At 61.3% G+C, this 113113-nt stretch carries 110 protein-coding genes, 1 tRNA gene and 2 pseudogenes (2 of these 113 cut by a window edge); 47 read left to right on the top strand and 66 right to left on the bottom strand.

The features are described 5' to 3' along the window. Positions 1 to 381: the beginning of an LLM class flavin-dependent oxidoreductase gene (locus R1T45_RS12630; protein ID WP_317389229.1), read on the bottom strand. It extends 615 nt beyond the left edge of the window; the window shows 381 of its 996 coding nt (coding positions 1-381); its start codon is at positions 379 to 381; its stop codon lies beyond the left edge, outside the window. Between the two features lie 238 nt (positions 382 to 619). On the opposite strand from R1T45_RS12630, the gene R1T45_RS12625 reads away from it, so the two are divergent. Beyond that, on the top strand, positions 620 to 1309 hold the full coding sequence (locus R1T45_RS12625) for a hypothetical protein (protein ID WP_317389228.1): 690 nt from the start codon (positions 620 to 622) through the stop codon (positions 1307 to 1309). 147 nt (positions 1310 to 1456) lie between these two features. Here the strand turns inward: R1T45_RS12625 and rpsI are convergent, their stop codons facing one another. From rpsI to R1T45_RS12610, 3 genes are all read right to left on the bottom strand, one after another. Further along, entirely contained in the window at positions 1457 to 1957 is a 501-nt protein-coding gene (gene rpsI, locus R1T45_RS12620) for a 30S ribosomal protein S9 (protein ID WP_067629875.1), read from the bottom strand. 2 nt (positions 1958 to 1959) lie between these two features. Next, complete coding sequence (gene rplM, locus R1T45_RS12615) at positions 1960 to 2421, bottom strand: 50S ribosomal protein L13 (RefSeq protein WP_067629878.1); 462 nt, start codon at positions 2419 to 2421, stop codon at positions 1960 to 1962. A 160-nt stretch (positions 2422 to 2581) separates the two neighbouring features. Then, a complete protein-coding gene (locus tag R1T45_RS12610; RefSeq protein ID WP_317389227.1) occupies positions 2582 to 3997 on the bottom strand; it encodes a PLP-dependent aminotransferase family protein in 1416 nt (471 codons plus the stop codon). A gap of 110 nt (positions 3998 to 4107) precedes the next feature. On the opposite strand from R1T45_RS12610, the gene R1T45_RS12605 reads away from it, so the two are divergent. Continuing rightward, positions 4108 to 4338, top strand: coding sequence for a DUF1127 domain-containing protein (locus tag R1T45_RS12605; RefSeq protein ID WP_120351198.1), 231 nt, complete (start codon positions 4108 to 4110; stop codon positions 4336 to 4338). A gap of 245 nt (positions 4339 to 4583) precedes the next feature. Here R1T45_RS12605 and R1T45_RS12600 read toward each other — a convergent pair whose 3' ends face one another. Then, a complete protein-coding gene (locus R1T45_RS12600; RefSeq protein WP_067629887.1) occupies positions 4584 to 5012 on the bottom strand; it encodes a PaaI family thioesterase in 429 nt (142 codons plus the stop codon). Positions 5013 to 5070: 58 nt separating this feature from the next. Between R1T45_RS12600 and R1T45_RS12595 the strand changes: the two genes are divergently transcribed. The 4 genes from R1T45_RS12595 (at position 5071) to gluQRS (ending at position 8996) form a co-directional block, all read left to right on the top strand. Beyond that, positions 5071 to 5847 carry an enoyl-CoA hydratase gene (locus tag R1T45_RS12595; RefSeq protein ID WP_317389226.1) on the top strand — a complete coding sequence of 259 codons (777 nt, stop codon included), beginning with the start codon at positions 5071 to 5073 and terminating at the stop codon, positions 5845 to 5847. Between the two features lie 286 nt (positions 5848 to 6133). Then, positions 6134 to 7474, top strand: coding sequence for a methylenetetrahydrofolate--tRNA-(uracil(54)-C(5))-methyltransferase (FADH(2)-oxidizing) TrmFO (gene trmFO / locus R1T45_RS12590; protein WP_317389225.1), 1341 nt, complete (start codon positions 6134 to 6136; stop codon positions 7472 to 7474). 53 nt (positions 7475 to 7527) lie between these two features. Further along, positions 7528 to 8142, top strand: a complete 615-nt coding sequence (locus R1T45_RS12585) for a class I SAM-dependent DNA methyltransferase (RefSeq protein WP_120351200.1) — start codon at positions 7528 to 7530, stop codon at positions 8140 to 8142. Further along, positions 8139 to 8996 (top strand): tRNA glutamyl-Q(34) synthetase GluQRS, encoded by an 858-nt coding sequence (gluQRS, locus tag R1T45_RS12580; RefSeq protein WP_317389224.1) that lies wholly within the window; start codon positions 8139 to 8141, stop codon positions 8994 to 8996. Before R1T45_RS12585 ends, gluQRS begins: the two co-directional genes overlap by 4 nt. A 9-nt stretch (positions 8997 to 9005) precedes the next feature. Here the strand turns inward: gluQRS and hisI are convergent, their stop codons facing one another. After that, positions 9006 to 9365 carry a phosphoribosyl-AMP cyclohydrolase gene (gene hisI, locus R1T45_RS12575; RefSeq protein WP_120351202.1) on the bottom strand — a complete coding sequence of 120 codons (360 nt, stop codon included), beginning with the start codon at positions 9363 to 9365 and terminating at the stop codon, positions 9006 to 9008. A 75-nt stretch (positions 9366 to 9440) separates the two neighbouring features. Between hisI and R1T45_RS12570 the strand changes: the two genes are divergently transcribed. Next, the gene (locus R1T45_RS12570) at positions 9441 to 9902 is read left to right on the top strand and encodes an iron-sulfur cluster assembly scaffold protein (protein WP_317389223.1); all 462 of its coding nucleotides are present in this window, start codon (positions 9441 to 9443) and stop codon (positions 9900 to 9902) included. A gap of 194 nt (positions 9903 to 10096) precedes the next feature. Here R1T45_RS12570 and R1T45_RS12565 read toward each other — a convergent pair whose 3' ends face one another. From R1T45_RS12565 to R1T45_RS12545, 5 genes are all read right to left on the bottom strand, one after another. Continuing rightward, positions 10097 to 10225: a hypothetical protein gene (locus R1T45_RS12565; RefSeq protein ID WP_259944545.1), complete on the bottom strand. Its 129-nt coding sequence runs from the start codon at positions 10223 to 10225 to the stop codon at positions 10097 to 10099. Between the two features lie 99 nt (positions 10226 to 10324). Then, entirely contained in the window at positions 10325 to 12415 is a 2091-nt protein-coding gene (gene recG, locus R1T45_RS12560) for an ATP-dependent DNA helicase RecG (RefSeq protein WP_317389222.1), read from the bottom strand. Continuing rightward, positions 12412 to 14532 carry an NAD-dependent DNA ligase LigA gene (gene ligA, locus R1T45_RS12555; RefSeq protein ID WP_317389221.1) on the bottom strand — a complete coding sequence of 707 codons (2121 nt, stop codon included), beginning with the start codon at positions 14530 to 14532 and terminating at the stop codon, positions 12412 to 12414. The genes recG and ligA overlap by 4 nt, the downstream gene beginning before the upstream one ends. An 86-nt stretch (positions 14533 to 14618) precedes the next feature. Next, positions 14619 to 15326 carry a response regulator transcription factor CtrA gene (gene ctrA, locus R1T45_RS12550; RefSeq protein WP_317389220.1) on the bottom strand — a complete coding sequence of 236 codons (708 nt, stop codon included), beginning with the start codon at positions 15324 to 15326 and terminating at the stop codon, positions 14619 to 14621. Between the two features lie 93 nt (positions 15327 to 15419). Then, a complete protein-coding gene (locus R1T45_RS12545; protein WP_067939991.1) occupies positions 15420 to 15698 on the bottom strand; it encodes a DUF1153 domain-containing protein in 279 nt (92 codons plus the stop codon). 120 nt (positions 15699 to 15818) lie between these two features. Between R1T45_RS12545 and mnmA the strand changes: the two genes are divergently transcribed. After that, a complete protein-coding gene (mnmA, locus tag R1T45_RS12540) occupies positions 15819 to 16961 on the top strand; it encodes a tRNA 2-thiouridine(34) synthase MnmA (RefSeq protein ID WP_007120433.1) in 1143 nt (380 codons plus the stop codon). 6 nt (positions 16962 to 16967) lie between these two features. Here the strand turns inward: mnmA and lpxB are convergent, their stop codons facing one another. The 13 genes from lpxB to pyrH form a co-directional block, all read right to left on the bottom strand. Next, positions 16968 to 18119, bottom strand: a complete 1152-nt coding sequence (gene lpxB / locus R1T45_RS12535) for a lipid-A-disaccharide synthase (protein WP_317389219.1) — start codon at positions 18117 to 18119, stop codon at positions 16968 to 16970. Continuing rightward, positions 18116 to 18916, bottom strand: coding sequence for an LpxI family protein (locus tag R1T45_RS12530; RefSeq protein WP_132443288.1), 801 nt, complete (start codon positions 18914 to 18916; stop codon positions 18116 to 18118). The genes lpxB and R1T45_RS12530 overlap by 4 nt, the downstream gene beginning before the upstream one ends. Beyond that, positions 18913 to 19695, bottom strand: coding sequence for an acyl-ACP--UDP-N-acetylglucosamine O-acyltransferase (gene lpxA / locus R1T45_RS12525; RefSeq protein ID WP_067916428.1), 783 nt, complete (start codon positions 19693 to 19695; stop codon positions 18913 to 18915). Before lpxA ends, R1T45_RS12530 begins: the two co-directional genes overlap by 4 nt. Then, positions 19692 to 20162, bottom strand: a complete 471-nt coding sequence (gene fabZ / locus R1T45_RS12520; RefSeq protein ID WP_317389218.1) for a 3-hydroxyacyl-ACP dehydratase FabZ — start codon at positions 20160 to 20162, stop codon at positions 19692 to 19694. The genes lpxA and fabZ overlap by 4 nt, the downstream gene beginning before the upstream one ends. A gap of 82 nt (positions 20163 to 20244) precedes the next feature. Next, positions 20245 to 20829, bottom strand: a complete 585-nt coding sequence (locus R1T45_RS12515) for an OmpH family outer membrane protein (protein ID WP_132443286.1) — start codon at positions 20827 to 20829, stop codon at positions 20245 to 20247. Positions 20830 to 20833: 4 nt separating this feature from the next. Next, entirely contained in the window at positions 20834 to 23167 is a 2334-nt protein-coding gene (gene bamA / locus R1T45_RS12510; RefSeq protein ID WP_317389217.1) for an outer membrane protein assembly factor BamA, read from the bottom strand. 206 nt (positions 23168 to 23373) lie between these two features. Beyond that, positions 23374 to 23502: a hypothetical protein gene (locus tag R1T45_RS12505; RefSeq protein ID WP_276321492.1), complete on the bottom strand. Its 129-nt coding sequence runs from the start codon at positions 23500 to 23502 to the stop codon at positions 23374 to 23376. A 140-nt stretch (positions 23503 to 23642) separates the two neighbouring features. Then, a complete protein-coding gene (rseP, locus tag R1T45_RS12500) occupies positions 23643 to 24995 on the bottom strand; it encodes an RIP metalloprotease RseP (protein WP_317391030.1) in 1353 nt (450 codons plus the stop codon). Positions 24996 to 24999: 4 nt separating this feature from the next. Then, positions 25000 to 26181, bottom strand: a complete 1182-nt coding sequence (dxr, locus tag R1T45_RS12495; protein WP_317391029.1) for a 1-deoxy-D-xylulose-5-phosphate reductoisomerase — start codon at positions 26179 to 26181, stop codon at positions 25000 to 25002. A 6-nt stretch (positions 26182 to 26187) separates the two neighbouring features. After that, positions 26188 to 26979, bottom strand: coding sequence for a phosphatidate cytidylyltransferase (locus R1T45_RS12490; RefSeq protein WP_120351213.1), 792 nt, complete (start codon positions 26977 to 26979; stop codon positions 26188 to 26190). Between the two features lie 11 nt (positions 26980 to 26990). Next, entirely contained in the window at positions 26991 to 27728 is a 738-nt protein-coding gene (gene uppS / locus R1T45_RS12485) for a polyprenyl diphosphate synthase (RefSeq protein WP_132443281.1), read from the bottom strand. 47 nt (positions 27729 to 27775) lie between these two features. Beyond that, entirely contained in the window at positions 27776 to 28342 is a 567-nt protein-coding gene (gene frr, locus R1T45_RS12480) for a ribosome recycling factor (RefSeq protein WP_007120421.1), read from the bottom strand. A gap of 171 nt (positions 28343 to 28513) precedes the next feature. Further along, the gene (gene pyrH, locus R1T45_RS12475) at positions 28514 to 29239 is read right to left on the bottom strand and encodes a UMP kinase (protein WP_317391028.1); all 726 of its coding nucleotides are present in this window, start codon (positions 29237 to 29239) and stop codon (positions 28514 to 28516) included. A gap of 130 nt (positions 29240 to 29369) precedes the next feature. On the opposite strand from pyrH, the gene miaA reads away from it, so the two are divergent. The 5 genes from miaA (at position 29370) to R1T45_RS12450 (ending at position 36168) form a co-directional block, all read left to right on the top strand. Continuing rightward, on the top strand, positions 29370 to 30260 hold the full coding sequence (gene miaA / locus R1T45_RS12470; protein WP_317391026.1) for a tRNA (adenosine(37)-N6)-dimethylallyltransferase MiaA: 891 nt from the start codon (positions 29370 to 29372) through the stop codon (positions 30258 to 30260). A gap of 100 nt (positions 30261 to 30360) precedes the next feature. Further along, positions 30361 to 31137, top strand: a complete 777-nt coding sequence (locus R1T45_RS12465; RefSeq protein ID WP_317391025.1) for an AraC family transcriptional regulator — start codon at positions 30361 to 30363, stop codon at positions 31135 to 31137. Between the two features lie 309 nt (positions 31138 to 31446). Continuing rightward, positions 31447 to 32535, top strand: a complete 1089-nt coding sequence (locus tag R1T45_RS12460; RefSeq protein ID WP_067628867.1) for an ABC transporter permease — start codon at positions 31447 to 31449, stop codon at positions 32533 to 32535. A 12-nt stretch (positions 32536 to 32547) separates the two neighbouring features. Continuing rightward, positions 32548 to 34014 (top strand): ABC transporter permease, encoded by a 1467-nt coding sequence (locus R1T45_RS12455; protein WP_317391024.1) that lies wholly within the window; start codon positions 32548 to 32550, stop codon positions 34012 to 34014. A gap of 63 nt (positions 34015 to 34077) precedes the next feature. Beyond that, complete coding sequence (locus R1T45_RS12450; protein ID WP_317391023.1) at positions 34078 to 36168, top strand: ABC transporter ATP-binding protein; 2091 nt, start codon at positions 34078 to 34080, stop codon at positions 36166 to 36168. Between the two features lie 95 nt (positions 36169 to 36263). Here the strand turns inward: R1T45_RS12450 and R1T45_RS12445 are convergent, their stop codons facing one another. Next, positions 36264 to 36791 (bottom strand): hypothetical protein, encoded by a 528-nt coding sequence (locus R1T45_RS12445; RefSeq protein WP_120351220.1) that lies wholly within the window; start codon positions 36789 to 36791, stop codon positions 36264 to 36266. Positions 36792 to 36970: 179 nt separating this feature from the next. Next, on the bottom strand, positions 36971 to 37516 hold the full coding sequence (locus R1T45_RS12440; protein WP_317391085.1) for a lytic transglycosylase domain-containing protein: 546 nt from the start codon (positions 37514 to 37516) through the stop codon (positions 36971 to 36973). Between the two features lie 281 nt (positions 37517 to 37797). On the opposite strand from R1T45_RS12440, the gene R1T45_RS12435 reads away from it, so the two are divergent. Next, positions 37798 to 38316, top strand: a complete 519-nt coding sequence (locus tag R1T45_RS12435; protein ID WP_317391021.1) for a single-stranded DNA-binding protein — start codon at positions 37798 to 37800, stop codon at positions 38314 to 38316. A 294-nt stretch (positions 38317 to 38610) separates the two neighbouring features. Here R1T45_RS12435 and aroB read toward each other — a convergent pair whose 3' ends face one another. After that, positions 38611 to 39726 carry a 3-dehydroquinate synthase gene (gene aroB, locus R1T45_RS12430; protein WP_120351222.1) on the bottom strand — a complete coding sequence of 372 codons (1116 nt, stop codon included), beginning with the start codon at positions 39724 to 39726 and terminating at the stop codon, positions 38611 to 38613. After that, positions 39719 to 40315, bottom strand: a complete 597-nt coding sequence (locus R1T45_RS12425; RefSeq protein ID WP_120351223.1) for a shikimate kinase — start codon at positions 40313 to 40315, stop codon at positions 39719 to 39721. Before R1T45_RS12425 ends, aroB begins: the two co-directional genes overlap by 8 nt. A gap of 80 nt (positions 40316 to 40395) precedes the next feature. Between R1T45_RS12425 and R1T45_RS12420 the strand changes: the two genes are divergently transcribed. From R1T45_RS12420 to R1T45_RS12410, 3 genes are read left to right on the top strand one after another with little or no spacing between them, the layout of a single operon-like run. Continuing rightward, positions 40396 to 40545, top strand: a complete 150-nt coding sequence (locus tag R1T45_RS12420; protein WP_007120408.1) for a hypothetical protein — start codon at positions 40396 to 40398, stop codon at positions 40543 to 40545. A gap of 5 nt (positions 40546 to 40550) precedes the next feature. Beyond that, a complete protein-coding gene (locus tag R1T45_RS12415; RefSeq protein WP_317391018.1) occupies positions 40551 to 42203 on the top strand; it encodes a hypothetical protein in 1653 nt (550 codons plus the stop codon). After that, positions 42200 to 43183: a site-specific tyrosine recombinase XerD gene (locus R1T45_RS12410; protein WP_120351225.1), complete on the top strand. Its 984-nt coding sequence runs from the start codon at positions 42200 to 42202 to the stop codon at positions 43181 to 43183. Before R1T45_RS12415 ends, R1T45_RS12410 begins: the two co-directional genes overlap by 4 nt. Here the strand turns inward: R1T45_RS12410 and R1T45_RS12405 are convergent. Then, positions 43120 to 43950, bottom strand: coding sequence for a metallophosphoesterase family protein (locus tag R1T45_RS12405; protein ID WP_317391015.1), 831 nt, complete (start codon positions 43948 to 43950; stop codon positions 43120 to 43122). The two genes, R1T45_RS12410 and R1T45_RS12405, sit on opposite strands and share 64 nt — an antisense overlap. A gap of 88 nt (positions 43951 to 44038) precedes the next feature. Between R1T45_RS12405 and R1T45_RS12400 the strand changes: the two genes are divergently transcribed. After that, positions 44039 to 45346, top strand: coding sequence for an HlyC/CorC family transporter (locus tag R1T45_RS12400; protein WP_067623667.1), 1308 nt, complete (start codon positions 44039 to 44041; stop codon positions 45344 to 45346). Between the two features lie 7 nt (positions 45347 to 45353). Here the strand turns inward: R1T45_RS12400 and R1T45_RS12395 are convergent, their stop codons facing one another. Beyond that, a complete protein-coding gene (locus R1T45_RS12395; RefSeq protein WP_317391013.1) occupies positions 45354 to 46664 on the bottom strand; it encodes a DUF2254 domain-containing protein in 1311 nt (436 codons plus the stop codon). A 141-nt stretch (positions 46665 to 46805) separates the two neighbouring features. On the opposite strand from R1T45_RS12395, the gene R1T45_RS12390 reads away from it, so the two are divergent. Then, positions 46806 to 47408, top strand: coding sequence for an NTP transferase domain-containing protein (locus R1T45_RS12390; RefSeq protein ID WP_132443274.1), 603 nt, complete (start codon positions 46806 to 46808; stop codon positions 47406 to 47408). A 69-nt stretch (positions 47409 to 47477) separates the two neighbouring features. Here R1T45_RS12390 and R1T45_RS12385 read toward each other — a convergent pair whose 3' ends face one another. After that, complete coding sequence (locus R1T45_RS12385; protein WP_317391012.1) at positions 47478 to 50393, bottom strand: Hint domain-containing protein; 2916 nt, start codon at positions 50391 to 50393, stop codon at positions 47478 to 47480. Positions 50394 to 51780: 1387 nt separating this feature from the next. On the opposite strand from R1T45_RS12385, the gene R1T45_RS12380 reads away from it, so the two are divergent. From R1T45_RS12380 to R1T45_RS12335, 10 genes are all read left to right on the top strand, one after another. Beyond that, positions 51781 to 52053: a DUF1127 domain-containing protein gene (locus R1T45_RS12380; protein ID WP_067627410.1), complete on the top strand. Its 273-nt coding sequence runs from the start codon at positions 51781 to 51783 to the stop codon at positions 52051 to 52053. Between the two features lie 299 nt (positions 52054 to 52352). Beyond that, positions 52353 to 53321 (top strand): ABC transporter substrate-binding protein, encoded by a 969-nt coding sequence (locus R1T45_RS12375; RefSeq protein ID WP_067627408.1) that lies wholly within the window; start codon positions 52353 to 52355, stop codon positions 53319 to 53321. Between the two features lie 250 nt (positions 53322 to 53571). Next, positions 53572 to 54597 (top strand): ABC transporter permease, encoded by a 1026-nt coding sequence (locus tag R1T45_RS12370; protein ID WP_317391010.1) that lies wholly within the window; start codon positions 53572 to 53574, stop codon positions 54595 to 54597. A gap of 8 nt (positions 54598 to 54605) precedes the next feature. Beyond that, positions 54606 to 55649, top strand: a complete 1044-nt coding sequence (locus tag R1T45_RS12365; protein WP_067627405.1) for a glycine betaine/L-proline ABC transporter ATP-binding protein — start codon at positions 54606 to 54608, stop codon at positions 55647 to 55649. Between the two features lie 304 nt (positions 55650 to 55953). After that, positions 55954 to 56829 carry an STAS domain-containing protein gene (locus R1T45_RS12360; protein WP_067627403.1) on the top strand — a complete coding sequence of 292 codons (876 nt, stop codon included), beginning with the start codon at positions 55954 to 55956 and terminating at the stop codon, positions 56827 to 56829. Between the two features lies 1 nt (position 56830). After that, on the top strand, positions 56831 to 57184 hold the full coding sequence (locus R1T45_RS12355; RefSeq protein ID WP_067627401.1) for an STAS domain-containing protein: 354 nt from the start codon (positions 56831 to 56833) through the stop codon (positions 57182 to 57184). After that, complete coding sequence (locus R1T45_RS12350; protein ID WP_317391008.1) at positions 57156 to 57596, top strand: ATP-binding protein; 441 nt, start codon at positions 57156 to 57158, stop codon at positions 57594 to 57596. The genes R1T45_RS12355 and R1T45_RS12350 overlap by 29 nt, the downstream gene beginning before the upstream one ends. Further along, entirely contained in the window at positions 57593 to 58603 is a 1011-nt protein-coding gene (locus R1T45_RS12345; protein ID WP_120351232.1) for an ATP-binding protein, read from the top strand. Before R1T45_RS12350 ends, R1T45_RS12345 begins: the two co-directional genes overlap by 4 nt. Next, a complete protein-coding gene (locus tag R1T45_RS12340) occupies positions 58603 to 59739 on the top strand; it encodes a sensor histidine kinase (RefSeq protein WP_082849486.1) in 1137 nt (378 codons plus the stop codon). The genes R1T45_RS12345 and R1T45_RS12340 overlap by 1 nt, the downstream gene beginning before the upstream one ends. Before the next feature lie 174 nt (positions 59740 to 59913). Next, the gene (locus tag R1T45_RS12335) at positions 59914 to 61353 is read left to right on the top strand and encodes an aldehyde dehydrogenase family protein (protein ID WP_120351233.1); all 1440 of its coding nucleotides are present in this window, start codon (positions 59914 to 59916) and stop codon (positions 61351 to 61353) included. 65 nt (positions 61354 to 61418) lie between these two features. Here the strand turns inward: R1T45_RS12335 and arsH are convergent, their stop codons facing one another. Genes arsH through R1T45_RS12320 form a run of 3 tightly spaced genes read right to left on the bottom strand, consistent with a single transcriptional unit; the run spans position 61419 to position 63586 of the window. Continuing rightward, positions 61419 to 62129 (bottom strand): arsenical resistance protein ArsH, encoded by a 711-nt coding sequence (arsH, locus tag R1T45_RS12330; RefSeq protein ID WP_120351234.1) that lies wholly within the window; start codon positions 62127 to 62129, stop codon positions 61419 to 61421. A gap of 39 nt (positions 62130 to 62168) precedes the next feature. Further along, positions 62169 to 63227 carry an ACR3 family arsenite efflux transporter gene (arsB, locus tag R1T45_RS12325; RefSeq protein ID WP_317391004.1) on the bottom strand — a complete coding sequence of 353 codons (1059 nt, stop codon included), beginning with the start codon at positions 63225 to 63227 and terminating at the stop codon, positions 62169 to 62171. Between the two features lie 29 nt (positions 63228 to 63256). After that, positions 63257 to 63586: an ArsR/SmtB family transcription factor gene (locus R1T45_RS12320; RefSeq protein ID WP_067941045.1), complete on the bottom strand. Its 330-nt coding sequence runs from the start codon at positions 63584 to 63586 to the stop codon at positions 63257 to 63259. A gap of 120 nt (positions 63587 to 63706) precedes the next feature. On the opposite strand from R1T45_RS12320, the gene R1T45_RS12315 reads away from it, so the two are divergent. After that, a complete protein-coding gene (locus R1T45_RS12315; RefSeq protein ID WP_317391002.1) occupies positions 63707 to 64321 on the top strand; it encodes a hypothetical protein in 615 nt (204 codons plus the stop codon). 12 nt (positions 64322 to 64333) lie between these two features. Here the strand turns inward: R1T45_RS12315 and R1T45_RS12310 are convergent, their stop codons facing one another. After that, on the bottom strand, positions 64334 to 64906 hold the full coding sequence (locus R1T45_RS12310; protein ID WP_120351238.1) for a TetR/AcrR family transcriptional regulator: 573 nt from the start codon (positions 64904 to 64906) through the stop codon (positions 64334 to 64336). 99 nt (positions 64907 to 65005) lie between these two features. Between R1T45_RS12310 and R1T45_RS12305 the strand changes: the two genes are divergently transcribed. Both R1T45_RS12305 and R1T45_RS12300 read left to right on the top strand, forming a co-directional pair. Beyond that, positions 65006 to 65572 (top strand): carboxymuconolactone decarboxylase family protein, encoded by a 567-nt coding sequence (locus R1T45_RS12305; protein WP_317391000.1) that lies wholly within the window; start codon positions 65006 to 65008, stop codon positions 65570 to 65572. 153 nt (positions 65573 to 65725) lie between these two features. Then, complete coding sequence (locus R1T45_RS12300) at positions 65726 to 66172, top strand: hypothetical protein (RefSeq protein ID WP_317390998.1); 447 nt, start codon at positions 65726 to 65728, stop codon at positions 66170 to 66172. A gap of 38 nt (positions 66173 to 66210) precedes the next feature. On the opposite strand, the gene R1T45_RS12295 is transcribed toward R1T45_RS12300, so the two are convergent. Further along, on the bottom strand, positions 66211 to 66756 hold the full coding sequence (locus tag R1T45_RS12295) for a YaeQ family protein (RefSeq protein ID WP_317390996.1): 546 nt from the start codon (positions 66754 to 66756) through the stop codon (positions 66211 to 66213). Between the two features lie 246 nt (positions 66757 to 67002). Between R1T45_RS12295 and R1T45_RS12290 the strand changes: the two genes are divergently transcribed. Further along, complete coding sequence (locus tag R1T45_RS12290) at positions 67003 to 68007, top strand: glycoside hydrolase family 113 (protein WP_317390995.1); 1005 nt, start codon at positions 67003 to 67005, stop codon at positions 68005 to 68007. A 51-nt stretch (positions 68008 to 68058) separates the two neighbouring features. Here R1T45_RS12290 and R1T45_RS12285 read toward each other — a convergent pair whose 3' ends face one another. From R1T45_RS12285 to R1T45_RS12175, 23 genes and pseudogenes are all read right to left on the bottom strand, one after another. After that, positions 68059 to 69045 carry a YeiH family protein gene (locus R1T45_RS12285; protein WP_317390994.1) on the bottom strand — a complete coding sequence of 329 codons (987 nt, stop codon included), beginning with the start codon at positions 69043 to 69045 and terminating at the stop codon, positions 68059 to 68061. A 20-nt stretch (positions 69046 to 69065) separates the two neighbouring features. Next, positions 69066 to 70343, bottom strand: coding sequence for a histidinol dehydrogenase (gene hisD, locus R1T45_RS12280; RefSeq protein ID WP_317390993.1), 1278 nt, complete (start codon positions 70341 to 70343; stop codon positions 69066 to 69068). Between the two features lie 13 nt (positions 70344 to 70356). Next, a complete protein-coding gene (locus R1T45_RS12275) occupies positions 70357 to 71049 on the bottom strand; it encodes an aspartate/glutamate racemase family protein (protein WP_317390992.1) in 693 nt (230 codons plus the stop codon). Continuing rightward, positions 71046 to 72239 carry a DegT/DnrJ/EryC1/StrS family aminotransferase gene (locus R1T45_RS12270; RefSeq protein WP_317390990.1) on the bottom strand — a complete coding sequence of 398 codons (1194 nt, stop codon included), beginning with the start codon at positions 72237 to 72239 and terminating at the stop codon, positions 71046 to 71048. Before R1T45_RS12270 ends, R1T45_RS12275 begins: the two co-directional genes overlap by 4 nt. A 14-nt stretch (positions 72240 to 72253) precedes the next feature. After that, positions 72254 to 73267, bottom strand: coding sequence for a D-cysteine desulfhydrase (locus R1T45_RS12265; RefSeq protein ID WP_317390988.1), 1014 nt, complete (start codon positions 73265 to 73267; stop codon positions 72254 to 72256). 104 nt (positions 73268 to 73371) lie between these two features. Further along, positions 73372 to 75811 (bottom strand): annotated as a pseudogene (locus R1T45_RS12260) (GcvT family protein). A 140-nt stretch (positions 75812 to 75951) separates the two neighbouring features. Further along, positions 75952 to 76926: a LysR family transcriptional regulator gene (locus tag R1T45_RS12255; protein WP_317390986.1), complete on the bottom strand. Its 975-nt coding sequence runs from the start codon at positions 76924 to 76926 to the stop codon at positions 75952 to 75954. 531 nt (positions 76927 to 77457) lie between these two features. Further along, positions 77458 to 78222 carry an SDR family NAD(P)-dependent oxidoreductase gene (locus R1T45_RS12250; RefSeq protein WP_317390985.1) on the bottom strand — a complete coding sequence of 255 codons (765 nt, stop codon included), beginning with the start codon at positions 78220 to 78222 and terminating at the stop codon, positions 77458 to 77460. Between the two features lie 25 nt (positions 78223 to 78247). After that, complete coding sequence (hisD, locus tag R1T45_RS12245; protein WP_132443257.1) at positions 78248 to 79579, bottom strand: histidinol dehydrogenase; 1332 nt, start codon at positions 79577 to 79579, stop codon at positions 78248 to 78250. Between the two features lie 105 nt (positions 79580 to 79684). Then, positions 79685 to 80449: an HpcH/HpaI aldolase family protein gene (locus R1T45_RS12240; RefSeq protein WP_120351251.1), complete on the bottom strand. Its 765-nt coding sequence runs from the start codon at positions 80447 to 80449 to the stop codon at positions 79685 to 79687. Between the two features lie 21 nt (positions 80450 to 80470). Then, entirely contained in the window at positions 80471 to 82375 is a 1905-nt protein-coding gene (locus R1T45_RS12235; RefSeq protein ID WP_317390984.1) for a TRAP transporter fused permease subunit, read from the bottom strand. A 66-nt stretch (positions 82376 to 82441) separates the two neighbouring features. Further along, positions 82442 to 83404, bottom strand: a complete 963-nt coding sequence (locus R1T45_RS12230) for a TAXI family TRAP transporter solute-binding subunit (RefSeq protein ID WP_317390982.1) — start codon at positions 83402 to 83404, stop codon at positions 82442 to 82444. Positions 83405 to 83515: 111 nt separating this feature from the next. Beyond that, positions 83516 to 84496 carry a LacI family DNA-binding transcriptional regulator gene (locus R1T45_RS12225; protein WP_120351254.1) on the bottom strand — a complete coding sequence of 327 codons (981 nt, stop codon included), beginning with the start codon at positions 84494 to 84496 and terminating at the stop codon, positions 83516 to 83518. 68 nt (positions 84497 to 84564) lie between these two features. Then, on the bottom strand, positions 84565 to 85269 hold the full coding sequence (locus tag R1T45_RS12220; RefSeq protein ID WP_317390980.1) for an alpha/beta hydrolase: 705 nt from the start codon (positions 85267 to 85269) through the stop codon (positions 84565 to 84567). Then, the gene (locus tag R1T45_RS12215) at positions 85262 to 86230 is read right to left on the bottom strand and encodes a cupin domain-containing protein (RefSeq protein ID WP_132443254.1); all 969 of its coding nucleotides are present in this window, start codon (positions 86228 to 86230) and stop codon (positions 85262 to 85264) included. The genes R1T45_RS12220 and R1T45_RS12215 overlap by 8 nt, the downstream gene beginning before the upstream one ends. A 79-nt stretch (positions 86231 to 86309) precedes the next feature. Further along, on the bottom strand, positions 86310 to 87278 hold the full coding sequence (locus R1T45_RS12210; RefSeq protein ID WP_317390979.1) for a nuclear transport factor 2 family protein: 969 nt from the start codon (positions 87276 to 87278) through the stop codon (positions 86310 to 86312). After that, the gene (locus R1T45_RS12205) at positions 87278 to 88294 is read right to left on the bottom strand and encodes a LacI family DNA-binding transcriptional regulator (RefSeq protein WP_317390978.1); all 1017 of its coding nucleotides are present in this window, start codon (positions 88292 to 88294) and stop codon (positions 87278 to 87280) included. The genes R1T45_RS12210 and R1T45_RS12205 overlap by 1 nt, the downstream gene beginning before the upstream one ends. 62 nt (positions 88295 to 88356) lie before the next feature. Beyond that, positions 88357 to 89361 carry an ester cyclase gene (locus tag R1T45_RS12200; RefSeq protein WP_317391083.1) on the bottom strand — a complete coding sequence of 335 codons (1005 nt, stop codon included), beginning with the start codon at positions 89359 to 89361 and terminating at the stop codon, positions 88357 to 88359. A gap of 31 nt (positions 89362 to 89392) precedes the next feature. Then, positions 89393 to 89932 carry an ester cyclase gene (locus tag R1T45_RS12195; RefSeq protein ID WP_317390977.1) on the bottom strand — a complete coding sequence of 180 codons (540 nt, stop codon included), beginning with the start codon at positions 89930 to 89932 and terminating at the stop codon, positions 89393 to 89395. Between the two features lie 128 nt (positions 89933 to 90060). Then, on the bottom strand, positions 90061 to 91218 hold the full coding sequence (locus R1T45_RS12190) for a carbohydrate ABC transporter permease (RefSeq protein WP_317390976.1): 1158 nt from the start codon (positions 91216 to 91218) through the stop codon (positions 90061 to 90063). Position 91219: 1 nt separating this feature from the next. Beyond that, positions 91220 to 92242 (bottom strand): sugar ABC transporter permease, encoded by a 1023-nt coding sequence (locus R1T45_RS12185; RefSeq protein ID WP_317390974.1) that lies wholly within the window; start codon positions 92240 to 92242, stop codon positions 91220 to 91222. 145 nt (positions 92243 to 92387) lie between these two features. Beyond that, entirely contained in the window at positions 92388 to 93611 is a 1224-nt protein-coding gene (locus tag R1T45_RS12180; RefSeq protein ID WP_317390972.1) for an ABC transporter substrate-binding protein, read from the bottom strand. Positions 93612 to 93665: 54 nt separating this feature from the next. After that, positions 93666 to 94721: an ABC transporter ATP-binding protein gene (locus tag R1T45_RS12175; protein WP_132443251.1), complete on the bottom strand. Its 1056-nt coding sequence runs from the start codon at positions 94719 to 94721 to the stop codon at positions 93666 to 93668. Between the two features lie 148 nt (positions 94722 to 94869). Here R1T45_RS12175 and R1T45_RS12170 point away from each other — a divergent pair. Further along, positions 94870 to 95880: pseudogene (locus tag R1T45_RS12170) on the top strand (nuclear transport factor 2 family protein). A gap of 411 nt (positions 95881 to 96291) precedes the next feature. Here the strand turns inward: R1T45_RS12170 and R1T45_RS12165 are convergent. Then, positions 96292 to 96375 (bottom strand) — tRNA-Leu (locus R1T45_RS12165). A gap of 127 nt (positions 96376 to 96502) precedes the next feature. Between R1T45_RS12165 and R1T45_RS12160 the strand changes: the two genes are divergently transcribed. From R1T45_RS12160 to R1T45_RS12145, 4 genes are all read left to right on the top strand, one after another. Next, positions 96503 to 97081 carry a YqaA family protein gene (locus tag R1T45_RS12160; protein ID WP_067941874.1) on the top strand — a complete coding sequence of 193 codons (579 nt, stop codon included), beginning with the start codon at positions 96503 to 96505 and terminating at the stop codon, positions 97079 to 97081. Then, positions 97078 to 97545: a disulfide bond formation protein B gene (locus R1T45_RS12155; RefSeq protein WP_132444561.1), complete on the top strand. Its 468-nt coding sequence runs from the start codon at positions 97078 to 97080 to the stop codon at positions 97543 to 97545. The genes R1T45_RS12160 and R1T45_RS12155 overlap by 4 nt, the downstream gene beginning before the upstream one ends. 132 nt (positions 97546 to 97677) lie before the next feature. Beyond that, a complete protein-coding gene (rocF, locus tag R1T45_RS12150; RefSeq protein ID WP_132444560.1) occupies positions 97678 to 98601 on the top strand; it encodes an arginase in 924 nt (307 codons plus the stop codon). Positions 98602 to 98616: 15 nt separating this feature from the next. After that, complete coding sequence (locus R1T45_RS12145) at positions 98617 to 99666, top strand: ornithine cyclodeaminase (RefSeq protein ID WP_317390968.1); 1050 nt, start codon at positions 98617 to 98619, stop codon at positions 99664 to 99666. A gap of 32 nt (positions 99667 to 99698) precedes the next feature. Here the strand turns inward: R1T45_RS12145 and R1T45_RS12140 are convergent, their stop codons facing one another. Beyond that, a complete protein-coding gene (locus R1T45_RS12140) occupies positions 99699 to 100865 on the bottom strand; it encodes an FAD-dependent monooxygenase (RefSeq protein WP_317390967.1) in 1167 nt (388 codons plus the stop codon). Between the two features lie 122 nt (positions 100866 to 100987). Further along, positions 100988 to 101410, bottom strand: coding sequence for an RNA polymerase-binding protein DksA (gene dksA / locus R1T45_RS12135; protein ID WP_067941887.1), 423 nt, complete (start codon positions 101408 to 101410; stop codon positions 100988 to 100990). 168 nt (positions 101411 to 101578) lie between these two features. Between dksA and R1T45_RS12130 the strand changes: the two genes are divergently transcribed. The 6 genes from R1T45_RS12130 (at position 101579) to R1T45_RS12105 (ending at position 106648) form a co-directional block, all read left to right on the top strand. Then, positions 101579 to 102418, top strand: a complete 840-nt coding sequence (locus R1T45_RS12130; protein ID WP_317390966.1) for a MoxR family ATPase — start codon at positions 101579 to 101581, stop codon at positions 102416 to 102418. A gap of 208 nt (positions 102419 to 102626) precedes the next feature. Beyond that, on the top strand, positions 102627 to 103997 hold the full coding sequence (locus R1T45_RS12125; RefSeq protein WP_317390964.1) for a DUF2927 domain-containing protein: 1371 nt from the start codon (positions 102627 to 102629) through the stop codon (positions 103995 to 103997). A gap of 27 nt (positions 103998 to 104024) precedes the next feature. After that, on the top strand, positions 104025 to 104195 hold the full coding sequence (locus tag R1T45_RS12120) for an apolipoprotein acyltransferase (RefSeq protein ID WP_067630337.1): 171 nt from the start codon (positions 104025 to 104027) through the stop codon (positions 104193 to 104195). Next, positions 104195 to 105385, top strand: coding sequence for a VWA domain-containing protein (locus R1T45_RS12115; protein WP_317390962.1), 1191 nt, complete (start codon positions 104195 to 104197; stop codon positions 105383 to 105385). The genes R1T45_RS12120 and R1T45_RS12115 overlap by 1 nt, the downstream gene beginning before the upstream one ends. 74 nt (positions 105386 to 105459) lie before the next feature. Continuing rightward, on the top strand, positions 105460 to 105891 hold the full coding sequence (locus R1T45_RS12110; protein ID WP_317390960.1) for an OsmC family protein: 432 nt from the start codon (positions 105460 to 105462) through the stop codon (positions 105889 to 105891). Positions 105892 to 105964: 73 nt separating this feature from the next. Then, positions 105965 to 106648 (top strand): M48 family metalloprotease, encoded by a 684-nt coding sequence (locus tag R1T45_RS12105; RefSeq protein WP_209218094.1) that lies wholly within the window; start codon positions 105965 to 105967, stop codon positions 106646 to 106648. Here the strand turns inward: R1T45_RS12105 and R1T45_RS12100 are convergent. The 4 genes from R1T45_RS12100 to R1T45_RS12085 all read right to left on the bottom strand — a co-directional run bounded on the left by R1T45_RS12100 (position 106645) and on the right by R1T45_RS12085 (position 111549). Next, a complete protein-coding gene (locus R1T45_RS12100) occupies positions 106645 to 107196 on the bottom strand; it encodes an RSP_2648 family PIN domain-containing protein (protein WP_120351272.1) in 552 nt (183 codons plus the stop codon). The two genes, R1T45_RS12105 and R1T45_RS12100, sit on opposite strands and share 4 nt — an antisense overlap. Then, positions 107196 to 108422: an RSP_2647 family RNA methyltransferase gene (locus R1T45_RS12095; RefSeq protein WP_317390958.1), complete on the bottom strand. Its 1227-nt coding sequence runs from the start codon at positions 108420 to 108422 to the stop codon at positions 107196 to 107198. The genes R1T45_RS12100 and R1T45_RS12095 overlap by 1 nt, the downstream gene beginning before the upstream one ends. Positions 108423 to 108484: 62 nt before the next feature. Then, positions 108485 to 108751, bottom strand: coding sequence for a hypothetical protein (locus R1T45_RS12090; protein ID WP_067630323.1), 267 nt, complete (start codon positions 108749 to 108751; stop codon positions 108485 to 108487). After that, positions 108748 to 111549 carry a glutamine-synthetase adenylyltransferase gene (locus R1T45_RS12085; protein ID WP_317390956.1) on the bottom strand — a complete coding sequence of 934 codons (2802 nt, stop codon included), beginning with the start codon at positions 111547 to 111549 and terminating at the stop codon, positions 108748 to 108750. The genes R1T45_RS12090 and R1T45_RS12085 overlap by 4 nt, the downstream gene beginning before the upstream one ends. 115 nt (positions 111550 to 111664) lie before the next feature. On the opposite strand from R1T45_RS12085, the gene R1T45_RS12080 reads away from it, so the two are divergent. The 3 genes from R1T45_RS12080 to R1T45_RS12070 all read left to right on the top strand — a co-directional run. Further along, the gene (locus tag R1T45_RS12080; RefSeq protein WP_317390954.1) at positions 111665 to 112147 is read left to right on the top strand and encodes a YbaK/EbsC family protein; all 483 of its coding nucleotides are present in this window, start codon (positions 111665 to 111667) and stop codon (positions 112145 to 112147) included. 124 nt (positions 112148 to 112271) lie between these two features. Next, positions 112272 to 112679 (top strand): DUF2852 domain-containing protein, encoded by a 408-nt coding sequence (locus R1T45_RS12075; RefSeq protein WP_317390953.1) that lies wholly within the window; start codon positions 112272 to 112274, stop codon positions 112677 to 112679. Between the two features lie 58 nt (positions 112680 to 112737). Beyond that, positions 112738 to 113113 carry the 5' portion of an RDD family protein gene (locus tag R1T45_RS12070; protein WP_317390952.1) on the top strand. It continues 62 nt past the right edge of the window, so only the first 376 of its 438 coding nucleotides appear in the window; it begins with the start codon at positions 112738 to 112740; its stop codon lies beyond the right edge, outside the window.

Here is a 113113-nt window from a genome sequence, read left to right as displayed (position 1 = left end):
ATCGCCGCCACCCATGCCGCGGCGCATGGCACGCATCACCGCCTGATCGCCACCCGGCGCACGGCCCAGCCCCAGATCGATCCGGTCGCCATGGATCGCCGCCAAGGTCCCAAACTGCTCGGCAATCGCCAAAGGCGCGTGATTGGGCAGCATCACCCCGCCCGCCCCAACGCGAATATGCTGCGTGTGGTCCGCCACATGCCCCAGCAAAACCGATGTCGCCGCCGAGGCGATGCCCGGCATGTTATGATGCTCAGCCATCCAGAAGCGGTGATAGCCCTTGGCTTCGGCCAATTGGGCCAACGCGACGGAATTGGCGATGGCGGTGGCGGTGTCTGACCCTTCGGGCACCGGGGCAAGGTCTAGAACTGAATACTGCATGACTGTCTCCTGTGTTGCGCTTGATATAGGCAGGCGCCGCCCCGCCCGGAACCACGGGGGCCGAGAAAAACCAACGACTTGGGCGAATTTAGCGACATTCCCAATGTTATGTTCTAACGCATGCCAGCTATGCGCAGACGGTCCTTGCGGCTCCCCCATGTCGGGCATATCCGAAAGACCTTCACAACCAGACTTCGCCAGTCGCAGACAAGCCATGGTCCAACACTAGGCAAATGCCATGAATATCAAACACCTTATCGGGTTCGGCCTTACCGCCGGGCTGCTCTCTTCCGCCGCCTATGCGCAGGACAACATCACCACCGGTTTCGACCCGGTGATCGAAGACCGCGCCATGACCTCCATGATTGGCTGGACCGCAGGCGTCTCTGCCGCCACACGTTTCAACACGTCGGATGATTTCGATCACCTCGAAAACGAAGTCGAAGGCTTTGTCGAGCTGACCTACGGCGGCTTCCACACCGGCCTCAGCGCAACATCGCTCTACCAAGACCCGACAGATGACGTCGAGTTCGAAGCAAACCTCGGCTATGGCGCGGACTTCGGTCAGGGTCTCAGCTGGGATCTGACCTATGGCTATATCTGGCTGAACGATTCCGAAGACCACAGCGAAGAGTTTACCGCGACACTGGGCTTCCCCATCGGTCGTGACGCCTCCGGCGCATTCGCCGTGATCATCGACCCCGACAATGGCGAAAGCGATCAGGAAGTCGCGTTCGAAGCGCCCCTGTCCGAGCGTTGGACCGCCGTTGGCCTCATCGGCAACAGCGACCGTGACGACAACATCTATGCCGAAGCCGGCGCCGTTTACGACTTTGGCGATGGCATCAGCTTTGAAGCGCTCTACGAAGACACCAACGATGGCGACGGCGTGTTGGACTTCACCGTGAGCTACGAAATCGGCGGCTAAGCCGTCTCGGGATCACGGTTCCTGGATCAGAGGCCGTTGCGGGAAACCGCAGCGGCCTTTTTCATGACCAACAGCCACACATGCCATCCCACAAACGAAAAAGGGCCACCCCGGAGGGCAGCCCTTTCGCAAACTTGATCGGTAAGCTTAACGCTTGGAGAACTGGAAGCTCCGGCGCGCTTTGGCCTTACCGTATTTCTTCCGCTCGACGACGCGGCTGTCACGGGTCAGGAAGCCTGCCGCTTTCAGCGCACCGCGCAGGGAGGGATCATAAAGCTGCAGCGCCTTGGAGATGCCGTGCTTGACCGCGCCCGCTTGACCGGACAGACCGCCGCCTTTGACAGTTGCGAATACGTCGAACTGGCCTTCGGTGTTGGTGATGCCGAAAGGCTGCGCGAGGATCAGCTGCTGCACGGGGCGCGCAAAGTATTCGTTCTGCGGCTTGCCGTTGACGATGACCTTGCCGGAGCCGGGCTTGATCCAAACGCGGGCGACCGCGTCTTTACGTTTGCCGGTGGCATAGGCGCGGCCCAGTTCGTCACGAACCGGCTCGCGCGGGGTCATTTCGGTTTCGGTGCCCTGCACGCCGCCGATGTTCTCGGTCACGGCTGCTTCGAGACCGTCGAGGGATTTGATTTCGTCAGCCATGCTCATGCACTCCGCGTGTTTTTCTTGTTCAAGGATTTAACATCCAGAACTTCGGGGCTCTGCGCCTCATGGGGGTGATCGCTACCTGCATAGACGCGCAGGTTGGTCATGATCTGGCGGCTCAGGCGGTTGCCGGGCAGCATACGCTTGACGGCTTGTGTCACCACACGCTCAGGATGCGCGCCCTCAAGGATCTGTGCCTTGGTGCGCGACTTGATGCCACCGGGGTGGCCGGTGTGCCAGTAGAAGTGCTCTTCGCGCTTCTTGCCGGTCATCTGCACCTTGTCGGCGTTGATGACGATCACGTTGTCGCCGCAATCCATATGCGGTGTGAAGGACGGCTTGTGCTTGCCGCGCAGGCGCGTGGCGATGATCGAAGCGAGACGGCCCAGCACGACGCCTTCGGCGTCGATGATGATCCATTTCTTGTCGATATCTGCCGGTGTCGCAGAAAAGGTTTTCATGGATGAATTCCCGTTTAAGGTTGGTCGGAACGAGGAATCCCCGCCCGGTGTCTGATGGAGGGGTTATAACCACCTGCATCGCCGGGTCAAGCGCAGCAATCGCGGATTACGTAAGCAAAATCAGTTACTTATGATTTAGGTATAATAATACCCCAAATTTCTACACGCTGATCTGCTCTGGCGGATTGTCCAAGAGACAGCGCAGGCGCTGCATCGCCGCCTCAAAAGAGCGCAGAGAGACATGGGCGTTCACCGCGATGCGCACCGCATGGGGCGCGCGGCCATCGCGCAGGGCGAATTCATCGGCGGAACGGATCTGCACGCCCTGCGCCTCTGCCGCGCGGCAAAACCCCGCTGCGCGCCAACCCGGCGGCAAGTGCAGCCATAAGAAAGGCACGTCACGCGACCATTGCAATTCATGCCCGCCCAGATGGTTGACCGCGACCTCTACATATTCCGCCAGCCTCTCGCGGATATCTGTGCAAATGCCCTTCAGCCGCGGATCGGTGAGCAGAATCCGCGTCGCCTCGGCCAAGGGGCGGGCAAGGCCGAAGTACCCGTATTCCGCCACCCGCCGCAGGTCTGCCGAGCGCCCCGCCGGCGCCAGCGCAAAGCCGACACGCAGCGCGGGCGTCAACTCTTTCGAGATCGAAGAGACATGCCAGACATGTTCCGGCCAGAGCGAGCGATAGCTCGGCGCGCGGGCAGAGCCCATACGGTAGCAATCATCCTCCAGAATCTCTAACCCGTGCCGCTTGGCGACCTCCAGCAGCGCGCGCCGCCGTTCGAGGCTTGTGTGGCTGCCGGTTGGATTGTGCACTTCAGGTGTGGTGCAAAACACCTGCGCCCCACTGTCGCGCGCGGCCTTGTCCAACGCCTCGGGCAACACGCCGTCTTTGTCCATCGCCACGCCAACCACTTCGGCGCGCAGCACCTCCGCAGCCCGGCGGAACCCGGCGTAGGAGAGGTCTTCGACCAGCATCACCGGCTTTGGCCCCGACAGGATGGCCTGAAGTACCAATACAATCGCACTTTGCCCGCCGTGTGACAGCACAACGTCGCGCTCGCTCAGCGGCCCGAGGGCCAGATGCGACAGCCAGTCGACCACCGCTTGGCGCACCGGGGCATAGGCATCGCGGGTGGGATAATTCATCAGGTCTTCGCCCGGCACATCCGCCACCTGCCGCAGGGCGCTGCGGATCAGGGCCACCTGCCCCATGTCTGGTAAGCGCGGGCTAAAAAGGCTGACCGCATCGGTATCGGAGATCTCTAACTCTTTGATCCAGCTATCTTGTTCGCGATTCCAGACATCTTCGCGAATGGCGGCTTGCGGCGGGGCGACAAAGGTGCCCCGGCCGACCTCGGCCTCCAGCAAACCTTCGTCCGTAAGAATGGTATAGGCCCGCGCCACGGTGCCGGGGGTGATCCCCAACTGCCACGCCAGCTCGCGCACAGGCGGCAGCTTGTCCCCCACGGCCAGTGCACCGGATGTGACCCCCTCGCGGATCGTGAGGGCGACGAGTTTGTACTTCGGTCCCTGCCCGTCGGCGAGGGTTGGCTGCCAAATTGTACCCATTACAATATTCCTGTGGTCAAATTGTATCGCGCTTTGTACCCTTGTACCTGTAGGCTTTCTACACTTTGTGTCAATACAATTTCGCCAATACAAATTCAAGGAGTTCTCCCATGACACAGGCTCGCCCTATCAGCGCCGATGCAATGACATTGATGACATACCGCGCCCTGCCGGTCCCTGCGATGATCGCGCTGCGCTTTGCGGCGGTCGTGACCACATGGGCGGCCCGCCGACGCACCCGGATCGCGCTTGCTGCGCTTGAGCCGTGGGAGCTTGATGATGCGGGACTTACACCGGAACAAGCCTCAGCCGAGGCTTCCCGCGTGTTCTGGCAGGCGTAACTTCCCTGTGGCGTCCGCCAGACCTCTTCCTTGGGCCGGGTTTTCCCGGCCCTTTTTTCGTAGTCTCGCGCAGACGCCCAGCCCGGAATCAAGCCGCAGGCGCCGGGCCATCGCCTGCCCGTCCCGGTGGGCGGGCGATTTGGTGAAGCTGGGCGCATCTTCGAAGAAGCACATCACGACTGCCCCATAAAGTGGCACGGATCGCCGTCACAGTCGCCAGCCCACGGTCAGGCGCTGGCCCTTCCTCACCCCATCGACGCAGGCGGAATTGCATAGGTCAGGCTCGCCCGCGCCACCGGCTTATCCGACCCTTCGGAATAGATCAGTACATCCGTTACCGACAACTGCCGCCCCAGTTTGAGCAGCTTGGCATGGGCGACCAGCGGCACATCCGCCAGCGGCTTGCGCATGAAATCGATCGAGCAATTCGTCGTCACCGCCAGCGCCTTTGGCCCGATCATCGCAAGCGTCGCGAGATAGGCCGCCACATCCGCCAGCGCGAACATCGACGGGCCCGACACCGTCCCTCCGGGCCGCAGATGGCGGCGGCTGGTCAACAGACGCATGGTGATCTCATTCTCGGCCACGTGATCCACGGCGAAATCATCCGCCACCTGATCAAACACCTCCCGCATGAAGGCCTCCAACGCCTCTGCATCCATTACCACGGCCATACTTGTCCTCCCTGCTTTCCTCGGCGTAACGTTGGCGTGACCAGCTTGGGAGGGCAAGGTGACAATTCTTGACGTTACGGCACAGGGGCCGGTGACCCACCTGCGCATGAACGCGCCCGAGCGGCTGAACGCACTGTCGGACGAAATGCTGGCCGTCCTGCACAGCAAACTCGACGCCTTGGCCGAAGACCGCCAAACACGGGTGATTATCCTGTCGGGCGCAGGAAAAGCCTTCTGCGCGGGTCACGACCTGCGCCAGATGACCGCCCTGCGCCAAGCCGAAGACGGCGGAGCCGCCGCCTTCAAAGACCTCTTCGACCGCTGCGCCGCCCTCATGGCCCGCATCCAAAGCCTGCCGCAGCCCGTCATCGCCCAAGTCCACGGCATCGCCACCGCCGCTGGGTGCCAGCTTGTCGCCACCTGCGACATGGCCATCGCCGCCGAGGACACCCGCTTTGGCGTCAACGGCGTGAACATCGGCCTTTTCTGTTCAACCCCCATGGTCGCCCTGACCCGCAGCATCCCGCGCAAACAGGCGTTTGAGATGCTGACCACCGGGGAATTCATCTCAGCCCCCCGCGCTGCAGAACTGGGCCTGATCAACCGCGCCGTGCCGGACGACCAACTGGCTACTGAAACCAACGCCCTAGCCGAAAAGATCGCCGCCAAACTCGGCACCGCCGTTGCCCACGGCAAAGGCGCATTCTACCAACAGATGCACCTGCCCACCGACCAAGCCTACGACTTTACCGGCGACATCATGGTGCGCAATATGCTTGAGGCAGACACCCGCGAAGGCATCGACGCCTTCTTGGAAAAACGCGCGCCCGACTAGCAGCAGTGATTGTTTCCAAATTTGCGCAACAGTGTTGCCACGCAGGGGCTGGCAAATCTGGCAAAATCGGGGCACTGTTATATTAGGGTACAGAAACCCTAATGATTTTGGGTCGCCGACGGCGGAAGGTCCCTCCGGGTCAGCCTCTCACTGACCGACCATTCCCGCAGCGGCGACCCCAAAACCATGCCCGGCCAAGCGCGCGTACCGCGATATTTCAGCGCGCATCAGCCCGCCCCCGCTCTTGCCTGTTGCGCGCGAACCCGCCCTGCCCTACATCGCCCCCATGACAGATACATTGCACATCATCGGCGGCGGCATGGCCGGATCAGAGGCTGCTTGGCAAGCGGCGAACGCGGGCGTGGAAGTCGTGATCCACGAGATGCGCCCCAAGGTCGAAACCTTCGCCCACCAAACCGGGCTTCTGGGCGAGATGGTCTGCTCCAACTCCTTCCGCTCGGATGATGACGAGCAAAACGCCGTGGGCCTGCTGCATTGGGAAATGCGCGCCGCCGACGGCCTCATCATGGCCTGCGCCGACAAAAACCGCCTGCCCGCTGGCGGCGCACTGGCGGTAGACCGCGACCCCTTCGCGCAGACCGTCACCGACACGCTGCTCGCACACCCCAATATCACCGTCGAATACGGCGAGATTTCTGAGCTGCCAAAAGACGGCAAATGGATCATCGCTACTGGCCCGCTGACCTCCGGCGCATTGGCCGAAGCCATCGCCGCCGAAACCGGGGCCGAGGCGCTCGCCTTTTTCGACGCCATCGCGCCCATCGTCTATTTCGACAGTATCGACATGTCGAAAGCCTGGATGCAGTCGCGCTATGACAAGGGCGAAACCGAGGAAGAGCGTACCGCCTACCTCAACTGCCCCATGGACAAGCAGCAATACGACGATTTCATCGACGCGCTGCTAGAGGCCGACAAGACCGAGTTCCGCGAAGGCGAAACGGCGGGCTATTTCGATGGCTGCTTGCCCATTGAAGTGATGGCAGAACGGGGCCGCGAAACCCTCCGCCATGGCCCGATGAAACCGGTTGGCCTGACCAACCCGCACCAGCCCGAGATCAAGGCCCATGCCGTTGTCCAGCTGCGCCGCGACAACAAGCTTGGCACGCTTTACAATATCGTCGGCTTTCAAACCAAAATGAAGTACGGCGCGCAAACATATGTTTTCAAACGAATTCCGGGGCTTGAGAACGCGCGCTTTGCACGTCTCGGCGGCATTCACCGCAACTCGTTCATCAACTCGCCCACGTTGCTTGACGATCAAATGCGCCTGCGCAGCCGCGACAATATCCGCTTTGCCGGGCAGATCACTGGCGTCGAAGGCTATGTCGAAAGCGCCGCGATGGGCTTGCTCGCAGGTCGCATGGCCGCCGCTGAGATCAAGGGCGGCAGCCTGCCAACCCCGCCCGACAGCACCGCCATGGGCGCGCTGATCACCCACATCACCGGCGGGGCGGATGCGAAAACCTTTCAGCCGATGAACGTGAACTTCGGCCTGTTTCCGCCTGTCGAAGGGCTTAAATCGGGCCGTCGCGGCCGCAAGGATCGCTACAAAGCCTATACCGACCGTGCCAAGGCAGATTGGCAGGCATGGCTTGATCAAGGTTAACCCGCCCCGGGTTAACACTGGATCCTCCTGCCCATCCCCCATATCCTAGGGGAATGACAAAACATTATTTCGACAAAGCCTACGCGGCGCGGGACACGCAGGTGATCCGCAGCCTTTATGACGAATGGGCCGGCAGCTACGACGAGGATATCAAAGCGCAGGGCTATGCCACGCCCGACCGCGCCGCTGCCACGCTCGCTGAATTTCTGGACAACAAAGACGCACCGATCTTCGATATCGGCTGTGGCACAGGGCTGTCTGGCGCGGCCCTAAAACAAGCGGGCTTCACCACCATTGACGGCGGCGATGTCTCTGCCGCCATGCTGGCAGTGGCTCGAAAAAAAGATATATACCGCAATTTGTTAGAGCTCGAAGTTGATGCCCCTCTCCCCTTCGCGCCCGGCAGCTATGAAGCGATCAGCGCCATCGGCGTGATCGGCCCCGGAGCCGCGCCGATCAGATTGTTCGACACGTTGATGCACGCATTAGAAAAGGGCGGTAAACTTCTGTTTTCGCTCAACGAAAAGGCGCTCGAAGATCGCGGCGCCCTGGGCATGATTCATGAGTGGACCGACTGCGGCGCGGCGATCCTGCTTTTTGCAGAGGAAGGCCCGCACCTGCCCGGCATCGACTTGAAGTCTACCGTCTATCTGATTGAAAAGAATTGACGCTTACCACCAGATTTGCCCCATCCCCGACCGGTCCGCTGCACCTTGGCCACGCCTATTCGGCACTCTTGGCTCATGATCTGGCCAAAGCAGCGGGGGGAAGGTTCCTGCTGCGTATCGAAGATATCGACCAATCCCGCGCGCGACCCAAGTGGGAGGCGCAGATCTACGAAGACCTCGCATGGCTTGGTATTGACTGGCCGCAGCCTGTGATGCGCCAATCCGACAGAATGGCGGCCTACCGCAGTGCCCTTGATGACCTCTGGGCGCGCGGCTTGCTCTATGCCTGCACCTGCAACCGCCGCGACATCGCCGCGGCCACCAGCGCCCCGCAGGAGGGCGCAGAGCCCGTCTATGGCCCCGACGGCCTGATTTACCCCGGCACCTGCCGTGACGCAGGCCATCCAAAAGCCTCCGGCGCGCTGCGGCTTGATATGCGTAAAGCCTTGGCCTTTTTGGGCAATCGCGCGCTGAGCTTCACCGAAAACGGCTATGGCCCGAATGTTGAAACCGGCGCGATCACCTTCTCCCCGGATCAGCTTATCGCCACGGTCGGTGATGTGGTCTTGGCCCGGCGCGACATGGGCACGTCCTACCACCTTTCCGTCGTACTCGACGATGCCGCACAGGGGATCACGCTTGTCCCGCGCGGGGCCGACCTTTTTGCGGCGACCTATATCCATGTTGTGCTGCAGGCTTTGCTCGACCTGCCAACGCCGCATTATCACCATCACCGGCTGATCCGGGATGACGGCGGCAAACGGCTCGCCAAACGCGATGACGCCCGCGCCATCGCGCTCTACCGTGAGAATGGAATGACGCCCGAAGATATTCTTTCTATGGTCGGGCTTTAGCGCGCGGCCTTAATCCACCGGCTTCATCAGTTCGACTTCTTCATCATCCTGAATCCCGGTGTAAAAGCAACTGCGCCGCCCAGTGTGACAGGCGGGACCGGTCTGGTCCACAAGTACCAACAGGCAATCGCGGTCGCAATCGACCCGCATTTCAACTAGTTTTTGCACATGGCCACTGGTTTCGCCCTTTACCCAGAACGCCTGCCGCGAGCGGCTCCAATAGGTGACCTTGCCCGTCTCAAGGCTGCGCGCGATGCTCTCTGCGCTCATCCAGGCCAGCATCAGCACCTCATGTGTCTCCACGTCCTGCGCGATGGCGGGGATCAGGCCCGCCTCGTTGAACTGAAGGCTTGCAGGATCGAAAGTCATCGGGCACCTCGTGGAAATATTTGCATCTGTCTCTGCGGCGCTTATGTAGGGTTTCAGTACGAAAAGGAACAGCCCATGTCGGATGAGACGGACCTCATCAAGCTCTACTCCGCGCGTATCTTGGCGCTTACCGCAGAGATCCCGCATCTGGGCCGGATGGAGGCCCCGCAGGCCAGCGTGAAGCGCCGCTCGCCGCTCTGCGGCTCGACCGTGACGGTTGATGTGCGCGTTGAGGAAGGCCGTCTGGCCGAGATGAAACAGGACGTGAAAGCCTGCGCCTTGGGGCAAGCGGCTGCGGCCGTTGTGGGCGGTGCCGCGCCCGGTGCCTCGCTCACGCAGATCACCACCGCCCGCGATCAACTGCGCGCCATGCTCAAGGGCGAAGGGCCGGTGCCGGACGCCCCCTTTGACGGTTTCGAAGTGCTGACCCCTGCCGCGGCCTATAAAAACCGCCATGCCTCCATCATGCTGAGCATCGAGGCGCTGACAGAGGCGATCCAACAGGCCGAAGCCCCGGCGGAAGCTGGCGAGCGCTAAGCGCAGCCTGCCGCAGCCCACCTTCCCCAATATTCAACAAAAAAACGCCGCACATCCTGCGAAGGATGGCGGCGTCAGTCGGCGTTCCTCATGTTGGGACCCGCTTTGCCAGAGGCCGACGCGGACAGGCAAGTCGGTGCATCAAATTGGGACGGATGCAGCAGACAAAGCGGCATGAGAGCCTTTGGCAGAACTCAGATAAAGGCGGGCAGATGCAACCCGACGACCAGCATCACGATCAAAGCGGCGGCCCCTGCTGCATCTTGCAGCAATGTGGCCTGCGATCTGAGGGCGATAGATTTCAGGGCAGTGTAAGTCATCATCAGTACCTCCTTATCTTTGTTGCTTCTTTGTTCTCATTTTTACCCATCGATGTAAAGAACTTTTTGAGAACATTCGCGAACATAAAGAGATATTAGGCGCTAACCCACTGTTATCAAACGGATCGCCTCGTCCTGCCGCATGAGCCATAGCAACAGCCTTACCGCCCTGCCGCGCGGCCCTTCGAGGGTGGGATCATCAACCAAAAGCTTTCGGGCATCCGATTGCGCCACCGCCATCAAACCCGCCTGACGCTCCAGATCGGCCACGCGAAAGCGCGGCACGCCCGATTGCGCGGTGCCGATAAGATCGCCCGTGCCGCGCATTTTCAGATCGGTTTCGGCAATGACGAAACCGTCTTCGGATTCGCGCAGCACCTCAAGCCGTTGCCGGCCCGTATCGCTGAGGGGGGCTTGATACATCAAAAGACAAGTCGACGCCCCGGCGCCCCGCCCGACACGGCCGCGCAACTGGTGCAACTGCGCAAGGCCGAAAATCTCGGCCCGCTCCACCACCATGATCGTCGCATTGGGCACGTCCACGCCGACTTCGATCACCGTGGTGGCCACCAGCACCTTGGTTTCTCCCGCTTGGAAGGCACGCATCGCCGCGTCCTTTTCGGCGGGCGGCATCTGCCCATGGACCAAGCCCACAACCCCTTCGCCCAACGCCGCGCGGAGCCGTTTGAACCGGTCTTCCGCCGCCGTCAGATCGCTGACTTCGCTTTCTTCCACCAGTGGGCAAACCCAGTAGCATTGCCGCCCTTCGCTGATGGCGTGACGCATCCGGTCGATGACCTCATCCATCCTTGAAGTCGAGACCAGCGCCGTGCGAATGGGCTGCCGACCGGGGGGCTTTTCGTCGAGGATGGAGACATCCATATCACCGTATTGCGCCAGCGCCAGACTGCGCGGGATCGGTGTGGCGGTCATCACCAGCACATCCGCCAGCCGCCCTTTGCGGCCCAATTCCAACCGCTGCCGCACGCCAAAACGGTGCTGTTCGTCGACCACCGCAAGGCGCAGATCGGCAAAGCTCACATCCGCCTGAAACACCGCATGGGTGCCAACGAGGATCTGGATGTCGCCGAGTTCCAGTGCCGCAAGCTTGGCCCGCCGCTCTGCCCCTTTGTCGCGCCCGGTGAGGAGTTCCAGCACCACGCCCGCCTGTTCCGCCAACGGTTGCAGCCCCATAAGGTGCTGACGCGCAAGGATTTCCGTCGGCGCCATCAGCACCGCTTGCCCGCCCGCCTCAACGGCGCGCAAAAGCGCCATGAAGGCGACCAGCGTCTTGCCCGCCCCCACATCGCCCTGCAACAGCCGGTTCATGCGTGTCTCGCGGCCCATGTCGGCGGTGATCTCTTCGACGGCGCGCTGCTGTGCGTCGGTGGGCCGATAGGGCAAGGAAGACAACACCCGCTCTTGCAACCGCCTGTCGCCCCGGTTCGTCCGCCCCATCTTGCGCCGCTCATTCTGCCGCGCCAAGGCGAGGGTCACTTGATGGGCAAAAAGCTCATCATAGGCCAGCCGCTCCCGCGCCGGGGCCGTGGCGGTGAGGTCTTGCGCGGTTTGCGGGTCATGCGCGGCCTCTGCGGCGGCGGCGAAATCGGGCCAAGGGGCCTGCGCCACCTGCCCGGGATCGGCCCATTCGGCCACCTTCGGCAGCCGTTTCAAGGCGCCTCGGGTGGCCTTGTACATTACCTTTTGCGTCAGCCCAGAGGTGAGCGGATAGACCGGCTCAAAGTCAGGAATATCGCCCGCTTGATCTTCCGGCACGGCGAAATCCGGGTGGACCATCTGCGCCATCCCGTCAAAAAACTCCACCCGGCCCGAAACGATGCGGCGGCTGCCTTCGGGCAATTGCCGCTGCCAATAGTCGCCGCGCGCGTGGAAATAGACCAGTTGAAAACTGGTCTGCGCGTCCTCGACCGTGATGCGGTAAGCGCCGCCTTTATTGCGTGCCGGACGGTGTGCGCCGATGGTGACGGCCAGGGTGAGTGTCGCAGGCAGATGCGCGTCTTTCACACTGTCCCGCAGACGGCGGTCGATCCCGGAATGTGGCAGGGTAAAGATCAGATCGCGCGGCGCTTGGATGCCCAATTGGCCCAGCAATTGCGCTGTCTTTGGCCCCACCCCTTCGAGCGTTTCGAGCCCCGCGAATAGCGGGAAAAGCTGTTCCGGTCTGCCGCTCATGTGCCTTCGATCAAGGCGAGCCAGCCATCTTCATCCATCGTCTCGACCCCCAAATCGGCGGCCTTCTTGGCCTTGGACCCCGCCCCCGGCCCGGCGACCAGAATATCGGTTTTGCCGCTGACCGAGCCTGAGACCTTGGCCCCCAAACGCTCCGCCCGGGCCTTGGCCTCAGCCCGGCTCATCTTCTCCAAAGTGCCGGTAAAGACGACGGTCTTGCCTGCGACGGGGCTGCCTTCGGTGTCGGGGCGTTCCGCCGGGATCACGGTCAGATGCGCCACCAACCGGTCGATTGAGGCACGCTCTGCCTCTTGCGCAAAGGCCGAAACCAGCGAACCCGCCATGACGCTGCCGACGCCATCGACGCCAATCAGATCATCCCAAGCAGGGCCGTCGAGCCCGCGCGCCTCGGCCATGGCAGCCTCAAAACTGTCCCAATCGCCGTAGTGCAGCGCGATCAGGCTCGACGCCGCCTCGCCAACATGGCGAATACCAAGGGCAAAAATCAGACGCGCCATCGGTATTTCACGGCGATCTTCGATGGCCTGAAACAGGTTATCCGCCGATTTCGGCCCCCAGCCTTCGCGGTTTTTCAACTGCTGCACGCCGCTGCCGTAACGCTCTTTCAAGGTGAAAATATCCGCAGGCTCCGCGATCCAGCCGTCATGGTAAAACTGTTCGACCTGTTTGGCCCCCAGACCGTCGATATCAAATGCCTTGCGGCTGACGAAATGGATAAGCTTTTCAACGGCCTGCGCCGGGCAGATCAACCCACCGGTGCAGCGCCGCACCGCATCGCCCGGCTCCCGGATTGCATCCGACCCGCATTCCGGGCAGGTGGTGGGATAGACAAAGGCTTCGGCATCAGAGGGACGTTTCGACAGGTCCACGTCGGCCACTTTGGGGATCACATCGCCCGCGCGGTAAATCTGCACCCAATCGCCGACGCGCACGTCCTTGCCGCCGCGGATTTCGGCGCCCTTGCTGTCGAGACCTTTGATGTAATCTTCGTTGTGCAGCGTCGCGTTGGAGACGACGACCCCGCCCACCGTGACCGGCTGCAACCGCGCCACGGGCGACAAGGCACCGGTGCGCCCAACTTGAATGTCTATCCCCTCAAGCCGGGTCCACGCCAATTCGGCGGCGAATTTATGGGCGACGGCCCAACGCGGCGTGGTGGAGCGAAAGCCAAGCCGTTCCTGAAGCGCGAGATCGTCGACCTTATAGACCACGCCATCGATGTCATAGCCCAGCGTGGCGCGCTGCGCTTCGATCTTTTCGTAATGGGCGACCATATCACTTGGCCCGTCACAAAGCGCGGTCAGAGGGTTGGTCGAAAATCCCAGTTCCGTCAATCGGTCAATCGCGCCCTTCTGCGTCTCAGCCAAGGGTTCCGAGAGCGCACCCCAAGCATAGGCGAAAAACTGCAATGGCCGGGCGCGGGTAATCTCTGCGTCGAGCTGCCGCAGGGATCCGGCAGCGGCATTGCGCGGGTTGGCAAAGGTTTTGCCGCCCCTTTCTGCCTGCCGCGCGTTCAGTGCCGCGAAATCGGCGTGGCTCATATAGACTTCGCCGCGCACCTCCAGCAGGTCCGGCGCGTTCTTTAACTCTTGCGGGATGTTTTCAATGGTGCGGGCGTTGGCGGTGACATTTTCGCCCACCGCGCCATCGCCCCGCGTGGCGGCCTGCACCAGCACACCCTTTTCGTAGCGCAGGGACAGCGACAGCCCGTCGATCTTGGGCTCGGCCGTATAGGCCAGTGGCGCATCCGACCCCAGCCCAAGGTATTTGCGGATCCGGGCGTCGAACTCAGTGACTTCCTCGGCGTCGAAAGCATTGGCGAGCGAGAGCATCGGCACCGCATGTCGCACCTTGCCGAACCCTTCGGCGATCGGCGCGCCGACTTGCTCTGACGGGCTGTCAGCGCGCTTGATGTCGGGGAAGCGCGCTTCGATCGCGGCATTGCGCCGCTTCAGCGCGTCATATTCCGCGTCGGAAATTTCTGGTGCATCTTCCGTATGATAGGCGGTGTTCGCCGCGTTCAGCACCTCGGCCAGCCGGGCCAGCTCCGTCTCTGCCTGCGCTTTGGTCAGCGCTTCAACCTCGATCTGGGATGTCACGATCTGCCCCCGACATTGTCACCTGTGGCTTAGATAGGTGGCGATCAGGGGCAGGTCTAGCGATTTTAGGTCCGGTTGATGGCAGATCAGGCGCTGGCGGCCAGATCCATCTGCGCCGGTTCGGGATCGCGCAGCACATAGCCCCGGCCCCAGACGGTTTCGATATAGCTCTCTCCGCCTGTGGCTTGGCTGAGCTTTTTGCGCAGCTTGCAGATAAAGACATCGATGATCTTCAGTTCAGGCTCATCCATGCCGCAATAGAGGTGGTTGAGAAACATCTCTTTGGTCAGGGTCGTGCCCTTGCGCAGGCTCAGCAGTTCCAGCATCTGGTATTCTTTGCCGGTCAAATGCACGGGGCTGTCGTTGACACTGACGGTCTTGGCATCAAGGTTTACGGCGACTTGCCCCGTCTCAATCACCGATTGGGAATGGCCTTTGGAACGACGGATGATGGCGTGGATCCGGGCCACCAATTCTTCGCGGTGAAATGGTTTGGTCAAATAATCGTCGGCACCAAATCCAAATCCCCTGAGTTTGTTTTCCGTATCGTCGGACCCCGACAGGATCAGGATCGGCGTTTCAATCCGCGCCAGCCGCAATTGGCGCAGCACATCATGGCCGTTCATATCCGGCAGATCGAGGTCGAGCAGGATCAAATCATAGTCATAGAGCTTGGCCAGATCGATCCCCTCTTCGCCTAGGTCGGTGGCATAGACGTTAAGATTCGCATGGGTCAGCATGAGTTCAATACTGCGAGAGGTCGTCGGGTCATCTTCAACTAACAATACACGCATTCGGTTTCTCCGGCTCATCTAGGACGATTGGCTAATCTTGAGCAAAAAAGGTTAACTACCCGTTACCGATACTAGATAGGCTAGCTTAACAACTTAAAGTTGTCTATACTTTTTCAAGGCAGTGGCCTTCAGCGCGGCCTCTCCATGCTCTGTAACCGCATGCAACCATTCCATAAATTCGTCATCGCTAATGCCATAACGCTCCAGCGCTTCGGATTGGGTGATCAGCCCATAGACCACCCCCCGCACCACCGCTGCCTTGCGCGAGGCGACCCACCTTCGCGTATCTGCGCCGGGCAAATCGGCGCGTGACATCACGCTCCCGTCAGCGAGGGTAACAGACCGTGGCCCATCGACTTTTTTCAGGTACATCGCATCATCCGCCATTGTTCTGGCGGCCAATAACCCCCATCTGCCTTAACGCGGCGTGAAGCCTGCCCTTGTGACTAGGTAGGATTTTCCTATATTCGCGCACAAACTCCGGAGAGACCCATGGCCCTTGATCAGACCCCGCCGCTCAATTCGCTTGGCTTTGCCAAGGCACCTGCCGACACGCGGGTCGTCGTGGCGATGTCGGGTGGTGTGGACAGTTCCGTTGTGGCGGCCATGCTCGCCGACGAAGGTTATGACGTCGTGGGCGTGACCCTGCAGCTTTACGATCACGGCGCCGCGCTGGCCAAAAAAGGTGCCTGCTGCGCGGGCGTCGACATTCAGGACGCCCGCCGCGTGGCCGAAGAGATGGGCTTCCCGCATTACGTGCTGGACTATGAGAACGTCTTTAAGGACGCCGTGATCGATGAATTCGCCGACAGCTACCTCGGCGGAGCCACGCCCGTGCCCTGCATCCGCTGCAACGAGCGGGTCAAGTTCAAGGACTTGCTGGAAACCGCCAAGGATCTTGAGGCCGACTGTATGGCCACCGGTCACTATATCCAGCGCAAGATGGGCGAAAACGGCCCCGAGTTGCATGCTGCTGCCGATGGCAACCGCGACCAAAGCTATTTCCTATTCTCCACCACCGAAGAACAACTCGACTACCTGCGCTTCCCGCTGGGCCACCTGCCGAGCAAGGATGATACCCGTGCGCTGGCAGCAAAATATGGGCTGGTGGTGGCTGACAAACCCGACAGCCAAGACATCTGTTTCGTCCCCAACGGCGACTATGCTGCGGTGATCCGCAAACTGCGTCCTGAGGCTGCCGATCCGGGTAATATCGTTGATACCGAAGGCAATGTGCTGGCGAAACATGAGGGCGTGATCCACTACACCATTGGCCAGCGCCGGGGCTTGGGCATCGGCGGTCTGGCGGATCCGCTTTATGTGGTGAAGTTGGATGCTGAGCGCAAAGAGGTCGTTGTCGGCCCGAAATCCATGCTCGCGACCCGCAAAATCCCGGTGCGTGAGATCAACTGGCTGGGCGATGAACCCCTGACCTCGCGGTCAGAGTGGAACATCACCGTGCGCGTGCGCTCCACCCGTCCGCCGCGCGATGCGATCCTGCGTCCGATCAGCGCGACAGAGGCTGAGGTTGAACTGCTGACCGCCGAGGAAGGTGTGTCACCGGGTCAGGCTTGCGTGTTCTATGATCCTGAAAGCACCCGTATCTTCGGGGGTGGCTGGATCCACCGGGGCTAGGCGCGCCTACAGCCGCGCAAGCACGGCGCGCGCGGCCCGCAGGCCCGGCGCCTCGCCATCCTGCCCCAAGCGCTCCATCGTCAGCGCCATTGCGTCCTTCTGTGCGCCGGGTGCGCGCAGCACCTGCAAAACGCCTTCGGCAATGGGTCCGGGGCGGCAATTGGCGCCGATAAATTCCGGCACCACGCGGGTTTCTGAGACCAGATTAACCAGCGTCACCGTATCCACCCGCAGCATCCGCCCGATGATCTGGCGGCTGATCCAGTTCATGTCATAGGCGATGACCATTGGCGTGTTCACCGCAGCCAGTTCCAGAGACACGGTGCCCGAGGCCGCCAGCGCTACATCCGCCGCGCGGAAGGCGGCGCGTTTGGTGGCGGTGAACTCTTCGGACGCCATATCACGCGGGTCCAGCACCAGCGGGTTGCCGGCCCAATTGCGCGTCACCTGTTTGACCAATGCCGCCACCGGACTGGCCGCTGGCACCACGACGCGCAAGGCCGGCTCCGCCTCGACCAGCCGCGCGACGACCTGCTGGAACACTGGCGCCAGCCGCGTGACCTCGCCCCGGCGCGAGCCGGGCAACGCCAGCAACAGCGGTGCATCGGCAAGACGGTGCTCGGCGCGGAAGGCCGCAGCGGCGGCGTCATCGGCCACAGGCTCGGCCACCACCGGGTGACCCACGAAATCACAGGCCATACCCGCCGCTTCCATATAGGGCGGCTCAAAGGGGAAAAGCGCCAGCACATGATCGACAGAGCGGGCCATCTTCTCAGCCCGACCGGGGCGCCATGCCCAGACCGTCGGGGCAACGTAATGCACTGTTCGGATGTCGGATTTCTCTTTCACCTTACGCGCCACACGCAGAGAAAAATCGGGGCTGTCGATGGTGATGAGCACATCTGGTTTGGTCTCAACCACCGCCTGCGCCGTCTCATTGATCCGGTCCATCAGCGCGCGATATTTGGGCAGGATCTCCGCCAGCCCCATGACGCTGAGCTCGTCCATGTCGAACCGGCTTTCCAACCCCTGAGCCATCATCATCGGCCCGCCGATGCCGTCGAAGGTCACCTCGGGGCAAAGCTCTTTCAGCCCCGCCATCAGCGCGCCGCCCAACCGATCGCCCGAAGGCTCGCCTGCCAGAATGAACACCTTCACGCCGCGCCCCCCTCTCGGACCCAGAGCACCAGCCCCAGTTCATCGGCCAGCGCCGCGCAGGCGTCGCGCTCCAGCAGCATCACACCGTCTGCTTTGACCACCACGCCCGCCAGCCCCGCCGCATGGGTGGCGCGCAGCGTGTCGGGGCCGATGGTGGGCAGGTCAATCTCGCGGATTTGGCCCGTTTTCGGACCTTTGCAGAGCACCGCTCGCGCCCCGCGCACCATCTCTGGCAAGGTCGTCAGCAAGTGATCCGTGCCGCCGATGGTCTCAACCCCGTAGACCTGCTCACGCCCAATCACGCAGGCCTGCCCGATGTCGAGCGTGGCCAAGCCATCGAGCACGGCAGCACCACGCGCGGCATCCCGGCGCATCTGCTCATCTGGCAACTCCCGCGACAGCACACCGCTGTCGGCCAACAAGTCGGGCACCAGTTCATCGGCCCCGACCACCCGAAGGCCATGGTCTTCGAAAATCGTCTTGATCACCTCAAGCGCGCCATTGTCGCCCGCGGCCAGCGCCTGTTTGAACTGCGGCACCAAAGGTGCTGTGCGGATATCGAGCTTTGCGGGGTCCAGCGTGGGCCGGTCGATAGCCCCGCACAGACACACATCTCGAATACCCACGCCCAAAAGATGCGCCAGAAGGCTGCCCAAGGTCTCCAAACGAAAGGTCAGATCGGGCTTCAACCCATCGGGCGCGCAGCCCTCATAGGCGCAGACCAACGGCGGCTCGGCCTGCGCTGCCGCCACCCGTGCGGGCAAGCCGCCGCGCCCGGCGATCAGCGCAAGGCTCATTTCGGCGTCAGGAAATGACGGCCCGTGTCGGCCATGACAAAATCGACGATCTGGCGAACGTAATCGCTTTGGGTTTCGTCGCCCAAACGCCGCGCTCGGTCCGAGAATGTACCCTCGCCCTGCGCGAGCATCTGAAACGCTGCCCGCAGCGCCGTGATGTCGCTCCGTGCCACGCCCGCGCGTTTCAGCCCGACAAGGTTCAGCCCGTCCAGATCACCCCGCGGCGCTTGGACAAGCCCATAGGGGATCACGTCATTGGTCACCATGGTCACCGCGCCAATGATCGCGCCTTGACCGATGCGGACCCATTGATGGATGCCCGAAAGCCCGCCAATGATCACGTCATCTTCAAGCACGCAATGCCCCGCCACGGCGGCGTTGTTCACCACGATCACGCGGTTGCCGACGATGGCGTCATGGGCAATGTGACAGCCCGCCATGAACAGCCCGTCGTCGCCCACGCGCGTCACCCCGCCACCGCCTTCGGTGCCACAGTTCATGGTGACATGTTCGCGGATGCGGTTGCGTTCGCCAATCACCAGACGGCTGGCTTCGCCCTTGAACTTCAAATCCTGCGGAATCTCACCGATCACCGCGAAAGGAAAGATCACCGTGCCCGCGCCAACCTCGGTCTGGCCAGTGACGACGACATGGGATTTCAACTCCACATCCGCCTTCAGCACAACCTGTGGCCCTACCACGCAGAAAGGGCCGATCTTGACCGAAGGGTCGATCTGCGCGCCCTCTTCGATCACGGCACTGGGGTGGATATTGCTCATGCTGCGTCCTGTGGCAGGTCCAACATCGCCATGAATTCGGCCTCGGCGGCCATTTCGCCCTCGACCGTGGCAACACCGCCGAATTTCCAGATTTTCGCACCCGGCTTGCCGCGCAGAGTTTTCAGGTCCATCCGCAGCACATCGCCGGGGCCAACCTTGCGGCGGAACTTACATTTGTCGATCGACATGAAATAGATCAGCATGTCGCGGTCCTGCATGCCAAGGGCGGTGCCCACCATCACGCCTGCTGTCTGCGCCATCGCTTCGACAATGGTGACGCCCGGCATGATCGGCGTGCCGGGGAAATGGCCCTGAAAATGCGGCTCGTTCATGGTGACGTTTTTGTAGCCGACAGCACTCTCGGTGCCCTTGATCTCTTCGACCTTGTCGACCAGCAAAAAGGGATAGCGGTGCGGCAGGATGCGCTGGATCAACTGGATATCGGCGCGCAGCAGCTCTTCGGTCATGGACTGTCCTTTGTCTCAGAAGGTTGCTGAATGGCTACCAATTCAGGCGGCTGGGGGCAAGCATCCCCGCGGAACGCGCGGATCAGTCGGCGTCGGTCAGCCCGGTTCCGATCGCCTCATCCAGCAGGGCAATCGCCTCATCCGTGACCTCAATCACCGAGGAAGAAACAAAGACCCGCCGCCGCTCAAGAATGACCGCCGCATCGGAATTGCGCATCAACTGCTCAAGCACCGGGGCCGCGGCAGACAGGAACCGCTCCCGCTCAAGATCCAACGCCTCGCTCAGCGCCCGGTTTTTCGCCGCCTGCTCTGTCCTTGTGCGCTGGACCTTCTCGTCAAAGGCATCGGCCAGAAGCCGGAACTGAGCGGGCTTCATCTGCGACCGTTTTTCGGTGAGTTCGCGTTCTTCCGCCTCTAGTGCCGCTTCAATCTCGCGGTTTTCGGTGGCCAGTTGCTCACTCTCGGCTTCGATCTCGCGGGTGACGCGCTGGCCAAAGGCACTGTCGCGGAACAGGCGCTCGGAATCGATGGTCAGCACGGGGCTGATCACACCGCCCCGCGCGGGGGCTGGCGTGTTTGTTTGCGGCTCTGCCACAGGGGCCTGCTGCGCGAGGCCGGGGGTGGCCCCGGCCAGCATCATCACCAAGAGGATGAAAGCGCGGCGCATGGGCTTAGAACGTCGTCCGCAGCGTGACCTCAAAGCTTTGCTCTTTGTCAAAGCTCTCTTTCTTCAGCGCGTCGGAGACGTTGAACTGAAGCGGGCCAAGTGGCGTGTCCCAGAAGACCGAGAAGCCGATCACATGACGGAAAGAACCGCCTTCGCCGACGATGGTGCCGCCCGTGGTGTCAACATCGCTCAGATCCCACAGGTTGCCCACGTCATAGAAGACACCACCAGAGATGCCATATTCCTCGGGCAGCCCCAGCGGGAACTCCGCCTCGAAACGGGCCACGGCAAAGAGGTTGCCGCCAAGCGCGTCATCCACACCGTTGCTCTGATCGCGCGGACCGATGCCGCCCGGCTCAAAGCCGCGCATGATCGACGGGCCGAGGATGAAGCGGTCAACCGCACGGTTGGTGCCGCCGTTCCATGCCAGCGCACCGCCTTCAAGCGTGGCGCGAAGGGTCACTTCCTCGTTAAAGATGCGCTTTTCGCCCGCGATCTTGGCTGTCGTTTTGATAAACTCGTTATCCCCACCAAGCCCGGCAAAGTCCTGACCGAACTCGAACAGAATGCCCTGTGTCGGGTCCAGCCCGGTGCGGCGGGTATCATAGGTGTAGGTGTAGCCGAGGGAGGAAGAGAACAACGCGCCTTCCGCGATTTCATTCGCGGTGGTGGCGCTGTTATCCTCATCATCACGCTCCAGCATCTCGATCCCTTCGAGGGTATAGCGCGTCGACAGACGGCCATTCTCGCTGACCGGGAAAGTCAGGCTGGGCTGGAACACCAGACGTTCGGTGTCATAGCTGGTGTAAGACGAATTGGTTTCCGCATAATCAAGCTTGAGACCAAGCGCCACGTCACGCCCCAAAAAGCGCGGCTCGACAAAGGTCACGCCATAGCGCGTGGCATCTTCGGCGGTGGAGATCGACAGGTTCAGCCGCTGGCCGCGCCCGAGGAAGTTGTCCTCCTGAAAGCTGACCGCCACCCCGAAACCGTCGTTGTTCGAGAAGGAGCCGCCGAAGTTCAGCGAACCTGTGGGCTTCTCTTCCACATCGACGTCAATCACAACCTGCTCGGGGCCGGAGCCTTGGCGGGCGTTGACCTCTGCCGTCTCAAAGTATTGCAGCGCGCGGATACGTTCTGCCGCTTGGCGAATTTCGCGCGGGTTGAACGGGTCACCCTCGACGCTGTCAAACTCGCGGCGGATCACCCGGTCAAGCGTCGTGGTGTTGCCTTCGATGTCGATCCGCTCAACAAAGATACGCTCGCCACGGGACAGCTTGTAGGTCACGTTGAGCGACAGATCACGGTCGTTGCGGTCAATCACCGGCTCGACCCGCAGGAAATCGACACCATCGCGGATCGCTTGGCGCTCGATCCGGGCGATGTCATTCTCGATCAGAGTGGGCGAGTAGATCACGCCGGGGCGGATTTTGAGCAGGTCACGGTACACGGCGGCGTTCAGACCCGGCACTTCGGACTCGACCGACACGTTGCCGAAACGGAACTGCTGCCCCTCGGTGATGTTATAGGCCACGAAGACGCCATCGCGTTCTTCGGTCAGCTCGGCGTTGACCGCCTCGGTACGCATGTCGACATAGCCGCGCGAGAGGTAGAAATCCCGCAGCATCTGCTTATCGGCCTCGACCCGGCCTTCGACATAGGTGTCCCGTTTGACCAAACGGCGGAACAGACCCGCCTGTTTGGTGTCCAGCACGCGGCGCAGACGCCGGTCGGAATAGACCCGGTTGCCGACAAAGCTCAGACGCTCGATCTCGACGTTGTCGCCTTCGAAAATTTCGAACACCAGATCGACGCGATTTTGATCGCGGCGGATGATGCGGGGCTGCACGCGGGCCGACAGACGGCCTTCGTTGCTATAGGCCTCGGCGATGGCGGCGGCGTCTTGCTCGGCTTGGCTGGGATTGAACACCCGACGCTCGGTCGAGCCGATAAGTTCGGCCAGCATCTCATCTTTGATGCGGCGGTTGCCCTCAAAGCTGACGCGGTTCAGCGTCGGCAGTTCGACCACCGTGATGACCAGCGTGTTGCCCTGCGGCTCAAGAGCGACGGATTCGAACAGGCCCGAGTTTTGCAGGTTCTGATAGGCGTCGTTCAACTGACCGCCCGACACCGCCTGCCCGCGCCCGATACCGGCCCGGCGCAGAATCGCGCTGTCGCCGATCCGCTCGTTGCCGTCGATGACGACCGTGTTGAACTGATATTGCTGCGCCTGCGCTTGGCTGCCCGGCACGAGCCAGGCCACGGACAACATGACACAAAGCGATGCCCCCCGAAGGGTCTTGCCAACATTGCTGCGCTGCGCCCACTCGACGGGCATTCTGCCCTCGTTCCTCAGTCCCATTACACCGACCCGTTTTTTTACGACATTGTTGTCAACCTGACTACGCAGGTTAACGGGGTTTGTCAAAAGCAACGGCCGAGAAAATATACCATATCATGCGGCAAGTTGGGCCAGAATGACATCATGAGCCAAGATCGTGAAGAAGCACCCGATTAGGCACTCTATCACGCACTGGCAGCCATTCAGAGAGAGGCGACAAAGGCCCCGGCAGAGAGCGCCGCTGCAATGGCCGCGGCAAAGAACGCACGGTCCCAGTTAAGGTCCAAAAGCAGGCTGAGGCCGCGGTATGATCCTTGTAAAACGTGCATCATGGGTTCCTTCTTGATGAAAGATGACCATAGCCAAGGATTGCGGCACGATTTTGTTCAATTATGACCATTTCAAGGCATTACGCCCTGCCCGTAAGGGCAAGGCGCAGGTTGTCTTTCACTCTCAGGGGCGCCGCCCGGCCCTATGGGCAGAACAAGTCGTTCCCAAGCGCAAAGAGCATCAAGGTCAGCACCAAGGCGATGCCCATGGTCATCAAGATCCGCAGCGCGCCATCGCTGGGCGGTTTGCCGGTTACGGCCTCATAGGCGTAAAACACCAGATGCCCGCCATCCAAAGCCGGGATCGGGAAAAGGTTCAGCAGACCGACCGCCGTGCTCAGCACCGCGATGAAATAGATGAAGGACTGCGCCCCTTGGCTCGCCATCGCGCCCGAGGTCTGGGCGATGCCCACAGGGCCGCTCAGGTTGCAGGTGCTGATATTGCCGACGATCATCTCGCGCAGGCCCGAGATCGACCCCGTGATGATGCGCCAAGTGTTGTCTAGGCCCGAGCTAAGCGCCTCCCCCACGCCGGGCGTATCGGTTGCGGGCACAAAGGCCATGCCGCCGACGATGCCGATGCGCAGGTTTTGCTTGAAACTGCCATCGGGCTGCGGCTCATCCGTGGCTTTGGGAACGAGGGTGAAAGGCAGGCTCTCGCCGTCGCGCCAGACGGTCAGCTCCTGCGGCGCCCCTTCGGAAGCTTCGACCACCTCTTTCAACTCACCAAAGGCCACGATCTCTTGCCCGTTGACGGCGGTGATCACATCCCCGCTGCGCAGGCCCGCCTCTTGCGCTGCCGATTGCGGCGCGACGTTGCTGACCAGGGGCGGCATTAGATAGGGGCCGGGCACGGTCAGGTCGGCCCCATCGCGGGTGATGTCATAGCTTAAGACCGCTTCTTGCGGCAAATTCGTCAGGAAATCGCCATAGCCCCCACCGGCAGCGAGCGAGGGCACCGGCGCGCCTTCGACCGCGCGCAGAATGTCGCCCGGCTCCAACTCATAGGCAGCGTTGGGAAGCGCCCGCAGCTCTCCCACGGTGAGCGGATCGCGGGCGGTGCCAGCGGTCATCGCCACGGCGAAAAAGATGAGGATCGACAGGGCAAAGTTGAACACCGGTCCCGCCGCCACGGTCAGCGCGCGGGCATAAAGCGGCGCGCCGTGCATCGTGTGGCGCAGCGCTTCGGGGTCTTCGGCCAGCGCCTCCATCGCGGTTTCGTCCTTGCCGGAGGCCGCATTGGAATCGCCCGCGAATTTCACATAGCCGCCAAAGGGCAGCAGCGCGAACTGCCAGCGCGTGCCGCGCTTGTCGATGCGCGAAAACAGCACCGGGCCGAAGCCCAGACTGAAGACATCCGCTTTGATCCCGGTCCAACGGCCAACGATGTAATGGCCGTATTCGTGGATCGCCACGATCACCGACAGCGCCACGACAAAGGCCAAAATCGTCCAAATCAGCCCGCCGAACTCCGGCAAATATCCCATGATGTCCAACGTGCTATCCTGCTCTTTTATGAATTGCGGCTGTCGCGGCCCTACGGGCGAGATGATCGACCTCGGCCACCAGATCAAGTGTCATTTCGTCGCTGCCCCGGCCCAGCGATGCGTCAGCGGCGCGCGCCTCCAACACCTCTTCGACGATCTCGGCCATTTGGGTAAAGCGCAACTGCCCGGCGATAAAGCCATCCAGCGCAACCTCTTTGGCCGCATTAAACACCGCGCCCATGAGGCCGCCTGCTGCCATGACCTCCCGCGCGAGGCGCAGCGCGGGCCAGCGGGCGTCATCGGGCGCGGTAAAATCGAACCGTCCGATCTTGGTGAGATCCAGCCGCTCCACCGGCAAAGGTGCCCGCTGCGGGTGGTGCAGCGCATAGCCAATCGCGTGACGCATGTCAGGCGGTCCGACATGGGCCATCAGCCCACCATCGCAGAACCCCACCAACGCATGGATCATCGACTGCGGATGCACCAGCACTTCGATAGCCTCAGGCGAGACGCCGAAAAATTCCCGCGTTTCAATGACTTCCATCGCTTTGTTGAACATCGAGGCTGAGTCGATGGTGATCCGCTGACCCATGTCCCAATTGGGATGGTTTGACGCTTGATCGAGTGTCGCATTGCGCAAATCTTCAAGCGGCCAATCGCGAAACGCGCCGCCGCTGGCAGTGATGATGACGCGCTCAACGGCGGTCATATCCTCGCCCACGAGCGCTTGGAAAACGGCGGAATGTTCGCTGTCGACCGGCAGGATCGTGGCGCCATTGCGCTCGGCTTCGCCCATGATCAGCGCCCCGGCGCAGACCAGCAATTCCTTATTGGCCAATGCCAGCGTGCCGCCTTGGCGCAGGGCAGCCAGCCCCGGTGCCAGCCCCGCAGCACCGATGATCGCCGACATGGTCCAATCCGCCGGACGCGATGCCGCCTCGGCGATCGCGTCAGACCCTGCCGCTGCCTCAACCCCGCTGCCGCTAAGCGCGTCGCGCAGATCCTCCAGCAGGTCTTCGCGCGCGGTGACCGCGACCTCGGCGTTCAGCGCTTTCGCATCCGCCGCCAGTTGCGCGATATTGCCCGCCCCGGTCAGCGCCACGACATCATAGCCGTCAGGCGCGCGGCGGATCAGGTCAATCGTGTTTTGACCGATGGACCCGGTCGCCCCCAGTATCGAAATCTTGCGCGGCATAGCGGATCAGTTCACGCCCGGCGGGAAGCCGATCAGCGGCCCGACGATCAGCAAGAACACCGCAGCGCCCAGCATCCCGTCAAAGCGGTCCAGCAGACCGCCATGGCCGGGGATCAGCGCCGAGCTGTCTTTGACGCCCATCTTACGTTTCATCCCCGATTCCGCCATATCGCCCATCTGCGAAGCCATCGACAGCGCGACCGAGATGCCGACGAGCTGCAGCCCAAAGCCGGTGTTGAACGAAAAGATCAGCCCGACAACAGCCGCCCCAACCCAGCCCGACGCGGTGCCGGACCATGTTTTCTTGGGGCTGACCTTGGGCCAGAACTTCGGCCCGCCAATGGCGCGACCGGCGAAATAGCCCACCACATCGGTGACCACGACCACCAGCACCAGCCACATCAGCCAGCCAAAGCCCATGTCATCGCGCAACTGGATCAGGCCAAAGCCCGCCAGCAGGATCAGCGCGGTAAAACTCATGTAAAGCGTGCGGTTGGCGCTCAATAGCGCGAAGCCCAAAAGCGCGGGCGCCAGCAACAGCGGCAGGCCAAAGCCAACCGGCAGATAGACCGAGGCCAACACGGCCACGCCCGTCACCAGCCCAAGCTGCCAAGATTCCGCCTTCCCCGGCCCGCGCAGCATGCCGACCAGTTCCCAGACCATCATGCCGCAAATCAATGCCACCAGCAGATGAAACACCACACCGCCCAGCCAGATGCCCAGCAGGCCAATCAGGATCATGGCGCTGGCAGACAGCATCCGCGCCCGCAGGTCGGACCATTGTTCAGGTGATTTCATCGCACGTCTCCTCAGGTCTTGACCGCACCGAACCGCCTGTCACGCCCGCCATAGGCGGCGCAGAGCCGGGCGAATTCCTCGCGGGTGAAATCCGGCCACAGCGTGTCGATGAACTCATATTCCGCATAGGCCGACTGCCACAGCAGAAAGTTCGAAATCCGCGCCTCGCCGCTGGTGCGGATCACCAGATCGGGGTCGGGCAGCACATGGGTATCGAGGTAGCGCGGCAGGGTCTCTTCGTCCACGCTGTCGGGGTCGAGTTTGCCGCTGGCGACATCTTGGGCCAAACGATGCGTGGCGCGGGCGACCTCATCGCGGCCACCATAGTTCAGCGCAATCGTGAGGTTGATGCGGGTGTTTTGCACGGTATGGGCCTCAAGCTCGCCCATCAGCTTGATCAGCTTGTCATCCAGCCTGTCGCGATCCCCGATGAACCGAACCCGCGCGCCATATTCGCTAAGGCTGCGCATTTCCTTGGAGATATAGCGCCGAAACAGCGACATAAGCCCCGCCACCTCGACCTGCGTGCGCTTCCAATTCTCTGTCGAGAAGGCAAAAATCGTCAGGTATTCCACCCCCACATCGGGGCAGGCCTCAACGATTTCGCGCACCCGTTTGGCACCGGCGTGGTGACCAAACAGCCGGGGCCGCCCGCGTTGGGTGGCCCAGCGGCCATTGCCGTCCATGATGATCGCCACATGTCGCGGCCCACCGGGAGCAATCTTAGGTTGAATTTCGGCGGTGCTCATGTCTCGGCCTTTTCTTTCAAGTGCTGTGTCCCTGCCCTTGGGCCGGGTCAGACTTGCATGATTTCGGCCTGTTTCGTCTCAAGCTGGTCATCGATGAGGGTGATGAAGCGGTTGGTCAGGTCCTGCACTTCGCCTTCCCAAATCTTCTGGTCATCTTCGGACATCGCGCCGTCGTTTTTGGCTTTCTTGATCTGGTCCATCCCGTCGCGGCGGATGTTGCGGATCGAAACGCGGGCGTGCTCAGCATACTGGCCAGCAACCTTGGTCAGCTGGGTGCGGCGCTCTTCGTTCAGCTCGGGGATCGGCAGCATGATGATGGTGCCGTTCAGCTGCGGGTTGATGCCCAGACCGCTTTCGCGAATGGCCTTTTCAACCTTGCCGACCAGACCTTTGTCCCACACGTTGATCGTCACCATGCGCGGCTCTGGCACGTTGACGGTGCCGACTTGGTTCACCGGGGTCATTTGGCCATAAGCCTCAACCATCACCGGCTCCAGCATAGAGGCCGAGCCACGCCCTGTGCGCAGCGATGCGAACTCGGTCCGAAGCGACGCAATCGCGCCGTTCATCCGCCGTTCAAGATCATCGGTATCGAGCATAAATTCGTCTGACATGGCGAGGCCTGCTTGTTGTTTCCTTGCGTTACGGCTTTCTAACGGTGGCGCGGCGCTTTCACAACTGCCCATTACTTCGCCACCATGCGCCAACCGCGACCCCAAGAGAGCCGCGGCGGCCTTAAGCGGATCGTCCAGCCGTAGGACGATCACCTGCGGTGCATCTCGCGTTTAGCCGACGCGGGTATAGGTGCCCTGCCCGGCCAGAATGCCCTTGAACCCGCCCGGCTCATCCAGCGAGAAGACGATAATCGGCAGGTTGTTGTCGCGTGCCAATGCGATGGCAGAGGCATCCATAACGCCAAGCCGCTTTTGCAGCACGTCGTCATAGCTTACCGTGTCATAGCGTTTTGCATCATCGAATTTCGCCGGGTCTTTGTCGTAAACCCCATCGACCTTGGTGCCCTTAAAGATCGCCTCGCAAGACATCTCATTAGCGCGCAGGGTCGCAGCGGTGTCGGTGGTGAAATAGGGGTTGCCGGTGCCCGCGGCAAAGATGCAGACCCGCTTCTTCTCAAGGTGGCGCACAGCACGGCGGCGGATGTAAGGCTCGGCCACTTCGTTCATCGTAATGGCCGAAATCACCCGTGTGTGGATGCCCAGACCTTCGAGCGCAGATTGCATTGCCAGCGCGTTCATCACGGTGGCGAGCATGCCCATGTAATCCGCCGTGGTCCGCTCCATCCCCTGCGCAGAGCCTTGCAGCCCGCGAAAGATATTGCCGCCGCCGATGACCATGCAGATCTCGACGCCAAGCGAATGCACCGATTGCACCTCGCGGGCGATGCGTTCGACGGTTGGCGGGTGCAGACCATAGCCGAGGTCACCCATCAGCGCCTCCCCGGAAATCTTCAGCATCACGCGGTTAAAGGAGACTTGGGGGGTGTCTTGGGACATCGGGCACACCTTATTATTTCACCAACCGGGGGAGATTTGAGCCATACGGCGGTGAAGGGTTTTCATTTCGCGCCAAAATGTCGCAAATACGTCCAAGGTTCAATGCGGGACGTAAGGAAGACGCAAAGAAATGCCGGATATTCCGAAGGCCCAGTTTGATGCTCTGTTGCAAGGGCTACCGCCCGAGCGGCCTGTGCTGATCGCCGGGCCAACCGCCAGTGGCAAATCTGCCCTGGCACTCGCCATCGCAGAGGCGCAGGGCGGCGTGATCGTGAACGCCGATGCCAGTCAGGTCTATGCGCCCCTGCGCATCATCAGCGCCCGGCCCTCAGCCGAAGAAGAGGCCCGCGCGCCGCATCTGCTCTATGGTCATCTGGCCGAGGATGCGCCCTATTCCACCGGCCATTGGCTGCGCGAGGTGGCCCCGCTGCTGGGCGGCGATCAGCGGGTGATCATCACCGGCGGCACCGGGCTTTATTTCGCGGCTCTGACGCAGGGGTTGGCCGAAATTCCGGAAACCCCGCCAGAGGTCCGCGCCCAAGGCGATGACATGGCGCTCGAAGACCTGCTGGCGCAGCTTGATGCTGAGACCGCGGCGGGCATTGACCAGCGCAACCGCGCGCGGGTGCAGCGCGCTTGGGAAGTGTGGCAGGCCACCGGGCGCGGCCTGTCGGACTGGCAACGCGATACCGGCGCGCCGCTTTTGCCGCTCGCGGACTGCCTGCCGATCGTTTTCGATGTTGAGCGGGATTGGCTGAACGCCCGCATCGCCCAACGCTTTGACCTGATGTTAGAGCAAGGCGCCTTGGAAGAGGTCGCCGCCCTCCGTCCGCGATATGACCCCACGCTGCCCGCCCATCGCGCCATCGGCGTGCCGGAACTGATCCGCCACATTGACGGCGATTGGCCCCTGCACCGCGCCCGCGAAGCCGCCGTGGTTGCCACCCGCCGCTTCGCCAAACGGCAGCGCACTTGGATGCGTAGCAAAATGGCAGATTGGCATCGGGTGACGCCGCAATAACCGCAGGGCGCACACAGTTTCTTGCGTTATTCCAACCATCCGATAGCCTGACGTTGTAGATTGTCCCGACAGGGTTGCCATTTCTCGACGAAAGCGCCGCGTGCCCCAAACGCAGATACAAACCCACACCTTGGCCCAGCTTTCGGCGGGGCAAGATTGGCGGCTGACCCTCGCCCATGAGCGCGACCACCATCTGCTGATCTGGATCACCCGGGGCCAGGGTCGGTTGCTGCTGGATGGGCAACGCCGGGGCATCAGCCCCCATAACGCGCTCTGGATACCGGCGCGGTCGCTCTTTGCTCTGGAGCTGGGCTATCAATGTCTGGGCCATGCGGTGCTGATCCCCGAAGACAGCGATGTACATTTGCCCGAAATGCCGCGCCAGTTGCGCATCCGCGACGGTGTGGCCCAATCCGAAATCGCGGCCCTGATCGAACAGACCCAGCGGGAGGTTCAGCAAGGCCGCCCCCTGCAACAAGACGCGCTGAAGGCTCAGGTTGCGCTGATATCGGTATGGCTCCGCCGTCAGATCATGTCAGACGAACATGCCGCCCCCCGGCCCAAGGCCGGCGACAGGCTCAGCGCGCGGTTCTGCGCCCTGATCGCCCAGCGCGCGCCCAAGGGTGGCAGCATGGCCGATCACGCAGCGGAACTGGGCGTCACGCCGACCCATCTGACCCGCGCCGTCAAGGCGGCCACCGGCAAATCCGCCGCCGATCTCTTGACCGAACGCAGTTGCCACGCCGCCCGGCGTCTGTTGGCCGAAACCGATCAAACCGCCGCCGAAATCGCAGCCTCTCTGGGCTTTGGCTCCGCTGCCTATTTCACCCGTTTTATGCAGCAGCACAGCGGCCTCCCCCCCAGCAAGCTGCGCTGACCTTGCCCGAAATGTCGCTTTCAGACCCTCATAATGTCGCAAAAACTCCCTCAAACGGCTCAGCCGAATGTTGACGCGCGACCAATTTATGTGCCTGATGGCTGAACTGCTCTGAAAACAGTCAGATCAACGACCAAGCGCGTGACGCTGGGAAAGACCGCCAATGGGTCTTAGGCATCACAGTGCGCACAGGCAGCAACGTCTGCCGCGAACAGAACCGGCGCTGTCATGGCGCCGCACAAATCAAAAAGGCCACAAAGGCCGCATCGTCGGGCCAAGTCACCGCCCGACCCTGCCACAGGGGACCACATGGGACTATTCATTTTGCGCCGGCTGGGTGTGATGTTGCTGACGGCGCTCTGCCTGACGTTCATCGTATTCTGGCTGACCAATCTCTATCCGAACCTTGAAAAACTCGCCAAGACCCAAGGCAACTTCCGCATGTCCGACGAGGCCGTGGCCAGCTACCTTGAAAGCCGCGGCTATCTGCAACCCACCGTCGACAAGTTCGGCGAATGGCTGGGCGTGTTGCCCGGATGGGTCACCGAAGGCGACACGCCGGAAGAGACCTTTGGCCGCTGTTTCGCCCCCGGCACCCCGGTAGAGGCGCGTCCAACCCGCTGCGGCATCCTGCAAGGCGATTGGGGCTTTTCGACCGTCTTCAAAGAACCCGTGGGCGAAACCGTCCTGACGCGCCTCGCACTCACCGGCAAGTTGATGTTCTGGGTGCTGATGCTTATGGTCCCCTCGGCGCTGATCGTCGGTGTGCTGGCGGGCATGCGCGAAGGCTCCAAGCTTGACCGCTCGCTCTCGACCTTCTCCATCGCCACCACGGCGACGCCTGAATATGTCTCGGGCGTGATCTTCATCGCGGTGCTGGCCTCCTCGCGCTTTGGCCTCTCGCCGCTTCTGGCGGAATGGGGCTGGATCGACAGCAAGACCCTGTTTCTCGGCTCCGCTACGTCTGCCATGAAAGACGCCAACTTCTGGAACTTCTTCCTGCCGGTGCTGACCATCTCGCTTTATGGCATGGGCTATATCGCCCGGATGACGCGGGCGTCGATGACCGAGGTGATGACCGCGCAATATATCCGTACCGCGCGGCTAAAGGGCGTGAAATTCTCGGAAATCGTGCTGAAACACGCTCTGCGCAACGCGCTTATCGCGCCCTTCACGGTGATCATGCTGCAAATCCCATGGCTGCTGAACGGTGTGGTGATCGTGGAGACCCTGTTCAACTACAAGGGCTTCGGCTGGCTCCTCGTTCAAGCGGCGGCCAATAACGACATCGAACTGCTGCTCGCCGTTTCGGTCGTGTCGGTCATCGTCGTGCTTGTGACGCAGTTGATCTCTGATATCGGCTACGTCTTCCTCAACCCGCGCATTCGCATTTCATAAGGGAGCATGGACATGGAACAACTGACATGGACCGGGTCTCTTGCGGGGCTCAACATCATCTTCCTCGGCCTTTGCGTGATGCTGGCCTTGGCTGTCGCGGCACAGATTGTCGTCTCTTTCCTGCCCGCCAGTGAGGCACAAGAGATCAACCCCGACGGCACCGTCGCACGTCGCGGCGGTGTGGCGGGCGGACTGAACCGTGCGGTGATCCTGCTGTTTGCGCTGCTGATCCTTGTGGTGCTGATCTATATCGTAGCCGGTGCCTTCATGGGGCCGCAGGCAGGCATCTTCGGCGGCATGTCGCAGCAGATGCTGCCGGTCTGGATCGCGCTGATCCTGACCTTCGCCGTCTCCATCCACTTCAAACGCCGCCTTGGCCTCTACGGCAAGCTATTCGACAGCACCGTGGGGATGATCGGCTTTGCCATCGTCATGTTCTGGGTCTTCACCGGAGTCTTTGGCGGGTTGTTCGACCTGTTGGTGACGCACGACAGCCTTAGCCAAACTTCGGGCATGAAGAACAAGCTGCCCGGCACCCCGCTGCGCAGCGCCGATGAGGGCGAATACCCGTGGTTCCTGTTGGGCGGTGATAACCTTGCCCGCGATGTCTTCTCTCGGCTGATCAAGGGCTCTTGGGTCGTGGTGCAGATCGCGCCGCTGGCGACGCTCTTTGCCTTTATGGTGGGGATCACACTGGGCCTGCCTGCGGGCTATTACGGCGGGCGGCTGGATACGATCCTCAGCTTTCTGGCAAACCTGATCCTCGCCTTCCCGGTGATCTTGCTGTTCTACCTGCTGGTGACACCCGAAATCGTACTCACCGGCATCCCGAACTATATGGCCGTGTTCCTGTTCATCTTCCCGCTGATCTTCCTCGCGGTGCTGCTGAACTCACGCTACTACACGCAGCCTTCGTTCCGCACGCCGCTGCTGATCGTGGTGCTCGGTATTGTCGGCTGGCTGTACCTGTCGCTGGTCTCTACCGACGGTGCGATCGTGGCGACGGACACCTACCGCATCCCTGGCCTGCCGAGCATGATCGACCTCTTTGATATCGACGCCGGTGTGCTGGTGGTCTTTGTCTCGGTCGTCTTCGTGAACTCGCCCACGGTGTTCCGCATCGTGCGCGGCCTCGCGCTGGACATCAAAACGCGCGACTATGTCGCCGCCGCCCAGACCCGTGGCGAAGGCCCGTGGTACATCATGCTGTGGGAAATCTTGCCCAATGCCCGTGGCCCGCTGATCGTCGATTTCTGCCTGCGCATCGGCTATACCACGATCCTTCTCGGCACTTTGGGGTTCTTCGGCCTTGGGCTGGAAAGCGAGAGCCCGGATTGGGGCAGCACGATCAACGCAGGCCGCCGCCTGCTGTCGCTCTATCCGCACGCGGCCATCGCGCCCGCGCTTGCACTTCTGAGCCTCGTTCTGGGCCTGAACCTGCTGGCCGACGGCCTGCGCGAAGAATCCTTGCGCGACTAAGAAACATCCTCCGGGGGGCGCCCCCTCCCGGACCCTTTTGATCCCCCCGACTGGGAGAGACAAATGCCAAAGACTGATTACGACGGCCCCATTCTTGAGATCAACAACCTGTCGATCTCGTTCTTCACCCGCCTGCGCGAGATCCCCGCCGTGATGGATTTCTCTGTCAGCGTCCAACCGGGCGAAGCTGTGGGGCTGGTGGGCGAAAGCGGCTGCGGCAAGTCGACCGTGGCGCTGGGCGTGATGCAAGATCTGGGCCGCAATGGCCGGATCGTCGGCGGCTCCATCAAGTTCAAGGGCCGCGACCTCAGCGAGATGAGCCCCGAAGAGCTACGCGACATTCGCGGTAGCGAGATCGCGATGATCTATCAAGAGCCGATGGCCAGCCTCAACCCCGCCATGCGGATCGGCAAACAGCTGATGGAAGTGCCGATGATCCACGCGGGCATGTCCGAGAAAGAAGCCTATGCGCGGGCGCTTCAGGTGGTCACGGATGTGAAACTCCCCGACCCAGAGCGTATCTTGAAAGCCTACCCGCACCAACTCTCGGGCGGGCAGCAGCAGCGCATCGTCATCGCCATGGCGCTCATGTCCGAACCCTCGCTCCTGATCCTCGACGAGCCGACGACCGCTCTCGACGTGACCGTCGAAGCGGCGGTTGTGGAGCTGGTCAAGGACTTGGGCAAGAAATACGGCACCTCGATGCTGTTCATCTCTCACAACCTCGGGCTGGTGCTGGAAACCTGCGACCGCATCTGCGTGATGTACTCAGGCGAGGCGGTCGAGAAAGGCTCCATCCACGATGTCTTCGACGAGATGCAGCACCCCTATACGCAGGCGCTGTTCCGTTCGATCCCACTGCCCGGCGCCGACAAGAACGCGCGGCCTCTTGTGGCCATTCCCGGCAACTTCCCCCTGCCCCATGAACGCCCGCCCGGCTGTAACTTCGGCCCCCGCTGCGATTATTTCATGGCGGGCCGCTGCGATGCCGCGCCGATCCCGATGGAAAGCGTACCCGGCAACGACCGGCACGAAACCCGCTGTATTCGCTTTCAAGAAATCGACTGGCAAGCGCCACTGGAACTGGCCGAGGTCAAGGAAAAGGGCGAGGTTGGCGAGGTCGTCCTCAAGATGGACAAGCTCAAGAAATACTATCAGGTCGCGGCAAATGCCATGTTCGGCGGCGGCAATACCAAGGTGGTCAAAGCCAACGAATCCTTGAGTTTCGAGGCCCATGAGAGCGAAACCCTCGCCATTGTCGGGGAATCGGGCTGCGGCAAATCCACCTTCGCCAAGGTCCTCATGGGGCTAGAGACGGCGACCGAGGGGCACATCTACCTTGATGGCAAGGATATTGGCGGGGTGCCCATCGACGACCGCACGACCAAGAACGTCGCCGATGTTCAGATGGTCTTTCAAAACCCCTTCGACACGCTGAACCCTTCCATGACCGTCGGGCGGCAGATCATCCGCGCGTTGGAAATTTTCCGCATCGGCAAGAATGAGAAAGAGCGCAAGCAGCGCATGCTGGAACTGCTCGATCTGGTCAAACTGCCGCGTGAATTCGCAACCCGCATGCCGCGGCAACTGTCCGGCGGGCAAAAACAGCGGGTCGGCATCGCCCGCGCCTTTGCGGGTGACGCGCGGATCGTGGTGGCGGATGAGCCTGTCTCGGCGCTGGATGTAAGCGTACAAGCGGCGGTGACCGACCTGCTGATGGAGATTCAGCGCGAGCAAAAGACGACGCTCTTGTTCATCAGCCATGACCTCTCCATCGTGCGCTATCTCAGCGACCGGGTGATGGTGATGTATCTGGGCCATGTGGTCGAATTGGGCGACACCGATCAGGTCTTCTCACCCCCCTATCACCCCTATACCGAGGCGCTGCTGAGTGCCGTGCCGATTGCCGACACCAAGGTGAAGAAGAAACACATCGTCCTCGAAGGCGACGTGCCCTCGGCCATGAACCCGCCGCCGGGCTGCCCTTTCCAGACGCGCTGTCGCTGGAAATCACAGGTGCCGGGGGACCTCTGCGAACGGGAGGTGCCGCCGATGGTCACCATGGCGGACGGGCATCAGATCAAATGCCACCTCTCAGCCCAGCAATTCGCCGAGATGGAGCCGGTGATCGAAGTGGGCACGGCAGCAGAATGAAAAAGGCGCGGCTCCGAAGAGCCGCGCCTGCTCCCTCAGGCGGTTTAAGGGGGGAACGGCCTGAGGTAATCGTGATCCGGTTTTAGGGGCCGGATTTAGGGGTCGACGGACGAACCGGCTGTGTTCACATTGGCCAGACCTTCGGCCACAACATCGGCAAAGGTCGACACGAGCGCCACGTAGAATTCAGTCTCAGACGGCGGCACGTTGACATAGCCTTCGGGTGCGATGTCTTCGCCGCTATAGGCCGAGATCTTCACCGGGAAGCTCAGACCAGCGTTGTCACCGGTGGGGCTTGTGATATCAACAACGCCTTCCAACTCGTTGAATTCTTTACTGTCGGGCAACATGGTTGCGCCGTTGAGAGAGATCTTGCGGATATCGATCTTGATCTGCGGATCGGCACCATCGCTGCTCATCGGCACACGCTCTGCCACTTCGGCGCGCAGGTCTTCTTCCAGATCAGGATAGAAGTCCATGGCGTTGCTCTCTGCAGCCGCGCTGACAGAGGATTCAACGTCGATTTTCGAGACCATGATCTTATCTTGGGCAAAAGCAGAGCTGCTCAGCGCAATAACGCTTACACCGGCGGCAAGGGCGATATTTTTCATATTCGTCAGCATGTCGTTCTCCTTTGATCTTTTATCTCTGAGGCGAGAATTTCCCGCTGCAAAGTTTCTGATCAAAGAACCCCACGATCGCCCCAGCGGTTCCCTAGGGCGCCGGGCCAAGGGGGCATAGGCACGAGAAAATAGGCGGACAAACGCCCACCGCGCCATACAGACCTATAGATATCAATGGCTTAGCTGCCAGTGATCACTTTAACGTAATTCCGCGTTTCTTTATAGGGCGGGACGCCCCCGTATTTCTTAACCGCCCCCGGCCCCGCGTTATAAGCCGCCAGCGCCAGCTCCCAACTGCCGAAAGCGCGGTACTGTAGTTTGAGGTAGCGCGCGCCGCCTTCAAGGTTCTGCACCGGATCGGTCGGGTCGACACGCAGCGCCTGCGCGGTCTGGGGCATCAGTTGAGCCAATCCCATCGCCCCCTTGTGCGACAGCGCCTTGGGGTTCCAGCCGCTTTCCTGCTGAACCAGCCGCAGAAACAGATCAACCGGGATACCATGCCGGGTCGCCGCCGCGCGGGCATGGGTCAGAAAGGCCCCTTTGTAGGAACCGTTGTATTTCGGCGCATCCCATTTCGTCGGGGTGACAACCTTGGGCGGTTGCAGCCGAACGGAGGCGGAATATTGCTTGGATGCGCGGTTATCGAGGATGCTTTTCTGAGAAGAAAACAAACCCGCGCGGTTTTTGCTGGCAAACATATCGGCAGCCGCCGGCGCTGCCCCCATCGCGATCATCCCGGCTGCCGCCAAACCTACCGCGGCCAGACCGGCCAAACGTCCCGTCTTTCGCATCTCTGCCCCCTGCCGTTGCATTGCGCGCAGTATACCCAAAACCGCGCGGCCTACCAGCCCCCGGAAACCGGCCCGCCACGCGGCGTGCCTTGATGGGCGGCGAGGTGGGAAAGCCGGTGTCATCCGGCGGACAACCGCGATATAAACGGCCGAATTGGGCGCGCTCGGATTCGCGCCCGACGCAATGACACAGCAATGACAAACGAGGGGGCAAGATGGCCGGCTCAGTGAACAAAGTGATCCTTATCGGCAACCTCGGGCGCGACCCCGAGGTGCGGTCGTTCCAGAACGGCGGCAAAGTGTGCAACCTGCGCATCGCCACCTCGGAAACATGGAAAGACCGCAACACCGGTGAGCGCCGCGAGAGGACCGAATGGCATTCGGTGGCGATCTTCCAAGAGGGGCTCGTTCGCATCGCCGAGCAGTACCTCAAGAAGGGCTCCAAAGTGTATATCGAAGGCCAGTTGCAAACCCGCAAATGGCAAGACCAATCCGGCGCGGACCGCTATAGCACCGAAGTGGTGCTGCAGGGCTTTGGCGGCACGCTGACCATGCTCGACGGTCCCGGTGGCGCCGGGTCCGGCGGCGGTGGTGGTGGCGGCGGCTACGGTGGTGGCGGCAATGACTACGGCGGCGGCTATGACAGCGGCCCGTCCTCCTCGGGCGGCGGCAGCGGTGGTGGCGGCGGCGGCGGTGGCGGCAGCCGTGATCTCGATGACGAGATCCCGTTCTAAACCCTATGCGATTTCGGGCGGGGCGCCGTTGCGCCCTGCCCACCCTCTGCGACCGCGGCCGTGACAGGTCTTTAACCGCGCCGGATTAGACCTCTCCCCATCGCGATACCCGCCGGGCATTCATCAGTTCGGCAACCGGATCAGAGGCGCTCCACGCGGGCGCCATGTCAAGACGTTCAGACATGCAGGGTGACGCCTGTCTCAAACATCCGACTTGGCGGCGCCGCCCTTTTTATTCGGCACCACAACACCTTAAAGAACAGAGTTAAACCGCCGGGCCCAGCCCGCCGCGGGTCACTGGCGCGCGCTTAGCGCGTCGCGCAGCAGGGCCAGCACATCGGCATTGTCGACCTCGGCCCCCGCAAAGGCTTGGCCGATGCCGCGCGCCAGAACGAAACGCAACCGGCCATCGACAACCTTTTTGTCCTGCCCCATCAGGCGCAGCAACTCTTCGGCCTCTGGCAGGTCGCCGGGGATATCGCGCAGGTCGGTCTTCATGCCCATCTGCGCCAGATGGGCGCGCAGGCGGCTGGGGTCTTCCTGCGGGCATAGGCCCTGCCGCGCGGAAAGCTCAAAGGCCAGCGCACAGCCGATCGCCACCCCTTCGCCATGCAGCAGACGGTCGGAATAGCCGGTCGCCGCCTCAAGCGCATGGCCGAAAGTATGGCCGAGGTTGAGCAACGCGCGGTCGCCCTGCTCGGTCTCGTCGCGTTCCACGATATCGGCCTTCATCTGGACCGAACGGCGCACCGCCTCGATCCGAGCTTCCATATCGCCTGCCGCAAGGGCTGGCCCCTGCGCCTCTAGCCAATCAAAGAAATCCGCATCGCCCAGCAGGCCGTATTTTACGACCTCGCCATACCCGGCGAGGAAATCGCGGGGCGGCATGGTCCCCAGCACTTCGGTATCAGCGAGCACGAGGCTGGGTTGATGGAATGCCCCGATCAGGTTCTTGCCTTGGCTTGCGTTGATCCCGGTCTTGCCACCCACCGAACTGTCGACCTGCGCCAGAAGCGATGTGGGGATCTGCACAAAACGCACCCCGCGCCGCAGCACGGCGGCGGCAAAGCCCACTAGATCGCCGATCACCCCGCCGCCAAAGGCCACGACGATATCGCCGCGCTCCACCTGTTCGTCGAGCAGCCAGTCGACCGAGCGCTGCAGATTGGCCCAGTCCTTGGTCCCCTCTCCGGGCGCGAGTTCCAGCGCCGACATCGCGATGCCCTCGGCGGCCAACCCGTCCCGCAGCGTTTGCAAATGCAACGCGGCCACGCGGCTTTCGGTGATGACGGCGACGCGCTTGCGGCGCAGCAGCGGCGCGATCAGCGCGCCCGCATCGGCCAGCAACCCCGGCCCGATGATTACATCATATTCCCGCCCCGGCAGGGCCACGGATACCGTCTCACGCATCCAATTTCTCCAAAACATCCGGCCTTGTCAGCAGCTTATCGATCACCCGATTGGCCATGGCGTCAATCGACAGGCGCGGATCACAGCGCACCGACAGATCCGCCAGCCGGTAAAGCGGCACCCGGTCGCGGTAGAGCGCGGTCAGCGTGGCCTTGGGATCAGCCGTACGCAGCAGCGGACGGCTGTCCTTATAGCGCACCCGGTTCCACAGCAGATCAAGATCCGCATCCAGCCAGAGCGCCACACCGTAAGCCGCGATATTGTCGCGATTTACCTCGGCCAGAAACGCCCCGCCGCCGGTGGACAGGATGCAACGTTCCTCTGCCAGCAGCCGGGCGATGACCTCTGTCTCGCGTTTGCGAAAGAACGGCTCTCCGTCGCGGGTAAAGATCTCGGGCACGCTCAGATTGGCCGCCGCCTCAATCTCGGCATCGCTGTCCAGAAAGGGCGCGCCCAGCTTGGCCGAGACCGCACGCCCCACCGCCGTCTTGCCCGCCCCCATCATGCCAACCAGCGCCACCGTCTTGTTCAGACGGTAACGGGGCGGCATTTCTTCGCCATCGGTTATGCTGTGCTTAATTCCGCTCATTTTTCTCTGAATGACGTGATCTTGCCGGAAAGGCCATATATAGTTTGGCAAAATAGCAGAATTCCGGGCAGGCATTAATCATGGGTAAACTTTTTAAGCTTTTGATATTTCTATTGATTGTCGGCTTCATCGGGCTGGTGGGCTATGCCTACGTCGGGCCCTTCTTTGGCGTGGACTTTTCGCCCGAACAGATTGAGACACGCCAGCCCGTCACGCTGACAGCGGATTGAGCGGGGTGGCAAACGCGCTGTCAAAACGCGGTTTGGCCCTTTGCGCTGCGTTGATCTGCTCGGTCAGTGCCAGCGCCCTGCTGGCCGAATCCGACGAAGACCGCAATCTGGGCCGCGATTCGCGCAAAACCTTAGAGGCCGGGGAACAGGAAAAGCCCCCCGCCGCCAATGACCAACCGCTTTCCGTGATCGACTGGCTCGGGGCGCAATCGCCGCCCGAAAACAGCCCCAAGCGCCCGCCCAATCCGGGCCGGGTGGCGGAACCGCCTGTCGCCAACAACGCCTTGCCCCCCGAGGTGCAGGTCACCCCACTGGGCGATGGCGCGCCGCGCCGCATCGGGCTGGTGCCCGGCTCGGTCACTGGGCTGCGTGGGGACATCTGGATGGGCAGCGATACCACTGCCCTGATCGAGCGTATTCGCAACCTGCCCGACCTGCATTTGCCCGCCGCGCAGGCCCTGCTCTATACCGTGCTTCTGGCCGAGGCGCAGGCCCCGCAGGGCGAGGCGCGCAATGGCGATCTATTGGCGCTGGCACGGGGCGAAAAACTGATGGAGCTTGGCGCGCTCGATCCGGCGCTGTCACTGATCGAACAGGCCGGGGTGACCACCTCGACCGCGCATTTCAACCTTTGGATGCAGCTTTCCCTGCTCACTGGCACCGAACACCGCGTTTGCGAGCGGCTGATGAAATCACCGCATCTGACCCATGACTATGGCACCCGAATTTTTTGCAACGCCCGCGCGGGCAATTGGGAAAACGCGGCTCTGACCTTTGGCTCGGCGCAGGCGCTCGGCCTGTTGCCAGAGGCGCAGCTTGAACTCTTTGACCGTTTCCTCAACCCGGATTTCTACGAAGGGGCCGAACCGCTGCGCGTGCCGCGCCAGATGGACCCGATGACCTTTCGCCTGTTTGAAACCATTGGTGAGCCGCTGCCCTCCAACATCCTGCCGCGCGCCTATGCGGTAGCCGATCTGCGCGACATCGCCGGATGGAAAGCCCAGCTTGAGGCAGCCGAGCGTCTGACCCGCGCGGGTGCCCTGCCCGACAACCTGCTGCTGGGGCTGTATACAGACCGCCAGCCCGCTGCATCGGGGGGCGTCTGGGACCGTGTCGCGGCGCTGCAACGCTTTGAGACAGCCCTGCGCACCAGCAGCGCAGAGGCGGTGGCCAAGACCCTGCCGCCTGCATGGGAAGCGATGCGTGAGGCCTCTCTCGAAGTGGCCTTTGCCACGCTCTTTGCCGAACCGCTCTCGACCATGCCGCTTGCGGGCCATGCCGCGCGTCTGGCGCGGGATGTGGCGCTGCTGTCGCCCAATTACGAGGCTGCCTCGGCGCGGGTGATCGGCAAGTCTCCCGAAGACGAATTGCTGCGCGCCGTGGCGGTTGGCGATGCCCCCGAAGGCCCTGCCCCGGATGCGCCCTTGGCCGCTGCTGTTCACGATGCTTTCGCCAATCCCACCCCGCGCGCCGACCTGATGGCGCTGGCGCGGGACAAGGAATTGGGCATGGCGATTTTGCGCCTATTGTCGCTCTTGCATGACGGGGCGAGTGGTGACACATCGGCGCTCCGCGACGCCCTAGCCACCCTGCGCGCCCTCGGGTTGGAAGACACCGCCCGACGTGCCGCCTTGCAGATTGTATTGCTCCAGCAATGATGATGTCCCAGACCCCGACCTTTCATTGGATCTCCAGCTTTCTGGAGGCCGCCGCCGCCGAACAGGGTGCCGCCACCAATACGCAGCTGGCCTATGGCCGCGACCTCAAGGATTTCGATTCCTTTCTGGCGCAGCGCAATCACGATTTCCTCACCGCCAGCCGCGGCGAGGTTGAGGATTACCTTGTCTATTGCGATGCCCAAGGGCTGGCCAAATCCACCCGCGCGCGGCGGCTTTCGGCGATCAAACAGCTCTACCGCTTTGCCTTTGAGGAAGGGCTGCGCGAAGACAATCCCGCCGTGCAAATCGCCGGACCGGGGCAAGATAAACGTCTGCCCAAGATTCTCTCTGAAGAAGAGGTCGACCGGCTTCTGGATGCCGCGCGCAACTCAGGCCGGGCGCTGGCAGACCAACTGCGCAACACCTGCCTGATGGAACTGCTCTATGCCACTGGCATGCGGGTCAGCGAATTGGTCAGCCTGCCGGTCAGCGCCGCGCGCGGCGATCCGCGCCTGCTGCTGATTTCGGGCAAGGGGGGCCGCGAGCGGCTGGTGCCCCTGTCAGAGCCTGCGCGGGACGCGCTGGCGGCATGGCTGGTGGTGCGTGACAAGGCGGATGAAGCGGCCCAAGCCAAGGGCAAACCGCCCGCACGGCATCTCTTCCCGTCGCGCGGGGCAACGGGCCATCTGACGCGGCATCGGTTCTATCTGTTGATCAAGGAATTCGCCGTGACCGGGGGTGTGCCCCCTGAAAAGGTCACGCCGCACACCCTGCGCCATGCCTTTGCCACGCATCTGCTGGCCAATGGCGCGGACCTGCGCGCGATCCAGACCATGCTGGGCCACGCCGATGTCGCCACGACCGAGATCTATACCCATGTTCTGGAAGAGCGCCTGTCGGACCTCGTGCTAGAGCGTCACCCTCTGGCCAAGGACGGCACGCGCAACCCCGGTGGCAGCACGTCTTCCGACGGCCAGTAACCGCTTTGCAGCGCGTCAGCATAGGCGCGCGGCAGACCGGCCTTTGTCATGTCGGCCACGGCCCCTGCCACATCATAGCTAAGCCGGTGAAACCGCACTTCGCCCCCGTCCAACACGGCCACCCGCGTTTGCTGGCCACCGTCGTGAGGCGGCATGCCGATCACCCCTGCATTGATCCAGCGCCCACGCGCCGTCTTGCGGATAAAGGGCAGACCGGAATGCCCGGCGATGATGTGATCGACGGGGCCTGTGACCTCCTCCAAGGCGCGCCACTCCTCCTCAAACACCGCCCCTGCACTCTCTGACCAGATGAACCGCGCCACATCGCACACCCCGCCGTGGATCACCCCGTAGCGCTGCCCCTGATGCTGAAACACGGCCACATCCGGCAGTGATCCCATCCACGTCTTCGCCTCCGCGTCCAACTGGCTTGCGGCATGGGCGTACCACGCGCCCGAAAGCATGTCGCAACTGCTGCCCGGCGCGAAGCCGCAGCCGCAATCCTCGGCCCCGCTGGCCAGTTGCAACTCACAATTGCCCGCCACCACGGCAGAGCCAAGCGCCCGGATCGCCGCCACGCTTTCGCTTGGTGCCCCGCAGTAGGCGACGATATCCCCGGTGCAGATCATCTGATCCCCGCCGATGCCGTGCGCGGCGGCAAAATCCGCCAGCGCTGCTACCGCCTGAAGGTTGGAATAGGGCCCGCCGAACAACAGCAGCGGCCCGTCCAGAACCCCGAGCTCTGCACAGTTGATTTTCGCCTGCATCACACCACCCTCACCCGTTGCGACCCTTGAATGACGCAGCCCCTGCGCCCATAACATTCGCAACACATAATGGATGGATTTAGACCTCATGGAAACGGGCCCCGCCCTTTTTGACACCGCATTCTGGATCAGTACCGGAATTATCCTGTTTCTCCTCGTCCTGTCGGGCTTCTTTTCGGGGTCCGAAACAGCACTGACCGCGGCCTCGCGCGGGAAGCTGCGCGCGCAGGCCGACAAAGGGGCAAGCGGGGCGATACGGGCGCTCAAAATCACCGAGGATAACGAGCGGCTGATCGGCTCGGTCCTTCTGGGCAACAACTTGGTCAACATCCTCGCCGCCTCCATGGCGACGGCGCTGTTCACCCGGCTTTTCGGCGAAAGCGGCGTGGCGCTGGCGACGCTGGTGATGACACTTCTGGTGCTTGTCTTCTCAGAAGTGCTGCCCAAGACCTATGCCATCACCAATGCCGAAACGGCGGCGGCGCTGGTCTCGCGCCCAATCAGCATCGTGGTGCTTGTCTTCTCGCCGGTGGTGACGGCGGTGCGCTATTTCGTGCGCGGGGTGCTGCGGCTATTCGGCGTTCAGATTGACCCGGACAGCAACATTCTGGCCGTCCGCGAAGAGATCGCCGGCGCCTTGCAACTTGGCCATTCCGAAGGCGTAGTCGAAAAGGAAGACCGCGACCGTATCTTGGGCGCGCTCGACCTGCGCGAACGCGCGGTCGAAGAGGTCATGCTGCACCGTTCGGGGATCGAGATGATCGATGCGGCATCCGACCCGACCGACATCATGGAAAAATGCCTGCAATCCAACCACACCCGCCTGCCCGTCTTCCGCGATGATCCGGAAAACATCATCGGCGTGATCCACGCCAAGGACCTGCTGCGCGCCATGTACAAGCTGATCGGCGGCCCCAACGGCAATGCGGCGGCGCTCAAGGGGTTCAACGTGGCCGATGTGGTGATGAAACCCTATTTCGTGCCCGAAACCTCAACCCTCGATGAACAGATGCGCCAGTTCCTGCGCCGCCGCACGCATTTTGCGCTGGTGGTGGATGAATATGGCTCACTGCAAGGGCTGATCACGCTCGAAGACATCCTCGAAGAGATCGTGGGCGAGATTACAGACGAATTCGACCCCGACGCAGATCACCCGCTCAAACAATCCGAAGACGGGCATCTGATGGTCGAAGGGGCCATGACGATCCGCGATCTTAACCGGGCCACCGACTGGTCCCTCCCCGATGACGAGGCCAATACCGTGGCCGGGCTGGTGATCCACGAAGCGCAGATGATCCCCACCGTGGGGCAGGTGTTCTCTTTCCACAACTTCCGGTTCGAAGTGATGGAACGGGACGGCAACCGCATCACGCAGTTGAAAATCCGCCCTCTCTGAGCTCCGCTTAGTCCGGTGTCTCCACCGCCGCGCGCACCTCTTTGCATGCGGCGGCCCAGATCCGCGCCCGGTCGGGGCCAAAGGGCACCTCTTCGAAAGCGCGGCGCAGGTGGTTCTCTGCCGCGTCCCGGGCCGAGGCGGCAAGGCCGGGGTCAGGGTGCTGCATCAGCCCGGCCAGCACCTCTTGCAAGGCCATCTGCACCTCAACGACCGAGGCCCCATCCCGGGCCAGCGCGCCAAAGCCGTCTTCGATCAGGGCGTCCGACGGGATCGGCGCGATATGCAGGTTGGGCAGGTTGACCTTGCCGCCCGGCTTCGCCTCGTCCGAATAATATGACAGGATGCGCCCGATGCGGGTGATGACATCAATCGCCGTGCCACCATCGTTGATCCCCGGCGACAGCGCTTTGGAGGCGACCTCTCCCAGCACCCGCAGGCCAAAGCGCGGGTCTTGGTCAAAGGTGCGCAGATCGCCCAGTTGCACGGTGTCGAAAACCTTTTGCTCAAGGCTGTCCCAGTCGTGCTCGTCGTCCTGCGGGCTGCCCTGCTGGGTGACCATGACCAAAGGCTCTCCGACAAAAACGAAATCGCCGATGCGGCGGGTAAGATAGATCGCCACCCCATGATCGCGCGCCTGCTGGTCCAGCGCCTCGGGGTAGATATGTTTGATATACCCGCTTTCGGGGGCAAAGATCGGGCGGGCGATGTCAGGGGTGGGGCCGGTCAGAGGGTGGCCGCCCATGCAGGGGGTCTTTAGCCGCTCCTTGAACAGCGATGTGGTTACGGCTTCGATTTGGCGCGTGGTGTCGATCAGGCTACCGAAACTTTGCAGGTGAAGCACCCAACGGATCAGAAAGATCACGATGATCGCCAGCACCATCACTGTCGTCAGAAACAGCACGAATGAGCGTTCGTCGACATAGATGCCCAACTCGCGCATGATGATCGCCACCAAAGCATACACATAGGCGCCGATGAAAACGGCAAGGGTGTTCTGGGTGGTCCGGTCCTGAATGATCAGCCGATGCGCCCGCGGCGTGAATTGGGCCGAGGTAGAGCGGTAGACCGTGACCATGATGGTGATCGAAAAGATCGTAACCGCAAGCATCGCATCCGCGATGATCTGCAAAAGCCGATCCGCCGCCTCGCCCGTCAAACGTGTGGCGACCTCCTTGGGCACCAAGGGCTCAAACAGCTGCGTCATCCCGAGGGCGACAAAGGCCAACAGCCCCATGACGACCACCCGCACCCAAAGTTTACGAGAATATTCGCGGGCTTTGCGAAACAGTGTGTGCGGGATCAGGTCTTTAATGTTCATGGGGCAAGGGTAGCACGAAAAAGCGCCCTGCCAACGGTGGTTTAGCAGGAATTTGCAACCTTTGGCGGCGCTGATATCTGGCCCGTGGCAAGGTGCAAGAAAGCCCTTATCCCCGCGCGCTGCGCCCGGTAGTCTGGCGCCATGACAAAAGCCTCTCTGCCTGTGATCCTCCTCGCTGCCGGAGCCTCTTCCCGGATGCGGGGGCGCGACAAATTGATGGAAGACGTGGACGGCCAGCCCCTGTTGCGCCGTCAGACGCGGGTGGCGCAAAGCGTCGGCCCCGTGATGGTCGCCCTGCCGCCCGCGCCGCATCCGCGCTACACGGCCCTGACCGGGCTGGATATCACGCCGCTTCCCATTCCCGATGCGTCCGAGGGCATGGGCGCCAGCCTGCGCAGCGCCTTTGCGGCCCTGCCCCCGGACACGGCGGCGGCCATGGTGATGTTGGCCGACATGCCCGACCTTGAGCCCAGCGATCTGGCCTGCCTTGCGGCCTCGGTTGATCTAAGCAGTGAGACGTTGGTCTGGCGCGCCGCGACAGAGGATGGCAGGCCGGGGCATCCGATCATCTTTGCCGCCGCGCTGTTTGACCAACTCAAACAGCTGAGCGGCGATGATGGGGGCCGTGCGGTGGTGCGTGGCGCAGGCGCGCGGGTGCAGATGGTGCCCCTGCCCGGTCAACGCGCGCGGCTCGACCTCGACACGCCCGAAGATTGGGCCGCGTGGCGAAAGCCGCAGAGATAGCCCCAGAAAAGAAAACGGGGCGGTTACCCGCCCCGTTTCTAAGCTGCATCGCTTCCCGCCCCCGCGGGCTTATTTCACCAGCAAGCTGGCTTCGTGCTTTTTCAGCGACCGGCGGGCGGCGGTGTAGCCTTCGATGCCGTCCTGTGTCGCAAGCTCGGGGAAGAGCTCGAGAATCTCGTTGCGTTGCTCTTCGCCGATACCGGCCAGCGACATGTCACCAGGCTGGAAGCTCTCTGTCCATGTGCCATCCGACAGGATCACCTCATGGCGGTCGAACATCACGTGGATGTAGGTGGTGCCAGAGACCTCGACCACGTCGATGCCCTCCATGCCGGTCAGGTGTTTCGCCGCAACCAGCACTTCACGCTCTTCGAAGTAGAGCGCCGTTTTCTCGTTGGCGACCAACACGCGGTGGTTGGGGCTGACCATCATGTCACGCTCGGGCAGTGCATTGCCAAGCGCGCCCTTGCGGATCAGCACCGGCTTGAGATGGGCAGCCATTTCGAATTCGGCCCCCGTCATCTCACGTGCGCCGACCCAACGGATCGTTTGGATGCCGTTGTCGCGGGTGATGACCCGGTCACCGACCTCAAGCGCCTCCACACGGACCTCACCACGCGGTGTGGCGATCTTGGTGCCCGGTGTGAAACAGGGGATGATAACATTTTCGATCTCGACAAAGTTCAAACGCCCGGCATCGCTGCCGTCTTCGTTGAAGTAGTCAACAAAACCGTCTTCGCGATCATCAGAGGTATAGGTAACCTCTAGGCGGCCACCTTCAGGGGCCGAGCCGCGCAGATCAAGCGTGTCATAGTCCACGCCAGCGCTGCCACCGTCGACATCATCGCCCGCATTCACGTTGACGAAGCTGTCCTGATCGGCACCGCCGGTCATCACGTCGACACCCGCACCACCGTCGAGCAGATCGTCGCCCTGACCGCCTTGCAGCGTGTCGTCGCCCTCGCCGCCCATCAGCGTGTCATTCTCGCCGCCACCGTCGAGCAGGTCATCGCCTTCGCCGCCGACCAGCAGGTCATCGTCACGGTTGCCGCGTAGCGTGTCATCGCCGGTGCCGCCGTCAAGCTCATCATTGCCCTGACCGCCCGAGATACTGTCGTCGCCTTGACCGCCAAGCAGCGTGTCATTGCCGGTGTTGCCTTCGATGATGTCATCGTCGATCTGACCGTCGATATAGTCATCGCCAGAACCGCCGCGCAGCATGTCGGCGTCATCGGCGCCATAGATCACGTCATTGCCCGAACCACCGTCGACCGTATCCCTCCCGTTGTCCGTAACACGGTCGGGGGTGAAGGGGTTGGACGCATCATCTTCGTCGGGGATGTCGAGCACATCAAGGCCGAGGTCGGGATCATTGCCGGCAAAGATCGTGTCATTGCCAGCGCCACCAAGGATGCTGTCGTTGCCCTCGCCGCCGACGATACGGTCATCGCCGTCGCCGCCATCAACCCAATCGTCGTCGATGCCCGCGTCGATCACATCATCGCCCGTGCCGCCGGTGATGGTGTCACGGTCGTCGCCGGTCGAGATGGTGTCATTGCCCGCGCCGCCATCGACGGAGTCGCGGTCGTTCTCGGGATCGGCATCGGGGTCAAAGCTCAAGCTGTCGCTGTCGCTTTCCGGGTAGCCCAGATCAGGCGCGATATCGTCGTTGCCGGTGGTGATCATGTCGTCACCGTCACCGCCCTCGACCACGTCAGAGCCCGCACCGGCTTCGACGATGTCATCGCCGTCGCCTGCCAGAATGGTGTCGTCACCGTCGCCTGCGCGGACATAGTCGTCATCGCCTTCGGCACCGGGCAGGATCGCGTCGTCGTTGTCGATCATGTCGCCATCGGGGTCGCCGGTATAGGCGGTGTCGATCATGTCATCGCCTGCGGTGCCGTCAACATAGCCGTCGCGGGTCGGATCGCCGTCACCCACGGTGACAGTCACCGAGCCTTCGTCGGTCAAACCGTCGGGGTCGGACACGGTATAGGTGATCGTCGCGTCGCCGGAGAAATCGTCATTGGCAACAAAGGTGATGGTGCCATCGTCGTTGATGGTCACGGTGCCATCGTCGCTCGACGCATCTGCAACGCTCAAAGTGTCGCCGTCCACGTCGGTGTCATTGTCCAGAACCGGGATCACGACCGCTTCGGTGCCGGTGGTGCTGGCCGTGTCGTCGTTGGCGACGGGCGCGTCGTTCACCGGGTTTACGGTGACATTGACGGTGCCAGTGTCGGTGCCGCCATTGCCGTCATCCACAGTGTAGGTGATGGTGGTGTCACCGTTGAAATCGGCATTCGGCGTGAAGGTCAGCGTGCCGTCGTCGTTGATGATCACATCCCCGACGGGGCAGCTTGCCATGGTGATGGTCAGCGTGTCGCCATCGCTGTCGCTGTCATTGCCCAGCACGTCGACGTTGCCGGAGGTGTCTTCGTCGATCTCAAGCACATCGTCTTCGGCCACGGGCGCATCGTTGCCGCCGCCCTCTGGCTTGTCGTCGTCGAAGATCACGTTGTCGATCGCGCCGGAGCCTTCGAAACGCACTTCAAAGCGCGACACGCCGTCGATGTTGAACTGAACGAACCGTTCGCCGCCATCGCCGGTGGGCTGAACGTAGTGGTTCTGGATCACGTCGCCATTGTCATCGTAAAAGATGACACGGGTGCCCTCGCCGCTGGTCTCTTCGATGTCTTTGAAGGTGACGCCCTTCAGACGCACCATGTCATCGAAATCAAAGAACAGGCTGCCGCCGCCGGCGTTGTCGTCCGGGTCGCTCTGGTCGCCGTCTTCGGAGACGATCAGCAGACCTTCAAGCGTGTCGGAGGCCAGATCGTTGTCGCCACCCGTGGGGTTGGCGCTGTCAAAGATCATCGAATCGCCAGAGCCGCCGCTGGCCGAAACCGTAACGCCCAGAGCTGCATATTCATCGTCAATGATGGTGCCTGCGCTGAACGCGTTGAAATCAAGTGTTCTAATCATTGTGAAATCTCCTGAGCGGTGTTGCACGCGGCGCGCAACGCGGCCGTCTTGGAAGTAGATGCTGTTTCAATCTGATGTATGGAGCGCCGAACGGCAGAGCGATCGAACCGGGCAATTCTTGCCCCGCAGAAGGCCAGTGGCAGGACCTGTCGCTTATGTCTCATGTCGTCTCTCCCTCCATTCACACGCGCCCCGCTGGCTGAAATCCAGATCAGGCGGCCTGCATACTTGCAGCAACGAAGGGAAGAGCCTGTACGAGGCCCACAAACCGAGAAGAACACCTCCCCGGTATGTTGTGCTTACGGCGCTAACTTGCGGCGTACCCACATCTCCCGCATCCGTGATGCGCTTAATGCGGCCGCCCCCGTGACCTACAGACTTCTTTGCCCCCCAGTTGGGCACCTATAGGAATAGCCCTCCTATACGAATGGACAAAGGAAAAAATGTTTTAAAATTGCCGGAACCAAATGAAGTTTTGCCGCAATTCAGGTGGTTTAGCCGATCTCATGGCGGCGATTGTTTCCCTGGCATTCCTCGCCGAAATTGAGATTCGCCATAGGATTAAGGAAAATTAACGCCAAAACCCGACCGCGCCCTTTCACCCCCGGTCAAGACTGTTTCGCGGTGAGAGACAATGGCGCCGCAAATGCGCCGCATCTGTGCCGCCTTGTTTTCGTCATTCTTTTTGATTGCTTGTTCACAAGCTGGAACCAATGGCCCGAAAACCTGCGGAACTGGTGACAAAGCCACAGGTAGAGCGCCTTATTCCCGCCGAATCAATCGCGCACCTGCAGGGGGCGTCAGGGGCTCATGCAAGGCGTTTCGTCGAAAACACATCGAAGCCGCAACCGGCGCGGCGAGGTGGGCCTATAAGAAGCGGCCTATCGCCTCTTTGCGGCAGACTTCATCGCGCAAAGGCGACTGCTGGTCTCGAACGTATACCTCACTAGCCGCTTACCTCCCCCCGAACATCCGCGCCAAAATGCGCCAAATCCGACGCTCAAAACGACATTTCAAAGCCCACAAACGACACCGCGCCGACAAGGCGCAAACCCCAGCCATAGTGCACTCTGCGCCCCGCTCCTGCGGCAGGGTGTCGCACCCCCATTTCACCCTATTGCAATGGCCGCTCGGGTAGACCAAATGCGCCGCATGTTGATGTATGCCGTTCATAAGAGGCGCCCGCGCAAACCGGGCACGCTGCTGAACCGCCGGTAACCCCGGTCGGACAGGCCGATCCGCCTGTTCGGACCATCGGGGTTCCAACTGACTTTCCGGATCACACTCGGGATGAGACCCACACAACCGACCCGGCCCGGTCTTTTGGCACTGACCGTCGTCTTTTGCGGATCCTTCCTTTTACGACCTTTCTGATATGGAGCATGCCATGCATTTCCGCCTGCTGAAGAACACCAACCAGATCGCCGGGATGCCCGGAACCGCCTTTAACGGCACCATCGGTCAAGTCGCCAACGCCGAGGGTCTGGCCCTTGTCGCCATGCTGCGGCGTGCCCTGCGCGACACCGCGCGCCGTTGGGAGCGCAACCGCACGCTGTCGACGCTGAACGCGATGGATGACCGTTTGCTGCAGGATATTGGCCTGAACCGCAAAGACATCCCCCAGCATATCCGCGACATGGAAAGTTTTTCCCGCCGCTGAACAGCCCCACCCGCGCCCCGCTTGAAGGGTCGCGGCGGGCCTTAATTATATGGCGTCCTGCAGGGGGGCGCCGGTCAAAACCGCACCGCGCCACACCCGGCGCGGTGCCCGAACTTGCGTCATCCTCTTGGCAATCGTGTTGCACAGGGGCGCGCGATTTGTTTTCTTATCTCCAGCAAACCCGGCCATCGAAAGCTGCCGCGCCCTATCGCGCGACCGGCTTCTTCTTGATGCAAAGGGACAAAGATCAGCGGTGCGCGCCTGCGCGGAACTGCGGATACACTAGAGGAGATATCACTATGAAACGCTATTTGCTTGGCACGGCCTTTGCCGTTGCAACCCCGATGGCCGCCGCCGCTCAGGACTGCGGCGAAGTCTCGATCGCGGAAATGAACTGGGCGTCGGCACAGATCGTCACCGCCGTGACCGAATTCCTGCTGGTTCAGGGCTATTCCTGCGATGTGACCGTGGTACCGTCGGACACCACGCCCGCCGTGACATCGCTGTCGGAAAACAACGAGCCGGACATCGTGCCGGAGATGTGGCCCAACTCTGCCGGTGATGCTTACAAAAAGCTCAAAGAGAACGGCAAGATCGTTGAGCTGACTTCCGTGCTTGATCCCGGTGGTGTCGAAGGCTGGTGGGTGCCGACCTATCTTGTGGATGAGCATCCCGAGCTTGCCACCATCGAAGGCATTTTGGAAAACCCCGAACTGGTCGGCGGCATGTTCAACAACTGTCCCGATGGCTGGGGCTGCCGCATCGTGAGCGACAACCTCGCACGCGCCTATGACCTCGAAGGCAACGGCATCGAAGTCTTTGACCACGGCTCGGGTGAGACGATGGTGACCTCGATGGCGTCGGCCTATGAAAGCAAAGAGCCATGGTTCGGCTACTATTGGGCCCCAACCACGCCGCTGGGCAAATACGACATGACCAGCGTCGATCTGGGCGAATTTGACGAGGCCGCGCACAGCGCCAACCAGAACGCCGACAACCCAGAGCCCAAGCCTTCGGCCTTCCCGACGGCACCGGTTCTGACCGTGATGACCAAGGATTTCCACGACAACAATCCTGAGATCGCGGAATTCATCGGCAACGTCTCCTTCAAGACCGAAGAGATGAGCAAGCTGCTGGCATGGCAGGGCGAAAGCAACGCTTCGAATGAAGAAGCGGCTGTTTACTACCTGCAGAACAACAAGGACGTCTGGGCCGAATGGCTGAGCGACGACGCCCGTGGCAACCTGTCGAAGCTGCTTGACCAGTAAGACAGACTGACAAAACGGCGGGCGGGGAACTCATCTGGGTTTCCCGCCCGTTTGTTTCAGGATCGGCGGCAAGACTTACGTCTTTTCACACCGACTGCGCCGCGGCCCCCGCCGACTGCGCAGTTTCTTTGCAAGGACATAGGTTTGATTTGCCGCCTCTGCATGGGGCAGCCGACGCCGCGCAGACCGCGCGGCGCACCGGCCCCCTCCCCAAAAGTAAACGGTCTGATGCAGACCGGGAAAGCGACAGATGGCGACCTACGATAACTTCTTTGACTCGCTCGGCCTGCGCGGCTGGTGCGGCGATGACCAAGGCGGTAGGCTTAGCTCCATGGCCGATCTCATGGGCCAAGCGGGCGGCGATGCCGATACGACGCTTTGGGACGCCCCCTTCCCTTCGCTCGATGCGCTGCATGACAGTTGCAACGCGATCCCACAGTCGCGTGACCTGACCCAAGGGCTGGAAGAGGGCTTTCTCGCCATCAAGGACAGCCTCAAAGTCGTTGTCGATCCGCTGACCCAACCGCTGAGCTGGGCGCTGGAGAATGCGCTGTGGATCATGCAGGCAGTGCCGTGGTTCGTGATGATCCCGCTTTTGATGGCGATCACCTTTGCCGTGGGCCGCTCGCTGAAACTGGTGGGTCTGGTGGCGCTGGTCTTTGGCTTCCTCGCCTTTATCGACTTTTACGAACACACCATGCAGACGCTGGCGATCATCTTTGTCTGCGCCTTTATATGTGTGCTTTTGGGCGTGCCCATCGGCATCGCCATGTCGCGCAGTGACCGTGTGCAGCGCACGATGATCCCTGTGCTGGACATGCTGCAAACCCTGCCGCCCTTCGTCTACCTGATCCCGCTGATCTTCCTCTTTTCGGTGACCGAGCCCAAGCTCTACGGCATCGCGATCATCCTTTACGCCATCGTGCCGGTGGTGCGTCTGACCGACCTTGGCATCCGTCTGGTCGACAAAGACGTGATCGAGGCCGCCGACGCCTTTGGCATGACCAACCGTCAAAAGCTTTACAAGGTGCAGATCCCGCTGGCGCTGCCCAACATCATGGCCGGTGTGAACCAGACCATCATGATGAGCCTCGCCATGGTCGTTATCGCCTCGCTGGTTTCGGCCCCCGGTCTGGGCGTGCTGGTGCTGCGCGGCATTCGGAGCCTTGAATTGGGCGTGGGCCTCCTGTCGGGTCTGGGGATCGTGCTGCTTGCGATCATCCTCGACCGGGTCACCAAAGCCGCGCTTGCGCGGATCAACGCGGCGCAGAAGTGAGGCCAGACATGACAGACGATATCAAGATTTCCGTCCGCAACCTCTATAAGATCTTCGGCGATGACCCACAGGGCGCGCTGGAGAAGGTGCGCGGCGGCATGAGCAAGACCGACCTTCAGGCCGAAACAGGCCATGTGCTGGGTCTTAACAACATCAACGTGGACATGCCTGCGGGCAAGACCACGGTGATCATGGGGCTGTCGGGTTCGGGCAAATCAACGCTGATCCGGCACCTCAACCGCCTCATTGACCCCACCTCGGGCGAGGTGATCATGAACGGCGAGAACATCCTCGACTACAACGAGCGTCGCCTGCGCGAGATGCGCAAGCACAAGATGTCGATGGTGTTCCAAAAGTTCGCCCTGCTGCCGCATCGCACGGTGTTGGAAAACACCGGGCTCAGCTGGGAGATCGAAGGCAAGAACCGCAGCAAATACGCGGCTGAGGCCACCAAATGGCTGAACCGCGTCGGGCTGGAGGGGCAAGGAGAGCAGTACCCCGCGCAGCTATCTGGCGGGATGCAGCAGCGTGTGGGCATCGCCCGCGCGCTCACGTCGAACTCTGACGTGATGCTGATGGACGAGGCGTTCTCCGCGCTCGACCCGCTGATCCGGACCGACATGCAGGATCTGCTGATCGAGTTGCAAGAAGAGCTGCATAAGACCGTGATCTTCATCACCCACGATCTGGACGAGGCGCTAAAACTGGCGGACCATCTGGTGATCCTCAAAGACGGGTTCATCGTCCAGCAGGGCGAGCCACAGCATATCCTGCTGAACCCCAATGATCCCTACATCGAAGCCTTCGTCAGCGACATCAACCGCGCGCGGGTGCTGCGGGTACGGTCGGTCATGGAGAAGACCGAGGTGCCGCCTGCAGATGTGGCCGGTGAGGTTGATTTCGACGACACGCTGGAAAGCATCATCGCGGTTTCCGGAGGGGATACGACCAACAACTACCGCGTCATGCGCGAGGGCAAACAGGTCGGCGTGTTGCATATGCGTGATCTGGTCCGCGCGCTGGTCCCACGGCATCCCGGCGAGGCGGCATAAGCCGCCACCCGCGATTAAGAGACAGTCATTGCCTGCCTGCGGGTGGGCGATGCGACGGGGGCTACCCCTTTATGGTGGAGCCGTGGGCCCCTAGCGCTCCAATCACCTCCACCTCCAAACTCGTAAGCGAAGACCCAACGTCGATGGCCTGCCCCACCCCCGCCGCGGCACGCGAAAAGCGGTCATAGTCAATCACATGGCGCGCGCCCGATGGCGCTTTGCCGCCGATCAAAATCCCTGCGTCCTATTGACACTTGGCCCCACGATTGGCCTATGGGGGGTGAAATAAACACTGGGGTTCAAGATGCCGCAATCTGCTACGGCCAATATTCTGACTGTTCTCGACACCGATTTTAAAGGTATCATCGAGGAGTGGCTGGGAACGCAGGTCAAAGAGGGCGTGAAACGTTCTGACCTGTTCTCCGATGCGGAGAGCCGGAACCAGAACCGCGAATTGCTCAAAGCCTTTTCCAAAGGTGTGCGCGATGGCATCTCGGGCGAAGATTTCGATTTCGATGATACCCAATGGGACGATCTGCGCGCCGTTCTGGCCGATGTTAGCCGTGAACGTGTCAACCGCGGCGTGACCCCAACCGAGATGGCGACCTTTGTGTTGGCGTTGAAAGCGCCGCTGTTCAAACGGCTCGAAGCGATGCAAGACAGCGAACACGGCGTATTGATCCGCGACGTGATGCTGGTCACCCGTCTGGTCGATGCCTTTGCCATCTACACCAACGAGATTTTCATTCTTGAGCGTGAGCAGATCATCGATCGTCAACGCCAAGAGATGCTGGAACTGTCGACCCCCGTGGTCGAGCTTTGGGACCGTGTTTTGACCCTGCCGCTGATCGGCACGCTGGATTCCGCCCGCGCCCAAGAGGTGATGGAGAATCTGCTGCAAACCATTCTGGAACGGCAGGCCGAAGTGGTCATCATGGACATCACCGGCGTCGGCACCGTCGACACGCAGGTGGCACAACACCTGCTGCGCGCCGCCGCTGCCGTGCGTCTGATGGGTGCCGAGTGCATCATCAGCGGCATCAGCCCGATGATCGCTCAGACCATGGTGCAGCTTGGCATTGATGTCGGCACCGTTTCCACCCGGTCGAGCATCCGCACCGCCCTGTCGGACGCGCTGCTGACCGTGGGCTATGTGATCAAGAAGACCGAGGGCCAATAAGGTGGCCGGTGTCACGTCGATTAATCTGGTCGAACATGCGCTCCTCGTTTCGATACAGGATGACATCACGGACACCGAGATCTTGGAGCTTCAAGACCGGTTGTCGAACAAAATATCAGAGAACCGCATCGACGGGGTGATCCTCGATATCTCAGCGCTTGAGATCGTCGACACTTTCGTGGGCCGTGTGATCGCGCAGTTGGCGGGGATTTCCCGTCTGCTGGCGGCGGATACCTATGTGGTCGGCATGCGCCCCACGGTGGCGGTCACGTTGGTCGAGCTTGGCATGTACCTGCCGGAAATTCGCACCGCGTTAAGCCTGACCCATGCCCTTGCCCAGCTACGCCGCGTTTGACGAAAAGGACCTAGGGGCGCAGGTTCTTCTCTCTCAGTTCAAACTAAAGACCAGCGGTGACGCGGTGACGGTGCGCCAAGCCGTGGCGCGCTACATGAAAGAACACGGCGCCTCGGCGTTGAATGTCACACGTTTCGCCACCGCCGTCAGCGAAATCGCCCGCAATGCGATCGTTCACGCTGGCGGAGGTGAATTTTCCATCTATGTCGACCCAAGGGCCAAGCAGCTTAGCGTGGTTTGTTGGGACAAAGGACCGGGGATCGAGGACGTGGCACTGGCCCTGACGGACGGCTATACTTCGGGCGGCGGCCTTGGCCGTGGTTTGGGCGGCGCACAGCGGCTGGCCAAGAAATTTGAAATCCGCACCGCCGTCGGCGGGGGCACCAGCGTGATGATGAGTGTGAACCTATGAAACAGTGGGTCGAAGTTCAGGACCAAAGCGCCATCGCCGTGGTCCGCCGCGCCGCACGGCGTCTGGCCGCCCAGCACGATTGGCCGAAACACCGGACCGACGAGTTGGCCATCGTCGCCACCGAAGCCACCACCAACATCCTGCGCTACGCCGAGAAAGGCCGCGCCTTGATCAACGCGCCAGCCGAGGGCAAGGGCGACAAGATCGTGATGATCTTTACCGATCGGGGCCCCGGCATCAGCGATATGGATCACATGTTCCAAGACGGCATGAGCAGTGGCGATTCCGCCGGGCTGGGCCTTGGCGCGATCCGCCGTCTGTCGGATGAATTCGACATCTTCAGCGGGTCCGAGGTCGGCACCACCATCGTTTGCAGCTTTGCCAAAGACAGCCCCCTCTGCGCGACCCATGGGGTTGAGGCCGTGGGCCTGCGGGTCTGTCACCCGAACGAAGAGGAATGCGGCGACGACTATCTGCTGCGGCAAACGCCGAAAGCCACTGATATTCTGGTTTGCGATGGCTTGGGCCATGGCCCCGAGGCCGCAGCCGCGTCGCTGGAGGTGACAGAGGCCGTCACCGCCACCCGCAGCTTCAACAGCGAGCCGGGCGCCGTGATGCGTGAGGTGACCGAGAAATTGATCGGCAAGCGCGGCGCGGTGGCGGCCCTTGTGCATATCGCGCAGCCGCAGATGGTGCTGCGCTATGCCGCTTTGGGCAATATCGCCACCCTGCGGGTCCGCAATGGCGAGGTCAAACGCCTGCCGGTCCGCGACGGCCGGATCGGCGCACGCGCCACCCGGGGCTATGAAGAGACCTTTGACCTTGAACCGGGGGATCTGATGATCCTGCACAGCGACGGGTTGAAAACCCTGCGCGACAGCTATCTTCCACAGGGTCTATTGTGGAAATCCCCGCTCTTGATCGCTGGCTTCCTGCTCGACCGGGCATTTCGCGGGCGTGACGACGCCTCCATCGTGGTCATACGCATTGCACGGGACGCGGACTGATGAAAGCTACGAACCTCACGTCGGTTAACCTTGAAAAAGGCGGCGATATCGCGGCTCTGCGCCAGATTGCCCTGACCCTGACCGAAGCGATGCGCTTCACCTCTTTCGAGCGGACGCGCACCGTCACCGCCGCTGTGGAACTGGGCCGCAACGCCATTGAGCATGGGCAAAAGGGCCGCGCCCGGTTTTCGCTGACGGATGTCAACGGCAAGCCTGCCCTTGGCCTGACAGTGATTGATCAGGGCCGCGGCATTGAGGAAGACAAGCTTGACCCCACCCGCGACATCGTGTCGGAGACGGGCATGGGGCTGGGCCTGCGCGGGGTGCAGCGGATCGCGGCGCGGTTTGATGTGGACACCGGCCAAGAGGGAACGCGGGTCCATGCGGAGTTTCTGCTGCCCGAACCGCAATGCGCTGTTGAGCAGATCAAGGCCGACGCCCTCGCGGCGCTGGAGGCCTATAACGCCAAAGACCCGACCGCCGCGCTGACCGAACAGAACCGCGAGTTGAGCGAAGGCATTGCCGACCGTGACCTCTTGATGCAGGAATTGCACCACCGCACGGGCAACAACCTTGCCCTGATCGTGGCACTCATCCGGATGAGCAAGAGCCAAGCCAAAGAGGACGAGACCCGCCAAGTGCTGCGCGAGTTGGAAACCCGCGTCGGCTCGCTCTCCAAGGCGCATGAGTTGATGCAACGCTCAACCGACAGCACCGACCTTGATCTGTCTGATATGTTGGATGAGGTCACCAAGAACGCCGAACGCGCCTTTACCGGGGATCGCCAGAGCATCGGCATCAAGCTGATTTGCCCCAGCCTTAAGATGGACAACAAACTGGCCGTCGACATCGGGCTGATCGTGGGCGAGTTGATCACCAACGCCTATAAACACGCTTTCAAAGGGCGCGACAAAGGGGTGATCACCATTGAGGTCACGCAAGAGAGCGATGAAGGTCTGACGCTGAAAGTCTATGACGATGGTGTCGGCCTGCCCGAAGATGCCAAACGGCCCGAGCGGTCGGATTCGCTGGGCTGGCGGATGATCCGCACGCTCACCTTTCAGCATGAAGCGACGCTGAAGGTCGAGGGCCAAGACGGGCTTTGCGTCGAGATCCGCTTCCCCGCACAGGGCTAAGTGCCCCCCGTGGGCCCGCCGGTTTCGGGCCGCCGCGTCCGTATTTTTGATCAAAAATCACCTCTGAACTTTTCCACCCCGTAAAATTGTCCTAGGCATATCGGGAGCCGGCGATTCCCGGACACTTCTAAGCGGCAAAAAAGACGCCCGCTTGGCCAATAACGGAGACAGAGCATGATCGAAAAACGTGATTTCTATATCGACGGCAAATGGGTCGCCCCGCTTGAGGGCAGCGAACATAAGGTCATCAACCCATCGACCGAAGAGCCCTGCACCGTGATCTCGCTCGGCGGGGCCAAGGATGTGGACGCCGCCGTGGCAGCGGCCAAGGCCGCCCTGCCCGGTTGGATGGCCACCACCCCCGAAGAGCGTATCGCGCTGATGGAGAAACTGGCCGAGGTCTATAAATCCCGGACCGAAGACATGGCCCAAGCGATCAGCACCGAGATGGGCGCGCCCATCGAAATGGCGCGCAGCTCGCAATGGGGCGCAGGTTACAGCCACCTGAAGAACTTCATCAAAGCGGCGAAAGATTTCAAATTCGTAAAGCCCTTGGGCGATCACGCGCCGAACGACCGGATCATCCATGAGGCGGTTGGCGTCGTGGCGATGATCACGCCGTGGAACTGGCCAATGAACCAAGTGATGCTGAAAGTGGGCGCCGCTGTCGCCGCTGGCTGCACCATGGTGCTGAAACCTTCTGAGGAAAGCCCGCTGAGCGCCGTGGTCTTTGCCGAGATGATGGATGAGGCAGGCTTCCCCGCCGGTGTCTTCAACCTTGTGAACGGCGATGGCATGACCGTGGGCACCGCCCTGACCGGCCATGAGGACGTGGATATGGTGAGCTTCACCGGCTCCACCCGCGCGGGCATTGCGATTTCCAAGAACGCGGCGGATACGCTGAAAAAGGTTCATCTGGAGCTTGGTGGCAAAGGCGCGAACCTCGTTTTTGCCGATGCCGACGACAAGGCCGTGAAACGCGGCGTGCTGCATATGATGAACAACACCGGTCAAAGCTGTAACGCACCGAGCCGGATGATCGTCGAAGCCAGCGCCTATGACCAAGCGGTCGAGACCGCCGCCGAAGTCGCCAATAAGGTCGAAGTCGGCCCCGCCAGCGAAGAGGGTCGCCACATCGGCCCGGTCGTGAACGAAGCGCAATGGGGCAAGATCCAAGACCTGATCCAAAAGGGCATCGACGAAGGCGCGCGGCTGGTGGCCGGTGGCACCGGACGGCCTGAGCATCTGAACCGCGGTTTCTATGTCAAACCCACGGTTTTTGCCGATGTCACTTCCGACATGACGATCGCCCGCGAGGAAATCTTTGGCCCCGTATTGGCCATCATGAAGTTCGAGGACGAAGATCAAGCCGTCGAGATGGCCAATGACACGGTCTACGGCCTCACCAACTACGTCCAGTCCAGCGATGGCGCGCGGCGCAACCGTCTGGCGGCCAAGCTGCGGTCGGGCATGGTTGAGATGAATGGCGAAAGCCGTGGCGCGGGCGCGCCCTTTGGCGGCATGAAACGCTCGGGCAACGGGCGCGAAGGTGGCGTCTGGGGGATCGAGGACTTCTGCGAAGTCAAAGCCGTTTCGGGCTGGTCCAACGACTGATCGCTTTTTAGCGTAGCACGATGCGGCAGGGCCAAGATTTGGCCCTGCCGTTTGCGTTTTAGCGGTCAGATCGCTTTTTGGTTCACCCGTTTGGAAAGCTCCGCAGCGCTTTCTTTACGCTCGCTATAGCGGTCGAGCAGGTAGTCCTTGTTGTCGCGGGTCAGCAGGGTGAACTTCACCAGTTCCTCCATCACGTCGACCACCCGGTCATAGAAGGGCGAGGGTTTCATCCGATCATCCTCGTCAAACTCCAAAAAGGCTTTGGGGGTTGAGGATTGGTTGGGGATGGTCAGCAGCCGCATCCAACGGCCCAAGATGCGCAGCTGGTTCACGGCGTTGAAACTCTGCGAGCCGCCGCTGACCTGCATCACGGCCAAAGTCTTGCCTTGGGTCGGGCGCACCCCGCCGAGCGACAGGGGGATCCAGTCAACTTGGGTTTTCATGACGCCCGTCATCGCCCCGTGACGTTCGGGCGAACACCAGACCATGCCCTCGGACCATTGCACCAGATCGCGCAGTTCCTGCACTTTGGGATGTTCGGGTGCGGCATCGTCGGGCAGCGGCAGCCCCGAGGGGTTAAATGTCCGCGTCTCGGCTCCGAGGCGGGTGAGAATACGGGCGGCTTCTTCGGTCATCAGGCGGCTGAAGGAGCGCGGGCGGAGCGAGCCGTAGAGCAGAAGGATGCGCGGGCCGTGGGTGGCGCGCTCAGGCGACAGCAGGCGGGCGTCGTCGATGGGGTTGAAGTGGTCTTCTTCGATGTTCGGCGTATCGGTCACGGGAATTTCCTTAGGCGGCAGTGGGTTATCAGGTGAGGTTCACTTGGAGGCGGGAAACCAATGCTGCGTGCGGTTGGCAAAGGCCACGAGCGACAGCATGACCGGTACCTCGACCAAGACGCCCACAACGGTGGCCAAGGCAGCACCCGACCCCAGCCCAAAGAGGCTGATCGCCACAGCAACCGCCAGTTCAAAGAAATTCGAGGTGCCGATCAGCGCGCAGGGGGCGGCCACGTTGAAAGGAATGCCCCAAGCCCGCGCGGCGCCATAGGCGATGAAGAAGATGCCGTAGGATTGCAGCAGCAGCGGCACGGCGATCAGCGCGATGACGAGCGGACGGTTAAGGATCACCTCACCCTGAAAGCCAAAAAGCAGCACCACGGTCAACAAAAGCCCTATGATCGCAAAGGGCTGCACACGGGCTTTAAAGGCGTCGACAGCCGCTTCGCCGCCCTTGGCCACCAGCCGTTCGCGCGTGAGATACCCCGCCAGCAGCGGCAGCATGACGTAGAGCCCGACCGAGATCAGCAGCGTGTCCCAAGGCACGGTGATGTCGGTCACACCCAAAAGGAAGGCCACGATCGGCGCGAAGGCGAAGACCATGATCACATCATTCACGCTGACCTGCACCAGCGTGTAGGTCGCATCACCACGGGTGAGGTTGGACCAGACAAAGACCATCGCGGTGCAGGGCGCGGCCCCCAACAGGATCACCCCGGCCAGATAGGCCTGCGCGTCATCGGGCGGGATCAGCCCGGCGAAGACGTAGTTGAAGAACAGCACCCCAAGGGCAGCCATGGTGAAGGGTTTGATCAGCCAATTGACCACCAGCGTCACCACCAGCCCTTTCGGCTTCTCCCCCACCTGCCGCAGCGCGCCGAAATCAACACCGACCATCATCGGATAGACCATGGCCCAGATCAGCACCGCCACGGGCAGGTTGACCGAAGCGACCTCAAATGCGGCCAGCGCGCCGAAGATGCCGGGAAAGAGATTGCCCAGCAAAAGCCCCGCCCCGATGGCCAGCGCCACCCAGAGCGAGAGCCAGCGTTCAAAAGCCCCAAGGCCAGCGGGTGCGGGATGTGCGGTATCGGTCATGGCGGTCTTTCGTGCGTAATTTTTGAGGGTTAGCAGCAGGTCAATTCATCCAGCAGGGGTTGGCAAAGCTCTGGCTGCCCGCCGCAGCAGTCCTCTAAAAGGAACCCCAGCAGCGCGCGCAGCCCGTTCATATCTGCGAAATACCGGATGCTGCGGCCTTCGCGGTTGCTGCGGATTAGGCCCGCGCGGGCAAGCACCGACAGATTGGCGGACATGGTGTTTTGCCGCACGTCGAGCGCCACGCCGATCTCCCCCGCTGACATTCCCTTGCCCCCCGCTTTGATCAGCAGGCGAAAGACATCCAGACGGGTCGGTTGGCCCAAGGCGGCGAAGGCTAGGAGAGCGCTTTCATTATCCATATATCGTGAATTATTGATATAATAGCGGCAGGTCAAGCGTCGCGTCAATCCCTGTGCAACGAAGCGCCGCCCCGCGCGTTGGTCTGGCGACCCCAACAGCACTCGCAAGGAAGACAAAGGATGCTCGATTGGATCGCAGAGAATTCCGGTACGTTGCAGGTGGCGGTCAGCCTTTTAACGGCGGTGGTCTGGCTGGCTTACCTGCATATCCTATGGGTCAATTTCCGGCGGCAACGGCAGCCGGTGATCTTGATCAACCGCTCTATCGCGCGGGATGAGAATGCCCATTGTTTCGTAACCAATATGGGGGCCGAGCCGATTTACTTGCTCGAAGTCATGGCGCGGGTGGTGACGGAGGAAAAGACCTATCACGTCAAGGTCACCGAACGCGAAGAAGTGGCGCTGAACGATGTGGAAAACCCCCTGACCCGCACCAATCAAGGGCCGATCAAAAGCGGTGAATTCATCGATATCGGCAGTTTTCTCGATCTGTTGCGCCGCGCCGAAGCGCGCATCGGGACCGAGGGCCTGTTCGATAAGGTCCGCCAGATGGACCTCACCGTCGCGGCTGCGGATGGCCATACCACCAGATTGATCGCCGCGCGGCATGCGTTTCGGGCGGAATGGAAAGACGGCAAGCCCTATTTCGTGCCGGAACGGATCATGGCGCATCAGATCCGCAATACCTTTCAACGGCGCAAGATCACCGCCATGCTGGAAGAACAGATCGAATAGCGTCGTCTGAAATTACAATCGGTCAAGACCTTCCGCGATTTCGCGGGCGATGGCATGGGCGTCGATTCCCTCCCGCTCGGCCGAGACACGCAGGCCGAGCAGATCGCTTTGATAGCGCCGGGCCAGTGACTTTGGATCATGTTCCGGCGCGATCTCTCCGTCCTGCTGCATCTGGGCAAAAAGCGCCGCGAACTGTTCCTCCATCCCCATGAGATGCGCGCTGGCCCGTTGGGCAAGTGGATGCCCATGGGCCTGTAATTCCAACAGGGTTTTGGACAGCATACAGGCCTTGGCCGGGGCCTCCTCCCGGCAAATCGCCAATTCGGGATAGCGTTTCAGGGCTGCCATCGGGCCATGGGCTTCGACCAATTCGGCCAAGCGCCCGGCCCCATCCTCAGCGTATTTGTCCAAGGCGATTTCGAACAGCGCCTCTTTCGACCCGAAGGCCGCGTAGAAACTGCCGGGCTTCATTTTCAGCACCGCTTCGAGGTCTTTCAGCGATGTGCCCGCCCAGCCCTGACGCCAAAACAGATCGCGGGCGCGGTCGATCAGCTCGGCTCGGTCGTGGTTTGGTTTGCGGGGCATGATATCACCATGTGTTGAACGATCACTCAAATATATACTTGAGTGATCGCTCAAAAAACCCTAAATAGCAAATATCGACGACTAACAAAGGTAGAGATCATGACATTCCCGTCCCACGACCAAGACTCCGCACCCGAAGCCTCCAAGCCGCTGCTGGCGGAATCGCAAAAGGCCTTTGGCCGCCTGCCGGGTCTGCACAAGGTGCTGGCCGAAAGCCCGCAAGCCTATGAAGGCTATCAGGTGCTGCACAAGCTCTTCACCGAGACGGATTTCGACGCCGAAGAGCTGACCGTGGTTTGGCAGTCGATCAACGTCGAGAACGAGTGCCACTACTGCGTGCCCGCCCACACCGGCATTGCCAAGATGATGAAGGTCTCGGACGAGATCAGCGACGCGCTGCGCAATGAAACCGCCCTGCCGACACCCAAACTCGAAGCGCTGCGGACGTTCACCGTTCAGATGGTGCGCAACCGGGGCTTTGTCTCCGACGCGCAGATGCAGGCGTTTTTTGACGCAGGTTACAGCCACCGTGCGGTGCTGGACGTGATCCTTGGGATGGCGCAGAAGACCATTTCGAACTACGTCAACCACGTGGCCGAAACCCCGGTCGACGAAGTCTTCCAGCCGCTGGCATGGAAGCGCGGCGACAACAAGCTCGAGGTTTAAATTGAAAGGCGCGCCCATGGTGGCGCGCCTTTTTCTATCCGCTCGGGCCCATCGGTCCGGCGCTTTCCCCTACTTCCACTGACAAAGCATAGCGCCCGCGCCATCCGGCTGCGGCCGCGCCGATGTGCTATCCTTTTGCAAGAGACTTTGCTTATGCCCCTCAAACAAACCGTTCCCACGCTCCTGCTGGCCGGGCTCGCGGGCGAGATCGCCTTCGAGCTTTATGCTTGGCTGCTCTCCCCCCTCCTCTTTGGCGTCGCACTCGCCCCGGCGAACCTTGTGGTTGCGCTTGGCAAGATCGCCCTTGGGATCACCCTGCCCTATTGGCTTGGCTTCGCGCTGCATATCGCGCTTGGGATCGTCGGCTTCTCGGTCTTTGTTTGGCTGGTGCACCGCCTGACGCGGCTTGGGCTGGTCCTGTCGGGGGCGCTGTCGGGGCTTGTGCTATGGTTCGTCGCCCAAGGTCTGCTGGCCCCGGTGGTGGGGCGCAGCTTTATGATGGATTTCGGGGCCTACACGCAGTCATCTTTTGTGGGGCACGTCGGCATGGCCATGGTGATCGGCTATGCCATTGCCCTGCTGCAACGCCGCGCAGTCTGAAGAAGCGGCGGCAGCCGGGTTTGCCCCGCTGTCGCCTTTTATCCGGCGGTTTTCCATCGGTCGAGTGTGAGCGTCACCAGCGCCTCGTCAAGGTTCACCGTCACCTCACCGTCTTGGATCATCACCTGAAGCTTCATCGCGCGGCTGGCCATCTCCGCCAGCGCCTTGGTGTCACTCTCGGCCAGGTTCACCACCTCGAGGGTGTCAAAACGGGTGGTGCCGTTCTTGACCTTGTCCCACCAGATCTCAGCCGATTTGCCGCCATAGGGATAGACAACGACCTTGGCGGCCTTATTGCAGGACTGGCGCAGGACTTTCTCACTGGGCAGCCCCAGCGTGATCCAAACGTCCAACTCTCCGCTCAGGCTTATTTGCCAGATGTCCGGCTCATCATCCGTCGATAGACCCTTGGTCATTTCCAGATGCTCATGCGCGTTGAGGGCAAAGGCGACGAGCCGCACCATCAACCGCTCATCGGTTTCCGAAGGGTGTTTGGCGATGGTCAGCTTGTGGGTCTCATAATAGTGGCGGTCCATGTCGGAGACCGAAAGCTCGACTTTGTAGATGGTGGCATTCTGCGCCATGATATGTCTCGTTTTCCAAGGTAGGGGCTGCCTACGCGGTTGGGCCGACCGGGGAAAGGGAATAGTCCTTCGGCGTTGCGCGCGTTGGTATGCGCGACTGCGATCGTTCAGGGGTTTCGCGAGATTGCTTTTGGTCGGCACCTGCCACCATCCGAAATACAGGTCCCCAAATAAAGCGCCCGAAGGGCCCCGCTTGTCACCTACGATGCCGTTGTGCAGCGGGGCAAGTCATCCTACCTTGCCCCTATGATTAAACGTCGCACGTTTCTTTGGGCCCTCGGCTCTACCGCGCTCACCGCGACGGGAGCGTTTCCCCAAAGCAGCAGTGGCGAGGTTCTGCGCGGGTTCAACCTTATCGAGACAACGAGTGCGCCCTTCGGAAGCCAAGCCGCTGCGCTAAGCATCGCTCAATTGCGAAAGACGGGCGCGACGGCGGCAACGGTGATCCCGTTTCTATGGCAACCCGCGCCCACCTCCAGCGGCATCGTCATGGGGGACGCGCTGCCCCATGACAGGATCGCCGCCGGGATCGCGCAGTTGCACGCAGCCGGGCTGGCCGCCATCGTCAAACCGCATGTCTGGGTGCCCGAAAGCTGGGCGGGCGCCATCGTCCCCGCGGCGGGCACCGAAGGCGATTGGCACGCGGCCTATGAAAATTCCCTGCGCGCCATCGCGGTCACCGCAGAGCAAAGCCGCGCCGAGGTGCTGGTCCTCGGCACCGAATTGCGCGGCGTATCGGGGGCGGAGGCATGGGAGGGCACCATCGCCGGGCTGCGCGAAGTGTTCAGCGGTAAAATCACCTATGTCGCCCATGGCGCTGACGAGGCCGAGAAGGTTGCGTTCTGGCCGCTATTGGATGCCGTGGCGGTGTCGCTCTACCCCATCTTGGGCGCAGCCGGAGCGACCGCCGACTGGGATCGCGCCATCGCCAAAGAATTGGACCGGGTCGAGGCCGTCGCACGGAGACTTGCAAAGCCCATTTGGATCGCCGAAATCGGCATCCGCTCTGCCGAAGGGGCAACCGAGCGCCCGTGGGAAAGCGCCGAAGAACGCGCAGCCCCCGCCGATATGGCACTTCAGGCCGACGTCTTGCGCCGCTGGCTCCGCGCCCTTGAGGCCCGGGGCATCCCGGACCTATGGGTCTGGCGCTGGTTCACCGACCCTGAGAGCGGCGGCGCGGAAGACACTGATTTCACCGTGCAAAACAAGCTGGCGGAGGAGGTTATCGCAGATTTTTGGAGCAAGGGGTGAGCCAAAAATCCCGGCGATGTTCTCAGGCTTCACCGAGCAGCCTCGGCCCACCTAATTGCCGAACAAAAGCACAAAGGCGAGGGCTGCGCCGAGCAGGAATACCGTTTCAACCACCAGAATGATGCTGTAGCTGGGTTTGACCTTGACGACCTTCGCCAGACTGGTTTTCACCCCCAAGGCCGCGATGGCGATGACCAGACACCACCGGGATAGCTCGTTGAGGAACGCGAGCACTGCGCTCGGCAGCACTTCCAGATTTGCCAAAACCGCGCAGCCTGCAAACATCACCAGAAACCACGGCACGCCGACAGATTGCTGCTGCGCGCCTCTGAAGCTGAACATCACGAACAGCATCACGACGGGCAAAAGTGCGACGCGCAGTATCTTGACGTAGGTGGCAAAGACCCCGGCCTGGTCGCTGATGGAGTATCCCGCCCCCACCACCTGCGCGACATCGTGGATCGTGGCGCCAACCAAAAAACCACTTTCAATATCGCTCAGACCCAGCGATTGGAAAAGAATAGGATAGGCGATCATCGCGATGGTCGACAGCGCCGTGACACCGATCACAACGAACAGCGTGTCCTGCTCGCGGTCTTTATGCGGCGGCAGAACGGAGGTGATCGCCAAAGCCGCTGATGCCCCGCAGATGGCGACGGCCCCGCCCGCCAGCATACCAAAAGCGGTGCGGCGGCCAAAGATACGGGCCATCACCACGCCGCATCCAAAGGTCGCCAAAACCAAACCGACGATGGCAATGACAGGGGTAAAGCCAAGGCTCATAACCTCGGCCAGCCCCAACCGCAGCCCCAGCAGCCCGACCCCAAAGCGCAGCAGCGCCTTCGCGGCGAAATCGACCCCAATGGCGCAAGCGCTGTCTTCCGACAGGAAGTGAAACGCCATCCCAAGCAGCAGCGCAAAGAGCATCACCGGCGCGCCGTAGTGATCCGACAAGAACGTGGCGGCCACCGCGATGACAGTCGCGAGCAGCAGCCCCCCAGCATAGGGGGAGACGCGGGATTTGACGGTCAGTAGCATAGATTTTCCTCGGCGCGGCGTCAGGCTGTCTGCTGTTTCAGCCGAAGCTCGGCAGAACGGGCATGGCCTTCCATCCCCTCCATCCGGCTGATCCGCGCGGTGCGCAGGGCCAGCTCATGCGAGGCTTCGGCATCGCAGCGTTGCCATGTCACGGTCTTGGTAAACTTGTGTACGGAGAGCCCCCCGGTATAGCGTGCAGCCCCACTGGTGGGCAGCACATGGTTCGGCCCCGAGGTTTTGTCGCCGAAAGCGACCGTGGTCTCCTCCCCCAAAAACAGCGAGCCATAGGCAGAGAGGCGGTTGAGCCACCAGTCGAGGTCTTCGGCCTGCACCTGAAGATGCTCCGGCGCGTAGCGGTCGGCCACTTGGGCGGCCTCCTCGCGGGTCTCGCACAAGACCACCTCGGCGCGCTCTGCCCAAGCCACCCGCGCGGCACTGGCGTTCGGCTCCGGTAGGCTGTCGATCATTTCGGGCGCGCGCTGCAACACGGTTTCCGCCAGCCTGCGGTCGGTCGCGACCAGCCAAACCGGGCTGTCGGCCCCGTGCTCCGCCTGACTGACCAGATCCCATGCCACCGTTTCAGGGTCCGCGCTGTGATCGGCGACCACCAGTGAATCGGTTGGCCCGGCGAACATGTCGATCCCCACAGCGCCGAACAACATGCGCTTAGCCTCTGCCACATAGCTGTTGCCGGGACCGACGAGGATATCGGCAGGCACACCGCCAAACAGCCCCATCGACATGGCAGCGACCCCCTGCACCCCCCCGAGGTTCAGGATCAGGTCCGCGCCGCAAAGGTCCATCGCAAAGATGATCGGATCGGGAATGCCGATGCCGGGGCGCGTGGGCGAGCAAGCGGTGATATGCGGCACGCCCGCGACCTTGGCGGTGGTGATCGTCATCAAAGCGCTGGCGATATGGCTGTAGCGTCCGCCGGGCACATAGCAGCCCGCGCTTGAGACGGGGATTTGCTTCTGGCCCGCAATCAGCCCCGGCATGATCTCGATTTCGCAATCACCCATCGTCGCCTTTTGCGCTTCGGCAAAGCGGCGGATGTTGGCATGGGCAAAGCGGATATCATCCTTGAGCTCTTGCGGCACCCGCACAGAGGCGGCGGCCCGTTCCGCTGCAGTGACCACGATATCCCCGGTCCAGCCGTCAAGGTCGCGCGCATAGTCCCGCACGGCAGCCTCACCGTCCTCTTCGATTTTGGCGAGCATCTGTGCAACCACGCCGCGGATGTCTTTGCCCTCAACCGCCGGGCGGGTCTCGGCTTGCTTCAGATAGGTGATCGCCATGGGCTTACCTCGGTTAGAATTGGGAATGTCGATGGATCGCCTCGGCCAGCACGTCGATCGTGTCAAGGATCGGCACGGGGGCGGTCAAAGCGGGGGCGAGCAGCGAAAACTCTGAGCAGGCGATGAACAGAAGTTCGGCCCCCTGCACGGTCAATTCGGTCGCCGCTTCCGCAAGCGTCTGCTGCGCCTGCGGGGTGATCCCCTGCGCCTTGATCAGTCGGATCGCGGCCAGTATGCGCTCGGCATCGGTGGGCCAGAGCGCCGTCAGCCCGGCGCGGTCAAGGGCGGCGTCAAACACCCCGGCCATGCGCACGGCAGGAGAGGCAAGAATCCCGACAGAAGCGCCTGAGCGAAGTTTCCCCGCCGCGCGGTCGACCGACAGGGTCACCATATTCAGGAAGGGGATCGAAACCGCCGCCTCAATCGCCGGGGCATAGTGATGTGCCGTGTTGCAGGGCATGGCGAGGGCCGTGGCCCCTGCCCGTTCCAGCCGCTGTGCCATCGCAGCTAGCGTGGGGGTGGGGTCTTCCCCGGTCCCGTCGATCAGATGGGCGATGCGCGACGGCACCTGAGGGTTCATGTCGATCAAAAGCGGCAGGTGGTCGGCGTCGTCTTGGGCATCGACTGTCGCAAGCACACGCTGTTGCAGCAGGATCGTCGCTTCCGGTCCCATGCCCCCCAATACGCCGACGATTGGGCGGCTCATGATGCCACCTCGCCCACGGCTTCGCAGATCAACTCGGCGATCAGCGCGCAGTCGTCTTCCGAAAAACTCAGCGGCAGGCGCATGTCGAAAAGCGTCGCCATGATGCGGTCTGTCGCGGGCATATCTTGCGCTGGAACATAGCGCCAAGATGGATGCGCAGAGGTGAAGCCTGCAGGCTCTTTCGCGCCGAACCATTTAAGCTCCACGCCCCGCGCGGCAGCGGCCTCCAGCACGGCGCGGCACTGCGCGGCGGTGAAGTCTGGCAGGCGGAACTGGATGGAGGAACCCACATGCGTTTCGGCGGAGGGTAGCTTGATGGTTGTAACGCCGTCCTGTGCTTTCAGCCTCTCCTCAACCTGCGTGTAGCGGGCGTTCCAGCGGGCGATGTTGCTGTCGAGGTCGGCAAGCTGCGGACGCAGGATCGCGGCGCGCAGCGCATCCATCCGCGCCGAGCAATTGGGCATGTCATAGCGCGCATCGGTATAGGCCTCAGGCTGCGGCCCGGCCCCGTGGCGTTCATAAAGCATGTAGCTGCCCGACAAGATCGTCGCGCGGGCGGCGATTGCGGCGTCGTCGGTGGTCAGAAACCCGCCTTCGCCGGAGTTCATGTGTTTGTAAGTCTGGGTCGAGAAACAGGCCACTTTGCCGAAATTGCCCGACCGAATGCCGTTCCACCGCGCCCCCATCGTGTGGGCGCAATCCTCGATCACCGTTACCTCTGCCGCGTCACAGATCGCCATCAGCCGGTCCATGTCACACAGATGCCCGCGCATATGCGACAGCAACAGCACCCGCGCGCCGGAACTGGCAATTTTGGCGTCGAGGTCATCAAGGTCGAGCCGCAGATCCTCGTCGATCTCGACCAGCACGGTCTCAGCTCCCACCGCCCGGATCGCGCCGGGCACCGGGGCCAGCGTATAGGCATTGGTCAGCACCTTGTCGCCCGATGCCACGTCGCAGGCGCGCAGGGCGATTTGCAACGCCTGCCCGCCCGAGGTGACGGCAAGGCAGCAGCTGCTGCCCTGCCAATCACGGTATTCGGCCTCAAGCTGGGCCACTTCCCCAGCCTCCCCCGGCGCGAGGTTATACCGGTGCAAGCGGCCTGACTCTAGCACCGCGACCGCCGCCGCGATGGCGTCTTGGGAAAGCCCCTCTTGCTGGGTGAAACTGCCGGTAAACTTGCGCGCCACTTAAGCTGCCTTTCTTACAGGTTGACCCAGCGGTTGGCGGTGTCAAAGGCGAAGTCATAGCCGCCCAGAGCCGCCGCGCCGCCGGTGTGGAGGAAGACCACACGCTCGTCCTTAAACGTGCCTTTGCGGGCGAGATCAATGAGACCAGCGGCCCCTTTGGCAGAGTAGCATGGATCAAGCAGGATGCCTTCGAGCTCGGCAAACATCTGGATCGCCTCAATGCCGCTGTCGGTCGGGATGCCATAGCCTTCGCCGACGTAATCGGTGTTGGCCATCACATCCTCGCGCTTGACCACGCCCGCGCAGCCCAGCTTCTCGGCGGTTTTGCAGGCGAGGTCATAGACCATCTGCTCTTGCTTGGGCTGCGGCGCGCGGGTGCCGATGCCAAGCACAGGGATCTGGGCGTTCATCGCGCACATGCCGGTGACAAGCCCGGCTTGCGTGCCGGAAGAGCCCGTGCCGTGAACCAGCCGGTCAATCTTCATGCCCGAAGTGTTCACTTGGTTCAGCAGCTCAAACGCACAGTTCACATAGCCCAAAGCGCCCGTGGGGTTCGAGCCGCCGCCGGGGATGATATAGACTTTATGGCCCTCGGCGCGCTTCTTTTCGGCGGCCTTTTCCATCTCGCCGGGCATGTCGTGGCCCCCGGGGAATTTCTCGGTTGTGGCGCCGTGCAGATGGTCCAGCAGCACGTTGCCATTGGTGTTGTAGTTGGCATCGTCATAGCCGGTCCGGTCTTCCAGCAGGATGTGGCAGGCAAGGCCCAGCTTGGCGGCAGCCGCGGCGGTCTGGCGGCCATGGTTGGTCTGGGTCGCACCTTGGGTCATCACCATGTCCGCGCCCTGTTCGATGGCCTCGGCCATCAGGAATTCCAGCTTGCGGGTCTTGTTGCCGCCCGTGGAAAGCCCGGTGCAATCGTCACGTTTGATCCAGATTTCGGTGCCGAGCTCTTTTGACAGGCGTTTCATATGCTCAAGCGGGGTTGGCAGATGGGCAAGGTGGACGCGGGGAAAACGAGAGAGGTGCATGGATAATCCTTGTCGTAGCTATGGGTGTGCAGCGGGGCGCGTTGCCGCTGGTTGACCTTGGTGCGAGACGGGGGCCAGCGTTGCACCGGCCCCTGCCCATCATGTTATCCGCGCATTAGCGCATAGGAAGGATCATATGGCGAGGGATCGATCACTTCGGTGCCAACGATTTCCCCATAGAGATCAAGCGGGATTTGCGTGCCAGGCGTGGCCAGCGCCGGATCGACGAAGGCATAGGCGAGGTTCATGCCCACCCGGTGCCCCCAATCGCCTGAGGTTACGGTGCCGACAACCTTGCCGTCTTGCATGAGTGAGGCACCGCCATGGGCCGGGGCATGGGTCGCGTCGACCTTGAGCGTCACCAGTTTTTTTGCGCGGCCCTTCTTCCATGCGCTTGTGCAGGGCGGCCTTGCCAATGAAATCGGCGGGCTTTTCGGGTTTTACGAAACGGTCCAGCGCGGTCTCAAATGGGTCGAACTCGGTCAGCAGGTCAGCTTTCCAGTGCATAAAGCCTTTCTCCATCCGCATCGATTCCACCGCACGGGCGCCGAAGAGCTTCAGACCATGCGTCTTGCCAGCGTCGCGCAGGGCCAGATAGGCGGCATAAAGCGCGTTGTTGGGTACGTGGATTTCATAGGCCAACTCGCCCGAGAAACTGACGCCTAGCACCGTGGCAGGTGCAAATCCGATGAAACATTCGCGCAGGCTGAGCCATGGGAACGCCTCTTTCGACCAGTCGCCGCGCGCACAGGCGCTGAGCACGTCGCGCGCCTTTGGCCCGGCGAGCACGAGGATCGTTTGGTCATTGGTCAGGCTGCGGATCTGCACATCCTCGTCGTCGCGCAGATGGAGATTAAGCCAGTCCATGTCGTGGTATTCGCTGGCGGCTGCCGACCCGTACCAGACTCGCTGCGGGCCGCGGTCCGAGGCGGGCAAGTTGGCCACTGTGGCCTCGCCTTTGACCATGCCGTGGTGGTTCAACAGGTAGCCCAGGCCCACACGTCCGTCGCGCTTGGTGACCGCGCCGCAGAACATCCGGTCAAGGAAGCTGTGGCGATCGCTGCCGGTGATCTCGAACCGGTTGAAGCCGTTCACCTCGCAGAGGCCGACATTCTCTTGCACGTTCTTCACCTCCGCCGCGACCACGTCGAATGCCTCGTCGAAGTTAGAGCTGAGGGTCGGGTGGAAATCGGGCGACGGCTTGATGTAGTCGACCCGCTCCCAGCCGTTGACCACGGTAAATTCAGCACCCTCGGCGGCCATGACGGGCGTCAGGGGTGTGGTTTTGGCAGGGCGCGCTGCGGGGCGATGCTCATGCGGGAAGTGGAAGCGGAATTCGTTCTGGTAGTCTTCGATGGCCTTGAGCGCGGTGAGTTCGACATTGGCGTGCCCGGTGAAACGGCGCGGGTCGATGACCCAGGTGTCATACTGCGCCTCACCATGGACGACCTGCTGGGCCAGCAGCCAACCGTGGCCGCCGCCCTCGCCCAGACCTGCACGCAGGCCGATGATGCAAAAGGCATTGCGCTTGCCGGGGATTGGGCCAACGAGCGGCGCGCCGTCGATGGTATAGGTGATCGGACCGTTGACGATGGAGCGGATGCCGGTTTCAGCGAGCGCGGGCATGCGCTCAAAGGCGCCTTCGAGCACGTCCATGACCCGCTCAAGATCATCCGGGCACAGGGCGTTGACGAAATTGGGGTCGATCCCGTCCATTCCCCACGTCTTGCAGTCCTGCTCATAAAAGCCGACCAGCAAGCCGTTCTTTTCTTGTCGGCTGTAATAGTCCGAGATCGGACAACGCAACAGGGGCATGCGGTGACCGGCCTCGGCGATGGCTGGGATGTCTTCGGTCAGAAAATACTGGTGCTCCATCGAGGCGACGGGATGATGCACCCCCATCATGCTGCCGACCTCGTTCACACGGTAACCGCAGGCGTTGACCACGATATCGCAGTCGATGTCGCCATGTTTGGTGTGGACCGTCCAAGTGTCGTCTTTGTGCTGCGTCAGGGCGGTGACCGGCGTGTTGCGATAGACCTCAGCCCCGGCCTTGCGCGCGTGAAAAGCCAAAGCCTGACAGAGCTGGGCCGGGTCGATATCACCGTCAAGCGGATCCCAAAGCCCGCCCAACAGGTTCTCGGTTGAGATGAGCGGGTGGCGCCGGGCGCATTCTTCGGCGTCGATGACTTCCAAATCCACATCCATGCCGCGCGCCATCGATGAGAAGTGGCGATAGCCCTGCATCTGCGCTTCGGTATTGGCCAATCGGATGCCGCCGTCAGCGTGGTGGTAGTTGATCGGATACTCCGGGTCTTCGGACAAGCGTTTGTAAAGGTTGATGGAATGGGTTTTCAGCCCGACCATCGTTTGATTGGCCCCAAAATTCGTGACCTGCGCCGCCGAATGCCAAGTTGTGCCTGACGTAAGCTCATCACGCTCGACCAAGACGACATCTGTCCAGCCTTCTTGTGTGAGATGATAAAGCGTCGAGCAACCAGCGATACCGCCGCCGATGACAACCACCTTGGTCCGAGATTTCATGGGGTGCGCCTCCGATAGATACTGAGATCAGAGGGCCAGAAAGAGGGTTAAACAACAAACGCTAATGCGGGTGTTGGGAAAAAATCGCAAGATAGTTTCGATAGCTTGATTAGACCCCGAAGCGGCAATAGCCCTGCCCTCTACTCTATCAGTTGGAAACTCTCTGCCAACCAAGGCGTGCTGGCGTGCAGCGGCTCGATCACATGTTGTCGAATGAGGTCGCGCATCTCGGCATCAACCAATTCGACGACAGAGCGCGAACAATCCGGCGTGCTCATCAAGGCCAATGTCCGCGCAAAAGCCTTGCCCGGAAAGCGGTGCATGCGCAGATCGCCATGAAACCGCGCGGCGCGGGAAAACAACAGCGGGGTTGTGATCGTCCAGCCCGCATTCGCCGCCACCATCGCCATCAGGGTCTGGTTGTTGCTGCATTCGAACCGATGCGGCGACGTGACCCCCAAGCGCCGCAAGTGAGTGTCAATCTGCCGGGCGATCATCAGGTTGCCGGAAAACCGCAAAAAGGGCAGCTTTGCCCTGCCCTCCATGATCTGTGAGAGGGTTTCCGACGCGAGACGGGGCAGAACGATGATAAAAGGGTCACGCAGAAGCGGGCGCTCTTGCAGGTCGCTGATCGTTTCCCCGGGCGCGGTGCATATACCGAGATCGAGCTGGCGGTTGCGCAGCATGCCGATCAGGTCGTGGCTGACCCCGGTATGATAGCTGAAATCGCAGCTGGGCATCGTCTTGGTCAGGGAGACTGCCAAATACGGCACGATATCGCTCTCCAAATCTTCGATCGCACCGACTTTAAGGAAGCTCGCGTCGGCGACGCTGCCGGCGGAGACCTCGGCCTTGGCCTTGCGGATCGTGCGCAGCGCCTCGTCGATTTTGCGCGAAAAGACCTGCCCTTTGGGCGTCAAGACCATCGGACGCCGGGCATGGTTGAAGAGTTCAACACCCAAGTGGTCTTCCAAGCTGCGCAGATGATGCGACACGGTGCTTACCGTCAATCCCGCATCCCGCGCGGCGGCTTGCAGCGACCCTTCCTTGGCACAGACTTGAAACAGTTCGAGCGACTTCAGGCTGATATCTCTGGCGGCTTTGGTCCGAGCCATGGCGGCGTCCTATTCCTGCTGACCCTGCGCTAAGGTGTAGCATTGTTTGAGATGATAAATATCAAAACTTCACAGCAGGCAGATGGTATTCTGAAGTTGCCCAAGCTGTAGAAGTCTCAGGCTCTCGGAAAACTACGAACCAACGCGGCCCAGAAATGACCGACGTCTAGAACAAGAACGTGGAAGCAGATAGCATGACCAACGCGGAAAACGGCGATTTGATAGAGCTACGATTTTCACGGAAACCTTGCTGAAACAAGGTGGTACCCAAGGCCGGACTCGAACCAGAACGCCTCGCGGCGGGGGATTTTGAATTCTCACGAATTATCGCTAAATCAACAACTTGAGACCAGACGGCTCACAGCTCAATGCACTAATCTTAGCGCGTTGTGTGAGTAAAAGTGGGCGGAGATTACACTTGCGCCTTGATCACGGCTAACGCCAACTACGTCAATTGATCAAATACTTTCAGCGATGACAAACCAAAGAGAACACGTGCAATCTGGCGCTTCCATTAGGTCGACCTAATCCCTATTCAGCGGTCCAACCGCCGTCGACCAACAATGCCGTGCCTGTCACCATCGCCGATGCATCGCTGGCCAGATAAACCACCGCCCCCATGATATCTTCAATCTCGCCGACCCGGCCAAGTTTGATTTTATCTAATATCCACGCCCGGCGCGCCGGGTCTGACAGGGTTTGCTCACCTAGCGGTGTGCGGATGAAGGTGGGGCAAAGCGTGTTGATGCGCACAGATTTCGGGCCCCATTCGATTGCCATTGCCTTCACCATTCCTTCCAGAGCGTGTTTCGACGCGCAGTAGACGCCTCGGTCGATGCCTCCGACATGTCCCATCTGGCTGCCTACATGGATGATCGAGCCGGGACGGCCTGCCGCGATCATCTGCTCAGCGGCTGCGGATGATAGGAAGTAGGCAGCCCGGAGATTGACGTTCATTACAGCATCAAAATCCTCGGGCGTGGTTTCCAAGGCAGGACCGTGGCGTGCCATCCCAGCGGAGTTCACCACAATGTCAAAGGCTCCGAGCGAGGAGAGCGCCGTGCGGGTCGCCTCCACGTCCGCGATATCGAGCCTCTGAGTTTCACAGCTCAAACCCTCTGCCTCCATCGCCGCCTGCAAGTCCTTCAGAGGTGCAGCGCTGCGCGCCGCGCAGACCACATGTGCCCCTGCCCTTGCCAGAGCGGTTGCAGCCCCCAATCCGATACCGGACGTTGCACCTGTTACGATTGCGCGTTTGCCTGAAAGGTCGAAACCGGCGAAGGACGGAAGTTGCATTGTGGTCTCCTCAGACAGTTGCAGGCTATTCCGCCGCTTCGTGGTGGGCCGCGGCTTCACCGTATGGAACGTTTTCACCGCCGTAGCGGCGCACGCGTACATTGCATTGCTCCGCGTGTCCGACAAAGCCCTCCAACATGCACAGGCGCGAACCATAGGCACCTACAAGTGCGGCGGCCTCGTCTGTGGTGACCTTCTGATAGGAGTGGGTCTTGAGGAACTTGCCAACCCAGAGCCCGCCCGTATAGCGCCCCGCCTTATGTGTTGGCAGCGTGTGGTTTGTACCGATCACCTTATCGCCATTGGCTACATTCGTCCGCGGCCCGAGGAACAGCGCCCCGTAGCAGGTCATGTTTTCAAGGAACCAATCATCGCGGTCGGTCATCACCTGCACATGCTCCGAGGCGATATCATCGGCGACCTTTAGCATTTCCTCATAGGTATCGCAGACGATCACTTCGCCGTATTCATCCCAACTGATTTTTGCCGTGCCCGCAGTCGGCAGGATCTTTAGCAAGCGATCAATCTCGGCCAGCGTGTCCTCAGCCAATTTACGTGAATTGGTCAGCAACACGGCCGGAGAATTATAGCCGTGCTCGGCTTGGCCCAGCAGATCGGTCGCGCAAAGCTCGGCGTCGGCCGCCGTCTCATCCGCGATGACCATTGTTTCGGTCGGCCCAGCAAAGAGATCGATCCCCACACGCCCGTAAAGCTGGCGCTTGGCCTCAGCGACAAAGGCATTTCCGGGACCAACCAACATATGAACCGGCTCGATTGTTTCGGTCCCAAGCGCCATGGCACCAACGGCCTGAATGCCGCCCATCACATAGATCTCGTCAGCACCACCCAAGTGCATAGCTGCAATAACGGCGGGGTTCGGCTTGCCATTAAAGGGAGGTGTGCAAGCCACAATGCGCGGCACCTCGGCCACCTTAGCTGTCGCGACGGACATATGCGCGCTGGCCACCATCGGGAACTTGCCCCCGGGTACATAGCAGCCGACAGATTGAACGGGGATATTCTTGTGCCCCAGAATGACCCCCGGCAGCGTTTCGACCTCGATATCAGTCATGGAGGCGCGTTGGGCGCGGGCGAAGTTTACCACCTGCTCTTGCGCGAATTTAATGTCTTCCAACTCGCGGTCGCTCAACTGTGCGATCAGGTCGTCGATTTCCTGCTGGCTCAGCCGGAACGACGCGGGGCTGTAATTGTCGAACTTCTCGCTTAGCTCGCGCACAGCAGCATCGCCGCGGGCCTCAATAGATTGGAGTGTTGTTTCGACGACTGCGCGAGTTTTGGCGTCATCGTCAGCGCGGGCAGCATCGGACTTGCCCTTTTTTAGGAAGGTAATGGTCATGAGAGGGTCCTTTGATCAGGCTCAAGCGAGGTTGGCTCATGTCTAAGCCGCACACCACCCGTTGCAATATTTTCTACAAACATTGAAATTATTTCATACGCTCTTTTAGTCAGAGGGCCTTTGCCGAAACTTCTGCACAAGTGAGGCTCCGCCGAGTTGCATCAGCGTGTGTTCCGAGCCGACTACAAAGAATGACCCTCCAGCGGCGCGATGTCCCTCCAAAGGTTCCGTCGGCGCACAGTAAAGGCCAGTCGCCGCGCCCTTTGCCGAAAGAATATCGCGCGTCATCCCGGCCACTTCGGGCGCAAAGAAATCTGACAACCCGTGAGACACCGCCAAATCCGCCCGCCCGATGAAGAGCGCGTCGACCCCATCAACATCCGCAATTTCTGCGTGATTAATTACGCCGTCGGGGTCTTCGATCTGACAGATCAAGGCAACTTCATCGCGCGCCTTGGTAAGGTGCTCCTTAAGGCTGCGCCCCGCGTAATCCGCCGCCCGCGAAGTGCCTGCAAAACCGCGCCCGCCGGGGCCGTAGCTTACGGCACGCACGAGGTCTCTTGCCTGCGCAGCCGTCTCGACATGGGGTACCATCACACCGGCCGCGCCGCCGTCCAATACGTTGAGCACCCAATCCGGCGTGGCGACGGGCACCCGAACCACAATCGGACAACCCTCGGCCCGGCCCGCCATTGTCATGACATCGACACTGCCCCGATCAAACGGGGCGTGTTCGGCATCTACCACCAGAAAATCGAAACCCGCACGGGCCATAATCTCTATGACGATCGGATGGGGCGTTTTGATAAAGGCGCCCAACATAGGCTCGCGCGCTTCGAGTCGCGCTTTGAATTCAGCATTCGTCATCATTTTATCATTCCCTTTCAGCACTCAGGCCGTTTGCAACTCAACTGCGTCATGTGCGTCTGTCACCCTGCGGGAGAAGACAACTAACACGCCGAACACCACAACTGCGGCCAAGGTGGCGGGCCAAGGCGGCATCAGCGCGAGCCCTATCGGCACGGCCCAAAGCAGGCGCGAAATGCCGCCCCATGGCAGCCGTGCGCCACCCAACAGATGCGCCACGCCGAGAGCAAAGATTCCCCCTGACAGCACGGCGCGCAGAATGTCGCCCAACTCGCCGCCGCCTAACATGCCGGGATAGGCGATGAAGAGCATGGGCAGGGCATAGGCCGTGGCTCCAAGGCGCAACGTCTCGCCTGCCACCTTCATCCAAGGTGCTTGCGCAATTGTCGCTGCGACAAAGACACCGAGGCAGACCGGCGGCGTAATGACCGACAGCGCGGCGTAGTAGAGCACGAACATATGCACAACGAGCGGATCGATCCCTTGCTGGATCAGCGCCGGGGCGAAAACCGCAGCGACCATGACATAGGCGGCTGAGGTTGGCAGGCCCATGCCTGCAATCAAGCAGACAATCGCCATAAGCCCCGCAATGAGCCAGATCTGCCCCTGCCCGATTGCCAGCACGGCTGACGTAACTGCCACGCCGAAACCGGTGAGGTTGATCATGGCCACGAACACCTGCGCCCCGACCAGAAGAATACCGACGATGACCACGCCTTTGCCACCCGCTTCCAGTGCGCGAAGGATGATGCCAAACACTGCACGTGGGTCTTCTCCGCTGGAAATTCGTGCGACAAGGACAGCCACCAACATGGAGATCATCCCGTAGCAGGCCGTCAATTCGACCGAATTGCCATTGAAGACGCCAAACCCCAACCCCAACAGCGCTGCGGCGATTGGAGCGAGTCGCGCAAAGGTCATGGCTCCGCGCCAGTCTGGCAGGTCTTCGGCAGTCACCGGGCGAAAGCCCTGACGGCGGGCGATGACGTGAACAGTCGAATAGATGCCAAGGTAGAACAGCAGCGCAGGAACGACGCCAGCCAGCGCGATGGACCAGTAATTCACGCCCACAAGCTCTGCCATGACGAATGCGGCAGTACCCATGATCGGGGGCGCCAACTGTCCACCAGTTGAAGCGATAGCCTCTACCGCGCCAGCATAAGCAGGCGGATATTTTAAACGCTTCATCAGCGGGATCGTGAAGTTGCCCGTCGTTGCGACATTGGCCACCGTAGACCCGTTGATCGCGCCAAAGAACCCTGACGCGAATGTTGCGATTTTGGCGGCACCTCCGGGACGGGAGCCGCCCAAACGGGCCGAAAGGTCAAAGAAAGTCTCGCCCGCCCCGGTGTGCAACAGGATCGCACCGAACAGCACAAACGCCGCGAGCGTAGTTGATGCCACATTGACCAGCATCCCCCAAAGGCCACGGTCAGACAGGAAGATGATTTCTGTGAGATAGCCTGCGTCAAAGCCACGGTGCCCAAACTGGCCGGGGATCAGATAGCCGAAGAACGCATAGGTAACGGCGGCGATGACAATCAGGGGAAAGACCCAATTGGAACTGCGGCGTGCCAGCTCAAGCACGCAGGCCAGTGTGCCGAACCCCATGACCATGTCCCAACCATTGGCCCAAGGCAGATCGTTCATAATAGTTTCGTAGTTGGCGATGATATAAACGCCTGAAACCGTTACCATGCCTACAATTGCCGCATCGATTACGATACCAAGTGGGCGCAGGCGGCTGCCCTCGAAAAGCGGATGCATCAGCACGGCCAAAGCCGTGATCGTCATCACAAAGATCGCGCGCTGCACGAGCGATTCAAACGGCCCATTGAAAGAGGTGTAGAACACGAACACCCCCAGAAGCACGGCAAGTGCGGCAATGGCTGTCTGTCGGAAATTGGCGAACATCGGGGGAATGGGCATCACGGCACCTTGGCACAAACGGAAAATGAGGGGCGACACGCGCCGCCCCTGCTGAAAGATGGACTGTTACTTGAGGCGGTCCGGCACGGACAGGCCGATTTCCTCATAGTAACGGATTGCCCCCGGGTGCAGCGGGCTGGTCGCGTATTGCAGTGTCAGCTCCGGCAAATTGAGCCCCTTTACCGTCGGGAAGGCCGCGGATTGCTCTTCCATATTCTCCATCACAGCCTTGGTAAGGTCATAGGCCGTTTGGTCGTCCATATTGGGTCGTGCAGAGACACCGATCATGAAGCCCCAGACCTTGTAAGGGCCAGAGTTCTCCATATCGCCGCCCGGCATATCCACGATGGAGAGCTCCGGCAGCGCTTCGCGGATCTTGGCTTCCTGCTCGCCGTCGATGCCAAGCGCCGTCAGGGGCGTAAAGGCCGCGATGTCGGTTGTAAGTGCGTCAAAGGAGGTGCCGACGGCGCTTTTCACGAAGCCTTCGGAACGGTCGTCCTTGATTGCGTTGGCCTGCTCGCTGTTGGTGCCCCGCACCCAATCGGGAGATATTTCCAGCAGGTCAAACACAGCCAGCGCCGTGGCTTCGGTCGAAGACCCCCGCATGCCTGGCCCGAACTTCTTACCGTCGATGTCTGAAAGCTTTTCGATGCCGGAATCGCGGCGAACGACTGCGTTTTGCGGTGCAAGCGAATAGGCCCAGAGCAGTTTGGACTCGATCGGATTGCCATCGAAGCTCTTGATGCCATTGTAGGCGTGATAAAGCGTCGAGGTGGTGATCAGCCCGATATCAAGCTGGTCGCGCGCCATGCGCTTGAGGTTGTCGACCGTCGCACCGGTTTCCACAACCGAAGCCTGATAGGCATCTGGGTATGCGCCGTTCACAATCTTTGCGAGCGAGGCGAAATAGGCGTAATGCGCGCTCTGCGAGTTGGTGGCACCAAAAGCGAGCCGAGTTTCGGCTTGGGCGGGCAGTGCCAGTCCGGTGACGGACAGTGCAGCGGCGGCAGCGAAAGTGCGTAGTTTCATGGGTATCCTCCAAATATCATGAAACGATCCCGAAAGGGACGTTCGAGGTGGAGGTTAGCCACAGTGCATTGCGGCTATGCAATTGCAGTCTGTGTTAATGAAATATTTTCACTACCCACTTTGCCGTTCTTGCAGTTCAGCGGGCAGCACGCGGATGTCACCTGTCTCCAGATAACTACTCGCGTCCATAATGATATCGACTGCCTGATCCAGCATACGGCGCAGCGGTTGGCGCATCGTCGTCAGGCGGTAGGACTCCCACGCCGCCATCGGAATGTCATCAAACCCGATCACCGCGATATCGGCAGGAACGGAAACTCCATTCATCCGTGCGGCGTCAAGCGTGGCGATTGCCATAATGTCATTGGCGCAGAACACCGCGTCAGGCATGGGGCGCAGAGCCAGCAATTCCTGCGCAGCGGCATAGGCCTGCCGGTAACTGAACCCTCCGTCGAATTGCACAGCAATTTCCCGGCCTGCGTCCTCTAACTGGTCGCGAAATCCGCGCATGCGTTCAAGATGTGTCGAGGTATCGCGCCGGCCGCCAATAAAGGCGATGCGTTGCCGCCCCCCGTCGAGGAACCGTCGCGCAATGGTGCGCGCACCGCCGTAGTTGTCACAACAGACCGCCATCATAGTGCTATCTGTCTGAACCCGATTCAACAAAACAGCCGGGATCCCGTTTTCTCGACAGGCCCGCGCGAGCTTAGATGTAATTGTAGAACTGGCGAGGATCACACCCCTGGTCCGGAAATCGATAACCTGCCGGATCATAGAATCCACATCCTCAGCCGCAGGCACGACATGCATGATCGCCTTCAATCCACGGTCAGGCAACATGCGGGTCAATTCGTCGATCGCAATCGGGTAAAACGGGTTGCGCATTTCGCTGACGACCATGGAGATCGTGTTGCTGGAATGTTTGGCCAGCACCTGATCCACTTTACTGACATAACCAAGTGCGGTTGCAGCGGCGAAAATCGCCTTGCGTTTTTCCTCAGCAATCGGCGCGCTGCCACGGTAGGCCCGCGACACGGCAGAGACCGAAACGCCCGCACGGGCAGCGACATCCTTGGCAGTGACCTTTTTCATGACTCGGTCTTAACCGACTTTCATCAGCGGTTGAAATTATTTCACGCCATTTGTCGAAGAGATCATCGCTAGACGGCTTTGTACCATTGCTTCAGAGCACCGGTCGTCTCGCCTGGGCATTCCAAGGTCGGCAGATGCCCAGCACCTTCGACGATCCAAAGCGTCGCACGGGGGAGCAACTCTGCCATCAACTCATGTCGCGCAACGGGACACAAAGCGTCGTCACGGCCGCAGAGCACCAATGAAGGGCCGGCGTATGCGCGCAGGGTCTCCTGCTGGTCAGGTCGCTGTTGCAATGCGCGCGACTGCCGCACGAAAACCTCTGCGCCGAGACTGTGCGCCATGTCGCGGCAGAGCCCTTCGATGTCTGGCCGATGCGCTCTGGGTGCAAGGTACCTTGGGATCATTTGCTCGATCATAACCGCGCCAAGCCCGCCCGACATAACACGCTCTATCTGAGGCTCTCGTCCGGCTTTGACCGCTTCCACTTCGGCCAGCGGATTGGTGTCCAGCAGGGCAAGCGCGGCAACCCGCTCTGGTGCCTGCCGCACCACTTCCATTGCAACAATTCCCCCCATGCTGAGACCGGCGAGCGCAAAGCGCGCCGGTGCCCATGCGAGGATATCCGCAGCCAGTGCTTCCACCGTGTCATGGGCGACAATTGAAGCCAGCAATATCGGCACAGTCCCCGACAGCGCGGCAATCTGCGGCCCGAAAAGCCGCGCGTCGCACATCATGCCGGGGATCAGTACGAGCGGCAGTGTCTCAGCCATTGCGCCATGTCTGTCCAGCAGGATCATCAGTTGCGATCACGTGATAAAGCGCCGCTTCGCCGGACATCGAGGGCACCGCGCTGTGCCTGAGATTTTCCGGCACGCTCATCGTGTCACCGGGGGCAAGGGTGGCGCTGCCGCCTTCCCATTCGACGCGCCAGTGCCCTGCTACCGGCATCAAAACCGACGGTTTGTCATGGCTATGCATTTCGGTGCTGGCATTCGCGCGGGTCAGGAAATCGATCTCAAAACCGGGTTTGTCGCGGATGATACCGTTCTCCCCGATCACCTTAACCGGCCCTTCACCAGACAGCGCCACCATATCGAGGTAACGTCGCACGTAGCCGCCCAGCACTTGGGCGGCTGTGGGGCAATCGATCTTTGCAAGTTCGTCCTGCGTCAGCAGCGGCATGGGGTCAACGCCGTCAGGAAGCGTCTCGCCTTTCTTGCTGTCATAAAGCTTGCCGTTTGCGCCAAGGATCAGCCCGTGGTCCTTAGCATCCTCAATAACATGCGGCGCCCAGATCACACCGCCCCCAGCATCGTCGCCGCCGAGGATGGCCATGATCATCCCGTAGTCGGTGCCAATATTTTCGAAACCCCGAAAGATATTGGTGGGGATGTTGAAGATATCGCCCTTTTCAAGAATGACCTCGCCCGCGTCTCCCTTCTCGCCCCAAAAGAACCGCCAGCGGCCTGAGAGAATAAAGAACACCTCTGCTGTGCGGTGGTTGTGCAGCGAGTTGCGACACTTCGGCGGTTGCCCTGCCGCGCCGATATTGAACCCATGCGGTGTCGTGATGTGAACATGCTGGTCCGGGCTTTCCGAGACTCCACCGCCGATGATGGTGAAGTTTTCCTTTTGGTTGCTGCCCGGCGTGTGGGCGTCAATGAAAGCGGTCTTGCAGGGTTGCAGATCGCCGTAACGGACAATGCGGGCTTCCATGTCTGCGGGTGTCATTCTCTTCTCCGATGTATTGCCTCGACTGCCGTTTGGCGCGCGGGCATGAATATTGCGGCTTCCCAAAAACGGTGAATTGTCAGCCGGTTTGCAGGATGATCTGCTTCCACAAGGCGACTTCGTCGTAGAGCGTGTATTCGCGGCGCAGGCCCCAAGGGCCGAACTCAGCGTGGGTCATCCCCATGATATGCACGCGCTTGCCAGTGGGTTGCCCAAAGCTGCCCCAGCCATCATGTGCCCCGTCCAGAGACCAGCGCACGGCCGCACGGGGCGGCATCATCGGATCGTCGCGCCCGATGACGTGGTTTACCTTGAATTCAGCGTTCGGAAAGGACGCGCGCAGTCCCAGCCAATGCTGATCGACCCCGCCATGCGACAGCGCCGTGACGCCACCAGGATATTCGCCCGTTACCGCCCGGTCATACTCCTTGGGAATAACACCGAAGTCGGCCGCCATCATGCGCGTCAGAATATCCGCCAGCTTTGCGCCCCACTCGTTGTCATTGCCGCGCCCCGTATAGGGGCCTGCAATGTCATTTTCCGGCAAGTAAGGTTTTACGCAGGCTTCGGCACCCCCTTCGCGGGCGATCAGGTCACGCGCAAAATCCGCAGGCTCCCAGCCCAACTGCCGCACAATGGCGCCTTGGTCGCGAACCAGCCATTCATCGGTGATCGCATTTTCCCGGGCGTAGCAGTCAGCGATAATGCGGTATTTCAACTTCTTGCCAGTGGGCGCGCCATAGACCCCGGCGTTGGCGTGGGTCGCTGTCGACAACAGCCGGTGTGAGCTGAGGAAGCCATCGTCGTTGCCTCCGCACCAGATTACATCCTCGCCATAAAGCGTGCGATCAGGAAATTCTGCCAAGGTCGCCATGGTCGCGGCGACCACATTATCATTGCCCACGACGATGGACCCAGGAGAACGCACGGGCATTTCCTTGCCATAGTAGTGATCAAGCGTGGCGATACCGCGGTCTTCCCAAATCTCTTTGGTGATCCCAATGATATAATCGGGGAAGTCCTTCCACTTCTTATCGAAGCCTTTCATTAGCTTTTTCCTTTCTGATTGCGTGTCGAACAGCGCAGGATGAGAGGACCGTCAATGACCACCCGGCGCGGCGCGGTGTTCGGTTCCCGAATGCAGGTCATCAAAATATTGACCGTTTCATCCACCATTCGATTTACGGGTTGGCGCACAGTCGTGAGGTTGTAAGCAGGCCAAGCGGCGAGTTGAACGTCATCGTACCCCACGACAGAGACGTCTTCAGGCACGCGCAGCCCCAGCTCAAAACGCAACACATCCATGACCGCAAAGGCCATATGATCGTTGGTTACAAAGACCGCATCAGGGATTTCTGTGGCTGTAAACATCTGGCGCGCGGCCTCGCAGGCGGTCTCGTACTTAAACATGCCCTCGCCCCGCGCAAACAGCGTCTGCGCACCCTTTGCAAGCCCCATGAGCAGCCCGGTTTCCCGGTCCCGCGTGGTCGAAGCGCCGTCCCATCCCGCGATATGGGCAATCCGCTTGTGCCCGGTTTGCAAAAGATGCTCCGCAACCTTCAGTCCCCCCGCCACGTTGTCAGAGCGCACACAAGACAAGCGATCATCGTCTTGCTGGCGGTTAAACATGACGATCGGGATGCCCGCGGCGTCGCAGCGCGCGGTGAGGTTGGAGGACATCGACACCGACGCGGTGATGATCCCGTCGACCTGATAATCCAGCAATTCGTCGATCACCTTGTCAGTGGTTTCAGTGTCGTTTGACGCCATGAAGACCAGCACATGATAGCCTTGGGCCTGAAGCGCATGGGACAGTTTTTCGATAGCTTCGGGATAGAACTGGTTTTCCAGATAAGCCACGACCAACCCGATGATCCGGCTCTTGCCCGTGATGAGGGACCGCGCCAGCACGTTTGGGCGATAGCCAAGCTCTTGCGCCGCTGCGCGCACCTTTTTGGCGGTTTTTTCTGAGACCGACGCGCCCGGCGTGAACACACGGCTGACGGCGGATTGGCTAACGCCTGCCCGTTCTGCCACCTGCAAAGATGTTATCCTGTCAGCCATATGTGGTCCTGTCCTTCTTGCCTTATTTTCCGCCCCCGGTGCTAGAGGCGGCCGTTCTCAAATCAGTTTTCCGGAAGGCGAATTGGCCCTAGGTTGCGCGCCTTATTGAACTCATGCAGCCGCGCAAAAACATCCACGCCCAGTTGTCGATAGGCGTCGAGCAGATCGACCAGCACCCAGTTTTCACGGATCTTACCCGCCTCGATCCGCCAAAAGTCCAGCGACCGCATGGAGATTTTTTTCCCCGAAGGGGCGATACCCATCCACCCGTCGTCTGACACGGATTGAATCATGTTCGGCCAGCCCGTCACGGCTGCATAGTTGGCTTCGCCGAAGAGGTGGTAGTCGGTCCCGTCCACATGCTGGCCGCGGTCCGGCATCGCCCGCAAGAACGGAATCTGATGCCAGTTGCGAAAGCCATCCACGCCGCGCCCGGTGCCGATCCCCGCAGGGCCGTACCAGTTCATTTTCGGATGCCAGAATCTCTCCATCTGCATAACCTCAGGTCCGCCTTTTGCGGGATGCCTTGTGAGGTGATCGAGCATGTCGGCAATGTGCTGAGTGCTGGCCGCAGCCTGTTGCGCATCACGGGGGGCTTCGATCAGCCCATTTTGCGTTGCAGGGCCGGGCACGCAGAACTCGCGGCCCAAGGAGGGCGCCATGGGCCAAGCTCCCGCCTGCATCATTACCTCTGGAATATCCCAAATTGCCTGAGATTCGACGACCTTGCCTCTCTCAAATCGGTAGAACTCGTGAAAGCGCATATGAGTGAGATGGCCAGTTGGCGGAATGTCGAGCCAAGGCGAGAGGAAGGTACCGAAGTAGTGCCCCCCGCATCCAACCCATTCGGCCCCCTCAGGGGTTTGACCAGCCATAACGATCCAATCGCGCCGCTCCAGATCCGGCCATGCAGCCTGCAACGGGGCAAGGGCTGCATCGCAATATCCATCAGCCCCCGTCAGATCGCCGAAGGGATGACAGTGGTGAAACACCGCATCGGGCGCAACGATATCTGCCAGCGCCTGCTTGGCTACTGCGACATCGCCCTGATGCAGCGCCGCCCGCATTGGGGCGAGCGCGCGTTTGTTGGCAGCGTGCCTATCCACGAGCTGTCTCCGGGCGCGGCGCGACGCGGATGCCGTTGTCAAAGGCCTCCCAGCCTTCCCCGTCAAAAACATCATGTCCGAGCTGCGCCAGAACATCCGGGAAATCCACCATCACCCAATTGTCAGTGATGCGCCCCTCTTCCACCTTCCAGAAATCCATGTAGCGGATCGTCACGCGCTTGCCCGTCGGTTCGATCCCCATAAATATGCCCGAATGGGTCGCCTCCTGACGGCCAAAGGCCGCCGCCCATTCGCCCATGAATAGCCGCGCTTCATCCACGCAGGTCTTCTCGGAAAAGGCCGCCTGAAAGGGCCGCTGCCAGTTTTCCTGAAAGGCTTGCAGCCCCACTTTGGTGCCGCATCCGCGATTGCCCATCCAGCGAAAACTCTCGGCAAAGAACTGGCCGATGTCGTCAATGCGGTGGTCATTCAAGCCGTCCACCATGCCTTCGATCACGGCACGGGTTTCGCCTGTCTTACTCAGGTCGGTGTCGCGCGTCAGCACGGCTTGTTCTGGTCTGGAACCCTTCATCGGGTCATCCTTTCATCTTGTCTTAACATGCAGTTAGCGGGGGCAAACGCATATCGTGATGAAATCGCGGGGCAGTCGGTTGAGCGCCGGGTGGCGCATCATTCCGTGGGTGCGAGAATTGCAGGACATCAGCCTTTCACCGCGCCTTCTGTCAGACCGCTGACGATCTGGCGTTGGAACACCATCACCAGCAAAAATAGAGGCGCGGTGATCGACACGGCTGCGGCGACAGCTTCGACCTGATCGGTCGTCGTGGTCTCGCGGTTGAAGTAGCCCGCAATGGCCGGCACCATCGTTTGGTTCTGAGCATCGAGCAGCAGCGAGGTCACGAGGAAGTCGTTGTATCCCAGCAAAAAACTGAACAGCCCCGTGGTAATAACGCCCGGCCACATGACCGGCATAATCACCCGGCGAAACGCTTGGAAATGCGAGCATCCATCGACGCGGGCGGCTTCATCCAACTCGGACGGAATGTTCTGGAAAAAACTGCGCAGCATCCAGATGGTGAAGGGTTGGTTGATTGCCACCAGCACCGCGATCACGGCATAGGGCTGCCCGTAAAGGGTGGGTGCCGCATCGCCAAAGATCGGGCGCAGGATTTCCGATGAGTTGATAAAGACCGGCAAGTAGCCCGCGACCAGCACCGAATGCGGCAGGGCCCGAAAGATCAACGCCACGATCAGAAGCCAGAAGGCAAGGTTGGAACCAGAGCGCGCCAATCCATAGCCCGCCAATGTGCCGACGGTCAGAGAGATGGTCACGACACCGGCGGTGACGATGATTGAGTTGATGAAATTGCGGTAGAACTGGTTCTCGACCCAGACCGATTTGTAATGCTGTGTCGTAAGGCCGAGCACAGGCTCACCCAAAGGTCCCGAAATGGCATTCAACCCGCTAAGAAGCCAAGGCAGCAGCCCGAAGAACAGCACGATAAAGGCGACTGCAAAGCCGAGCACGGCGATCACCCAGCCCATCAACACGGTCCCCGGACGGGTGAACCGGGTTACCATCTGCGGCAACTCCCGGAAGGCGAAACGGTAAGCGAACCAGAGTACCACAGCACCTAGACTGAGATCGATCAGGCTCAATCCCTCCCCGGCGGCGCGGGTAGCGGGGCCAAAGATCACGTCTAGCGGCTGCGCGGAGAAGGCATCGACCGGGCTTTTGAAACTCATCACCAAGATCCAAAAGATCGGAAAGGCTGCGATGAGGCACCAGAAGATCAGAAAGCTTGCAGAGCTGACACGCAGCGCGAGGGATTGTTGCATTGCCTTGGGGGTGGACATCTCAGTGGCTCCCTTTGTGGTCGCGCCAAGTGCGCTTGAGCGGCAGGATCAGCAGGGCAATGATCCCCACCATGGTCAGCATCGCCGAGGCCGAGGCCCTCGAGATCGAGCGGTTGCCCGAGTTGTCAGGGGTCAGGAAATCGTAGGTCAGCCATTGCAGTGAAATGACATGGCTCTGGCTTGAGAAGGCGATGATCTCTTCAAAGACACGGTAGCAGTCCATCAGGTGGATCAGCGCGACAAAGACGATAAGCGGCATCAGATGCGGCACGATAACATAGCGCAGACGTTCCCAGCGGTTGGCACCGTCGATAATGGCGCTTTCCAGCGTGTCCTGATTGACGGTCTGCAGCCCGGCATAGAAGATCACAAAGGCAAATGGCGCTACGTGCCAGACCCTGTAGAACATCATCATCAGCTCAATGGTCCAGGCTTGGGCAAACATCGAGATATTGGTGCCAGTCCACCATTCAAGCGCGGCTGTCAGGATACCATCGCCGATAAACAGCCAGCGGATCGACAGCCCGCCGATCACCGGCGTGATGATAAACGGCAGCAATGAGATGAAGATCACGGGCCCGCGGATTTTGCGGACCGCGTTATTGACCGCCAAAGCAATTACCAGACCGACACCTAGCACCAGCGGCAGGGTGATTAAGGTGAAGGTCAGTGTGAAGCGCAGCGCTTTCCAGAAGTCGATGGTCATCAGCTCAGACCAGCTGCCCCGGGAAAGCGCGTCCTTGACCCGGCCCAGTTCCAGCACATTGCGGTAGCTTTCGAGCCCGGTAAAATGACTTTCTGTCGCGACCTTGCCGTCCTCGCCGATCACCGGGGTGGTCTTAACCTCTTTGACGCAGACCGGGTTCGGAAAACCCGGCGTGCAGGTCTCCACCTCGGCGCGCTCAAACACCGGCTGGGTGACATAAAAGCTCTGCGCAAAGACGCTGACCAGCGGCAGGGCGATGAACAAAAACATCATGAACAAAGACGGTCCGACAAACGCTGCAAAGGTCTTGAATTTCATTTGTCCGGCTTTCAGTCAGAGGGTGGCAAGAAGATCGGATCGGGCTTGGCGAGACTTCGTAGGGGCGATGTCCGGCAAAACGCGACGCGAAAGAGATGGAAGCGCCGGGCGGCGCAGAACTGCACCGCCCGGGCATGGGGCGTGATCAGTTGGTGATTAATCCGGCTTCACGGGCGGATACGAGATAGTCTTTCTCAATCTCGGCCAATGTGGTCTCGGCGTCGGTCGCGCCGGTCAGGTAATCCGACACGTTGTTGCCGACGGCCGTGTGCATCAGCCCCATGGCAGAGGTCGATGGGTAGGACTTGGGCGCGGGCGAGGTGTTCAGCGTGTCGATCGCACCTTTGGCAAGGCGGTCAGGCTCATAGCCCGGCACCAACCAGATGGCCGCACCATTGTTTGCTTTGACCATCTCTGGCGACAAACCCGCGACAATCAACTTGAAGGCTGCTTCGGCTTCTTCGTCGGAGATATTCTTGGCGATGACCATACCGTCCCACCAGATTGTTGTCGCAGGCGCGCCGCCCTCCATCGCCGTGGGGGCTGCGGCGGTATCTACCAGGCCAACGACCTGGCTTTCCCCCTCGTCTTCAGCGGCCCCTGCCCGGCTGGCCCAAAGATTCGCCATAGCGATTTTGCCCTGCTGGAACTGCTGCTGAACATAAGTCGGGTCAGAAACAAGATATTCGGGATCAAGGTAACCGGTGATCGCTTTGAGTGTTTCCAGCGTTTTTACACCCGCTTCGTTGTTGATGGTCGGCAGGTTCTCGGCATCAACAAACTCGCCGCCGTAGCCGTAGAACATGTTGTTGAAATCCTGCGCGAGGTTCCAGCCGGACATCATCGTCGCGCCTAGCGGGTGGTCCACCACGCCGGCTTCTTTGATTTTTTCAGCAGCGGCCAACACTTCGTCATAAGTCGTTGGCACTTCGATGCCGAGGTCTTCGAGCACGTCGCGGCGGTACACAAGGTGCTGCGTGTTGACCATCATGGCAATCGCCATGATCTTGCCGTCAACGCGGATCAACTGGTTGGGGGTCAGGTCTTGCCCGTATTTCTCGACCAGATCATCGAGCGGGCGGATCGTACCTTCGTTGAGCAAGGGCGTGACTGTGCCATTCGACACCCCACCAATGTGGTAAAGCGACGGAGAGGCCGCGAAGGCTGCGGGCTGTTTGGTGCGGAACTCTTGATCAAGCTCGGCTTCGAAATTGCCGCATTCAGACATCTGGTCCGTTACGGCCTTCCAAGCCTCAAAACCAGCAGACAACATGCTGATTTTGGTGCCGTTTTCAAAACTACATTCGGCTGTGGCAGCCGTGGCGGCGATGGTCAGCGCGCCGGCGGCGACTATTGATTTCAGATACATTGGTTTTCTCCCGTTGATGAAATGCACCTTTGCGGCGCTTGTCTTGTTCTTGGGCTATGGCCGGTTCAGGCGCCCGCCAGTTTCATGGTCAAACAAATGGCAAATCGCGGCAGGGACGTTAAAGGCCACCGGGTCGCCGATCTGGGCCCGCAATTCCTTGTGTGCCTTGATCGAAACCAATTGACCTCCGGCCCGCACCGTCAGCATTGTGGCGTCCCCAAGCAATTCTATCGTGTAGAGCGGTGCCGCGATTTCCCCAGCAGGCGTCTCGGACACTGTTGCATCCTCGGCCCGAAAACCTAGTATCACCGGCCCGTTCGGCGCGTTCAGCCCTGAAACGGTAACGTTCTTGCCGGTAAAGGTGCCGTTCAGGATTTCCCCATCGAGTAGGTTCATTGCTGGCGAGCCGATAAAGCTCGCGACAAAGGTATTGGCCGGGTTGTCGTATATTTCGGTCGGCGTGCCGACCTGCTGCACCACCCCAGCCTTCATCACCACCACACGGTCGGCCAAAGTCATGGCTTCGATCTGGTCGTGGGTCACATAGACCGTAGTAACTTGCAGCTCGTGGCTAAGATTTTTGATCTGAGCACGCGTCGACACGCGAAGTTTGGCGTCGAGGTTCGACAGGGGCTCATCCATCAAAAACACCGAGGGCTTGCGCACGATTGCCCGTGCCAGAGCAACCCGCTGACGCTGACCGCCTGACAATTCGGCGGGTTTGCGGTGAAGGAAGTCAGTCAGCTCGACCATCTCCGCCGCTTTGCGCACCCGCTCGTCATGTGTTGCCGGATCCGCTTTGCGCACCTTGAGCGGAAAGCGGATGTTCTCATAGACGTTGAGGTGCGGGTAAAGCCCGTAGGACTGGAACACCATCGCCACATCGCGGTCTTTCGGGTCCAGATCGTTGACCATGCGGTCTCCGATATGGATCTCTCCTTCCGTCGCCTCTTCGAGCCCTGCGATCATGCGCATGGTGGTGGTCTTGCCGCAGCCGGATGGCCCGAGAAGCACGAGAAACTCGCGATCCGCGATGGTCAGGTCAAAGTTGTCGACCCCGACAAAACTGCCCCATCGCTTTGAGATATTCTTCAGTTGGATCTCTGCCACGGTCCCTCCTCGGATGCCGCTGTGCGACAAATCTTGCATTGGTATGCAGTAGGGTAGACTTGCCGCATTTCGTTTGGCAACATATTTTTGCAAACGTATGCAAGAATTTCAGTGCGCAGTTTCGCGCCTCTGTGAGTGAGTAGAAGAAATGTCAGATATTACAGGGGCAAAGGGCATTGTCCGCGCCTTCCACACCGCATTAGACAGCGCGCCGCTCGATGGAATCACCCAAGCCCTGAGCGACCACTGCAGCAGCAACTATCGCTGGCGCGGTTATCACCCGTTCAACGAACTCACCGGCCCAGCACAGGTCGCTGACACTTTTTGGCGCCCCTTGCGGCGGTCACTCACGCATATGCAAAGGCGCGAAGACATCTTTTTTGCGGGGGTGAATAGCCTTGCCGAGGACAGCTCTGTTTGGGTGGTCTCAATGGGGCATCTGATGGGGCTCTTCGATGAGCCCTGGCTTGAAATCGTGCCAACTCGGAAGATTACCAGCCTACGATACTGCGAATTTTCGCGCGTAGATCAGGGCCAAATTATCGAAAGTGCTATGTATTTCGACATTCCCCATTTGATGATTTAAGCGGGGCTTGCGCCCTTCCCCGGTCAAACCGGTGCGCATCTTGTCCAACCAGGGCCACAGCCACATAACGGCTTGTTGCTCGACCCACAGAACCCGGATGAAGGCCGGCGAACATTGGACCTTATTAACAGAATGATCAGCGATCTGGGTCAGTGGAACTCAGGCCTCTCATTGCGGGATGAACTGGCGCAAACTTGGGCAGAAGATATGCTTTGGTGGGGCCCAGCGGGGATCGGCGCGACGTACACGATAGACCGTTATATGGAGCAGCACTCTGCGCCGTTCCGGGCAGGCTTTGCGGAACGGTCCAAAACGCAACACGTCTGCCGACTTGCCGAAGGCCACTTTGGCGGTTTCTTTGGGTGGCCCAACTTTACCGCCCGCCCCACGGGCGGGTTCATGGGGTATCCCGGCGGCAGTGAAGCAGGCGAGTTTCGCGTGATAGACATCTATCGTCGCGACCACGACAAACTCGCCGAGAATTGGGTCTTCATAGATCTGCCGCATTTCTGGAAAAGCCAAGGGTACGATATTCTTGGGTCGGCTTTGGGTATGGCACCATCGCGGCAGTAGAACAGTTGCAGTGAAAGGCTGCTCCCGTCCGCATCGCGCTAGCTAGTCACACTGAAGCAGGTGATGTTTCACCGCCATAACTTAGACGCGCAGCAATCGGACCAGCGTGGAGATCGCGAGAGGGCCTCACCTTACGTGCTCCATGGTCTACGCAAACTCGCTATTGTCGAGCTTGCCGAAGCCGGAGCGTGCGATGCTGAGATTCAGGCGGTCACAAGTCAAAGCGCTGAGATGGTCGCATACTATTGGAAGGGCGCCAGCAGGAAATAGCTAAGTCGCGCGGCCCAAGAGTGACGTGGATGACCAACTCCGGAACAGCCGAGTGTGAGTCACGCCATCGGAACCTAAAAACACACACCATAAAAAAACAAAACACCTGATTTTCCTTAAGAAAATCAGGTGTTTGTATATTGGTACCCAAGGCCGGACTCGAACCGGCACGCCTCGCGGCGGGGGATTTTGAATCCCCTGCGTCTACCATTCCGCCACTTGGGCACGTGGGGCGATGTAGCCTGCAAAAGCGCGTGGGGCAAGTGGATTTTCACCCTGTTTCTGCACAGCGTTGCGCTTGACCTTGGTCGCGCGACATGGTGAGGCATATAAAACAGCCGGAGCCCCCTAAATGATCCGCCGCCTTTATGACTGGACCCTGGGCTTGGCCCAACATCGCCATGCCCTCTGGGCGCTTGCCGTTGTCGCTTTTGTCGAAAGTTCTTTCTTTCCAATTCCGCCTGATATCCTGATGATTCCGATGATCATCGCGCGGCCCAACCGCGCGTGGCTGATCGCCGGGGTGGCGCTGCTGGCCTCCGTTCTGGGCGGGCTTTTGGGCTATGCCATTGGCGGGCTGGCCTTTGAGAGCCTTGGTCAGCCGATCCTTGCGAGTTTGGGCAAGTCCGACGCGATGGCAGAATTTTCCACCCGCTTCAACGACATGGGCTTTTGGGCGGTGCTGGTCGCCGGGGTAACCCCCTTCCCGTACAAAGTCATCACGATCATGTCGGGCTGGACCGGGATGCCGCTGGGCACTTTTATCATGACCTCGATCCTTGCCCGTGGGCTCCGGTTCTTCGTGGTGGCGGGGCTGCTGTGGCGCTTTGGCGCACCGATCCGAGATTTCATTGAACGGCGCTTGGGTTTGATGTTCACATTGGCCGTCGCCCTGCTGATTGGCGGGTTCATGGTGGTAAAGGTTCTATGACAGGTAAGACTTTGACTTCACTGGCAACACTCGGCTCAGCCGCGCTGTTGCTGGGTGCTTTTGGTTTCCAGCATCTGGGCGGCTACGCGCCTTGCCAGATGTGCCTTTGGCAGCGGTGGCCCCATGCGGCGGCAGTGCTGATTGGGGCGATCGTGCTCTTTGGCGGTCCGCGCGTGCTGGCGTGGCTGGGGGCCTTGGCGGCGGCGGTGACGGCGCTGATCGGCGTTTATCACGCAGGCGTCGAATGGGGCTGGTGGCCGGGGCCGAGCTCCTGCACCGGCGGTGGCATGGACTTGGGCAGCCTTGACGGCGGGTCGCTTCTCTCCACCGAAGGCCCGAGCGGTCTAGTCATGTGCGATGAGATCGTCTGGCAATTTCTGGGCCTGTCGATGGCGGGATGGAACGCGATTTTCTCCTTCGTCTTGGTCGGTCTTTGGGTCGCGGCGGCGCGCAAAGCGGCCTAGCCAGCAAAAAAATGACAAACTGGAAGCTCTTTCTTTCAGTTTGTTAAAAACGCCCCCGAAACGGTCAGTTTGACGGCTTGTCGTTAGACAGATGCGCGGATTATCTGAGTTCAAACAGCTCAGGAGTCCCCCATGTCGAACCCACAAAACTGTATCTTGCTGGGCGTCCCGCTGGATAGCGGCAAGCGCCGTCGCGGCTGCCTGATGGGGCCGGATGCCTATCGCACTGCGGGGCTCGAACGTGCCCTGCGCGATCTTGGCCACAGCGTCACCGATCGCGGCAATGTCGCCCCTGCGCCCTTCCAAGCGAAAGAGCACGAGAAACTGCACGCGCTGGAAGAGACCATCGCATGGACAGAGAGCCTCGCCGCTGCCGCCGATGCGGCGATGGACGACGGCTTGCCGATCTTCATGGGCGGCGACCACGCGCTGGCGCTTGGCACTGTTTTGGGCGCAATGCGCCATGCCGAAAAGGCAGGCCGCCCGCTTTTCGTGCTCTGGCTTGACGCGCATACGGATTTCCACACGCCGCAGACCAGCGACAGCGGCAACCTGCACGGCACGCCCTTGGGCTATGTCACCGGGCGCGAGGGGTTCGACGGCTTTCCAAAGATCGACACGCCCCTGCCCCATGACAATATCGCCATGATCGGGCTGCGCTCTGTCGACGCCCTCGAACGCGCGGCCTTGCAGGAGACTACCGTGACTTACGTCGACATGCGCGAGATCGACGAGAGCGGCATTGCCAAACCCTTACAGCGCTTCCTTGATAAGGTCGAAGCGGCGGGCGGCATGCTGCATGTTTCGCTGGATGTGGATTTCCTCGACCCGTCCGTGGCCCCTGCGGTGGGCACCACCGTGCCGGGCGGCGCCACGGTGCGCGAAGGCCATCTGGTGATGGAGATGCTTTCCGACAGCGGCTTGATGACCTCGCTCGATCTGGTTGAGCTGAACCCCTTCCTCGATGAGCGGGGCCGCACCGCGCAACTGATGGTGGACCTCACCGCCTCGGCCTTTGGCCGCCGCGTGTTCGACCGCCCCACCCGTGCCTATTGATAGAAAGACCTGAATATGACCAATCTGAACCCCTCCGACAAGGCACTGGTGCCCTTCGTTTCTGTCGATCAGATGATGAAACTGATCCACCATATCGGCGTCGAGGACATGCTGCGCGGGCTGGCCGACTATATCGAAGCCGACTTCAAACGCTGGGAGCTTTTCGACAAGACCCCCCGCGTGGCGAGCCATTCTGAGAAGGGCGTGATCGAACTGATGCCCACCTCGGACGGCGATGTTTACGGCTTCAAATACGTCAACGGTCACCCCGACAACACCAAGGACGGCTTTCAGACCGTGACCGCCTTTGGCCTGCTGGCCAATGTGGCCAACGGCTACCCGGTGTTGCTGACCGAGATGACGATCCTGACGGCCCTGCGCACGGCGGCGACTTCTGCCGTGGTGGCCCGGTTGCTGGCGCCCAAGGGGAGCCATGTCATGGCGATGATCGGCAATGGCGCGCAGTCCGAGTTTCAGAGCCTTGCGATGAAGGCGATCTGCGGCGTGGATGAGGTGCGGCTCTACGATATCGACCGCGCGGCGACCGCCAAATGCGCACGCAATCTGGCGGGCCATGGCATCAAGGTGGTGGAATGCGACACCGCCGAAGAGGCGATTATGGGCGCGCAGATCATCACCACCTGCACCGCGGACAAGCAATATGCCACAATCCTGACCGACAATATGGTCGGCTCTGGCGTGCACATCAACGCGATCGGCGGCGACTGTCCGGGTAAGACGGAACTCGCGCCCGCGATCCTGCACCGTTCGGGCATCTTCGTGGAATTCCCCGAGCAGACCCGCATCGAGGGTGAGATCCAGCAGCTTGAGGCCGACCACCCGGTGACCGAGATCTGGCAGGTGCTGACCGGTCAGGCCGAAGGCCGCCGCGATGCGCAGCAGATCACGCTGTTCGACTCCGTGGGCTTCGCGATCGAGGATTTCTCGGCCCTGCGCTATGTCCGTGATCAAATCGCCGAGACGGGGCTGTTCCAACCGCTTGATCTGCTGGCCGACCCGGACGACCCGCGCGACCTTTTCGGGATGCTGCAACGGGCAGGCTGACCAATTGGGCCACCGGCTAAGCTCGGTGGCCTTTACGCTTTGGTAACGTCATGGGCGTAGAGCCAATCAAACGCGCCCAGCATCGCGCCGGGCGCGATTTTGGAGGCGACGCGCAGCCCGGTATGGGCCGCAAACCGGATCGGGCCAGGCCGCAAGTGATAGCGTGCCGCGTTGCCTTCCGAGGTTTTGACAATGCGCCGCGCGCGGTCGATGCGGGCGGCTTGATAAGCGCCAAGCGCGGCCTCGCGGGGCTGGCGAGTCAGGCAGTCGGCCAAGACCCAAGCATCCTCTAGCGCCATATTTGCGCCCTGCGCCAGAAAGGGCAGCGTTGGATGGGCCGCATCGCCCAACAGCGCCACGCCTTCTGCCTGCCAATTGGCGGCGACGGGATGGTAATGCAGCCCCCAGAGGGTCACCTCCTGCAACGCGCCCAGCATCTGCCCCGCCTCTCCGCCGAAACCTGCGAAGGCTTGGCGTAGATTGGCGGGATCGTCATGGTGATGCCAGCCTTCGGCGGCCCAATCGGCGCGCTCTTCCACGGCGACGAGGTTGACCAATCGCCCCTCGCGCAGCGGATAGCTGACCAGATGCCGCCCCGGCCCCATGGTAACCCGCGCCTCTGGGCCGTGGCCTATGTCGTTGGGGATCAGCCCACGCCATGCCACCTGCCCCGAGAACCGCGCCTTATCCGCCCCGTTTAACTGCACCCGCCCGACCGAGTGGATGCCATCGGCGGCCACGACCAACTCCGCCCGCCGCCGTCCGCCACGGGCCATCTGCACCTGCGGCAAGGCACCGGGATGGATCGAGGCGACCTGCGCGTCGGTCTCGAAACTCACGTTGGCGCGCTGCGCGGCCTCCCGCAGCAGATCAATCAGGTCGGCACGGTGGAGGAAATAATAACGCTGATCATTGGCCAAGCGGGTCAGATCAAGCCGGGCCACCTGCGCGCCTTTCGCGTAGTCGCAAAGGCGCACCGCCTGCCCCCGCACGGCACCGCGGGCCTTCAGCCCATGTTCCAACCCAAGCGCGCGCAGCACGGCAAGGCCGTTGGGGCTGATCTGTAGCCCCGCGCCGATCTCGGAAAACCGCGCGGCCTGTTCAAGCAGGGTCACGGCCACGCCCTTGCGGGCCAGTGCCGTGGCCAAGGCCAGCCCGCCGATCCCGCCGCCCACGACAATTGCATTGGAAGGTTTCATTCACGCCCCAGATCGTAGGCAAGCTGGTAGACCCCAGCTCACAAGCTCCGGATCGTGCTGGCCCCGCGCCCAAATCACAAACGCCGAAGCATGAGCCTCGGCGTGTGATGTTTCAGGTGATGTCAGTCGTCGCGGTGGACTTTCTCGCGCCGCTCGTGACGCTCTTGCGCCTCCAGCGTCATCGTGGCGATGGGCCGTGCGTCCAGCCGCTTGAGCGAGATCGGATCGCCGGTGACCATGCAGTAACCGAACTCTCCCTCGTCGATCCGCCGCAGCGCCGCGTCGATCTTGCCGACCAATTTGCGGGCCCGGTCACGGGTCCGCAGTTCCAGCGCGCGGTCGGTCTCTTCCGAGGCGCGGTCGGTCACATCCGGAATGTTCCGGGTGCCGTCTTGCAGTGCTTCGATGGTGTCACGGCTGCCTGCCAACAGTTCCGATTTCCAGTGGATCAGCTTGCGACGAAAGTACTCAAGCTGACGGTCATTCATGAATGGTTCGTCCTCGGCCGGACGATAATCGTCCGGCAGGAAAACTTCCTGCTTCATTTGTTTTTCCCCGGCGGTTTTCAACTCAGACATTAAAAAGGCCTGTCTCCCGACATCTTCCCTGCCGCAGCGTCTATCTGAGCGGGTTACAATTGTCACTACACAATCCCTTTGATTTTTGGTTAAAGGCCAAGGATCAAGCGCCCGTCACACGAGGTTGAAAACAAGATGAAATTTCAAGGCACCAAAGACTACGTCGCCACCGATGACCTGAAAATTGCCGTCAATGCAGCGGTTACCTTGGAGCGGCCGCTTCTTGTAAAAGGCGAACCGGGCACCGGCAAAACCGAATTGGCGCGGCAGGTCAGCGATGCCTTGGGTTTGCGCATGATCGAATGGAACATCAAATCGACCACACGCGCGCAACAGGGGCTTTACGAATACGACGCCGTGAACCGCCTGCGCGACAGCCAATTGGGCGATGAGCGCGTGCATGACGTCAAGAACTACATCCGCAAGGGCAAGCTTTGGCAGGCGTTTGATGCCGATGAAAAGGTCGTGCTGCTGATCGACGAGATCGACAAAGCCGATATCGAATTCCCCAACGACCTGTTGCAGGAACTCGATAAGATGGAGTTCTTTGTCTATGAGACGGGCGAGACGATCCGGGCGCGCCAACGCCCCATCGTCATCATCACCTCCAACAATGAAAAAGAACTGCCCGACGCTTTCCTGCGCCGCTGTTTCTTTCACTACATCCGTTTTCCAGAGATGGAGACGCTCAAGCAAATCGTCGAAGTGCACCATCCGGGCATCAAACAGCAACTGCTGACCACGGCGCTAACGCAGTTCTACGAGATCCGCGAACAGCAGGGGCTAAAGAAAAAACCCTCGACCTCCGAAGTGCTGGACTGGCTGAAACTGCTGCTGGCCGAGGATATGGGCGCCGAGGATCTGGCCAAGGATGGCCCCAACGCCCTGCCGAAACTGCATGGCGCACTGCTGAAAAACGAGCAGGATGTGCATCTGTTCGAGCGGCTGGCCTTTATGGCGCGCCGCCAGCGGTAGAGCGGCAACACCCATGCGACTTTACGTCAAAAGCGGGTATTTTCCTCGCTTTTGAATTTTCGCCTGCCTAGGCTGAGGTCAATCACGGGCACCAAGACCCGGGTTTAAACGACCGATGGGGCAGGCAAATGCAAGGACAGACAGCGGCAGCGCCATGCGCAGTTTGCGATAGATCACAGCGGAATAGGCCGCGCAAAGGCCCAAGCGCATGAGGCGCGGGGTGAAGGCGCGGCTGATCCTGCCGCTGATGATGTTGCTGAACGCCTGCGTGCCGGCCTCCCATTCCGAGGTGGCAACCCGCGCGGTGATCGCCGACAGCACTCTGCCCCCGATGAAGCAGTTCGCCCAAGCCCGCCCCACGGCGCCGCATGTGTCAAATGCTGCCTTGGCCGAAGATTTCCTTGATCTGTCCTTCCGCATGGAAAGTGGCCGTGCCCTGCCCGTATTGACCCGTTTTGAGGGGCCGATCACCCTGCGCGTTCTAGGTCAGCCACCCGCGACCTTGGGGCCGGACCTTGCACGGCTGCTCGCCCGTTTGCGCAGCGAAGCCGGGATTGAACTGCGTGAGGTCACGGGCGGAGAGGCAAGCATCACCATTCAAGCGGTGAACCGCAGCCAGATCCGGCGGCTCTTGCCGCAGGCGGCCTGTTTCGTGGTGCCGAATGTCAGCACACTTGAAGAGTACCGCCGCACGAGGCGCTCCGCCGCCACCGATTGGACCCGCCTGACCGAGCGGCGCAAACTGGCGATTTTCCTGCCCAATGACGTAAGCCCGCAAGAAAGCCGCGACTGCCTGCATGAGGAACTGGCCCAAGCCCTTGGGCCCTTGAACGATCTCTACCGTTTGCCGGATTCGGTCTTTAACGACGACAACGTGCATACGGTGCTGACCGGTTTCGACATGTTGGTGCTGCGCATCTACTATGACCCGGCGCTGCGCTCTGGCATGCGCCGCGAAGAGGTGGCCGCACGTCTGCCAGGCATTTTGGCGCGGTTGAACCCCGGCGGTGGCACCGTTGTCCCCCGCCCTGCGCGCGCCACGCCGCAGGTCTGGAGCCACGCCATCCAGACGGCCCTTGGCCGCGAGGTCAGCCGCAACGCGCGCATGTCTGCGGCCCAAGACGCCCTGCGCATCGCCCAAGCGCAGGGTTGGCAGGACAACCGCCACGCCTTCTCGCATTACGCCATGGGACGCGTGACGCAGATGACCGATCCAGCCGCCGCGCAAGCGCATTACCAAACGGCCGACGCCCTCTATGCCCGCACCCCCGGCACCAGGCTGCACCGCGCCTATGTCGCCACGCAGCGGGCGGGCTATGCGGTGACCATTGGCGATGGCGCAGGCGCGCTCGCCCTAATTGAGCCGCATCTGCCCATTGCAGAAGCCAGCGAAAATGCCGCCCTTCTTGCCACGCTTTTGCTGCTCAAAGCCGAAGCGCTAGAGATCGAAGGCCGCGGCACCCAAGCGCGCCGCGTCAGGCTGGACAGCATCGGCTGGGCGCGATACGGCTTTGGCCCTGACTGGGCCGTGCGGGCCAAGCTGCGCGAGATCGCGTCCCTGAACCCGCGCAATGGATAGGCCCGCAAAATAGACGGGCAATAGGTTATGATAGCACTCGGATTGGCATTGATCGGCGCGGTAATCGGCGGGCTGACGGCCCGCAAACGTGGCGGCAACCGCAAAGACATCGCGCAATATGCAACGGGCTACGGCTTTGCCTTCCTGATCGTCGGCATGATCGCCACGGTTCTTTTGGACCGCGCGCTGAGCCTCTGATGTTTCTGCCGTTCTTCGATCAGCTCCGCCGCCACGGTGTTCCGGTCTCGCTGCGCGAGTTTCTGGCCTTTCTTGAAGGCATGAAGGCGGGGCTGGCCACCTATGACGTTGAGGCGTTTTACTACCTCGCCCGCGTGTCGATGGTCAAAGACGAGCGCAACATCGACAAGTTCGACCGCGCCTTTGCAGCGGCCTTTAAGGGGCTGGAGAACATCAGCCTTGATGACGTGCTCGACGCCGTGGACCTGCCCGAAGACTGGCTGCGCAAGATGGCCGAAAAGCATCTTACGCCCGAAGAAAAGGCCGAGATCGAAGCCGCGGGCGGTTTCGACAAGCTGATGGAGACCCTGAAAAAGCGGCTAGAAGAGCAAAAGGGCCGGCATCAGGGCGGATCGAAATGGGTCGGCACGGCGGGCACCTCGCCTTTTGGCGCATACGGCTACAACCCCGAAGGCGTGCGGATCGGCCAAAAGGAAAGCCGCCACCAACGCGCGGTCAAGGTCTGGGACAAGCGCGAGTTCCGCAACCTCGATGACAACGTCGAGATCGGCACCCGCAACATCAAACTGGCGCTAAAGCGTCTGCGTCGCTGGGCACGCGACGGGGCGGCGGAAGAGTTCGACCTGAACGGCACCATCCGCGCCACGGCAGAGCATGGCTATCTGGATGTGAAAACCCGGCCAGAGCGGCGCAATGCCGTGAAAGTGCTTCTGTTTCTCGACATCGGCGGCTCCATGGATCCGCATGTGAAGGTCGTCGAAGAACTGTTCAGCGCCGCACGGGGCGAGTTCAAACATCTTGAGCATTTCTACTTCCACAACTGCCTATACGAAGGCGTCTGGCGCGACAACCGCCGCCGCTGGGACGCGCAGATCCACACCCATGAGGTACTGCGCAGCTATGGGTCTGACTACAAGTGCATCTTCGTGGGCGACGCCTCCATGTCGCCCTATGAAATCGCCTATCCCGGCGGCGCGAATGAGCATTGGAACGCGGAGGCCGGTGCCACATGGCTCGCCCGTGCGCGGGATCAATGGCCCAACCACCTGTGGATCAACCCGGTGCCGGAACGTCAGTGGGGCTACACCCAGTCGATCGCGATGATCCAAGAGATTTTCGGCCCCGAGGCCATGGTGCCGATGACCCTCGAAGGGCTGAGCCGGGGCATCAAGACCATGACGCGATCTTGAACGCTCGGCCTTGAAACCTTTCCGCCCTGCGCCAGTTGAGGGGACGAACGCAAGCTCAGTGAAAGGATATTCCAATGGCTTCGATCGTGAAAACCGGCAGCGCAAAATGGGAAGGCTCGCTCAAAGAGGGCAAGGGCCATGTCTCAACCCAAAGCGGTGTGCTGTCTGAACAGCCCTATGGCTTCAACACCCGTTTCGAAGGCAAGGAAGGCACCAACCCAGAAGAGCTGATCGGTGCTGCCCACGCGTCTTGTTTCTCCATGGCGCTGTCGATGATCCTTGGGCAAAGCGACCTGACGCCCGACAGCATCGAGACAAAGGCAGAAGTGCATCTGGAAGAAAAAGACGGCGGCTTCCACGTGCCCAAAGTGCATCTGACGGTCGAGGCCAGCATCCCCGGCGCGAGCCAAGAGGACTTCGACAAAGCCGCGAAGACCGCCAAAGAGAACTGCCCGATCTCCAAGCTGCTGACCGCCGAGATCACGATGGACGCAAAACTCGTCTGATCGCATGACATGGAACCGGGGGCGCGGCCTTGTGCCGCTTGCCCCCGGCCCTCGGCGCGCCCATATTGCGGGCATGATCCGCTTTCTCCCCATCCTGCTGGCCATCCTTTACGCGCTGGCCATGTATCGTTTTTCCGCTTGGCGCACGGCGCGCGAGTTGGACGCGAAATCGACCCCCTTGGTGGACCCCAAACTCAACGACATGAGCGCAAAGATGGCCAAGGCGTTGGACCTGCCGCGCATCAAGGTGCATCTTTATGAGATCGAACCGGTCAACGGGCTGGCAGCCCCCGATGGGCGCATTTTCATCACCCGCGGGTTTTACAACAAGTTTCGCCAAGGTGCTGTAACGGCTGAGGAATTGGCGAGCGTCATCGCGCATGAGTTGGGCCATGTGGCGCTTGGCCATTCGCGGCGGCGGATGATTGATTTCTCGGGCCAAAACGCCCTGCGCACGGCGCTGGCGATGGTGCTTGGGCGGATCATTCCCGGGATCGGTGTGCTGATCGCAAACGGGCTGACCAGCCTGCTGGCTGCCCGCCTCTCACGCGGGGATGAGTATGAGGCAGACGCCTATGCAGCCGCCCTGCTGACCAAAGCGGGCATCGGCATCGGCCCACAGATTTCCCTGTTCGAGAAGTTGGACGCGCTGAGCCAAAACGGCGCTGGACGCCCGCCCGCGTGGCTGCTGAGCCACCCCAAGACCGAGGAACGTGTCGCCGAGCTGCGCAAGCTGCAACTGCGGTGGGAGGGCTAGGCCAGAGCCTTTGCCAGCCGCGGCAGCCGTGCCTTTTTCAGCAGAGCGCGCATCTCCCATTGCTCGCCCGACAGCCGCCGCGCCTCTTGCAAGACGGCGTCGGCCACGGGGGCGACCAATTCCGGTGTCGCTTGCCAAATCCCATGCAGGTAGCTGTCAGGATCGGCCCGGCTCAACCCCTCTTCGGCAAGGATTTGGCGCGGGAAATCCTTGGCGTTCAGCGTCAGAATCATGTCGGCGCTGCTGGCCACGGCGACGGCCAGAACGTGAATGTCATTCGCATCCGGCAACCAAAGCCGCGCCTGTAGGCTGGGGGAGGCCGCGCGTTCGGCCCCCGGCCAGTTGCCGCGCAGCAGTGCGATCTCGGCCCGCGCTTGTGCTTCGCCCGTGGGCCCAAGCTTGATCGCCGCGCGGGCCCATTCTTCTAAGATACGCGCCGACCAGACCGGCTCGAACGCGCCCCTTGCTGCCACACCCAACACCATTTCGCGCATCACCGTGGGGTAGAGCACGCAGGTGTCGATCAGCACGCGGGGGCGCGTTTCCATCACAGGCGGAAGAACAGCGACTTGAGGTAGCCGCTTTCCGCAAGCTGCGGCAGTTGCGGGTGGTCCGCCCCGGCAAAGCCGGTGTGCAGCAGCATGGCACGGCGTCCGGCCCGACCGATGCCGCGCACGGAAGCGGTGCGGAATTGGTTCAGATCAGCGGCGTGGGAACAGGAACAAAGACCCAGAATACCATTCTCTGCCACCAGCTGCGCCGAGAGCCGTGCGACACGCTCATAGGCACGCAGCCCCGCGTCGACCGCTTGGCGCGAGGGGGCAAAGGCGGGCGGGTCGCAGATCACCACGTCAAAGGTCTCGCCCTCATCGCGCAGGGCGGTGAGCACGTCGAAGGCATCGCCTTGGCGGGTGGCGAAACGGTCTTGCATGTTCATCGCGGCGGCTCCGGCCTCGGCCAGTTCCAGGGCGGGGGCGGAGCCGTCGACGGCCAATGCTGATGACGCGCCATTCGCCAGAGCGGCGAGGGAGAAGCCGCCGACATGGGCAAAGACATCGAGCACCCGTGCCCCATTGCGCGCGAGATTGGCGGCAAAGGCATGGTTGGGGCGTTGGTCGTAGAACAGACCGGTTTTCTGCCCGCCGGTAAGGTCGGCCATATAGGTCGCGCCATTCATCGGCACGGGCAGCGGGCCTTCGGGGGTCTCCCCCACCAACGTGGACGAAGCATCGTCGAGCCCTTCAAGCTTGCGCGTCCGGCCAGAGGCGTTTTTCAACACGTTGGTCACGCCGGTCACCGATTGCAAAGCGGCCACCAGCGGTGTCAGCAGCGCATCGGCCCAAGCGGCGTTGGGCTGGATCACGCAGGTATCGCCAAAGCGGTCAATGATGACGCCCGGCAGGCCATCGGCCTCGGCGTGGATCAGACGGTAATAGGGCTGATCGTAAAGCTGGCTGCGCAGGGCAAGGGCGCGATTGAGGCGTGCCTCGAACCATGCTTGATCCACCTGCGCCTCGGCGTCTTGGTCGATCATCCGGGCGATGATCTTGGAATTCGGATTGACCGCGACCAGCCCCATGGGCTTGCGGTCAGCATCTTCCAGCAGCGCCAGCGTGCCGGGGGCAAGCCCCCGCGTGCGGCGGTCGGTGACCAGTTCATTGGCATAGACCCAAGGAAAGCCGTGGCGGATGGCGCGGGCATTGGCCTTGGGCAAAAGGCGCACCACGGGAAGCGTGGCAGGCTGCGGGGCGGAGGGGGTTTGGGGCGTTGTCATAGCGCCCCTCGTACTGCGTTCGCGCGGCTGGGGAAAGAGGTTTCGCAGGCCCAGATCGGCGTTCAGTTGCGCGCCCTCCCCCGCCAACCGCCCCTGCGGCGCGGGGTGGTGAGCGTCGTCTGCCCCTCGCGCAGCACTTGGGTCATCGGGTGACCCGCGGCGGCCGCACCGTAGCGTTCCAGCAAACGGGTGATGGCGACCGCGTTGTCGTGGCCTTCCGGCAAGCTCAAAGCCCAGTCGAGAAAGATGCTGCGGCATTCGGCGGGGCCGATCCCCTCCATCCGGTAGGATTCGCGGATCAAACCCTTTGGGTCATCTGGATCGCTCATGCCCCCTCCTGCCCCGGCTCGGGCAGCGCCGCGTCGATGATCTGAGCCGCAGTGCCGTAATCGCCCTGCATCTTGGCCTCCAATGCTGCAAGATCGTCACAAGCTAACACACGACAGAGAAAGCTCGCCCCCGCCTGCCCCATTGTCCGCGCATCAATAGGATTGGCCGACAGCAGACGCGCGGCGCAATTCAGGGTCCATGCGTTGGTATAGGCCGAGGAAAGCGCGGCTTCCGCCTGCCCATCAATCACGTTTTCGCCGCGCGCGGCGGCAAGGCCCGCGTCGATCTCACGCGCCCCGGTGCCGCCGATAAGCGCGCCTGCCTGCGCGAACAGTTCGATATCCTGCAAGCGGCCCGCGCCCGTCTTGGCGTCGAGCGGCCCTGCAGGGCTGCGGGCGGCGGCGATGCGCTGGCGCATCTTCGCGACCTCGCCCAGAACCTTGTCGCGCGGGGCGGCGCGGCTGAGGATTTCAGCCCGAAGCGCTTCGACATCGCGGCCCAGATCCTCTGCCCCCGCGATCACCCGTGCGCGGGTAAGGGCCAGATGCTCCCAGACCCAAGCCTGCTCTTTCTGGTAGCTCTCAAAGCTGGCGAGGCTGGTGGCCACTGGCCCCTGATTGCCCGAGGGCCGCAGGCGCATGTCGATGTCGTAAAGCTTGCCTTGGGCCATCGGCGCGGTCATCGCGGTGATCATCGCTTGGGTCAGCCGGGCATAATAGCTGCGCGTGGCGAGGGGTTTGGGGCCGTCGGAACTGTCCACCCCATCGGCATCATAAATCACCAGCATATCGAGGTCGGAGGTCGGCGTTAGCCGCCCAGCCCCAAGCGAGCCCATGCCAAGGATCACCGCCCCGCGCCCCGGCGGCGGGCCATGCCGGGTGGCGAATTGATCGACGACCACGGGCCAGAGCGCCTGCAAGACCGCTTGGGCCAACTCGGCATATTGGCGCCCGGCGGTGGCCGCGTCGATCAGCCCGCGCAGCAGATGCACGCCGATCCGAAAATGCCATTCGCGCGCCCAACGGCGGGTGCCATCAAGGCGCAACTCGTAATCGGCCTCTGCCGCGAGATGCTGTTGCAACATCTCGGTCAGCTTGGTCTGCCCCGGCCAGTCCGAAAAGAAATCCCCCCCGATCACCGCATCGAAGACGCCAGAGTTGCGCGACAGATGCGCGGCCAGCGCAGGCGATGTGGCGACGATATCCACCAAAAGATCGCCCAGTTGCGGATTGGCCCGCAGGAGCGAGAAAAGCTGCACCCCGGCGGGCAGGCCAGCGAGGAAACCGTCAAAGGCCAAAAGCCCTTCGTCCGGTTTGGCAGATTGCGCCAAACGGTCCAGCAGCAGCGGCTGTAGCCGCCCGAAAATATCCGCCCCCCGTTCCGAGCGCAGCGCGGGATAGCTGGGCCAACGGTCAAGCACCGAGGTGTCGAATTGATGCGCCGGGCGGGCGGCTTCGGGCTCCTCCCGCGTGGCGGCGAAAAAGCTTTCGATCAGGTCGTGCACGGCTTGAAGTCGGTTGTGAAGATCGGCCTGCAAGTCATTGACATCCATATCCATCATGGCGGCCAGACGTTCAAAATCGGCATCATTGCGGGGCAGCGTGTGGGTCTGCGCGTCCTGCACCATTTGCAAGCGGTGCTCTACCGTGCGGTGTGCGCGGTAGTGATCGCCGAGCGTTTCGGCGACCTCTTTGGGCACCCAGTTCTTCTCGGCCAGCACCTGCAACCCTGCCAGCGTCCCACGGGGCCGCAACTCCGCATCGCGCCCCCCGGCGATGAGCTGTCGGGTCTGGGTGAAAAACTCGATCTCACGGATGCCGCCCCGGCCCAATTTCATATCATGCCCCGGCAGAGTGATCGGCCCGCCCAAGCCCTTGTGCTCGCGAATGGCAAGCCGCATGTCGTGCGCATCTTGGATGGCGGCGAAATCCAGATGGCGGCGCCAGACGAAGGGGCGCAATGATTGTAAGAACGCTTCCCCTGCGGCGATATCACCGACCGCCGGACGGGCCTTAATATAGGCCGCGCGCTCCCATGTGCGGCCTAGGCTTTCGTAGTAGCGCTCGGCTGCCTCCATCGCGATGCAAACGGGGGTGACCGCCGGGTCAGGACGCAGGCGCAGATCGGTGCGAAAGACGTAGCCCTGCGCGGTAATGTCGTTCAACGTGCCCGACATCGCCCGCGTCGCCTTGACGAAGGCGCTGCGGGCGGCGTGGAAATCATCAGGCGCGAAGCGGCTTTCGTCAAAGACGCAAATGAGGTCGATGTCTGAGGAATAATTCAGTTCCCGCGCGCCCATTTTACCCATGGCAAAGACAACCATGCCTGCGCAGTCGGCCAGATCGTCCATCGTCATGCCCGGCAGTTTGCCGCGTTTGATCTGTGCCGCCAGCCCCGCACGCAGGGCCGCCCCGCAAGCGGCATCGGCGTAATCGGTCAGCGCGCCGGTCACCTCTTCCAGCGACCATGCCCCGCCCAGATCGGCCAGCGCGGTCAGAAGCGCCATGCGCCGTTTGCCCTGCCGCAGCCCATCGGCCAGCCGGTCGGGCGCAAATGCTGCCGCCGCGGCGCAATTGGCGGCCAGAGCGGCCTCGGGGTTTTCCACGGCCTCGCCAAGCCAAGCCGCTTCCTTTTCCAACAGCGCCATTAGATAGGGCGCGGTAGAGGCGGCGGCCGAGATCATCTCGCGCAGGTCCGGCGCAAGATCGGGTAAGAGCGCCGCCGCATCCTGCGCGCGTTCGCGGTGATAGATGCGGGGAGAGCGGGTGATCCGGGCGGCAAGCGATGGGTCTGTCATGGGGCCAGCTTTGCGGGCTGATCCAAGCGGCGTCAATGGGGGTTGCGGCACGGCGCGGCCTTGCTACGACTTTGGCGCGCGCCCCAGGGTGGCGCCATGCAGCAAGGGGCAGAGAATGAGCAGGAGTTTGAAACGGGTGCGCGCCACGCTGGAGGCCGCCGGGGCGACGCCAGAGATACGCGAGACGGCCCTAGCACGCACGGCGGTCGATGCGGCCACCGCACTTGGCTGTGCGGTCGACCAGATTGCGAAATCCATCGTCCTTCGCGGCGAAAACAGCGGCGCGGCGCTGCTTTTCATCACTGCGGGCGCTCAGCAGGTCGATCTGGACCGCGCCGCAGCACTGGCCGGGGAACCATTGGGCAAGGCAGATGCCGCACTGATCCGGGCGCAGACCGGCTTTGCCATCGGCGGCGTGGCACCGCTGGGCCATATCACGCCACCCCGCGCTTGGTTTGACCGAAATCTGCTGCAATTCCCGCTGGTCTGGGCCGCTGCAGGCACGCCGCACCACGTTTTCTGCCTTGAGCCGCAGAAAATGGCGCAGCTTTCCGGCGCGCAGGTTACTGATTTTACTGTCGTTTCCCAAGCAATGTAAAAAACATTCACATAGCCCCTTGCGAAAGGGCCCCGGCGTGCCGATCTATTCAATGTGAAAGACATTCACATCATCCGAAACGCCCGGGCCGGCGACAGGCCCGTCACGACTGAAAGGCTCAACAATGACGACAGTGACCACCGACCCGACCTATGCCCCCCGCCTGAGCTGGCTGGCGCGGGCCGAAAGCTGGATGGACGCACGCGGCAAAGGCGCTTGGATCGCCGCCATGGTGCTCGGCTTCATCTTCTTCTGGCCCCTCGGCCTCGCCCTTCTTGCCTATATGACTTGGAGCAAACGCATGTTCTCTTCAAAATCCTGCAGCCGCAAATCCAGCCGTGCGATGATGTCGCGCTACACCGGCAACAGCGCCTTTGACGCCTATAAGGCAGACACGCTGCGCCGTTTGGAAGAGGAACAGGGCAATTTTGAGGCTTTCCTTGAGCGTCTGCGCGAAGCCAAGGACAAGGCCGAGTTCGACCAGTTCATGGACGAGCGCGCCAAGCGGGACGAGACGCCCACAAGCGCCTGATCCCACCCTGACCCCGCCTCCCGGCCCGCGCGCCGGGGGGCCTTTCGCAGGAAGCGACATGACCCAGACCCCCGACCCTGATCTACACCCGCAATTCTATGACGGCATCGCTGGCAAGCGGCTGATGGCTTGGATCGTCGATGTGACGCTTGTCATCGTCTTTTGCCTGCTGATCCTGCCCTTCACCGCCTTTACCGGGCTGTTCTTTTTCCCCTTTCTGACGCTTGTGGTGGGTTTTGCCTACCGCGTGGCGACGCTGACCAGCGGGTCGGCCACATGGGGCATGCGCCTGATGGCGATGGAGCTGCGCGACCACCGCGACCGGCCCTTTGATTTCATGACCGCGCTTTTGCATACCATCGGCTATTCGCTGTCGATGACGGTCACGATCATTCAGGTCGTCTCGGCCGTTCTTATCTGCACCACGGCCCGCC

The organism is Sulfitobacter sp. LC.270.F.C4, from assembly GCF_032922545.1.
In the GTDB taxonomy this organism is placed as follows: Bacteria; Pseudomonadota; Alphaproteobacteria; order Rhodobacterales; family Rhodobacteraceae; genus Sulfitobacter; species Sulfitobacter profundi.
This window is presented reverse-complemented; position numbering and strand designations above follow the sequence as displayed.

Coding starts and splice junctions, on each gene's coding strand:
- R1T45_RS12625 (WP_317389228.1), top strand. CDS start 620: ATGAATATCAAACACCTTATCGGGTTCGGCCTTACCGCCGGGCTGCTC.
- rpsI (WP_067629875.1), bottom strand. CDS start 1,957: ATGGCTGACGAAATCAAATCCCTCGACGGTCTCGAAGCAGCCGTGACC.
- rplM (WP_067629878.1), bottom strand. CDS start 2,421: ATGAAAACCTTTTCTGCGACACCGGCAGATATCGACAAGAAATGGATC.
- R1T45_RS12610 (WP_317389227.1), bottom strand. CDS start 3,997: ATGGGTACAATTTGGCAGCCAACCCTCGCCGACGGGCAGGGACCGAAG.
- R1T45_RS12605 (WP_120351198.1), top strand. CDS start 4,108: ATGACACAGGCTCGCCCTATCAGCGCCGATGCAATGACATTGATGACA.
- R1T45_RS12600 (WP_067629887.1), bottom strand. CDS start 5,012: ATGGCCGTGGTAATGGATGCAGAGGCGTTGGAGGCCTTCATGCGGGAG.
- trmFO (WP_317389225.1), top strand. CDS start 6,134: ATGACAGATACATTGCACATCATCGGCGGCGGCATGGCCGGATCAGAG.
- R1T45_RS12585 (WP_120351200.1), top strand. CDS start 7,528: ATGACAAAACATTATTTCGACAAAGCCTACGCGGCGCGGGACACGCAG.
- hisI (WP_120351202.1), bottom strand. CDS start 9,365: ATGACTTTCGATCCTGCAAGCCTTCAGTTCAACGAGGCGGGCCTGATC.
- R1T45_RS12570 (WP_317389223.1), top strand. CDS start 9,441: ATGTCGGATGAGACGGACCTCATCAAGCTCTACTCCGCGCGTATCTTG.
- R1T45_RS12565 (WP_259944545.1), bottom strand. CDS start 10,225: ATGATGACTTACACTGCCCTGAAATCTATCGCCCTCAGATCGCAGGCC.
- recG (WP_317389222.1), bottom strand. CDS start 12,415: ATGAGCGGCAGACCGGAACAGCTTTTCCCGCTATTCGCGGGGCTCGAA.
- ctrA (WP_317389220.1), bottom strand. CDS start 15,326: ATGCGTGTATTGTTAGTTGAAGATGACCCGACGACCTCTCGCAGTATT.
- R1T45_RS12545 (WP_067939991.1), bottom strand. CDS start 15,698: ATGTACCTGAAAAAAGTCGATGGGCCACGGTCTGTTACCCTCGCTGAC.
- mnmA (WP_007120433.1), top strand. CDS start 15,819: ATGGCCCTTGATCAGACCCCGCCGCTCAATTCGCTTGGCTTTGCCAAG.
- R1T45_RS12530 (WP_132443288.1), bottom strand. CDS start 18,916: ATGAGCCTTGCGCTGATCGCCGGGCGCGGCGGCTTGCCCGCACGGGTG.
- lpxA (WP_067916428.1), bottom strand. CDS start 19,695: ATGAGCAATATCCACCCCAGTGCCGTGATCGAAGAGGGCGCGCAGATC.
- fabZ (WP_317389218.1), bottom strand. CDS start 20,162: ATGACCGAAGAGCTGCTGCGCGCCGATATCCAGTTGATCCAGCGCATC.
- R1T45_RS12515 (WP_132443286.1), bottom strand. CDS start 20,829: ATGCGCCGCGCTTTCATCCTCTTGGTGATGATGCTGGCCGGGGCCACC.
- bamA (WP_317389217.1), bottom strand. CDS start 23,167: ATGCCCGTCGAGTGGGCGCAGCGCAGCAATGTTGGCAAGACCCTTCGG.
- R1T45_RS12505 (WP_276321492.1), bottom strand. CDS start 23,502: ATGATGCACGTTTTACAAGGATCATACCGCGGCCTCAGCCTGCTTTTG.
- dxr (WP_317391029.1), bottom strand. CDS start 26,181: ATGCCGCGCAAGATTTCGATACTGGGGGCGACCGGGTCCATCGGTCAA.
- R1T45_RS12490 (WP_120351213.1), bottom strand. CDS start 26,979: ATGAAATCACCTGAACAATGGTCCGACCTGCGGGCGCGGATGCTGTCT.
- uppS (WP_132443281.1), bottom strand. CDS start 27,728: ATGAGCACCGCCGAAATTCAACCTAAGATTGCTCCCGGTGGGCCGCGA.
- frr (WP_007120421.1), bottom strand. CDS start 28,342: ATGTCAGACGAATTTATGCTCGATACCGATGATCTTGAACGGCGGATG.
- pyrH (WP_317391028.1), bottom strand. CDS start 29,239: ATGTCCCAAGACACCCCCCAAGTCTCCTTTAACCGCGTGATGCTGAAG.
- miaA (WP_317391026.1), top strand. CDS start 29,370: ATGCCGGATATTCCGAAGGCCCAGTTTGATGCTCTGTTGCAAGGGCTA.
- R1T45_RS12460 (WP_067628867.1), top strand. CDS start 31,447: ATGGGACTATTCATTTTGCGCCGGCTGGGTGTGATGTTGCTGACGGCG.
- R1T45_RS12455 (WP_317391024.1), top strand. CDS start 32,548: ATGGAACAACTGACATGGACCGGGTCTCTTGCGGGGCTCAACATCATC.
- R1T45_RS12450 (WP_317391023.1), top strand. CDS start 34,078: ATGCCAAAGACTGATTACGACGGCCCCATTCTTGAGATCAACAACCTG.
- R1T45_RS12445 (WP_120351220.1), bottom strand. CDS start 36,791: ATGCTGACGAATATGAAAAATATCGCCCTTGCCGCCGGTGTAAGCGTT.
- R1T45_RS12440 (WP_317391085.1), bottom strand. CDS start 37,516: ATGGGGGCAGCGCCGGCGGCTGCCGATATGTTTGCCAGCAAAAACCGC.
- R1T45_RS12435 (WP_317391021.1), top strand. CDS start 37,798: ATGGCCGGCTCAGTGAACAAAGTGATCCTTATCGGCAACCTCGGGCGC.
- aroB (WP_120351222.1), bottom strand. CDS start 39,726: ATGCGTGAGACGGTATCCGTGGCCCTGCCGGGGCGGGAATATGATGTA.
- R1T45_RS12425 (WP_120351223.1), bottom strand. CDS start 40,315: ATGAGCGGAATTAAGCACAGCATAACCGATGGCGAAGAAATGCCGCCC.
- R1T45_RS12420 (WP_007120408.1), top strand. CDS start 40,396: ATGGGTAAACTTTTTAAGCTTTTGATATTTCTATTGATTGTCGGCTTC.
- R1T45_RS12410 (WP_120351225.1), top strand. CDS start 42,200: ATGATGATGTCCCAGACCCCGACCTTTCATTGGATCTCCAGCTTTCTG.
- R1T45_RS12405 (WP_317391015.1), bottom strand. CDS start 43,950: ATGCAGGCGAAAATCAACTGTGCAGAGCTCGGGGTTCTGGACGGGCCG.
- R1T45_RS12400 (WP_067623667.1), top strand. CDS start 44,039: ATGGAAACGGGCCCCGCCCTTTTTGACACCGCATTCTGGATCAGTACC.
- R1T45_RS12395 (WP_317391013.1), bottom strand. CDS start 46,664: ATGAACATTAAAGACCTGATCCCGCACACACTGTTTCGCAAAGCCCGC.
- R1T45_RS12390 (WP_132443274.1), top strand. CDS start 46,806: ATGACAAAAGCCTCTCTGCCTGTGATCCTCCTCGCTGCCGGAGCCTCT.
- R1T45_RS12385 (WP_317391012.1), bottom strand. CDS start 50,393: ATGATTAGAACACTTGATTTCAACGCGTTCAGCGCAGGCACCATCATT.
- R1T45_RS12380 (WP_067627410.1), top strand. CDS start 51,781: ATGCATTTCCGCCTGCTGAAGAACACCAACCAGATCGCCGGGATGCCC.
- R1T45_RS12375 (WP_067627408.1), top strand. CDS start 52,353: ATGAAACGCTATTTGCTTGGCACGGCCTTTGCCGTTGCAACCCCGATG.
- R1T45_RS12370 (WP_317391010.1), top strand. CDS start 53,572: ATGGCGACCTACGATAACTTCTTTGACTCGCTCGGCCTGCGCGGCTGG.
- R1T45_RS12365 (WP_067627405.1), top strand. CDS start 54,606: ATGACAGACGATATCAAGATTTCCGTCCGCAACCTCTATAAGATCTTC.
- R1T45_RS12360 (WP_067627403.1), top strand. CDS start 55,954: ATGCCGCAATCTGCTACGGCCAATATTCTGACTGTTCTCGACACCGAT.
- R1T45_RS12350 (WP_317391008.1), top strand. CDS start 57,156: ATGCCCTTGCCCAGCTACGCCGCGTTTGACGAAAAGGACCTAGGGGCG.
- R1T45_RS12345 (WP_120351232.1), top strand. CDS start 57,593: ATGAAACAGTGGGTCGAAGTTCAGGACCAAAGCGCCATCGCCGTGGTC.
- R1T45_RS12340 (WP_082849486.1), top strand. CDS start 58,603: ATGAAAGCTACGAACCTCACGTCGGTTAACCTTGAAAAAGGCGGCGAT.
- R1T45_RS12335 (WP_120351233.1), top strand. CDS start 59,914: ATGATCGAAAAACGTGATTTCTATATCGACGGCAAATGGGTCGCCCCG.
- arsB (WP_317391004.1), bottom strand. CDS start 63,227: ATGACCGATACCGCACATCCCGCACCCGCTGGCCTTGGGGCTTTTGAA.
- R1T45_RS12320 (WP_067941045.1), bottom strand. CDS start 63,586: ATGGATAATGAAAGCGCTCTCCTAGCCTTCGCCGCCTTGGGCCAACCG.
- R1T45_RS12315 (WP_317391002.1), top strand. CDS start 63,707: ATGCTCGATTGGATCGCAGAGAATTCCGGTACGTTGCAGGTGGCGGTC.
- R1T45_RS12310 (WP_120351238.1), bottom strand. CDS start 64,906: ATGCCCCGCAAACCAAACCACGACCGAGCCGAGCTGATCGACCGCGCC.
- R1T45_RS12305 (WP_317391000.1), top strand. CDS start 65,006: ATGACATTCCCGTCCCACGACCAAGACTCCGCACCCGAAGCCTCCAAG.
- R1T45_RS12300 (WP_317390998.1), top strand. CDS start 65,726: ATGCCCCTCAAACAAACCGTTCCCACGCTCCTGCTGGCCGGGCTCGCG.
- R1T45_RS12295 (WP_317390996.1), bottom strand. CDS start 66,756: ATGGCGCAGAATGCCACCATCTACAAAGTCGAGCTTTCGGTCTCCGAC.
- R1T45_RS12290 (WP_317390995.1), top strand. CDS start 67,003: ATGATTAAACGTCGCACGTTTCTTTGGGCCCTCGGCTCTACCGCGCTC.
- R1T45_RS12285 (WP_317390994.1), bottom strand. CDS start 69,045: ATGCTACTGACCGTCAAATCCCGCGTCTCCCCCTATGCTGGGGGGCTG.
- hisD (WP_317390993.1), bottom strand. CDS start 70,343: ATGGCGATCACCTATCTGAAGCAAGCCGAGACCCGCCCGGCGGTTGAG.
- R1T45_RS12275 (WP_317390992.1), bottom strand. CDS start 71,049: ATGAGCCGCCCAATCGTCGGCGTATTGGGGGGCATGGGACCGGAAGCG.
- R1T45_RS12265 (WP_317390988.1), bottom strand. CDS start 73,267: ATGCACCTCTCTCGTTTTCCCCGCGTCCACCTTGCCCATCTGCCAACC.
- R1T45_RS12255 (WP_317390986.1), bottom strand. CDS start 76,926: ATGGCTCGGACCAAAGCCGCCAGAGATATCAGCCTGAAGTCGCTCGAA.
- R1T45_RS12250 (WP_317390985.1), bottom strand. CDS start 78,222: ATGCAACTTCCGTCCTTCGCCGGTTTCGACCTTTCAGGCAAACGCGCA.
- hisD (WP_132443257.1), bottom strand. CDS start 79,579: ATGACCATTACCTTCCTAAAAAAGGGCAAGTCCGATGCTGCCCGCGCT.
- R1T45_RS12240 (WP_120351251.1), bottom strand. CDS start 80,449: ATGATGACGAATGCTGAATTCAAAGCGCGACTCGAAGCGCGCGAGCCT.
- R1T45_RS12235 (WP_317390984.1), bottom strand. CDS start 82,375: ATGCCCATTCCCCCGATGTTCGCCAATTTCCGACAGACAGCCATTGCC.
- R1T45_RS12230 (WP_317390982.1), bottom strand. CDS start 83,404: ATGAAACTACGCACTTTCGCTGCCGCCGCTGCACTGTCCGTCACCGGA.
- R1T45_RS12225 (WP_120351254.1), bottom strand. CDS start 84,496: ATGAAAAAGGTCACTGCCAAGGATGTCGCTGCCCGTGCGGGCGTTTCG.
- R1T45_RS12220 (WP_317390980.1), bottom strand. CDS start 85,269: ATGGCTGAGACACTGCCGCTCGTACTGATCCCCGGCATGATGTGCGAC.
- R1T45_RS12215 (WP_132443254.1), bottom strand. CDS start 86,230: ATGACACCCGCAGACATGGAAGCCCGCATTGTCCGTTACGGCGATCTG.
- R1T45_RS12210 (WP_317390979.1), bottom strand. CDS start 87,278: ATGAAAGGCTTCGATAAGAAGTGGAAGGACTTCCCCGATTATATCATT.
- R1T45_RS12205 (WP_317390978.1), bottom strand. CDS start 88,294: ATGGCTGACAGGATAACATCTTTGCAGGTGGCAGAACGGGCAGGCGTT.
- R1T45_RS12200 (WP_317391083.1), bottom strand. CDS start 89,361: ATGCGGGCGGCGCTGCATCAGGGCGATGTCGCAGTAGCCAAGCAGGCG.
- R1T45_RS12195 (WP_317390977.1), bottom strand. CDS start 89,932: ATGAAGGGTTCCAGACCAGAACAAGCCGTGCTGACGCGCGACACCGAC.
- R1T45_RS12190 (WP_317390976.1), bottom strand. CDS start 91,218: ATGTCCACCCCCAAGGCAATGCAACAATCCCTCGCGCTGCGTGTCAGC.
- R1T45_RS12185 (WP_317390974.1), bottom strand. CDS start 92,242: ATGAAATTCAAGACCTTTGCAGCGTTTGTCGGACCGTCTTTGTTCATG.
- R1T45_RS12180 (WP_317390972.1), bottom strand. CDS start 93,611: ATGTATCTGAAATCAATAGTCGCCGCCGGCGCGCTGACCATCGCCGCC.
- R1T45_RS12160 (WP_067941874.1), top strand. CDS start 96,503: ATGATCCGCCGCCTTTATGACTGGACCCTGGGCTTGGCCCAACATCGC.
- R1T45_RS12155 (WP_132444561.1), top strand. CDS start 97,078: ATGACAGGTAAGACTTTGACTTCACTGGCAACACTCGGCTCAGCCGCG.
- rocF (WP_132444560.1), top strand. CDS start 97,678: ATGTCGAACCCACAAAACTGTATCTTGCTGGGCGTCCCGCTGGATAGC.
- R1T45_RS12145 (WP_317390968.1), top strand. CDS start 98,617: ATGACCAATCTGAACCCCTCCGACAAGGCACTGGTGCCCTTCGTTTCT.
- R1T45_RS12140 (WP_317390967.1), bottom strand. CDS start 100,865: ATGAAACCTTCCAATGCAATTGTCGTGGGCGGCGGGATCGGCGGGCTG.
- dksA (WP_067941887.1), bottom strand. CDS start 101,410: ATGAAGCAGGAAGTTTTCCTGCCGGACGATTATCGTCCGGCCGAGGAC.
- R1T45_RS12130 (WP_317390966.1), top strand. CDS start 101,579: ATGAAATTTCAAGGCACCAAAGACTACGTCGCCACCGATGACCTGAAA.
- R1T45_RS12125 (WP_317390964.1), top strand. CDS start 102,627: ATGAGGCGCGGGGTGAAGGCGCGGCTGATCCTGCCGCTGATGATGTTG.
- R1T45_RS12120 (WP_067630337.1), top strand. CDS start 104,025: ATGATAGCACTCGGATTGGCATTGATCGGCGCGGTAATCGGCGGGCTG.
- R1T45_RS12115 (WP_317390962.1), top strand. CDS start 104,195: ATGTTTCTGCCGTTCTTCGATCAGCTCCGCCGCCACGGTGTTCCGGTC.
- R1T45_RS12110 (WP_317390960.1), top strand. CDS start 105,460: ATGGCTTCGATCGTGAAAACCGGCAGCGCAAAATGGGAAGGCTCGCTC.
- R1T45_RS12105 (WP_209218094.1), top strand. CDS start 105,965: ATGATCCGCTTTCTCCCCATCCTGCTGGCCATCCTTTACGCGCTGGCC.
- R1T45_RS12100 (WP_120351272.1), bottom strand. CDS start 107,196: ATGGAAACGCGCCCCCGCGTGCTGATCGACACCTGCGTGCTCTACCCC.
- R1T45_RS12095 (WP_317390958.1), bottom strand. CDS start 108,422: ATGACAACGCCCCAAACCCCCTCCGCCCCGCAGCCTGCCACGCTTCCC.
- R1T45_RS12090 (WP_067630323.1), bottom strand. CDS start 108,751: ATGAGCGATCCAGATGACCCAAAGGGTTTGATCCGCGAATCCTACCGG.
- R1T45_RS12085 (WP_317390956.1), bottom strand. CDS start 111,549: ATGACAGACCCATCGCTTGCCGCCCGGATCACCCGCTCTCCCCGCATC.
- R1T45_RS12080 (WP_317390954.1), top strand. CDS start 111,665: ATGAGCAGGAGTTTGAAACGGGTGCGCGCCACGCTGGAGGCCGCCGGG.
- R1T45_RS12075 (WP_317390953.1), top strand. CDS start 112,272: ATGACGACAGTGACCACCGACCCGACCTATGCCCCCCGCCTGAGCTGG.